General features: G+C 63.9%; 85 protein-coding genes, 3 tRNA genes and 3 pseudogenes (2 of these 91 running past the window's edge). 38 read left to right on the forward strand and 53 right to left on the reverse strand.

All coding sequences use genetic code 11. The features are described from left to right. The 4 genes from ilvD to ACVWZ4_RS29560 form a co-directional block, all read left to right on the forward strand. Positions 1-21, forward strand: partial view of a dihydroxy-acid dehydratase gene (gene ilvD, locus ACVWZ4_RS29545; RefSeq protein ID WP_456703592.1) — the end only. Its footprint begins 1,830 nt before the window's first position; only the last 21 of its 1,851 coding nucleotides appear in the window; its start codon lies off the left edge, out of view; it ends in the stop codon at positions 19-21. Between the two features lie 240 nt (positions 22-261). Further along, on the forward strand, positions 262-588 hold the full coding sequence (locus ACVWZ4_RS29550; RefSeq protein WP_456703591.1) for a hypothetical protein: 327 nt from the start codon (positions 262-264) through the stop codon (positions 586-588). A 1,605-nt stretch (positions 589-2,193) separates the two neighbouring features. After that, entirely contained in the window at positions 2,194-2,394 is a 201-nt protein-coding gene (locus ACVWZ4_RS29555) for a ribbon-helix-helix domain-containing protein (RefSeq protein ID WP_456741710.1), read from the forward strand. A gap of 37 nt (positions 2,395-2,431) precedes the next feature. Continuing rightward, complete coding sequence (locus ACVWZ4_RS29560) at positions 2,432-3,196, forward strand: phosphatase PAP2 family protein (RefSeq protein WP_456741711.1); 765 nt, start codon at positions 2,432-2,434, stop codon at positions 3,194-3,196. 1,195 nt (positions 3,197-4,391) lie between these two features. On the opposite strand, the gene ACVWZ4_RS29565 is transcribed toward ACVWZ4_RS29560, so the two are convergent. Beyond that, on the reverse strand, positions 4,392-4,595 hold the full coding sequence (locus ACVWZ4_RS29565; protein WP_456703588.1) for a hypothetical protein: 204 nt from the start codon (positions 4,593-4,595) through the stop codon (positions 4,392-4,394). Positions 4,596-5,404: 809 nt separating this feature from the next. Then, positions 5,405-5,626: a hypothetical protein gene (locus ACVWZ4_RS29570; RefSeq protein ID WP_456741712.1), complete on the reverse strand. Its 222-nt coding sequence runs from the start codon at positions 5,624-5,626 to the stop codon at positions 5,405-5,407. A 247-nt stretch (positions 5,627-5,873) separates the two neighbouring features. Between ACVWZ4_RS29570 and ACVWZ4_RS29575 the strand changes: the two genes are divergently transcribed. Then, positions 5,874-5,963: transfer RNA gene (locus tag ACVWZ4_RS29575), tRNA-Ser, on the forward strand. 159 nt (positions 5,964-6,122) lie between these two features. Continuing rightward, a complete protein-coding gene (locus ACVWZ4_RS29580; RefSeq protein ID WP_456735145.1) occupies positions 6,123-6,527 on the forward strand; it encodes a phage integrase central domain-containing protein in 405 nt (134 codons plus the stop codon). A gap of 1,045 nt (positions 6,528-7,572) precedes the next feature. Here ACVWZ4_RS29580 and ACVWZ4_RS29585 read toward each other — a convergent pair. Further along, entirely contained in the window at positions 7,573-8,871 is a 1,299-nt protein-coding gene (locus ACVWZ4_RS29585) for an MFS transporter (RefSeq protein WP_456735144.1), read from the reverse strand. A gap of 136 nt (positions 8,872-9,007) precedes the next feature. Here ACVWZ4_RS29585 and ACVWZ4_RS29590 point away from each other — a divergent pair, with 136 nt between their 5' ends. Then, a complete protein-coding gene (locus tag ACVWZ4_RS29590; RefSeq protein ID WP_456735143.1) occupies positions 9,008-10,000 on the forward strand; it encodes a LysR family transcriptional regulator in 993 nt (330 codons plus the stop codon). Here the strand turns inward: ACVWZ4_RS29590 and ACVWZ4_RS29595 are convergent. From ACVWZ4_RS29595 to ACVWZ4_RS29610, 4 genes are read right to left on the reverse strand one after another with little or no spacing between them, the layout of a single operon-like run. Beyond that, positions 9,954-11,006 carry an amidohydrolase family protein gene (locus ACVWZ4_RS29595; RefSeq protein ID WP_456735142.1) on the reverse strand — a complete coding sequence of 351 codons (1,053 nt, stop codon included), beginning with the start codon at positions 11,004-11,006 and terminating at the stop codon, positions 9,954-9,956. The genes ACVWZ4_RS29590 and ACVWZ4_RS29595 overlap by 47 nt on opposite strands. Next, positions 11,003-11,836: a citryl-CoA lyase gene (locus ACVWZ4_RS29600; RefSeq protein WP_456735141.1), complete on the reverse strand. Its 834-nt coding sequence runs from the start codon at positions 11,834-11,836 to the stop codon at positions 11,003-11,005. Before ACVWZ4_RS29600 ends, ACVWZ4_RS29595 begins: the two co-directional genes overlap by 4 nt. Positions 11,837-11,851: 15 nt before the next feature. After that, positions 11,852-13,129, reverse strand: coding sequence for a CaiB/BaiF CoA transferase family protein (locus tag ACVWZ4_RS29605; protein ID WP_456735140.1), 1,278 nt, complete (start codon positions 13,127-13,129; stop codon positions 11,852-11,854). A gap of 26 nt (positions 13,130-13,155) precedes the next feature. Beyond that, positions 13,156-14,556 (reverse strand): SLC13 family permease, encoded by a 1,401-nt coding sequence (locus ACVWZ4_RS29610; protein WP_456741713.1) that lies wholly within the window; start codon positions 14,554-14,556, stop codon positions 13,156-13,158. 1,027 nt (positions 14,557-15,583) lie between these two features. Between ACVWZ4_RS29610 and ACVWZ4_RS29615 the strand changes: the two genes are divergently transcribed. The 4 genes from ACVWZ4_RS29615 (at position 15,584) to ACVWZ4_RS29630 (ending at position 34,765) form a co-directional block, all read left to right on the forward strand. Next, positions 15,584-30,895: a VCBS domain-containing protein gene (locus tag ACVWZ4_RS29615; RefSeq protein WP_456790416.1), complete on the forward strand. Its 15,312-nt coding sequence runs from the start codon at positions 15,584-15,586 to the stop codon at positions 30,893-30,895. Positions 30,896-30,941: 46 nt separating this feature from the next. Beyond that, a complete protein-coding gene (locus ACVWZ4_RS29620) occupies positions 30,942-32,654 on the forward strand; it encodes a type I secretion system permease/ATPase (RefSeq protein WP_456741715.1) in 1,713 nt (570 codons plus the stop codon). Positions 32,655-32,664: 10 nt separating this feature from the next. Next, positions 32,665-34,035 (forward strand): HlyD family type I secretion periplasmic adaptor subunit, encoded by a 1,371-nt coding sequence (locus ACVWZ4_RS29625; protein WP_456741716.1) that lies wholly within the window; start codon positions 32,665-32,667, stop codon positions 34,033-34,035. Between the two features lie 517 nt (positions 34,036-34,552). Further along, the gene (locus ACVWZ4_RS29630; RefSeq protein WP_456703581.1) at positions 34,553-34,765 is read left to right on the forward strand and encodes a hypothetical protein; all 213 of its coding nucleotides are present in this window, start codon (positions 34,553-34,555) and stop codon (positions 34,763-34,765) included. A 499-nt stretch (positions 34,766-35,264) separates the two neighbouring features. On the opposite strand, the pseudogene ACVWZ4_RS29635 reads toward ACVWZ4_RS29630, so the two are convergent. The 5 genes and pseudogenes from ACVWZ4_RS29635 to ACVWZ4_RS29655 form a co-directional block, all read right to left on the reverse strand. Continuing rightward, positions 35,265-35,568: pseudogene (locus ACVWZ4_RS29635) on the reverse strand (IS5/IS1182 family transposase); the annotation flags it as partial. 122 nt (positions 35,569-35,690) lie between these two features. Continuing rightward, on the reverse strand, positions 35,691-36,062 hold the full coding sequence (locus ACVWZ4_RS29640; protein ID WP_456703580.1) for a DUF3024 domain-containing protein: 372 nt from the start codon (positions 36,060-36,062) through the stop codon (positions 35,691-35,693). Between the two features lie 11 nt (positions 36,063-36,073). Beyond that, positions 36,074-37,651, reverse strand: a complete 1,578-nt coding sequence (gene tnpC, locus ACVWZ4_RS29645; RefSeq protein ID WP_456735135.1) for an IS66 family transposase — start codon at positions 37,649-37,651, stop codon at positions 36,074-36,076. A 73-nt stretch (positions 37,652-37,724) separates the two neighbouring features. Beyond that, positions 37,725-38,084, reverse strand: a complete 360-nt coding sequence (gene tnpB / locus ACVWZ4_RS29650) for an IS66 family insertion sequence element accessory protein TnpB (protein ID WP_456735134.1) — start codon at positions 38,082-38,084, stop codon at positions 37,725-37,727. After that, entirely contained in the window at positions 38,068-38,331 is a 264-nt protein-coding gene (locus ACVWZ4_RS29655) for a hypothetical protein (RefSeq protein ID WP_456735133.1), read from the reverse strand. The genes tnpB and ACVWZ4_RS29655 overlap by 17 nt, the downstream gene beginning before the upstream one ends. A gap of 305 nt (positions 38,332-38,636) precedes the next feature. Here ACVWZ4_RS29655 and ACVWZ4_RS29660 point away from each other — a divergent pair, with 305 nt between their 5' ends. Then, positions 38,637-39,152, forward strand: a complete 516-nt coding sequence (locus ACVWZ4_RS29660; RefSeq protein ID WP_456790417.1) for a GNAT family N-acetyltransferase — start codon at positions 38,637-38,639, stop codon at positions 39,150-39,152. 603 nt (positions 39,153-39,755) lie between these two features. On the opposite strand, the gene ACVWZ4_RS29665 is transcribed toward ACVWZ4_RS29660, so the two are convergent. Next, a complete protein-coding gene (locus ACVWZ4_RS29665) occupies positions 39,756-40,178 on the reverse strand; it encodes a hypothetical protein (RefSeq protein ID WP_456735132.1) in 423 nt (140 codons plus the stop codon). A 295-nt stretch (positions 40,179-40,473) separates the two neighbouring features. On the opposite strand from ACVWZ4_RS29665, the gene ACVWZ4_RS29670 reads away from it, so the two are divergent. Beyond that, positions 40,474-41,217 (forward strand): DUF7168 domain-containing protein, encoded by a 744-nt coding sequence (locus ACVWZ4_RS29670; protein WP_456735131.1) that lies wholly within the window; start codon positions 40,474-40,476, stop codon positions 41,215-41,217. 196 nt (positions 41,218-41,413) lie between these two features. Here ACVWZ4_RS29670 and ACVWZ4_RS29675 read toward each other — a convergent pair whose 3' ends face one another. Beyond that, the gene (locus ACVWZ4_RS29675) at positions 41,414-42,031 is read right to left on the reverse strand and encodes a PilZ domain-containing protein (RefSeq protein ID WP_456735130.1); all 618 of its coding nucleotides are present in this window, start codon (positions 42,029-42,031) and stop codon (positions 41,414-41,416) included. Positions 42,032-42,559: 528 nt separating this feature from the next. Here ACVWZ4_RS29675 and ACVWZ4_RS29680 point away from each other — a divergent pair. Continuing rightward, positions 42,560-42,751 (forward strand): hypothetical protein, encoded by a 192-nt coding sequence (locus ACVWZ4_RS29680; protein WP_456703574.1) that lies wholly within the window; start codon positions 42,560-42,562, stop codon positions 42,749-42,751. A gap of 89 nt (positions 42,752-42,840) precedes the next feature. On the opposite strand, the gene ACVWZ4_RS29685 is transcribed toward ACVWZ4_RS29680, so the two are convergent. Further along, a complete protein-coding gene (locus ACVWZ4_RS29685) occupies positions 42,841-43,407 on the reverse strand; it encodes a TIGR00645 family protein (RefSeq protein ID WP_456735129.1) in 567 nt (188 codons plus the stop codon). Between the two features lie 164 nt (positions 43,408-43,571). Between ACVWZ4_RS29685 and ACVWZ4_RS29690 the strand changes: the two genes are divergently transcribed. Both ACVWZ4_RS29690 and ACVWZ4_RS29695 read left to right on the forward strand, forming a co-directional pair. Beyond that, the gene (locus ACVWZ4_RS29690; RefSeq protein ID WP_456703572.1) at positions 43,572-43,850 is read left to right on the forward strand and encodes a hypothetical protein; all 279 of its coding nucleotides are present in this window, start codon (positions 43,572-43,574) and stop codon (positions 43,848-43,850) included. 952 nt (positions 43,851-44,802) lie between these two features. Next, on the forward strand, positions 44,803-45,729 hold the full coding sequence (locus ACVWZ4_RS29695; protein WP_456735128.1) for a septal ring lytic transglycosylase RlpA family protein: 927 nt from the start codon (positions 44,803-44,805) through the stop codon (positions 45,727-45,729). A gap of 85 nt (positions 45,730-45,814) precedes the next feature. On the opposite strand, the pseudogene ACVWZ4_RS29700 reads toward ACVWZ4_RS29695, so the two are convergent. Continuing rightward, positions 45,815-46,759 (reverse strand): annotated as a pseudogene (locus ACVWZ4_RS29700) (alpha/beta fold hydrolase); the annotation flags it as partial. A gap of 152 nt (positions 46,760-46,911) precedes the next feature. On the opposite strand from ACVWZ4_RS29700, the gene ACVWZ4_RS29705 reads away from it, so the two are divergent. The 6 genes from ACVWZ4_RS29705 (at position 46,912) to ACVWZ4_RS29730 (ending at position 53,602) form a co-directional block, all read left to right on the forward strand. After that, positions 46,912-48,174: a D-alanyl-D-alanine carboxypeptidase family protein gene (locus ACVWZ4_RS29705; RefSeq protein WP_456741718.1), complete on the forward strand. Its 1,263-nt coding sequence runs from the start codon at positions 46,912-46,914 to the stop codon at positions 48,172-48,174. A gap of 2 nt (positions 48,175-48,176) precedes the next feature. Further along, positions 48,177-48,863 (forward strand): dTMP kinase, encoded by a 687-nt coding sequence (gene tmk / locus ACVWZ4_RS29710; protein ID WP_456735125.1) that lies wholly within the window; start codon positions 48,177-48,179, stop codon positions 48,861-48,863. Then, on the forward strand, positions 48,860-49,906 hold the full coding sequence (locus ACVWZ4_RS29715) for a DNA polymerase III subunit delta' (protein ID WP_456741719.1): 1,047 nt from the start codon (positions 48,860-48,862) through the stop codon (positions 49,904-49,906). Before tmk ends, ACVWZ4_RS29715 begins: the two co-directional genes overlap by 4 nt. A gap of 100 nt (positions 49,907-50,006) precedes the next feature. Further along, the gene (metG, locus tag ACVWZ4_RS29720) at positions 50,007-52,001 is read left to right on the forward strand and encodes a methionine--tRNA ligase (protein WP_456741720.1); all 1,995 of its coding nucleotides are present in this window, start codon (positions 50,007-50,009) and stop codon (positions 51,999-52,001) included. Between the two features lie 13 nt (positions 52,002-52,014). Then, positions 52,015-52,791, forward strand: coding sequence for a TatD family hydrolase (locus ACVWZ4_RS29725; RefSeq protein WP_456741721.1), 777 nt, complete (start codon positions 52,015-52,017; stop codon positions 52,789-52,791). Between the two features lie 13 nt (positions 52,792-52,804). Beyond that, positions 52,805-53,602 (forward strand): MBL fold metallo-hydrolase, encoded by a 798-nt coding sequence (locus tag ACVWZ4_RS29730; protein WP_456703564.1) that lies wholly within the window; start codon positions 52,805-52,807, stop codon positions 53,600-53,602. 13 nt (positions 53,603-53,615) lie between these two features. Here the strand turns inward: ACVWZ4_RS29730 and ACVWZ4_RS29735 are convergent, their stop codons facing one another. Genes ACVWZ4_RS29735 through ACVWZ4_RS29745 form a run of 3 tightly spaced genes read right to left on the reverse strand, consistent with a single transcriptional unit; the run spans position 53,616 to position 58,215 of the window. Then, a complete protein-coding gene (locus ACVWZ4_RS29735) occupies positions 53,616-55,265 on the reverse strand; it encodes an acyl-CoA synthetase (RefSeq protein ID WP_456703563.1) in 1,650 nt (549 codons plus the stop codon). A gap of 25 nt (positions 55,266-55,290) precedes the next feature. Then, a complete protein-coding gene (locus ACVWZ4_RS29740; protein WP_456703562.1) occupies positions 55,291-57,180 on the reverse strand; it encodes a TRAP transporter large permease in 1,890 nt (629 codons plus the stop codon). A gap of 15 nt (positions 57,181-57,195) precedes the next feature. Beyond that, on the reverse strand, positions 57,196-58,215 hold the full coding sequence (locus tag ACVWZ4_RS29745) for a TRAP transporter substrate-binding protein (RefSeq protein WP_456703561.1): 1,020 nt from the start codon (positions 58,213-58,215) through the stop codon (positions 57,196-57,198). Positions 58,216-58,492: 277 nt separating this feature from the next. Here ACVWZ4_RS29745 and ACVWZ4_RS29750 point away from each other — a divergent pair, with 277 nt between their 5' ends. After that, positions 58,493-59,776 (forward strand): ISNCY family transposase, encoded by a 1,284-nt coding sequence (locus tag ACVWZ4_RS29750; protein WP_456703560.1) that lies wholly within the window; start codon positions 58,493-58,495, stop codon positions 59,774-59,776. A gap of 314 nt (positions 59,777-60,090) precedes the next feature. After that, a complete protein-coding gene (locus ACVWZ4_RS29755; protein ID WP_456790418.1) occupies positions 60,091-61,374 on the forward strand; it encodes an ISNCY family transposase in 1,284 nt (427 codons plus the stop codon). 514 nt (positions 61,375-61,888) lie between these two features. Here the strand turns inward: ACVWZ4_RS29755 and ACVWZ4_RS29760 are convergent. The 3 genes from ACVWZ4_RS29760 to ACVWZ4_RS29770 all read right to left on the reverse strand — a co-directional run bounded on the left by ACVWZ4_RS29760 (position 61,889) and on the right by ACVWZ4_RS29770 (position 64,777). Beyond that, complete coding sequence (locus tag ACVWZ4_RS29760; protein ID WP_456735119.1) at positions 61,889-62,554, reverse strand: methionine ABC transporter permease; 666 nt, start codon at positions 62,552-62,554, stop codon at positions 61,889-61,891. Then, on the reverse strand, positions 62,544-63,665 hold the full coding sequence (locus tag ACVWZ4_RS29765; protein ID WP_456741722.1) for a methionine ABC transporter ATP-binding protein: 1,122 nt from the start codon (positions 63,663-63,665) through the stop codon (positions 62,544-62,546). Before ACVWZ4_RS29765 ends, ACVWZ4_RS29760 begins: the two co-directional genes overlap by 11 nt. A gap of 305 nt (positions 63,666-63,970) precedes the next feature. Then, entirely contained in the window at positions 63,971-64,777 is an 807-nt protein-coding gene (locus ACVWZ4_RS29770; RefSeq protein ID WP_456735118.1) for an enoyl-CoA hydratase/isomerase family protein, read from the reverse strand. A 123-nt stretch (positions 64,778-64,900) separates the two neighbouring features. On the opposite strand from ACVWZ4_RS29770, the gene nthA reads away from it, so the two are divergent. The 3 genes from nthA to ACVWZ4_RS29785 are packed head-to-tail and all read left to right on the forward strand — an operon-like array spanning position 64,901 to position 66,566. Further along, positions 64,901-65,533 (forward strand): nitrile hydratase subunit alpha, encoded by a 633-nt coding sequence (gene nthA / locus ACVWZ4_RS29775; RefSeq protein ID WP_456705282.1) that lies wholly within the window; start codon positions 64,901-64,903, stop codon positions 65,531-65,533. After that, positions 65,530-66,189, forward strand: coding sequence for a nitrile hydratase subunit beta (nthB, locus tag ACVWZ4_RS29780; protein ID WP_456763646.1), 660 nt, complete (start codon positions 65,530-65,532; stop codon positions 66,187-66,189). Before nthA ends, nthB begins: the two co-directional genes overlap by 4 nt. After that, entirely contained in the window at positions 66,186-66,566 is a 381-nt protein-coding gene (locus ACVWZ4_RS29785; protein WP_456741724.1) for a nitrile hydratase accessory protein, read from the forward strand. The genes nthB and ACVWZ4_RS29785 overlap by 4 nt, the downstream gene beginning before the upstream one ends. Before the next feature lie 263 nt (positions 66,567-66,829). On the opposite strand, the gene queC is transcribed toward ACVWZ4_RS29785, so the two are convergent. Then, on the reverse strand, positions 66,830-67,543 hold the full coding sequence (queC, locus tag ACVWZ4_RS29790; RefSeq protein ID WP_456741725.1) for a 7-cyano-7-deazaguanine synthase QueC: 714 nt from the start codon (positions 67,541-67,543) through the stop codon (positions 66,830-66,832). A 126-nt stretch (positions 67,544-67,669) separates the two neighbouring features. On the opposite strand from queC, the gene mazG reads away from it, so the two are divergent. Next, positions 67,670-68,524: a nucleoside triphosphate pyrophosphohydrolase gene (mazG, locus tag ACVWZ4_RS29795; protein ID WP_456703553.1), complete on the forward strand. Its 855-nt coding sequence runs from the start codon at positions 67,670-67,672 to the stop codon at positions 68,522-68,524. Between the two features lie 55 nt (positions 68,525-68,579). Here the strand turns inward: mazG and hflX are convergent, their stop codons facing one another. The 4 genes and pseudogenes from hflX to ACVWZ4_RS29815 form a co-directional block, all read right to left on the reverse strand. Beyond that, entirely contained in the window at positions 68,580-69,962 is a 1,383-nt protein-coding gene (gene hflX, locus ACVWZ4_RS29800) for a GTPase HflX (RefSeq protein WP_456703552.1), read from the reverse strand. Positions 69,963-69,973: 11 nt separating this feature from the next. Then, on the reverse strand, positions 69,974-70,222 hold the full coding sequence (gene hfq, locus ACVWZ4_RS29805; protein WP_007591126.1) for an RNA chaperone Hfq: 249 nt from the start codon (positions 70,220-70,222) through the stop codon (positions 69,974-69,976). 246 nt (positions 70,223-70,468) lie between these two features. After that, complete coding sequence (gene ntrX, locus ACVWZ4_RS29810) at positions 70,469-71,839, reverse strand: nitrogen assimilation response regulator NtrX (RefSeq protein WP_456703551.1); 1,371 nt, start codon at positions 71,837-71,839, stop codon at positions 70,469-70,471. 17 nt (positions 71,840-71,856) lie between these two features. Then, positions 71,857-74,272, reverse strand: a pseudogene (locus ACVWZ4_RS29815) (ATP-binding protein). A 181-nt stretch (positions 74,273-74,453) separates the two neighbouring features. On the opposite strand from ACVWZ4_RS29815, the gene ACVWZ4_RS29820 reads away from it, so the two are divergent. After that, positions 74,454-74,600 carry a hypothetical protein gene (locus ACVWZ4_RS29820; protein ID WP_456703549.1) on the forward strand — a complete coding sequence of 49 codons (147 nt, stop codon included), beginning with the start codon at positions 74,454-74,456 and terminating at the stop codon, positions 74,598-74,600. A 170-nt stretch (positions 74,601-74,770) separates the two neighbouring features. Here ACVWZ4_RS29820 and ntrC read toward each other — a convergent pair whose 3' ends face one another. The 3 genes from ntrC to dusB are packed head-to-tail and all read right to left on the reverse strand — an operon-like array spanning position 74,771 to position 78,390. After that, positions 74,771-76,213, reverse strand: coding sequence for a nitrogen regulation protein NR(I) (gene ntrC / locus ACVWZ4_RS29825; RefSeq protein WP_456735112.1), 1,443 nt, complete (start codon positions 76,211-76,213; stop codon positions 74,771-74,773). Between the two features lie 9 nt (positions 76,214-76,222). Beyond that, positions 76,223-77,392: a two-component system sensor histidine kinase NtrB gene (locus ACVWZ4_RS29830; RefSeq protein WP_456703547.1), complete on the reverse strand. Its 1,170-nt coding sequence runs from the start codon at positions 77,390-77,392 to the stop codon at positions 76,223-76,225. Continuing rightward, positions 77,389-78,390 (reverse strand): tRNA dihydrouridine synthase DusB, encoded by a 1,002-nt coding sequence (dusB, locus tag ACVWZ4_RS29835; protein WP_456703546.1) that lies wholly within the window; start codon positions 78,388-78,390, stop codon positions 77,389-77,391. The genes ACVWZ4_RS29830 and dusB overlap by 4 nt, the downstream gene beginning before the upstream one ends. Before the next feature lie 261 nt (positions 78,391-78,651). On the opposite strand from dusB, the gene ACVWZ4_RS29840 reads away from it, so the two are divergent. Further along, entirely contained in the window at positions 78,652-79,833 is a 1,182-nt protein-coding gene (locus tag ACVWZ4_RS29840) for a bifunctional 2-C-methyl-D-erythritol 4-phosphate cytidylyltransferase/2-C-methyl-D-erythritol 2,4-cyclodiphosphate synthase (RefSeq protein WP_456741727.1), read from the forward strand. 4 nt (positions 79,834-79,837) lie between these two features. Then, positions 79,838-80,449 (forward strand): CinA family protein, encoded by a 612-nt coding sequence (locus tag ACVWZ4_RS29845; protein ID WP_456735109.1) that lies wholly within the window; start codon positions 79,838-79,840, stop codon positions 80,447-80,449. 56 nt (positions 80,450-80,505) lie between these two features. On the opposite strand, the gene ACVWZ4_RS29850 is transcribed toward ACVWZ4_RS29845, so the two are convergent. Together ACVWZ4_RS29850 and lipA are read right to left on the reverse strand one after the other, a co-directional pair. Then, positions 80,506-80,976, reverse strand: a complete 471-nt coding sequence (locus ACVWZ4_RS29850) for a type II toxin-antitoxin system RatA family toxin (protein WP_456741728.1) — start codon at positions 80,974-80,976, stop codon at positions 80,506-80,508. A gap of 6 nt (positions 80,977-80,982) precedes the next feature. Beyond that, positions 80,983-81,939 (reverse strand): lipoyl synthase, encoded by a 957-nt coding sequence (lipA, locus tag ACVWZ4_RS29855; RefSeq protein ID WP_456741729.1) that lies wholly within the window; start codon positions 81,937-81,939, stop codon positions 80,983-80,985. Between the two features lie 130 nt (positions 81,940-82,069). Here lipA and ACVWZ4_RS29860 point away from each other — a divergent pair, with 130 nt between their 5' ends. Beyond that, entirely contained in the window at positions 82,070-82,672 is a 603-nt protein-coding gene (locus tag ACVWZ4_RS29860; RefSeq protein ID WP_456741730.1) for a DNA-3-methyladenine glycosylase, read from the forward strand. 2 nt (positions 82,673-82,674) lie between these two features. Here the strand turns inward: ACVWZ4_RS29860 and ACVWZ4_RS29865 are convergent, their stop codons facing one another. The 6 genes from ACVWZ4_RS29865 to ACVWZ4_RS29890 all read right to left on the reverse strand — a co-directional run bounded on the left by ACVWZ4_RS29865 (position 82,675) and on the right by ACVWZ4_RS29890 (position 89,633). Further along, positions 82,675-85,551, reverse strand: coding sequence for a valine--tRNA ligase (locus ACVWZ4_RS29865; protein WP_456735105.1), 2,877 nt, complete (start codon positions 85,549-85,551; stop codon positions 82,675-82,677). Between the two features lie 129 nt (positions 85,552-85,680). Beyond that, entirely contained in the window at positions 85,681-86,457 is a 777-nt protein-coding gene (locus ACVWZ4_RS29870) for a PopZ family protein (RefSeq protein ID WP_456741731.1), read from the reverse strand. 302 nt (positions 86,458-86,759) lie between these two features. Then, positions 86,760-88,166: a TolC family outer membrane protein gene (locus ACVWZ4_RS29875; protein ID WP_456705281.1), complete on the reverse strand. Its 1,407-nt coding sequence runs from the start codon at positions 88,164-88,166 to the stop codon at positions 86,760-86,762. A gap of 205 nt (positions 88,167-88,371) precedes the next feature. Further along, positions 88,372-89,034 carry a protein-L-isoaspartate O-methyltransferase family protein gene (locus tag ACVWZ4_RS29880; RefSeq protein WP_456703539.1) on the reverse strand — a complete coding sequence of 221 codons (663 nt, stop codon included), beginning with the start codon at positions 89,032-89,034 and terminating at the stop codon, positions 88,372-88,374. Between the two features lie 136 nt (positions 89,035-89,170). Next, entirely contained in the window at positions 89,171-89,350 is a 180-nt protein-coding gene (locus tag ACVWZ4_RS29885) for a hypothetical protein (RefSeq protein WP_456741732.1), read from the reverse strand. Positions 89,351-89,558: 208 nt separating this feature from the next. Beyond that, positions 89,559-89,633, reverse strand: a tRNA-Asn gene (locus tag ACVWZ4_RS29890). 268 nt (positions 89,634-89,901) lie between these two features. Between ACVWZ4_RS29890 and ACVWZ4_RS29895 the strand changes: the two genes are divergently transcribed. Continuing rightward, a complete protein-coding gene (locus ACVWZ4_RS29895; RefSeq protein ID WP_456741733.1) occupies positions 89,902-91,149 on the forward strand; it encodes a transporter substrate-binding domain-containing protein in 1,248 nt (415 codons plus the stop codon). A 242-nt stretch (positions 91,150-91,391) separates the two neighbouring features. Here ACVWZ4_RS29895 and ACVWZ4_RS29900 read toward each other — a convergent pair whose 3' ends face one another. Continuing rightward, positions 91,392-91,655 (reverse strand): hypothetical protein, encoded by a 264-nt coding sequence (locus ACVWZ4_RS29900; protein WP_456703536.1) that lies wholly within the window; start codon positions 91,653-91,655, stop codon positions 91,392-91,394. A gap of 275 nt (positions 91,656-91,930) precedes the next feature. Here ACVWZ4_RS29900 and ACVWZ4_RS29905 point away from each other — a divergent pair, with 275 nt between their 5' ends. Together ACVWZ4_RS29905 and ACVWZ4_RS29910 are read left to right on the forward strand one after the other, a co-directional pair. Then, a complete protein-coding gene (locus ACVWZ4_RS29905; protein ID WP_456735088.1) occupies positions 91,931-92,137 on the forward strand; it encodes a hypothetical protein in 207 nt (68 codons plus the stop codon). Positions 92,138-92,211: 74 nt separating this feature from the next. Beyond that, positions 92,212-92,285: transfer RNA gene (locus ACVWZ4_RS29910), tRNA-Cys, on the forward strand. A 348-nt stretch (positions 92,286-92,633) separates the two neighbouring features. Here the strand turns inward: ACVWZ4_RS29910 and ACVWZ4_RS29915 are convergent. The 5 genes from ACVWZ4_RS29915 to ACVWZ4_RS29935 are packed head-to-tail and all read right to left on the reverse strand — an operon-like array spanning position 92,634 to position 102,631. Next, a complete protein-coding gene (locus tag ACVWZ4_RS29915; RefSeq protein ID WP_456703534.1) occupies positions 92,634-93,371 on the reverse strand; it encodes a tRNA-uridine aminocarboxypropyltransferase in 738 nt (245 codons plus the stop codon). Positions 93,372-93,412: 41 nt separating this feature from the next. Next, positions 93,413-96,517, reverse strand: coding sequence for an efflux RND transporter permease subunit (locus ACVWZ4_RS29920; RefSeq protein ID WP_456741734.1), 3,105 nt, complete (start codon positions 96,515-96,517; stop codon positions 93,413-93,415). Then, positions 96,517-99,666: an efflux RND transporter permease subunit gene (locus tag ACVWZ4_RS29925; protein WP_456741735.1), complete on the reverse strand. Its 3,150-nt coding sequence runs from the start codon at positions 99,664-99,666 to the stop codon at positions 96,517-96,519. Before ACVWZ4_RS29925 ends, ACVWZ4_RS29920 begins: the two co-directional genes overlap by 1 nt. A 36-nt stretch (positions 99,667-99,702) precedes the next feature. Further along, a complete protein-coding gene (locus ACVWZ4_RS29930; protein WP_456741736.1) occupies positions 99,703-101,166 on the reverse strand; it encodes an efflux RND transporter periplasmic adaptor subunit in 1,464 nt (487 codons plus the stop codon). Then, positions 101,156-102,631, reverse strand: coding sequence for an efflux transporter outer membrane subunit (locus tag ACVWZ4_RS29935; RefSeq protein WP_456703530.1), 1,476 nt, complete (start codon positions 102,629-102,631; stop codon positions 101,156-101,158). The genes ACVWZ4_RS29930 and ACVWZ4_RS29935 overlap by 11 nt, the downstream gene beginning before the upstream one ends. A 494-nt stretch (positions 102,632-103,125) precedes the next feature. Here ACVWZ4_RS29935 and ACVWZ4_RS29940 point away from each other — a divergent pair, with 494 nt between their 5' ends. Continuing rightward, positions 103,126-104,160: a cysteine synthase A gene (locus tag ACVWZ4_RS29940; protein ID WP_456703529.1), complete on the forward strand. Its 1,035-nt coding sequence runs from the start codon at positions 103,126-103,128 to the stop codon at positions 104,158-104,160. 199 nt (positions 104,161-104,359) lie between these two features. On the opposite strand, the gene ACVWZ4_RS29945 is transcribed toward ACVWZ4_RS29940, so the two are convergent. Genes ACVWZ4_RS29945 through ACVWZ4_RS29960 form a run of 4 tightly spaced genes read right to left on the reverse strand, consistent with a single transcriptional unit; the run spans position 104,360 to position 108,878 of the window. Further along, positions 104,360-105,100 (reverse strand): amino acid ABC transporter ATP-binding protein, encoded by a 741-nt coding sequence (locus tag ACVWZ4_RS29945; protein ID WP_092232907.1) that lies wholly within the window; start codon positions 105,098-105,100, stop codon positions 104,360-104,362. Positions 105,101-105,111: 11 nt separating this feature from the next. Beyond that, positions 105,112-106,632 carry an amino acid ABC transporter permease gene (locus ACVWZ4_RS29950; RefSeq protein ID WP_456741737.1) on the reverse strand — a complete coding sequence of 507 codons (1,521 nt, stop codon included), beginning with the start codon at positions 106,630-106,632 and terminating at the stop codon, positions 105,112-105,114. Further along, positions 106,629-107,834, reverse strand: a complete 1,206-nt coding sequence (locus tag ACVWZ4_RS29955; protein ID WP_456703527.1) for an amino acid ABC transporter permease — start codon at positions 107,832-107,834, stop codon at positions 106,629-106,631. The genes ACVWZ4_RS29950 and ACVWZ4_RS29955 overlap by 4 nt, the downstream gene beginning before the upstream one ends. A 27-nt stretch (positions 107,835-107,861) precedes the next feature. After that, positions 107,862-108,878, reverse strand: coding sequence for an amino acid ABC transporter substrate-binding protein (locus ACVWZ4_RS29960; protein ID WP_456703526.1), 1,017 nt, complete (start codon positions 108,876-108,878; stop codon positions 107,862-107,864). Positions 108,879-109,273: 395 nt separating this feature from the next. Between ACVWZ4_RS29960 and metC the strand changes: the two genes are divergently transcribed. Beyond that, positions 109,274-110,458 carry a cystathionine beta-lyase gene (gene metC / locus ACVWZ4_RS29965; RefSeq protein WP_456703525.1) on the forward strand — a complete coding sequence of 395 codons (1,185 nt, stop codon included), beginning with the start codon at positions 109,274-109,276 and terminating at the stop codon, positions 110,456-110,458. Positions 110,459-110,622: 164 nt separating this feature from the next. Beyond that, positions 110,623-112,308, forward strand: a complete 1,686-nt coding sequence (locus ACVWZ4_RS29970; protein WP_456735080.1) for a Na/Pi cotransporter family protein — start codon at positions 110,623-110,625, stop codon at positions 112,306-112,308. On the opposite strand, the gene ACVWZ4_RS29975 is transcribed toward ACVWZ4_RS29970, so the two are convergent. The 5 genes from ACVWZ4_RS29975 to ACVWZ4_RS29995 all read right to left on the reverse strand — a co-directional run. Continuing rightward, positions 112,282-112,719: a DUF3592 domain-containing protein gene (locus ACVWZ4_RS29975; RefSeq protein WP_456741738.1), complete on the reverse strand. Its 438-nt coding sequence runs from the start codon at positions 112,717-112,719 to the stop codon at positions 112,282-112,284. The genes ACVWZ4_RS29970 and ACVWZ4_RS29975 overlap by 27 nt on opposite strands. Before the next feature lie 31 nt (positions 112,720-112,750). Then, on the reverse strand, positions 112,751-113,089 hold the full coding sequence (locus ACVWZ4_RS29980; protein ID WP_456703522.1) for a lipid-A-disaccharide synthase N-terminal domain-containing protein: 339 nt from the start codon (positions 113,087-113,089) through the stop codon (positions 112,751-112,753). Further along, on the reverse strand, positions 113,086-113,820 hold the full coding sequence (locus ACVWZ4_RS29985) for a glycosyltransferase family 2 protein (protein ID WP_456741739.1): 735 nt from the start codon (positions 113,818-113,820) through the stop codon (positions 113,086-113,088). Before ACVWZ4_RS29985 ends, ACVWZ4_RS29980 begins: the two co-directional genes overlap by 4 nt. Positions 113,821-113,886: 66 nt before the next feature. Beyond that, positions 113,887-114,732: a phosphatase PAP2 family protein gene (locus ACVWZ4_RS29990; protein WP_456735078.1), complete on the reverse strand. Its 846-nt coding sequence runs from the start codon at positions 114,730-114,732 to the stop codon at positions 113,887-113,889. Position 114,733: 1 nt separating this feature from the next. Beyond that, positions 114,734-115,343 carry the end of an ArnT family glycosyltransferase gene (locus ACVWZ4_RS29995; RefSeq protein WP_456703519.1) on the reverse strand. The gene runs 1,133 nt beyond the window's last position, so only the last 610 of its 1,743 coding nucleotides appear in the window; its start codon lies beyond the right edge, outside the window; the stop codon is at positions 114,734-114,736.

Below are 115,343 nucleotides of genomic sequence, written 5' to 3' on the forward strand. Positions count from 1 at the left end.
GTGAAGCGTCGCAGCAAGTAGACCCGAGGCGCGCGCGATCGCGAGTTTCGCGGTCACGCGGGGTCGCATGGTCAACGAGTCCTGAACGGCCGGCGCAAGCCGGCCGTTCGCATTAAGGATGCCCCGACGAACTTCGGCAGATCCGGATTTTGCGGCGTATACTGCGGCGACCTTCGCAAATCCATTTCGGGCAATTGGGGCACCACCATAATGTCTCGTACTCTTGCTGTCGTTTTCTCTGCCGCCGTCGCCGCGATTGCGATGACGAGCGCTGCCTCCGCCGGCTGCTACAATTGCTACGCACCGCCGCCGCCGTGCCAGACCTGCTATCAGCAGCAATACGTCGCTCCGCAATACCGCACCGTCGACGAGACCGTGATGGTGTCGCCAGGTGCGACGGTCGCGCACCGCACGCCGGCGCAGTACCGCACCGTGATGGTTCCGCAGACCGTGATGGTGGCGCCCCCTGGTGTCCAGTACGAGCACATCCCCCCGCAATACGCCACGCGCCAGCGCACCGAGATGGTCTCGCCGGGTTATTCCTATTACGCACCGGTGCAGCCTGCTTGCGGCCATTGCGGCTACTGAGCCAACGCAACAGATCGCAACAAACAGACTTCATGCGGTGTCCCTCGGGGCGCCGCGTTTTCTTTTGCGGAGAAGCCAAACGAGGCCCGGAAATGGAGGCGAATCCAACCGGGCCTCGCCACCAGCGACACCCTGGGCGGTGTCGCCGATATCAGGCATGGCTGACGGGGCAGCTGCGATGACTGGCCCCAAGTGCCGTTTGAAACTAGAGCACCAGCCTGACGCTTGCCTGACAGGGTGAGGTGAGGGCGGAGCCCGATACGGACATCCATAACGTCGCGTTGCCTTGCATCACCGACGCCTCGTCTGCGAGGCTGCGACAGTTGAGCCGCCGAGTTCGGCCCGACGTCGAGCCGGGGGGACGCACGGCTTGCAATCATCGCCTACCAGAATGACAGGCAGGACGGCCCCGGCCACGGTGGGGGGCTTTGAGGTAGAGGCCGGGGCCGCTGGAGGTGCTTGGCTAGCTTGCACCAAGCAGGGACCAGCCTAGACGCAGATCGAAGGCCGGCTCCGTTCGCTTTCGCACAGTTCCCTTGCCTAATTTTCCCAAGTTGGATTCACATACATTGATGCAATCTGAAAATGCGCGCCGTCTACTCGCCAGACCGTCAGGGAAGTGGGTCAAGGGGTTATGGTGAGTGAAAATGCACTGCCAGCGCGCAGATTTCTCATTCGGATGGGAGGTCTCGGTTGGATGGTCTACGATCGAGAGCGCAAGGGACCGGCGCTGATCGGAACGGACATAGCAGCCAACTTGACGAAGGAACAAGCCGAACGAGCCTACGAAATCCTCATTGGCTCAGCACACAACTCTCAACGCTAGACCGCCAAGCCGCAGTCGGATGCTGTGAGTTGGGTGCACTGTCACCGTAAGCCCCGGATCCGAGCACTCTCGTCATGCATATGCGGCGCAATCAACTTTCAAGGAGGCCAGGGAAGATCGTGAACCACAAGCGCCTGACGGCATCGTCCCATCCGTCGATATGGTACGGACCCCATCGGCTGTCGTAACAATAATCTGCGGGGTCAGGCGCCTCATTCGATCTTCCCCTCGGGGAAGATGGAATCCAAAGAAGTTCAACCGAAGCGGCCCCGCGTGATCGAGCTCGGGAACCGGTCTTAACCCATGTTAATAACAGGGAATGGCTCGTCGAAACGGAAGCTCTCTTGGAGCGTGCCGCGGCGGCCATCGCCGAGGCTAGGCGGCCTGGCCGGATTCAATTTGGCTCCGCGAGCCGACCTGGCGGTGCGACGTTTCGCGCCATGGTTGATATTTGTGTTGCGGGAATTTTCGGCAATTGGCTAGATTGACGTTTCAATTCTGGACGTGTCGCCTCGGGCTTGGAGCTAGCGTTGAAGCGGGAATTGAAGGAATTCCGCAGGCTCGAAAGGGCATGCAGAGAACATGCGGTCATCGCTTCCCTCGATCTCGAGCGAGAGGCTCTTCTCAGCGTGGCAGAGTATTATCGGAAAGCCATCGAGGCCCTGCACCGCCGAGCCAGAACTGACGCCTGTTCGGAGGGGCCGCCAGCGTGAACCGGCGGGCCGCTTTTCGACTGCTCGCCGAAATAGATTCCCGCATGTCGAGCGCGAGGAATAGGCATGAGATCGCCCATCGTGAAACGATCGATCGTCGTCGGCGGCCATAAGTCCGGTGTCAGCCCGGAAGAGGCGTTCTGGACGGGCATGAAGGAGATTCCCAGCCAGCGCAACATGACACTATCGGATCTGGTTAGTGACATTGACCGCAACCGCCAGCAGGGCAACCTGTCGTTCGCGATCCGGCTGTTCGTGCTCGACTAGTTCAAGAGCCACGCCTAATCCGCGCGGGGCGCCCTGGGTGCTTTCTTCGATTGATCTAGATCATTTGGTCGACGCGGAGGCAAGGCAACCTGTGACAGATTTTCTAGTCGGACTCGACGTCTCGATCTTCCGAGCCTTGAACGATTTCTGCGGCTGGAGTCCGGCACTGGACCGGATCGTCGTTAACAGTATTGACATACTCAAGGGTGCGCTCTTCATGGGCATCGTGGGCCTGTTGTGGTACTGGCCTGACAAGGAAATGCCGCGGCGGCGCGAAACGGTTCTGACCATGTTGCTGGTGGTCGCCGCATCGCTGATCATCAATCGCGCGCTATCCACGCTGGTGCCCTTTCGCGAGCGCCCGATGTACAGCATCGGGGCCAACCCGCCGAGCATGGCATCGCCCTGGCACCCAGACCTCGAAAATTGGAGCAGCTTCCCGAGTGACTACGCAACCTATCTCTTTGCCATCGCCGCCAGCTTCTGGCTGATTTCGCGATGGTGGGGCCTGTTCTTCGGACTATTCGCCACGTTCGTTGCGGTGGCGCGGGTCTACCTCGGCATCCACTATCCGAGCGACGTGCTTGTCGGCGCCTTGATCGGCATCGCAAGCAGCATCGTTATCAACCGCGAACCGGTCAGGAGACGGTTCGCAGCGCCCATCCTTGCATTGGAGCCGCGCTATACGCCTTATTTTTATGGGCTGTTCTTTATCGGGCTGGCCGAAATTTCGGGCGCCTTCCAGATCACCAGACGTTTCGGAATGGCCATTCTTCATCTGTTCATCGGCTTCAACCGATAATTCCCTCAAATCCTCTCGCACGCCACGTAGTCGGTTCCGGTGGTGCTCGCGCTCGATGCGATCGGCGCCGCGCTTCCACGGCTGCATGTCACGCCCTTTGCTCGAGGACCGCACCGAACATGACGGCCGCCTGCTCAAGATCACGCTGGGCGAGCTCCGGTCAACAGGTGTGCGCGATCCCCTCGTGTTCTGCCAGGACTATCGCTGCAGCCACAACTCAAGCTTACGGCTGACTACGTCGACCGATGGCCGGATGAGATCAGGATACGAGCCCCGGTTTGTCTGCACAGCCTGCGGCATGCGCGGTCCAACATTGTCGCCAGCAGCGACGGCACCGAGCAAGCCATTCAAGCGAGGCGGCCTCAGTTCACCTTGCGCCGGTACGTTCTACCGAAATGATCTAAGCGAGCCCACATTTGATATACCGCCGCCGCTCGTGCCCAGCTACTGTCTCTGAACAAGAGGCGAGTATGGACAGACCAAAACACGCGGTGGAGCACTTGGAGGCTCCGGAGTGCCCAAACTGCCAAATTGCCATGAGGTGGTTTCGCTCGCAGTTGGTGCAAGACAGCCGAGTGTCGATGATCGCGCACCTTTTCATCTGCCCGAACTGCAAGCGCGCGCGCCGGATTGATGCCAAATCCACACCAGTTCGCGTCCCACCCGACAAACGGGCGGCTCCTCGCTTTGGCTTCGTAAGCGGAGGAAGACGCTAGCTGTTGCATGGCAGGGCCGTCCTTCACCGGAATGCGAGCCTGACAGGCGGCGCTTTACTCCTCAGTCTCGGGGTGGAGTTCGGCCTTCTTTGCCAGCAGCTCAGCAATCAGCTCGGCTATACCGTCCAGAGTCGTCTTGTCGGTAACGCGGGACAGCATCGCTTGGTAGTGTGCGATCTTGCTGTCTAGCTCGGTACACTTGTTACACATGGCCGCCCCGCTGCGCGTATCTGCAGCCCTTCAACCAACATTTGTAGTGTGCGTTCCAAGGCCAATTCTCGGTCGCGGAACGCCGGTGAGCTTGCCAAGTTTCCCCGATAGCCCAGGATCAAGAACCTGGGCAAGAAGGTGACCTTGCCCCAGCTCACTTTTCCTTTGGTGAAGCTGGGGCTTTTTTCTCCGAGCTGAAGCGGCATTGGTCTGTCCGCTTGGGTCTGCCCGCTTGAGCGCATCCTGCCGCATGCTGCGGGGGTTTTCGACTAGCGCGGCTGGAGCTGCTCTAGGCCATCCTCGATCACGCGGAGATCTTCGAGGATCGAATCTCGAGACTGATCCGTGTTGATGCTGGAGGTTGAGTGAAGCGCGTCGAGCAACTGGCGCCGAAGCTCTCGCATGTCTTCCAGGGCTTGCCGGTTCTTCAAACGCACATAGGCAGAAACAATCGATTCGATACTTGCTGGCAATGGGGTAGCTCCTAATGCAAACCTCTAAAATAGGTTGCATAGTAGCACGCGCGTTGAGAAATTGCCTATTTTTCCCGATTCATCACGACCACGTGTACGAAGTCATTCGGTGTGCCCGTGAAGCACGACGGAAACGGATCCGGCCTAACGTTGCGCACCTGAATTGAAGAGGGGAATTCCAAATGATTGTTTTCAAAGTGATTGCTGTCGCGCTCATCGCCGGCGTCGTGTTTTCGGCGTATTCCGCAGACCTGGGCGCCGACGTTGTTTTAGCGATTGTGTCCTGCCTTGCATGATAAGTAGCCCGCCGGCGCGAACCGGCGGGCGCTGCTCCAGTTTCACTTTTTCAGGCAAAGACCAATTGTCGGCGAAGTGCTGCACTTTCCGCCATCCGCGCTGCCGCCACTGGGGCAGAAGACCGACACAAGCGTTTCGCTGCCGTCGCAATTGACCGCGCCGTCGGCCTGCACCGCTCGGATATTGACCGGCGCGGCATCGCCCTTGTCTCCCTTGTCACCTTTCGGTCCCTGCGGTCCTTGGGGTCCTTGCGCTCCTGCTGGCCCCTGGGGTCCTGGCACACCTTGAATCCCTTGGGCACCTTGCGGGCCGGCCGGCCCCTGAGGTCCTGGATCACCCTTTGGCCCGGGCTCTCTCCCACATGCTGCAAGTACAAGCGCGGCAGCCAATGCGGCCGCCGTAATCAATTTCTGCATCGCAATCCTCCCAGTGATCGAGAGCATTAAACTGGTCGCCCGAGAGGGCCGCAAGAGAGAAGCCCGCCGACTTGGATACCGGCGGGCCCTTGGCCGTTATCGCTTCAGCCGTAGCCGGTGCGTCATGAAGCCGGTGCCGGTCACGCTTCCAGTGGGTTCGGCGGCTTCATGTGCGATCCACCCGTATGCGCCTGATCTCCGCGTCACGATCGCCTGCTGCCCGATCGTGAACTGGGCATGCTTCGCCACAATGGTCGCGGTGCTTGGTAGTGCGGCCTGCCGCCCGCGGCGCTCGTCGACCATCTTCTTGAGATCCACGGGACAGCCAGTGAGCATCCAGTCGAAGCTGATGCGGTGACGCTGGCAAGTAGCCGCTCAGCGCCTCCGATGCTGTCCGGCCCCCTTCGGGGGCGCGTCTAAACCCCACTCGCTCGCAAGCCACAGCAGGTGCCTGTTGATGTTGCGCGGCTGCTGCGGCACCTCCAGAATGGCCCAGGCCAGTTTGGGTCCAAGTTCGCCTTGCGTTCGATGCCGCCTTTAGCTAAGTGCCTGATCTTCCCGCGCTGGAAGGGTGGCCGAGTGGTTTAAGGCACCGGTCTTGAAAACCGGCGTGCCCGCAAGGGTACCGTGGGTTCGAATCCCACCCCTTCCGCCAGAATATTGTTCTCCACTGTTCGCAGTCGTTCGAACTCCACAGCAAAATCAGTGACTTGGGCCGAAAGACTGTACTTCGCAGTTCCCCGGTGTTCTCCCTGATCGGGCCGCTGACCGTAGCTTTAGAGCGTGGGTTCGGAGGACGTTTTGCCGGAGAACAATGGCTGGAAGGCTGAAACCGTTTGACGTAGAGCGCCAAAACAAGCCCGGCAAATACGCCGACGGCGAAGGTCTCTACATCGTCCAAGAACGACGAAACGCACGCGAAGAGGCGAAAGCGGTCGAGACCGAGGCGGTGTTGTCGACGTTCGAGGAATGCGCGGAAGCATACATCGGGGCCAACTGGTCGAGCTGGAGCGAGAAGCATCGCGATCAGTGGCCATCTTCCCTCAAGCGTTACGCCTATCCCATCATCGGCAAGCTGACGATCCCTCACAAGAGCGAGACGACTGCGGCCTATCAACGTGGCCAGAAACTCGAGAACCGACGAGCACTGATGAAAGATTGGGCCGCATTGCCGACTGGCACCAAGGGAATCTCATTGGGCGATCGGAGGGTAGGATAGGGGCCTTCGAGCTGAGCCAAGGCAAGCGTAAGGACTACAAGGTGCCTCCGTGGCCACGGTCCTGAACCGACGCAAATCTGTCACCGCGCGGAGCGTTGAAATTCGCCGTCCGCTCGATGTCGGTTGGGGGCCATGACCTGACGTCAGGCCAACCTCAGGTTTTTCTCCATAGGTTTGTCAAGACCGCTCGTCCAAGGTCTGTCACTGCCATTCCGAATTGCTGGTTCCAACTTGTGTGATACAACCAAGAGCTGTCGGAAGAGAATTTCCGTCATTTTCTGGAGGTAACTATGCGATCGTCGTTTGGCTTCGCCGTGCCGTCCATCGTCTTTACTTTGTCAACTGTTATGCTGTGCAGTTCGTCAGGCACCGCATCGTCGCAACCCACCCCAAACTCCTCGCTTCCCCCCGTCTCGGTCGAAGCGCCGAAGGCGAGAACAACCGTCGTGCCGACGCAGAGGCCAACCACCGTGACCTCGCACCACCGCCAACGTGCGCCGGGCTCGTCAACGGCTCAAGGTGAAGGGTCGGTATTCGGGCCGAATACAGTCTTGGGCAAGATTGCCAAGCTGGAGAGATCGGCCAGCAGCTGTAACGGTGGCTGCGAAGTTAGTTACCGGGTTGGCAACGCTCCCTGGGTGGGATGTAGTCAGAGTGGCGAACGCGATATCGGCCCGTTCTCGACAACGTGCCGGGACACGCTGAACTACAACACTTATGCGCACTGTATCGAAACCAAGACTTTGCTCGGCGCGACCGGCAAGGAGTCCCGGTGGCTTTGCAGCAGCCTGCAAGCTGGGGGCAAGTTGCCGGGGGAAAAGCAAGTCGCCGAAAGTCGCCGGTAGACCACGCCCACTCACCGCATAAGACGGCATGGCTCGATGACATCGAGCCATGCCAACGCCTGCTTCGGGTCACAAGCGAAGAACTTAGGTTGAGCAAATCTGGTCCGCTCTGCCGCGATGAGCGGGACCTCTGTCAGACGCGCCGCAACTTCGCAGGTGGGCTAGAAGCAGGCTCCGTGCGGGGTGGTCCATCTTCTCCTTCACTTGTTCTGCACCACCACCTTGAAAGCAAACGCGATACCGGTAGCGGCGATCAAGATCATAGCCATTCCGATCATGCCGGCATCGAACGAACCGGTCGCGTCCTTTAGGAAGCCGACCATGTACGGGCCGACGAAGCCACCGAACGCGCCGACCGAGTTGATGAATGCGATCCCGCCGGCGGCTGCGGCGCCCGTCAAGAAGCCCTGCGGGATGGTGTAGAAGACCGTCCGCGCGGAAATCGTGCCAATCAGTGCCAAGGTCAGGCAGGCAAGCGCCGGAATGAGCGATGTGAAGACAACCGACAGCGCGAGCCCCAACGCGCCGAGGATCAGGGCCGCGATCAGATTATAGATCTTTTGGCCGCTGCGATCGACAAGGCGCGCCCAGAACAGCATGCCAATAGTGGCGAACAGATAGGGCACCGCGCTCAGCCAGCCGACTTCCATGTTCGTAAGGCCATGGTTCTTCAGGATCAGCGGCAGCCAGATCCCGACGCCGTAGGAGCCGATGGTGAAGGCGAAGGTGATCGCGGTCAGCATCAGCACGCGCGTGTCCTTCATCGCCGCCCACAGGTCCTTTTTGGGCTTGTCGTGCTTGTCATTGGCGAGTTCGTTGAGCAGCGCCTGACGCTCTTCTGTGGTCAGCCACTTGGCCTGATCTGGCGTGTCGGCCAGCAGGAAAAGGCAGAGGACGCCGAGCACGCAGGCGGGTAGGCCCTCAATCAGGAACATCCATTGCCAACCAGCAAGGCCCCACAGTCCGTCCATGCCGAGGAGCGCCGCCGAAATCGGGCTGCCGAGCAGCGAGGACAGCGGCGTCGACGCCATGAACAGGGCGAGCACGCTGGTGCGGTACTTTGCCGGAAACCAGATCGAGATGTACCAGATCACGCCAGGGAAGAAGCCGGCTTCGAACACGCCGAGCAGGAAGCGGATCAGATAGAAGCTGGAAGGGCCGACGGCGAAGGCGGTCGCGGCTGCCGCTAGTCCCCAGGTGATCATGATGCGCGCGAGCCAGCGGCGGGCGCCGAAGCGGTACATCATCATGTTGCTTGGAACTTCGAGCAGGCAATAGCTGAGGAACAGAATGCCGGCGCCCCAGCCGAATTGCGTGGAGCTGAGGCCGATGGCCTTGTTCATCTGCAGCGCAGCAAAGCCGACGCTGGTGCGGTCAAGATAGTTGAAGAGGTAGGCGAGACCGAGCAGCGGCACCAGGCGCCAGGTATTCTTGGAAACGGCGGTGGCCAACAGCCCCGAACCAGCGCCGCCAACTGCATTGGCCGTGACATCGGTCATCTCGTCCTCCCGGTCATGGGCTGTGTCTAGAGCCTCGATTTCCGAGGCGAGCCAGCCGTGTTAGGCTCAAGATGCCAGACGGTGTCGACAACGGTCCAATTGCTAATTTTCAAGGACCTATAACCGGGAGGAAGTAATGGACCTGCGCGACCTCGCGTATTTCGAGGTGATCGCCGATCTGGGCCACATGGGCCGGGCCGCGGATAAGCTGGGCCGCACCCAGCCCGCACTCACAAAATGCATCCAGCGGCTCGAGGAGACAGTCGGCGCCGACCTGTTTGAGCGGACGGGGCGCGGCATCACGCTGACGCGGGTGGGCGAGGTCCTGCTCACCCGTGCCCGTCGCATGCGCGAGGCGATGGAGGAGTCGTTGCGAGAAGTGACGGATTTCGCCGCCGGGGCCGCTGGGCACGTCGCTATCGGCTGCGGCGCGACCATGGGCGAATACCTGCTGCCGCAGATCTGCCGGGCAATCATCGGCGACGCGCCGGGGCTGACGATCGAAATCCAGATCGGAATGAGCGGCGTACTGCGGACGGCGCTGCGCGAGCGGGTGCTCGATCTTGCTATCGGACCGGTGCTTGCCTCCGACGAGCAGGAATTCCGGCACGAAGCCTTCGGCATCGATGAAGTCGTCGTCGTGGCAGCAAAAAATCATCCACTGTGCGGGAAGCCGCTCACGATCAACGATCTTGCCAGCTCGAAATGGGTGCTGCCGGCGCGCAGCGTCGCGATGCGCCAATGGATCGACCATGTATTCGAGGCCCACGGGCTGCCGCTGCCGTCGGTCCAGATTGAAACCAACTCGATCACGACATTACCGAAACTGATCGCCGACACAGCGCTGTTAAGCTTCACCTCGACCCGAAACCTGCATCCGCTGCGGCTCGGCAGCCAGCTCGCCCGGCTGATGATCGACACTACCACGATGCGACGGCCGCTCGGCTTCGTCATCCGACGCGACGGCTATCTCTCGCCGGCGGCGCAGCGCGTCGTCGCACTGCTCAAGGCGAAGGGCCGCGACTTCCTCGATCAGGTCACGCTGCCGGGCATGACCGAAGCCCAGACGCCTGGGGTCATCGTCAGCCCCGCGGAGCGAGCCCATAAACGCGTGCGGCAGTCGCACTGAACAGGCTGGTTAGCTCGCTGTCGCCAGCCTGTCGGGTCAGGCGCTTGAATGCGTTCCAGACAGTTCCGTAAGAATAGGATCCCTTGTCGACCGGAAAATTGCTCTCGAACATGCATCGCTGCGTCCCGAATGCCTCGATGCAGGTTTCGACGTAGGGCCGCCACGTTTCGGCGAGGACTTCCGAACTCGGCGGCGCGTCTTGAGCTTCGAAACCAAAGCCATTGATGCGCATGCCGAGGCCGCCGAGCTTGACGCAAATGTTTTGGCAGGTGGCCAGTTCGCGGATCGAGCGCGACCAGCCGGCGAAGATTTCGTCGCGGCGATCCTGGTAGGCGCCGATCCCGACGATGCCGCCGAGATGATCGAGCACGATCGTGGTTTGCGGAAACGCCCGGGCGAGTGCGGTCAATTCAGGAATTTGCGGATGAAATAGCCAGGCATCGAAGACAAGGCCGAGCGGCGCGAGGCGCGCAAACCCCTTGCGGAATGTTTCATCGCTGAGCAGGGCGGGCGGTCCGGCACTGAGCGGATTCATCAGGCTTCGGTCAGCATCCCAAACAGTGATATGCCGGATGCCGCGGAAACGATTGGGCGCAGCGGCAAGATGTGCCTCCAGGACCGGTGCGACAGCGTCACCAAGCCGCAGATCAGCATGACCGATGATGCCGGCACAGAGACCCCGCGGGCCGTAGTTGCCGCTCGCGCTCATCGCCCCAACGCCGTTGATGAACTCGGTCTCGCCGATCACCCGCATTTCGGCCGGACCGTCGCTGCGGTACATCGCCTGGCACTGCATGAAGACGCTGGCCGTTATGTTGTGTCCGCTGGCGGCAATGTCTGCGTTGTATTCGTCGAACAGGTACTTCCAGTTCGGCCGGTCCCAGAGATGATGATGGGCGTCGATGATCGGAAGCTCGGGCTCCAGCGCTGCCTCGACGCCGCGCGCGAGCCAGTCAGGCCGCACCGCCAGATAGTTGCTGGTCCCTGACGGTGACGGCTGGATCATTTCGCGAAATCCCGCGGCGCCGGTCCGGTGTAGCGGTAGGGGATGTCGGGAGGCATCGGGCCCTTGATGCGGCCGCCCTGCTGCGACTGTTCCCAGGCATGGGCGAGGATTCCGACCGAGCGGGAGAGAATGAAGAGGCCGCGCCCGAGCGCCGGCGAGAAGCCTAGTTCGGAGTAGATGACGGCGGTGGCGCCATCGATGTTCATCGGAATCTTGCGGCCCTTGCGCCGCTGCATCAGGTCCTCGACGCCGCGGCCGATGTCGGCGAAGCGGCCGGATACGATCTTGATCTTGCGTGCGCCGTCGACCAGTTCGAGCAACCGCGGCGACCGCGGATCGACGGGATGAAAGCGATGACCGAAGCCGGGCACGATCTTGCCGCTCGTCGCGATGAAGGCATCGAGCGCCTGCTCAACGGCGGCGTCAAGCGTTGCGCCCGCATCCTGACGGGTCGCGATGTCGGCGTAAAGCTCCATACACTGCTCGCCGGCGCCGCCGTGGACGTCGTCGAGCACGTTGATGGCAGAGGCCATCGCGCCGTTGAGCGGCAGGCCGCAGGTCACGGCCATGCGTCCGATCGCAATCGATGGGGCTTGCGGGCCGTGATCGACAGCGGAGACCAGCGCGGCCTCCAGCAGCGCCCCCTGTTCGGCGGATGGCAGATCGCCCTTCAGCATCAGCCAGATCATTTGCGGAAACGACACCCGGCCGATCAGTTGTTCGATCGGAAAACCGCGAAAGCGGATCACGCCCGGTTTCATGTCGATGATGTCGGTCGACCACCATTGGGTAGCCTTTTGCAGCATATCGGCGGCAGTTTGATCAGTCACGGTTGCTCTCCTCTCTCAGGTGCTCGATGTTTCGGCGCGCGCCTTCAGGTCGGGCATCCTGGCGGTATCCTTAACCGTCGGCCGGTTGTCGAAGGCGATGACGCCGCGCCGGCCGAAAGTTTCGATCTCGGCGTCCTTGAAGCCGATCTGCCGGAGCCATTTCATGGTGTCCTGGCCGAGACTCGGTGGCGGCGACGGTTCGGGATAATCGCTCTCAAGGAGGAAACCGGGACGCGTCACCCGCATGGTCTGACCGCCCGTTACGTTTGCCTTCAGGCTCTCGACGAACTTGCGGCTGGTGACCTGTTGCTCTCTCAGCACCTCGGGCACACTCAGCACGCAACCGGCCGGAACGCCCTTGGCGTTGAAAAGCGCCTCCCATTCGACGGCGGGTTTGGCGGCGAGGGCGACTTCCAGTTCCTGCTTCAGCGCCGCACGATGATCCTTGCGCGATTGACGCTCGCGAAACCGCGGATCGGATTTCATTTCAGGCTTGCCGATGATGTCGCACAGTGCCTCGTATTGCTTCTGCTCATTGGCTGCGATGTTCAGGGGGCCGGAACCGGTCGCGAACGTGCCTGACGGCGCCGCGGTGAAATTCTCGTTGCCGATCGGACGGGGATCGACATTGGCATTGAGGTGGTTCGAGACCACCCAGCCCATGGCGGCGAGCGTCGCTTCGAGCAGCGAGACATCGATGCGCCGGCCGCGTCCGGTCTGCCGCTGTTCGACCAGCGCTGCTGCAATGGCAAAGGATGCGGTGAGGCCCGCAATCGTATCGGCGATCGGAAATCCCGTGCGTAACGGCGCGGTCTCGGAATCGCCAGTGACACTCATCACGCCGGACAATCCCTGCACGATCTGATCGTAAGCGGGGCGGCCCGCCCATGGACCGTCCTGTCCAAACCCCGAGATCGCGCAATACACGATCCGCGGATTGCGCTTCGCGAGCACGTCGTAGCCGAGCCCGAGCCGCTCCATTACCTTGGGACGGAAATTCTCCAGCACGACGTCGGCCTTTTCGACCAAGCGGAGAAATATCTCCTTGCCGTCATCGGCCTTGAAATCAATCGCGACCGATTGCTTGTCGGCATTTACGGCGACGAACGACAGGCCCATCAGGTTCTTCGCCATCGCGGGATCAGCGCCGAGCCGGCGCGCCAGGTCGCCCCCCTTGGGATTTTCGACCTTGATCACTTCGGCGCCGAGACGCGCGAGGTGATAGCCGCAGAACGGGCCGGCGAGGACATTAGACAGGTCGAGGACGAGAATGCCGGCGAGTGGCAGTGCCATGGTGTTCCTCCGGGGGATGCTTGATGTCAAACGAGGCCTAGCCAGTGCCACCAGGTGGCGGCGCACAGGGCGTAAATCAGACAGGCGACAAGGCAAGCGATGATGCCGACTTTGGGAAAATCACCAACGCGCAGCCGCCCGGTTCCGTAGACGAGGATGCTCGGCAGCGTGTTGTAGAACATTAGTAGCGGATAGCCGCCGATGATCATGCCGGCTGGCAGCGCCAGCGCGACCGGATTGACCCCGGCGGTGCCGGCCATTGCCAGAATGATCGGCAACAAGCTCGTCGCCATGGCCGTGGTGCCGACGAAGATCACGTGCATGAACTGCACGATCAGCATCACCACCACGATCACGACCAGCGCCGACGCGCCGGCGAGACCGAGAGCATGGAAGATGGAATTGGCGAGCCAGTTGGCGGCGCCGGTCTTCAGGAGGATGTCGCCGAGCGAAACCCCGCCGCCCGCAATCAAGAGTACTTGCCAAGAGACGCCCTTGTTGGCGTCGCTCCAGTCCATCACGCCGAAACCCGGCAGAAATAGCAGGCAGGCGCCCATCAGGCAGACCACCGTGGTGTCGAGCCCAGTCAGGCCCTGTGTCGCCCACAGACACGTCACCAGCACGAACACGATCAGCGCGCGCCATTCGGCGGATGACATAGGGCCCATCGAGCCGAGGTTTTGTGAAATCCGCCCCTCGACTTGTTCATGGCCGGAAGCGAATTCAGGCGGAAACACCCGCTGAATCAGCCACCAGGTGAAGAAGGTCATCACAAGCGCCGGCGGAAAACCATAGAGCAGCCATTCGGCATAGGTGATGGTGTGTCCGCTGGCTTTGGCGATGAATTCAACTGTCACGGGATTGGGCACCGTCGCCGTCAGGACCCCGGCGCCGATGGTGGCGTTGGTCATTGTCAGCGTCAGCAGCAGGTTGATCGCGAACGGTGAACGTGCGGCGATACCGAAGATGGTCAAGATACTGAGGCATTCCGGCAGCAGGATCGCAGTGCGTGCGGTCGAGGACGGAACCAGAAAGGCGAGCACAACGTTGATCAGCGTGATGCCCAGCGTGATTCTTGACGGCGCGCTACCGAACTTTGCCAGAATGATGTAGGTGATGCGCTCCGCAAGCCGGGTCTTCACCATCGCGGTCGCGAGGATGAAGGCACCGATGATCAGATAGACAGGCGAGGCGGAAAAGCCGTCGAGGGCGGTGCGGAGATTGGCGGTGCCAGACAGCACCGCGAGGGGGATCACCAGCAGGCTCGCAATCGCGAGCGGTATCGCTTCGGTCAGGTACAGCAAGAAGATGCCGCCGAACAGCGCCAGCGCCTTGTGGCCTTGCAACGATAGTTCGGTGGGTGTCGGCGCAAACCAGATCGCGGCTGCGACCATGATGGCGAGGGGAACGCCAATGGCCTTCAGCATGGCCTCCAGGGAGCCGGACGCGTACGCGCTGCTCTCCACTTGGGCGTGAGATGACACGTGTTTCCTCCCATAGGACGCATGCGGCGATGGTCGATGCCATCAGGTTTTGCAGCCGTGCTTCACGATGGGATAGCTCGCGCACTGAACCAGCGTCCAATCGCAAGTTTTCAGGAAATCATAACTGGCAGGAATGTCGCCAAGGCTGGCGTCCCGTTACGGTGCGAGGAGGTCGCAAAGGGTCAATCGCGACGGTTTGGCTCGACGGCGTGGTCTACCCCTGACAGCCGACATCTCTTCCGCCGTGTGGCAGGGATGGATCGGTCATAAGGAGGCGAAAGCGGCCAAGCCCGGCGATCTCCGCTACCGTGAATCGCTCGGACGACCTCGCAGCGCGCATTTCGAGACCAAGATCGTAGATTACGGCCGTAGCTATTGCGGCGTGCGCCGAAAAACACGAAGCATTCAAGGCAATGCGGAGGAGGGAGTATCCTCTCGCATACGCCGGGTCCCTCCAGGATCCGCTCAAGCACCCGTGTACAGAGAAATCAACTCGTTTTCGTTGGCCCGTGCGAGTCCGGTTATCCGGAATGGGTAGCCCGGGGTTGTGCTGGATGGAGTGATTTCCGCGGCGTATTCCAACCGTGTTTCGGCACATTGGGGGTGCCCTGCCCTTAGCAGAGTTGGGGGAGTGTGCAGTGAATCGCATTAGTCGTACCGGGATGGCCGGACCACCGGTCAACCCATTCGAATTTCAAGCGTGCCTCCCGCAAATTTCGAACTGGCCCTGGTCGCGCGACATTTCTCTGGGCTCCCCATCAATCCTGAAAATTTGTCCGCCCGCTCAGATCGATTGCCCGTTCGCGCCTGCACGCGGAGTTGGTGAGGACATCGCGATCGCAGAGCACGATCCGTTCGCGCAGGTGCGGTCAGCTCCGACTGCCATGCCACCAAGACAATCAAGCTTTTTGTCGAGGGTATGAGCGCGCCGGGGGCATTCCAGGCATTCGTTTCAGTGGAGAGTTCGTCGATGACGCCTACCAGCAAGCGCGAGATCGCCTTCATCGACCCCGGTGTCGAGGACCTAGAGACGTTGCTTCACGGCATCCGGTCAGACGTTGAACCGATCTTGCTCTCCAGCGATGAACCGGCTTCCCGCCAGATGGCGCGAGCGATCCGAGGCAGCAGAGGACTGGAAGCGATCCACATTATCGCTCACGGACGACCGGGTGAGCTGGCTTTCTCGGCGGGATTGCTTTCGCTTGATACGATTGACCGGGAAGCCGGTGAGCTGGTTCTTCTCGGCGACGCTATCGGACAGCGCGGAGAACTCCGCTTGTGGAGCTGTGCGGTGGCGCGAAGCGAGCAGGGCGCAGCGTTCGTCCGCGCGCTCGCGAACGTAACCGGAGCCAAGGTAGCGGCATCCGAGCGGCGCGTCGGCGCCGCCGCGCGTGGTGGACGTTGGGAACTCGCCTCGATCGCAACTATGGCGCCGTGTCAGCCGCCGATCACGACCAAGGGGCAGCGGGCATATGCGGGCGTGCTGGACACCAGCAACACCACAATTTCTGGAAACAACAGCACCAACGCACTGACCGTCACTGGAAGCAATGACAAGATCAGCGATGGCAACGGAACGAATACCGTCACCGTAACGGGCAACAGCAACACCGTCTCTGACGGTAACGGAACCAACGCCATCACTGTGACCGGGAACAATGATTCGGTTAGCGACGGCAACGGCACCAATACGATAACGGTTACAGGCAACAACAATGTCATAAGCGATGGCAATGGCTCCAACACGATCATCGCCAGCGGCAACAACGCGACCATCAGCGATGGCAATGGGGGCAACCTGATCTACGCGGCCGGGACCAGCGGCACGAACAGCATCAGCGATGGCAACGGGACCAATGTCATCGTTGCTGGAAGCGGGACAGATACGATCGTTAGCGGTAACGGCGCCAACATCATTTATGCCGGCGCGGGAAACGACACGATCAATGTCGGGAATGGCACCGATGTCATCATTGCGGGCTCCGGCAGTGATGTCATCAGTGCGGGCAACGGCAGCGATCTCGCGATCTATGCCCTTTCCGACCACTACAAGGTGGTCAACTTAGGCGGCTCATCGCAGTTGCAGTCGCTGGCGGGCGACGTGGACAAGTATAATGGTGGGGGCGGCACTGATACGATTCGTATCGTCGTTACTGCGGATGAATACGCGCTGATCAAATCGCAACTGACACAGTATGCGAACTGGCTGGCCGCGAACCAATGCAGTAGCGCGAGCTATTCCTTCAATTTCGCCGCGGGAACCTCCGGCACCGGTGCCTCGACCAGCGGGGGCGGCCTCGTCCTCAATGGTTGGGAGGCGCTCCAGGTTCAAATCGTCAATCCCGGTACGATTGGTCTGGCTGTTGGCGCGACTTCGAGCAGCGGCTCGCTCAATAGCCTCAATCTCTTCACCAACACGCTCGGCACCAGCTCGACCAGCTTCACCGACACATTCAAAATCGTGGGCGTTGCTGCCGGCAACGGTGCTCCGACCGCGACCTCGTTGGATCCGTCGCTCAACGTGGCGCAGTATCTCCAAGGGACAGCGAGCCTGCCGACCTCCTACACGGTGGCAGGGACAGATGGAAAACTCACGGTCTACGCCGACGGAACCTATAGCTATACGGTGACGTCTTTCACGACAGCCACTGACGTGTTTACGCTTTCAACCCTCGATCAGAATGGATTTGTCACTTCGACCACCCTGACATTTGGGATGCCGAACCACGGGCCCACGATCGTGGCCGGATCGACCACGGCGACCGGTGCCTTCTCCGAGCTGAGTGGGCAGACCGGCTCGACCACGGCGGACAGTGCGTCGGGCTCGATCGCGTTTGCCGATGTCGATCTGTCGGATACGCACACGGTGACCCAGGGCACACCGAGCTTCGCCTGGTCGGGCGGCAGCCTGACCGCAGGCCAGATCAGCGCGCTGACCGCGGCCAGCACGCTGACGCTGACCAAGACCGACAGCACCGGCTCCGGCTCGGGCAGCGTGGCCTGGGGCTACAGCGCCCAGGACAAGAGCTTCGACTTCCTGGCCGCCGGCCAGACCCTGACGGTGACCTATGCCGTCAGCATCAATGACGGTCACGGTGGGACCACCAGCCAGAACGTGATGGTGACCATCGCCGGGACCAACGACACTCCGGTGATCACCAGCGGCGCACAGACGGGCGCGATCACGGAGGTGGCGGGCCAGACCGGCGCGACGAGCCCCGACAGCGCGACGGGCACGGTGACGTTCAGCGACGCGGATCTGTCGGACACGCACAGTGTGACCATCACGGGTGTGACGTCGAGCGGGGTGACCAGCGGGCTTGCCGACAACGCCACGCTTCTGAGTTGGCTGACGTTGGGAACGCTCACCGACTCGACCAACGGTGTGACCGGCTCGGATGGCTGGAGCTTCGCGGCGCAGGACAAGAGCTTCGACTATCTGGCGGCCGGTCAGACGGTCACGCTGACCTACACGGTGCAGGTGGCCGATACCCATGGCGGCACCACCAGCCAGAACGTGGTGGTGACCATCACCGGCACCAACGACGCGCCGAGCATTGTGGCCGGCTCCACCACGGCGACCGGTGCCTTCTCCGAGCTGAGTGGGCAGACCGGCTCGACCACGGCGGACAGTGCGTCGGGCTCGATCGCGTTTGCCGACGTCGATCTGTCGGATACGCACACGGTCAGCCAGGGGACGCCCAGCTTCGCCTGGTCGGGCGGCAGCCTGACCGCGGGCCAGATCAGCGCGCTGACCGCGGCCAGTACGCTGACGCTGACCAAGACCGACAGCATCGGCTCCGGCTCGGGCAGCGTGGCCTGGGGCTACAGCGCCCAGGACAAGAGCTTCGACTTCCTGGCGGCCGGCCAGACCCTGACGGTGACCTATGCCGTCAGCATCAATGACGGTCACGGCGGCACCACCAGCCAGAACGTGGTGGTGACCATCGCCGGGACCAACGACACTCCGGTGATCACCTCGAGCGCGCAGGGCGCGGCGCTGAGCGAGCTGACGGGGCAGACCGGCTCGACGAGCCCCGACAGCGCGACGGGCACGGTGACGTTCAGCGACGCGGATCTGTCGGACACGCACAGCGTGACCATCACGGGTGTGACGTCGAGCGGGGTGACCAGCGGGCTTGCCGACAACGCCACGCTTCTGAGTTGGCTGACGTTGGGAACGCTCACCGACTCGACCAACGGTGTGACCGGCTCGGATGGCTGGAGCTTCGCGGCGCAGGACAAGAGCTTCGACTATCTGGCCCAGGGCGAGAGCGTGACGCTGACCTACACGGTGCAGGTGGCGGACACCCATGGCGGGACCACCAGCCAGAACGTGGTGATCACCATCACCGGGACCAACGATCAGCCGGTGATCACCAGCGGCGCACAGACGGGCGCGATCACGGAGGTGGCGGGCCAGACCGGCGCGACGAGCCCCGACAGCGCGACGGGCACGGTGACGTTCAGCGACGCGGATCTGTCGGACACGCACAGCGTGACCATCACGGGTGTGACGTCGAGCGGGGTGACCAGCGGGCTTGCCGACAACGCCACGCTTCTGAGTTGGCTGACGTTGGGAACGCTCACCGACTCGACCAACGGTGTGACCGGCTCGGATGGCTGGAGCTTCGCGGCGCAGGACAAGAGCTTCGACTATCTCGCCCAGGGCGAGAGCGTGACGCTGACCTACACGGTGCAGGTGGCGGACACCCACGGCGGGACCACCAGCCAGAACGTGGTGATCACCATCACCGGGACCAACGACGCGCCGAGCATTGTGGCCGGCTCCACCACGGCGACCGGTGCCTTCTCCGAGCTGAGTGGGCAGACCGGCTCGACGAGCCCCGACAGCGCGACGGGCACGGTGACGTTCAGCGACGCGGATCTGTCCGACACGCATAGCGTGACCATCACGGGTGTGACGTCGAGCGGGGTGACCAGCGGGCTTGCCGACAACGCCACGCTTCTGAGTTGGCTGACGTTGGGAACGCTCACCGACTCGACCAACGGGGTGACCGGCTCGGATGGCTGGAGCTTTGCGGCGCAGGACAAGAGCTTCGACTATCTGGCCCAGGGCGAGAGCGTGACGCTGACCTACACGGTGCAGGTGGCGGACACCCACGGCGGGACCACCAGCCAGAACGTCGTGGTGACCATCACCGGGACCAACGACGCGCCGAGCATTGTGGCCGGCTCGACCACGGCGACCGGTGCCTTCTCCGAGCTGAGTGGGCAGACCGGCTCGACGAGCCCCGACAGCGCGACGGGCACGGTGACGTTCAGCGACGCGGATCGGTCGGACACGCACAGCGTGACCATCACGGGTGTGACGTCGAGCGGGGTGACCAGCGGGCTTGCCGACAACGCCACCGTGAAAAGCTGGCTGTCGCTCGGCGCACTGAGCGACGCCACGGGCGGTGTGACCGGCTCGGATGGCTGGAGCTTTGCGGCGCAGGACAAGAGCTTCGACTATCTGGCCCAGGGCGAGAGCGTGACGCTGACCTACACGGTTGAGGTGGCGGACACCCATGGCGGCACCACCAGCCAGAACGTCGTGGTGACCATCACAGGGACCAACGACGCGCCGAGCATTGTGGCCGGCTCCACCACGGCGACCGGTGCCTTCTCCGAGCTGAGTGGGCAGACCGGCTCGACGAGCCCCGACAGCGCGACAGGCACGGTGACGTTCAGCGACGCGGATCTCAGCGATACCCACACCGCGACGGTGACCGGGGTGAGCACCTCCGGCACGACCTCCGGCCTGCCGACGAACGCCACGCTTCTGAGTTGGCTGACGTTGGGAACGCTCACCGACTCGACCAACGGCGTGACCGGCTCGGATGGCTGGAGCTTTGCGGCGCAGGACAAGAGCTTCGACTATCTGGCCCAGGGCGAGAGCGTGACGCTGACCTACACGGTTGAGGTGGCGGACACCCATGGCGGGACCACGTCGCAGAACGTGGTGATCACCATCACCGGGACCAACGATCAGCCGGTGATCACCTCGAGCGCGCAGGGCGCGGCGCTGAGCGAGCTGACGGGCCAGACCGGCTCGACCACCAACGATACCGCGAGCGGCGCGGTGGCCTTCACCGATGCCGATCTCAGCGATACCCACACCGCGACGGTGACCGGGGTGAGCACCTCCGGCACGACCTCCGGCCTGCCGACGAACGCCACGCTTCTGAGTTGGCTGTCGCTCGGCGCACTGAGCGACGCCACGGGCGGGGTGACCGGCTCGGATGGCTGGAGCTTTGCGGCGCAGGACAAGAGCTTCGACTATCTGGCCCAGGGCGAGAGCGTGACGCTGACCTACACGGTTGAGGTGGCGGACACCCATGGCGGGACCACGTCGCAGAACGTGGTGATCACCATCACCGGGACCAATGATCAGCCGGTGATCACCTCGAGCGCGCAGGGCGCGGCGCTGAGCGAGCTGACGGGGCAGACCGGCTCGACCACCAACGATACCGCGAGCGGCGCGGTGACGTTCAGCGACGCGGATCTGTCGGACACGCACAGCGTGACCATCACGGGTGTGACGTCGAGCGGGGTGACCAGCGGGCTTGCCGACAACGCCACCGTGAAAAGCTGGCTGTCGCTCGGCGCACTGAGCGACGCCACGGGCGGTGTGACCGGCTCGGATGGCTGGAGCTTTGCGGCGCAGGACAAGAGCTTCGACTATCTGGCCCAGGGCGAGAGCGTGACGCTAACCTACACGGTTGAGGTGGCGGACACCCACGGCGGGACCACCAGCCAGAACGTGGTGATCACCATCACCGGCACCAACGACACTCCGGTGATCACCAGCGGCGCACAGACGGGCGCGATCACGGAGTTGGCGGGCCAGACCGGCTCGACCACCAACGATACCGCGAGCGGCGCGGTGACCTTCACCGATGCCGATCTCAGCGATACCCACACCGCGACGGTAACCGGGGTGAGCACCTCCGGCACGACCTCCGGCCTGCCGACGAACGCCACGCTTCTGAGTTGGCTGTCGCTCGGCGCACTGAGCGACGCCACGGGCGGGGTGACCGGCTCGGATGGCTGGAGCTTCGCGGCCCAGGACAAGAGCTTCGACTATCTCGCCCAGGGCGAGAGCGTGACGCTGACCTACACGGTTGAGGTGGCGGACACCCATGGCGGGACCACCAGCCAGAACGTGGTGATCACCATCACCGGGACCAACGATCAGCCGGTGATCACCAGCGGCGCACAGACGGGCGCGATCACGGAGGTGGCGGGCCAGACCGGCTCGACCACCAACGATACCGCGAGCGGCGCGGTGACCTTCACCGATGCCGATCTCAGCGATACCCACACCGCGACGGTAACCGGGGTGAGCACCTCCGGCACGACCTCCGGCCTGCCGACGAACGCCACGCTTCTGAGTTGGCTGACGGTGGGAACGCTCACCGACTCGACCAACGGCGTGACCGGCTCGGATGGCTGGAGCTTTGCGGCGCAGGACAAGAGCTTCGACTATCTGGCCCAGGGCGAGAGCGTGACGCTGACCTACACGGTTGAGGTGGCGGACACCCATGGCGGCACCACGTCGCAGAACGTGGTGGTGACCATCACCGGGACCAACGATCAGCCGGTGATCACCTCGAGCGCGCAGGGCGCGGCGCTGAGCGAGCTGACGGGGCAGACCGGCTCGACGAGCCCCGACAGCGCGACGGGCACGGTGACGTTCAGCGACGCGGATCTATCCGACACGCACAGCGTGACCATCACGGGTGTGACGTCGAGCGGGGTGACCAGCGGGCTTGCCGACAACGCCACCGTGAAAAGCTGGCTGAGCCTGGGCGCGCTGAGCGACGCCACGGGCGGGGTGACCGGCTCGGATGGCTGGAGCTTTGCGGCGCAGGACAAGAGCTTCGACTATCTGGCCCAGGGCGAGAGCGTGACGCTGACCTACACGGTTGAGGTGGCGGACACCCATGGCGGCACCACCAGCCAGAACGTCGTGGTGACCATCACAGGGACCAACGACGCGCCGAGCATTGTGGCCGGCTCCACCACGGCGACCGGTGCCTTCTCCGAGCTGAGTGGGCAGACCGGCTCGACGAGCCCCGACAGCGCGACAGGCACGGTGACGTTCAGCGACGCGGATCTCAGCGATACCCACACCGCGACGGTGACCGGGGTGAGCACCTCCGGCACGACCTCCGGCCTGCCGACGAACGCCACGCTTCTGAGTTGGCTGACGTTGGGAACGCTCACCGACTCGACCAACGGCGTGACCGGCTCGGATGGCTGGAGCTTTGCGGCGCAGGACAAGAGCTTCGACTATCTGGCCCAGGGCGAGAGCGTGACGCTGACCTACACGGTTGAGGTGGCGGACACCCATGGCGGGACCACGTCGCAGAACGTGGTGATCACCATCACCGGGACCAACGATCAGCCGGTGATCACCTCGAGCGCGCAGGGCGCGGCGCTGAGCGAGCTGACGGGCCAGACCGGCTCGACCACCAACGATACCGCGAGCGGCGCGGTGGCCTTCACCGATGCCGATCTCAGCGATACCCACACCGCGACGGTGACCGGGGTGAGCACCTCCGGCACGACCTCCGGCCTGCCGACGAACGCCACGCTTCTGAGTTGGCTGTCGCTCGGCGCACTGAGCGACGCCACGGGCGGGGTGACCGGCTCGGATGGCTGGAGCTTTGCGGCGCAGGACAAGAGCTTCGACTATCTGGCCCAGGGCGAGAGCGTGACGCTGACCTACACGGTTGAGGTGGCGGACACCCATGGCGGGACCACGTCGCAGAACGTGGTGATCACCATCACCGGGACCAATGATCAGCCGGTGATCACCTCGAGCGCGCAGGGCGCGGCGCTGAGCGAGCTGACGGGGCAGACCGGCTCGACCACCAACGATACCGCGAGCGGCGCGGTGACGTTCAGCGACGCGGATCTGTCGGACACGCACAGCGTGACCATCACGGGTGTGACGTCGAGCGGGGTGACCAGCGGGCTTGCCGACAACGCCACCGTGAAAAGCTGGCTGTCGCTGGGCGCGCTGAGCGACGCCACGGGCGGGGTGACCGGCTCGGATGGCTGGAGCTTTGCGGCGCAGGACAAGAGCTTCGACTATCTCGCCCAGGGCGAGAGCGTGACGCTGACCTACACGGTGCAGGTGGCCGACACCCACGGCGGGACCACGTCGCAGAACGTGGTGATCACCATCACCGGGACCAACGACACTCCGGTGATCACCTCGAGCGCGCAGGGCGCGGCGCTGAGCGAGCTGACGGGCCAGACCGGCTCGACCACCAACGATACCGCGAGCGGCGCGGTGACGTTCAGCGACGCGGATCTGTCGGACACGCACAGCGTGACCATCACGGGTGTGACGTCGAGCGGGGTGACCAGCGGGCTTGCCGACAACGCCACGCTTCTGAGTTGGCTGACGTTGGGAACGCTCACCGACTCGACCAACGGTGTGACCGGCTCGGATGGCTGGAGCTTCGCGGCGCAGGACAAGAGCTTCGACTATCTCGCCCAGGGCGAGAGCGTGACGCTGACCTACACGGTGCAGGTGGCGGACACCCACGGCGGGACCACCAGCCAGAACGTCGTGGTGACCATCACCGGGACCAACGACGCGCCGAGCATTGTGGCCGGCTCGACCACGGCGACCGGTGCCTTCTCCGAGCTGAGTGGGCAGACCGGCTCGACGAGCCCCGACAGCGCGACGGGCACGGTGACGTTCAGCGACGCGGATCTGTCGGACACGCACAGCGTGACCATCACGGGTGTGACGTCGAGCGGGGTGACCAGCGGGCTTGCCGACAACGCCACCGTGAAAAGCTGGCTGTCGCTGGGCGCGCTGAGCGACGCCACGGGCGGTGTGACCGGCTCGGATGGCTGGAGCTTTGCGGCGCAGGACAAGAGCTTCGACTATCTCGCCCAGGGCGAGAGCGTGACGCTAACCTACACGGTTGAGGTGGCGGACACCCACGGCGGGACCACCAGCCAGAACGTGGTGATCACCATCACCGGGACCAACGATCAGCCGGTGATCACCTCGAGCGCGCAGGGCGCCTCGCTGAGCGAGCTGACGGGCCAGACCGGCTCGACCACCAACGATACCGCGAGCGGCGCGGTGACCTTCACCGATGCCGATCTCAGCGATACCCACACCGCGACGGTAACCGGGGTGAGCACTTCCGGCACGACCTCCGGCCTGCCGACGAACGCCACGCTTCTGAGTTGGCTGACGTTGGGAACGCTCACCGACTCGACCAACGGCGTGACCGGCTCGGATGGCTGGAGCTTCGCGGCGCAGGACAAGAGCTTCGACTATCTGGCGGCCGGTCAGACGGTCACGTTGACCTACACGGTGCAGGTGGCCGATACCCACGGCGCCACCACCAGCCAGAACGTGGTGGTGACCATCACCGGGACCAATGACGCGCCGAGCATTGTGGCCGGCTCCACCACGGCGACCGGTGCCTTCTCCGAGCTGAGTGGGCAGACCGGCTCGACCACGGCGGACAGTGCGTCGGGCTCGATCGCGTTTGCCGACGTCGATCTGTCGGATACGCACACGGTCAGCCAGGGGACGCCCAGCTTCGCCTGGTCGGGCGGCAGCCTGACCGCGGGCCAGATCAGCGCGCTGACCGCGGCCAGTACGCTGACGCTGACCAAGACCGACAGCATCGGCTCCGGCTCGGGCAGCGTGGCCTGGGGCTACAGCGCCCAGGACAAGAGCTTCGACTTCCTGGCCGCCGGCCAGACCCTGACAGCGACCTATGCCGTCAGCATCAATGACGGTCACGGCGGCACCACCAGCCAGAACGTGGTGATCACCATCACCGGGACCAACGACACTCCGGTGATCACCTCGAGCGCGCAGGGCGCGGCGCTGAGCGAACTGACGGGGCAGACCGGCTCGACGAGCCCCGACAGCGCGACGGGCGCGGTGACGTTCAGCGACGCGGATCTGTCGGACACGCACAGCGTGACCATCACGGGTGTGACGTCGAGCGGGGTGACCAGCGGGCTTGCCGACAACGCCACCGTGAAAAGCTGGCTGTCGCTGGGCGCGCTGAGCGACGCCACGGGCGGGGTGACCGGCTCGGATGGCTGGAGCTTTGCGGCGCAGGACAAGAGCTTCGACTATCTCGCCCAGGGCGAGAGCGTGACGCTAACCTACACGGTTGAGGTGGCGGACACCCACGGCGGGACCACCAGCCAGAACGTGGTGATCACCATCACCGGGACCAACGATCAGCCGGTGATCACCTCGAGCGCGCAGGGCGCCTCGCTGAGCGAGCTGACGGGCCAGACCGGCTCGACCACCAACGATACCGCGAGCGGCGCGGTGACCTTCACCGATGCCGATCTCAGCGATACCCACACCGCGACGGTAACCGGGGTGAGCACTTCCGGCACGACCTCCGGCCTGCCGACGAACGCCACGCTTCTGAGTTGGCTGTCGCTCGGCGCACTGAGCGACGCCACGGGCGGTGTGACCGGCTCGGATGGCTGGAGCTTTGCGGCGCAGGACAAGAGCTTCGACTATCTCGCCCAGGGCGAGAGCGTGACGCTAACCTACACGGTTGAGGTGGCGGACACCCACGGCGGCACCACCAGCCAGAACGTGGTGATCACCATCACCGGGACCAACGATCAGCCGGTGATCACCAGCGGCGCACAGACGGGCGCGATCACGGAGGTGGCGGGCCAGACCAGCTCGACCACCAACGATACCGCGAGCGGCGCGGTGACGTTCAGCGACGCGGATCTGTCGGACACGCACAGCGTGACCATCACGGGTGTGACGTCGAGCGGGGTGACCAGCGGGCTTGCCGACAACGCCACCGTGAAAAGCTGGCTGTCGCTCGGCGCGCTGAGCGACGCCACGGGCGGGGTGACCGGCTCGGATGGCTGGAGCTTCGCGGCGCAGGACAAGAGCTTCGACTATCTCGCCCAGGGCGAGAGCGTGACGCTGACCTACACGGTGCAGGTGGCGGACACCCATGGCGGCACCACCAGCCAGAACGTCATGGTGACCATCACCGGGACCAACGATCAGCCGGTGATCACCTCGAGCGCGCAGGGCGCCTCGCTGAGCGAGCTGACGGGCCAGACCGGCTCGACGAGCCCCGACAGCGCGACGGGCACGGTGACGTTCACCGATGCGGATCTGTCCGACACGCACAGCGTGACCATCACGGGTGTGACGTCGAGCGGGGTGACCAGCGGGCTTGCCGACAACGCCACCGTGAAAAGCTGGCTGTCGCTGGGCGCGCTGAGCGACGCCACGGGCGGTGTGACCGGCTCGGATGGCTGGAGCTTTGCGGCGCAGGACAAGAGCTTCGACTATCTCGCCCAGGGCGAGAGCGTGACGCTAACCTACACGGTTGAGGTGGCCGATACCCATGGCGGCACCACCAGCCAGAACGTGGTGGTGACCATCACCGGCACCAACGACGCGCCGAGCATTGTGGCCGGCTCCACCACGGCGACCGGTGCCTTCTCCGAGCTGAGTGGGCAGACCGGCTCGACCACGGCGGACAGTGCGTCGGGCTCGATCGCGTTTGCCGATGTCGATCTGTCGGATAGCCACACGGTCAGCCAGGGCACGCCCAGCTTCGCCTGGTCGGGCGGCAGCCTGACCGCAGGCCAGATCAGCGCGCTGACCGCGGCCAGTACGCTGACGCTGACCAAGACCGACAGCACCGGCTCCGGCTCGGGCAGCGTGGCCTGGGGCTACAGCGCCCAGGACAAGAGCTTCGACTTCCTGGCCGCCGGCCAGACCCTGACAGCGACCTATGCCGTCAGCATCAATGACGGTCACGGCGGCACCACCAGCCAGAACGTGGTGGTGACCATCGCCGGGACCAACGACACTCCGGTGATCACCAGCGGCGCACAGACGGGCGCGATCACGGAGGTGGCGGGCCAGACCGGCTCGACCACCAACGATACCGCGAGCGGCGCGGTGACCTTCACCGATGCCGATCTCAGCGATACCCACGCCGCGACGGTGACCGGGGTGAGCACCTCCGGCACGACCTCCGGCCTGCCGACGAACGCCACGCTTCTGAGTTGGCTGACGTTGGGAACGCTCACCGACTCGACCAACGGTGTGACCGGCTCGGATGGCTGGAGCTTCGCGGCGCAGGACAAGAGCTTCGACTATCTGGCGGCCGGTCAGACGGTCACGCTGACCTACACGGTTGAGGTGGCGGACACCCATGGCGGGACCACGTCGCAGAACGTGGTGATCACCATCACCGGGACCAACGATCAGCCGGTGATCACCTCGAGCGCGCAGGGCGCCTCGCTGAGCGAGCTGGCGGGCCAGGCCGGCTCGACCACCAACGATACCGCGAGCGGCGCGGTGACCTTCACCGATGCCGATCTCAGCGATACCCACACCGCGACGGTGACCGGGGTGAGCACCTCCGGCACGACCTCCGGCCTGCCGACGAACGCCACGCTTCTGAGTTGGCTGACGTTGGGAACGCTCACCGACTCGACCAACGGTGTGACCGGCTCGGATGGCTGGAGCTTCGCGGCGCAGGACAAGAGCTTCGACTATCTGGCGGCCGGTCAGACGGTCACGTTGACCTACACGGTGCAGGTGGCCGATACCCACGGCGCCACCACCAGCCAGAACGTGGTGGTGACCATCACCGGGACCAATGACGCGCCGAGCATTGTGGCCGGCTCCACCACGGCGACCGGTGCCTTCTCCGAGCTGAGTGGGCAGACCGGCTCGACCACGGCGGACAGTGCGTCGGGCTCGATCGCGTTTGCCGATGTCGATCTGTCGGATAGCCACACGGTCAGCCAGGGCACGCCCAGCTTTGCCTGGTCGGGCGGCAGCCTGACCGCAGGCCAGATCAGCGCGCTGACCGCGGCCAGCACGCTGACGCTGACCCAGACCGACAGCACCGGCTCCGGCTCGGGCAGCGTGGCCTGGGGCTACAGCGCCCAGGACAAGAGCTTCGACTTCCTGGCGGCCGGCCAGACCCTGACAGCGACCTATGCCGTCAGCATCAATGACGGTCACGGCGGCACCACGTCGCAGAACGTGGTGGTGACCATCACCGGGACCAACGACACTCCGGTGATCACCAGCGGCGCACAGACCGGCGCGATCACGGAGGTGGCGGGCCAGACCGGCTCGACCACCAACGATACCGCGAGCGGCGCGGTGACCTTCACCGATGCCGATCTCAGCGATACCCACACCGCGACGGTGACCGGGGTGACCACCTCCGGCACGACCTCCGGCCTGCCGACGAACGCCACGCTTCTGAGTTGGCTGTCGCTCGGCGCGCTGAGCGACGCCACGGGCGGTGTGACCGGCTCGGATAACTGGAGCTTCGCGGCCCAGGACAAGAGCTTCGACTATCTGGCGGCCGGTCAGACGGTCACGCTGACCTACACGGTGCAGGTGGCCGATACCCACGGCGGCACCACCAGCCAGAACGTGGTGGTGACCATCACCGGGACAGATGATGCTCCAGTGAACACGGTCCCAAGCAATCAGTCAATGAACAAGAACGGTAGCTTGGTATTCAGTTCGTCAAACCACAACCAAATCAGCATTTCCGACGTAGATAACGCCAGTCATACTGTAACCCTGAGCGGGACCTTTTCAGGAGGATCGTTCACGATCACTCTTGGAAGTACAACAGGACTAAGCTCCGTAACAGGCAATGGTACGTCAGCGGTTACATTGAGTGGTACCGATACGGCTATTAACAACGCGCTATCGGGCATGCACTGGGACCCACAGAACGGAAAAGCCGGCTCTGGTGGTCTGACAATTCAGACTTCAGATGGAAGCCTTTCAGCTACAAGTACCATCGGAATCACCGTTCAGCCAGCAGGTGTTTCGGGCAGTCCCATCGATCTCGGTCTGGAGAACGTTGGCTCACAGCAGCCTGTGACGCTCGAGCTCCATGGCGTTCCGATCGGCTGGGCATTGAGCGGAGGAATTGAAGATAGCCAAGGCAATTGGAGTATTCTAACGACCGATCCGGGCAGCGTCACAACCCTTACGCCGACAACCTTCGTCGGAGCACAACTACTCTCAATAGTCCAAAGCTGGACGGATCCGAATGGAAATACTTTCGACATTCATCTGTTAGACAATGTTGAAGCTTACGCGCCCGGCACTCCTATCTTCGCCTGGTCTGGCAACGACACCTTAACTGGCTCGAGCGGCCACGATACGTTCGTCTTCTCCCAGCCGATTGGCAACGATGTCGTGCACAGCTTCGACGTATCGTCGGATGTGATCGACCTGATCAGCTACGGTTGGCAGAGCTTTGCCGACGTTCAGGCTCACACCGCGGACGACGCCAACGGCAATGCCCTGATCACGCTTGCCGATGGCCAGACGATCACGCTCGATGGCGTGCATGCGGCGGACCTGACCGCGGCGAATTTCGAGTTCGACGTGACGCCGACGGTCGAGAATCCAGGCGCAATGACCATCGGCGATGGCGCGATGCTGCCGTTGTCTGGCATCATCCACAACACCGGGACGATCGAGCTTCACGCCTCCGGTGACGACACGCTGCTGCAGCTGATCCAGACCGGGATCACGCTCGACGGCGGCGGCCAGGTGGTCCTGTCCGACGATGACCACAACGTCATTGCCGGCACGGCTCCCAACGTCACGCTCGACAACGTCGACAACGTGATCTCGGGCGCGGGCCAGATCGGGCAGGGCAGCCTGATGCTGAGCAACCAGGGCACCATCGACGCCACCGGGACCCATGCCCTGGTGATCGATACCGGTGCCAACGTGATCGCCAACGCCGGTACGCTGGAGGCGGCCGGTTCGGGTGGGCTCGTCCTAGAGAGCGCGGTCGCCAACAACGGTCAGATCTGGGCCAATGGCGGCAACGTCACAGCCGAGGGCGAGGTGACCGGCAACGGCAACGCCTTGATCAGCGGGGCCGGTACTATCGAGTTCGGGGCAGGTTCTACGGCAGGCGTCGCCTTCGACACGACTGCTGCCGGACACCTGATCCTGGACGACGCCTTCCACTTCTCCGGCACGGTGAGCGGTCTCACCGGTAACGACGACATCGATATCAGGGGCATCGGCTTCGGCGCCGGCACGACGGTGAGCTTCATTGAAAATCAAGCCGGGACCGGTGGCACTTTGACCGTTTCGGACGGCGCACACGCAGCGAACATCGTCCTGCTTGGGCAATATGACCCGACTGGCTTTACCGAGAAGGCCGACACAACGAACGGAACGCTGATCAGCTATGACCCGCACCACATCGTTTGAGGGTCGTGACTTGTGAATTTCCTTTTGCACAATTGAGGTCACTGGCTTGAGTAGCGTAGACAAAAGAACAGACGGGTTTAGGCAATTCTTTCGGAGCTCCCGAGGGTATTTCGTCACTGCGGCCATCTTTAGCCTTGCGATCAACCTGCTCTATCTGGCCGGGCCACTCTATATGTTGCAGGTCTATGACCGCGTCATATCGAGCGCCAGCGAGATCACCCTGTTGATGCTCACGATCGCGCTGTTGCTGGCATTTGTCGCGCTCGCTGGCCTCGACGCAGTGCGCGCCCGCGTATTGACGCGCACCAGCATCCGCCTCGATCGCGACATCGCCCCGCGAGTCATGACCGCCATCATTGATCGTTCGGCCAGGCTCGGTGGTGCGCGCAGTCAGTTGCTCCGCGATTTCGACAGCTTCCGGCAGTTCATCACCGGCGCCGGAGTTCATGCCATCTTCGATTTGCCATGGTCGCCGATCTATATCGCGGTGATTTTTTGTCTGCATCCGTTCCTCGGCGCGTTTGCGCTGGCGTGCGCGATCGTTCTGGTCACGATGGCTTTTCTCAATGAATGGATCGTCAAGCCGCCGCTCGCGGAAGCCAACGACGCAGCCAGCCGCAATTACAGTTTCACCGAGATGAGCTTGCGCAACACCGAGGTGGTGCGCGCGATGGGGATGACCGCTGGTCTGTTGAGGCGCTGGAGCCGGGACCGCGATCGCATGCTTGAGCGCCAGGTTGCCGCAAGCGACCGCGCGGCTGCGATGCAGAGCCTGATCCGTCTCCTGCGGCTTGCGATGCAATCCCTGATCCTCGGTCTTGGCGCCTATCTCGTCATCGAACGGCTGACGACCGCCGGAGCGATGTTTGCCGCCAGCATTCTGCTTGGCCGCGCGTTGCAACCGATCGAGCAGATCGTTGGATCATGGCGCAGCTTGGTTGCCGCCCGCGGCGCATTCCGGCGCGTGCGCGAGGTGCTGTCGGGAAATTCGCCGCACGAACGTGGATTGATGTTGCCGCGACCCGAAGGTCGCTTGTCGGTCGAAGCGCTCTCCTCTGTTCCGCCCGGCGCTATCAAGCCCGTTCTGCGTGGCGTCACGTTCCGGATCGAGCCGGGGGAGGTGCTGGGCATCATCGGCCCCTCCGGGGCCGGCAAATCCACCCTCGCGCGTCATATCGTGGGCGTGCAAGTACCATCGGCTGGTGCTGTTCGTCTTGACGGCTCCGACGTTTCGACCTGGATCGAATCCTCGCTCGGCCAGCATCTCGGTTACCTGCCGCAGGACATCGAGCTGTTCGCCGATACCGTCGCGGCCAATATCTGCCGCTTCAACCCCGACGAGGACCAGGAGATCATCAAGGCGGCGCGCATGGCCGGGGTGCACGAGATGATCGTACGGCTCCCCCGGGGTTATGACACGGAAGTCGGAGAAGGCGGTGCGGTCCTGTCTGGCGGCTATCGCCAGCGCATCGGTCTTGCCCGCGCCGTCTATGGCAATCCCAGCCTGGTAGTGCTGGATGAGCCGAGCTCAAATCTTGATGCGGAGGGCGATGCCGCGCTGGCCGACTGCATCATGGAGCTGAAGAAGCGCGGAACGACGGTAATCATCATTTCTCATAGGCCTGTGACCATCAGCGTAGTCGACAAAATACTGGTGCTGCGCGAAGGCGTGGCCGAAATGTTTGGACCGCGGAGCGAAATCCTGCCTCGACTGACGCGGCCGGTACCGGTCCATGCCGTCCAGGGAGCGGCAAGCTAGGACATTTGAGATGGCAATATTGGATGTTGCAACTCGAACCAGGCGTCCAGGTGCGGTCCCGAACCGGGCCCGCGACAACGCGAGCGCCGGCGAACTGAACGATTCAATCGGTCGTGTAGCGTTCGCGGGATGGCTGATTATTGCTTTGTTTTTCGGCGGCATTGGTACGTGGGCGCTGACCGCACCGCTCGACGGCGCCGTGGTCGCCAACGCCGTCGTCAAGGTCGACGGCAACCGCAAGAGCGTCCAGCACCTCGACGGCGGCATCATCAAGGAACTGCACGTCAAGGAGGGCGAGCGTGTGCTCGCAGGTGATCTCTTGATCGTGCTCGACGAGACGCAGGCGCGGGCCGAGTATGATGTGCTGACCCAGCAATATGCCGTGCTTCGCGCAACCGAGGTGCGGCTATTGACCGAGCTCGGTCACGGATCCCAGCTCGTCATGCCGAACGATCTCAAGGCACGGTCCGACGATCCGTACCTGAAGAGCGTCTGGAATGGCCAGGTCAGCCAGTTCGAAAGCCGCCGCGCGGCGCTTGAAGGCCAGCGCAGCGTGATCCGGGAAAAGATCAATCAGCTCGGTTCGCAAATTATTGGCTCGAAGGCACAAGTCAAATCATTTACGGATCAGATCAACTCGGTCCGCAGTGAGGCCAAGGACATTGCGCCACTCGTCGAGCGCGGCCTGATCGCGCGACCGCGAATTCTGCAACTCGAGCGCACGGCCTACGGTCTGGAGGGCCAGATCGCTGATACTGACGCCAATATCGCCAAGGCTCGCCAGGCGATTTCCGAGCAGGAGCAACAGACCGCCCAGCTCGACAACGATCGCATGACTGAAGTTACCAAGGATTTGCGTGATACCCAGGCCAGACTGCTGGAGGTGATCCCGAAGGCGTTGAGCGCCAAGGCCGTGTTGGGCCGCATGGAGATCCGGGCGCCCTATACCGGACGGGTCGTGGGACTGAACGTGTTCTCGGTGGGCGGCGTGATCCAGCGCGGCGACAAGATTCTGGACATCGTGCCCGACGAGGACTCACTCACCATCGAGGCCCAGGTCGCGGTGGACGACATCAGCGACGTGCATCCGCGCACGCGCGCCGAGGTCCATCTCACGGCCTACAAGCAGCGTATCGTGCCGATCATTCATGGCGACGTCATTCAGGTCTCGGCGGATCGTTTGACTGATCCCAAGACCAACAGCCCCTACTACACGGCCTTTGTCCGCATCGATCAGGACGAGCTGGCGGCCATGCCCAATATCCGGCTCTATCCCGGCATGCCCGCAACGGTCATGATTCCGACCGCGCAACGCACCGCATTTGAATACCTCGTCGGCCCGCTGGTGATGTCATTCAACCAGTCGTTCCGGCAGAGATGAGAGGCTGCCGGAGCAGAATTCATGGCCTCCATTTCGTCCACTGCCAGGACCCCGACCTGGCACTGCACTGGATGTAAGTCCCGGAAGAGATCGAGGGCAGGGAGGTTCGAGCGCGGCAGGCGATGGCTGAGAACTACGGTCGCAACAATACGACACATCCCGTAGCTAGGACCGTAGATGAGTTTGCAGCGCAGGCGGAAAAGGTGAGCGATTCCGGCAGATTTGACAGGACGCTCCTTCCGCCAGAAAAACAGAAAAATCAGGTGGTTAGCTGGAATATGAGGATCCAGCGCACAAACGAACGTACAGCGGTTTGAGGCAGCCTGTGGTCGGTCTCTGGATCGTCGGTGGCCTGTCGCTTCTGCTCGTGCTCGCTTTCGTCGGCTTGGTCGCGCCGGCCGCCGAGGTCGATAGTTTCGGTGACTCCGGCACTATCGATTAGCGGTGGCTCGGCAGCGTTCCGAGCCGCTAGGAATCGTCAATTTGACTCTCGGCTGCGCCGGGTTTCGATGCCGGTATGACTGTCCGCCTGATCAAGCACGAAACGGTGCCCGGTACTGGAAGCTTCGAGGTGCGCTTCGCTGATGGGCGCCGGAGCATGTACCTCTACTTTGACGACCTGCCGTCGCGACGGCTGCGTCCAGGGCAGGTGCCTCGCGAGGAAGCATTTGATCGGGCGAGGATGTTCGCCCGGATCATGCGTGGGATCATCGAAGGCTGGGCGAATTAGCTTGGTGCGTGGTTGGAGCCTACCGAGCACCCGTAATTTCCCGGGGCAGGCCCTTCTGCGTGAACTGGCGGCCTGTCATAAATCTATGGCATGACCATTGCATATTCGAAAGGGACTGGGATTTCAGTGCCCAGTCTTGAAAACCAGGACGCTGCCGGGGGGACAGGGATTTCGAGCCCGGCAGCGCCCCTGCTTTCAACGATGCTCCTCCGGCATCAAGACGCTGTAGAGATTCGCGAGCCAGAGGCTGCCCTTGATCGCCCAGCAGGCGAGCGTGACGCGCGCCTCGCAGGACCAAGAGCCGGACGGGGCGCATCCTAGACGCTTCTTCATCAGTCGAGGCGCGCGTTGATCTCCAGCACGACCTGATGCATTGCGTCGATGCAGGTATCCGCGTCCCGTCCGGCCGACATGCGGCTCCCGCTGCAAGCTCTCGCGGAAGAGAGAGCAGCGCTACGCGGTAAACTAGAAATCCTGCAGTCCCAAATCGGCGTGGTGTCTAGGGCGTGGACTCATAAGTGCGCGCGCCACAGCCTGATGGACGCGAGTTGAAACGAAGGCGAGGTAGTTGGCGGCAAGCTTATCGTAACGCGTCGCCACCTGACGACACTGCTTGATCCTGTGTTTCGGCGGGATGTTGGCCCACGCTCTCTGATCCAGTCCGCATCATAGCGACGGCCGGCAAGCAGCATTGCCCGAGACTTGAGACGGGACAGCAGCTTTCCGGCAAGTCGAACGTCGTGGGCCTCACCGGGGCTCAGCGCCAGCCGTACCGGCAGACCAATGCCATCGACCACCGCATGATTTTGCGCCCTGTTCGGGAGTTTGAATCACATGGGTTTGGTCAAACGCAACGCGTCCGCCCGGATGAATCGGCTCCGTCCGGCGAGGACCCCGGGCAGCTGAGCTTGCGGAGTTCCGGTGTTTAAGGTGGATGGAGCAATCCGTCAGATCTTAGGGTGTCAATCGCTTCGTCGAGGGTGAGGCCGCGATGCCGGCAGAACCACTCTCCAGTGTGCCGGTGCCACTGGATATCGAAGCGGTTGCGGCTGATCCAGTCGAGGCGAGCGAAGGGGGCGTCAAACTCTTCGCCGAGACTCTCGGGGAAGCCGGAGCGGTAGCGTTGAACGAAGCGATATTTGGTGCCGTGCCACTTTCCCAGGATATCGATGGGGTAGTTGAACTGCGTCGGTCGGATAGTGGGCAGGAAGCGGGGCTTCAGAAAGTCGTCGATCAGCTGCTGGCAGGCGGCCGTCACCGCCGATTTATCTGCCGCGGACAGACCGCTTGCTCTCATGTGTCCTCGGCTCACGCTGCTTCGATATGGCTCGGCATTGGCTTTCGCCAATTCCACGGCAGAAGCTCATCCAGCCTCTGGATAGCATGATCATTGATGCGCGCGAGCACGTCGGCGAGCCAAGCCTGTGGATCGATGTCGTTGAGTTTGCAGGTAGCAACAAGGGTGTAGATGGCCGCCGCTCGCCGGCCGCCCTCATCGGAGCCGGCGAAGGTCCAATTTTTTCGTCCCACGGCGACCGCCCGTAGCTCACGCTCGGCAGCATTGTTCGACATGCAAAGCCGTCCGTCATCAAGGAAGCGGGTAAATGCATCCCAGCGGCTGAGGCAGTAATTGATCGCCTTGGTCGTGTCGTTGTTCCTGGAGAGCTTGGCGCGCTGCTCGCGCAACCACGCCTCCAGCTCGACGATCAGAGGGCGGCTACGCTCCTGGCGCACACGCAAACGTTCCTGCGCAGCAAGACCGTTGATCTCGCGCTCGATAGCGAACAGGACATCGGTGCGCTTGACCGCCTCCGCCGCGATCGGCGCCTTGGTGAGCCGCGCGAGGTCAAAGAACTTGCGCCTGCCGTGCGCCCAGCACGCGGCCTCGATGATCGGGCCGCCCTTGCGATTGGTCTCGTAGAGCCTGCCAAAGCCGGCGTAGGCGTCGGCCTGCATCAGTCCGGCATAACCCGCCAGATGTTGCTCCGGATGCGCACCGCCACGATCGGGCGAGTAGAAGAACACGGCCGCCGGTGGATCTGGGCCGGCAAACGGACGGTCGCCGCGAACGTAGGTCCATAGCCGGCCGGTCCGGGTCTTGCCCTTGGCAAGGACCGGCACCGTGGTGTCATCCGCGTGGATGCGCTCGGCTGCGAAGACATGGCTCCGGATCGCATCGACCAGAGGCATCAGGGTTGCCGCGGAGGCACCTACCCAGTCCGCGAGCGTCGATAAGTCAAGGTCGATGCCTTCACGCTTGTAGACGTCGCTCTGACGATGAAGCGGTAGGTGCAGGCCGTACTTGGCGAACAGGACATGGGCCAGCAGCTTTGGCCCTGCACGCCCGCGCGCAATCGGATGCGAAGGAGCCGGCGGCTGGGTGATCGCTTCGCAGGCCCGGCAGACGAGCTTCTCGCGCACGTGCTGGATCACCTTCCACTGTCGCGGAACGAGCTCCAGCGTCTCGGTCACGTCCTCGCCAATCTTGCGCAATCGGCTGTCGCCGCAGCATGGGCAGGTGGTCGGCACGGGATAGACAATGCGCTCCCGCGGCAAATGCTCCGGCAGCGGCCGGCGGGCTGGCTTGCGGCGCTCGAACGATGGCACCGCAATCTTCTCGGCTGCCATCTGCGCCGCGGTCTCAGCTTGAGCCGCGTTCTCCTCCAGGTCGGCGAGTTGTAGCTCGAGCTGGTCCAGCAATGCGCCTCGCTCGGAGGACTGTCCGAACTGCTCGTGCCGCAGCTTCTTGATCGTGAGCTTGAGCTTCTCGATCAGCAATGTTCCCGCCTGGGCTTCGGCTTGCGCGGCCAACCGGGCCGCTCGCTCGGCGCGCAGCATCGCCTGCAGCGTGGTCACATCGTCGGGAAGAGAATCATCGGCACTCATCGACGACCAGAGAATCACAAGACGCGATCTCTGTCCGAACCGCTGATCCTGTCACCGATTCAAATCCCAGCGATCAACCAGCCGCCTGTGGTCGCCAGGTCTGTTGCGGCATCCGCCAGTCGATGCCCTCCAGCAGGTAGCCAAGCTGGGCTGGGGTGATTGTCACCACGCCATCAGCCGACGACGGCCACAGGAAGCGGCCGCGCTCCAGCCGCTTGGCGTAGAGCGACATGCCCAGTCCATCGTGCCAAAGGATCTTGATTAGCTTGCCGCTCCTGCCACGGAACACATAGAGGTCGCCGCCGTGCGGGTCTCGCTTGAAGGCTTCCTGCACCAGCAAGCCCAGCGGGTTCATGCCGCGGCGCATATCGGTGTGGCCGGTCGCAATCCACACCCGCACGCTCGACGCTTCGGGATCACCGCGGCCGTCCATCTGCCAGTGCCGCCACGGCGGCCTTCAGCGTCGCCGCGTCGACCGCGCCCGTGATCCGCATCCGAGCCCCGGCCGCAAACTCGATCTCGATCGACCCGCCGCTGCTGGCCGGCGCGACTGGACAGGGCGTCGGTCCTGCTTCCGCGACCACCATCGCAGGTACGAAGCCAGGTGGATCGGCGGCATCCTTCGGCTCAGGCCGAAACGAGCGTCGCCATCGCAGCAGCAATGAGCGCGAAACCGCCATACCGCCGCGCTGTTGCCGCGACCTGACGCGGCGACTGTAAGCTCTCAAGGACGATCTTGAGCTTCTCATCCTCGGACCAGCGCCGTCGCCGGCCCGTGTCCACCACCTCAAGCCGTTCGACTTGGGCACTGCGCCTATCACCGTCCATAAGGACAGTACTCAACAACACGCCTCATTCGGCAAGGCGGCCTTCACCGGACGGATACGATGAATCCAGCCACCTGCCACTTGCCAATGGTCGAGCGCCTGCAATATTTTCAATTTCCGATTTAGTGGAGCACCGCTGTTCGTTCGCAGAGGCACCAATGGCAGTCACCGTTCGTCCAATGACTTTGCAGGAAACCACACTGATCATTGAGTACTTCCACGCAGCAACGCCAGAGCACTTGGAAATGCTCGGGGTCGATCCGACGCGACTGCCGCCCGCGTCACAATGGAAACGACTCTATGAGCAGATGTTCGACCATCCTGTCGAGCAGAGAGGCAGCGTCTTGGTAAGTTGGCTTAGCGATGACACGTTTTTTGGGTTCTCGACTGCTGACAAGATCCGCGTTGGCCAGCAAGCAAATATGCACCTTCACATCACGGATCCCTCACTGCGCAATCAGGAGATCGGCGTAGATTGTGTCAGGCAGACCGTCGAACTCTATTTTCAGAGTCTAAAGCTGAAGCAGCTCTTCTGTGAGCCCAATGCCTTCAATGTGGCACCGAACCGCGCTCTACAAAAGGCAGGGTTCAAGTACGTTAAGACGCACATGACCGTTCCAGGTCCTCTTAATTTTCATCAAGCAGTGAATCGCTGGATGATAGATAGAGGCTGAGGCGTCTCGGACCGCTGTCGACGAGTCTATGAGTACGCGCCCTGGATTTCTAGCGGTCCAAACCACCAACGCTCCAGCCCCGCAAAACAAAAGCGATGCGCAGGTCAAGGCTGATGGCGGGCAAACCTCTTTGCTTAGCTGAGATCGCTCGAGGTCGCACTGAAGCCGTGGCGTTCGCCCATGAATGCGGCGCCGTGACATTGCCGATCACGCTGGCCGCCGTTGCTGCCGGATGCCCCTGCGCCAGCTCGAACGGGCCGGGATTGCCCCTTGGCGAATGACGTGCTGCGGGCGAGGGAATGGTTTGGTTCGAGCGACTGACAGGGTCGGATCAGCAAAGGGCCACAGTGTGATCCGCCGCGAAATATCTTTGATTGCCCCGGCCAAACCGCGTCGATGCCGAGCGGCTCAGTATCAGCAACAAACCGAGCAACAAGGCCGGTCTCAGGAGCATCGGCACTTTCGCGAGAGCGACTACGCCGACACGCGCATCGGGATCAGGATGTAGCTCGTGGCGACTGCAGAAGGCTTGGAAGAGGCGCGCGGATTTACGCAATTCGCGCGCCTTTGGGACCGTTCACGACGACTGAGGTCAGAAGCAGTTCACAGCGGCCTCCAGCGACGCGGATGGTGGTGGTAGTAATCGTAGTCGCGGTCGCAGTCATCGTAGCCATAGTAGCCGGGTCCGCCGAGGACGATGGTTACACCACTCCGATGGCCGCCGCCGTGGTAGCCGCCGAACTCATAGGCGGATGCGGAGGTTGGGGCCAGAGCAGCGGCACCCAAGGAAACTGCGGCAACTGCAATAACCGAAAATTTGCGCAACATGGATTGATTCCTCTCTGTCAGGTTTGGTGGAAGCCCTTGCTTCAACATGGCTCCTGGGGCAAGCGGAGCGATGAATTGATATCGCGCCAGAGCCAGTAAACTCTGTGAGACGCGCCACACATTGCTTTGCGAAAGCGAGTTGTTCCCTGTCGGATCGGCGAAACAGGTCGGCGAGATGAACAGATCGCGGACGATCAAGATTACCGAGCGAAGTTTCGTTCAAACAGAAATTGGAGCGTGACGTGGAGGCTTTTTTTGACGCGCTGGGGTGACAAGGTCCCCGGCTTCAATCGAAAGGCTCTTCGCGATGTTGGCGATGAGGTGACCGTTGCAAACACCTTAGCAATTGTCGCCAAAACGGAGAAAGTGCGAGTAAGATCATTCCGCCAGTCGAAAACGGAAAGTCGAACCCATGTGTCCGGTACGTTCTGTCACCTATCTTTCGGGTCGCTCAACGAGCCCGGCCCGGATCCGCCGGTCGAGCAGGTGATCGGTGGATCAGGCGTTTAATCCGGCCGGGCTCGACAAGCTGAAGCTCCGCATTCAGGCGTTGCGCGCCAAGACGATCGCCAATGGCTGCACCGAGGACGAGGCGCTGTCTGCCGCCGCCAAGGTCGCCGAACTATTGGATCGCCACGATTTGTCGCTTTCTGACGTCGAGCTGCGCGCCTCGTCGTGCGAGCGGCGGGTCTTTGAGACCCATCGCAAGAAGCGAATTCCTCTGGACGACTGTATCGGCGCGATCGCCCATTTCTGCGATTGTCGGGTCTGGCGCGAGAAGAACGCGGCCCGCGAGAGCAGCTACGTGTTCTTTGGCCTCGGCGCGGATGTCGAGGTCGCCCATTACCTGGCCGAATTGATTGACGGCGCCGTGCGCGCCGAACTTGGCCGCTTCAAGACCTCGATCGAGTACAGCAGGTTCCGGCACCAGCAGCGGCATCTGGCCAATGCCTCCTTCACGCTCGGGATGGTGGTGTCCATCGCCGACAGGCTGCTGGCGATCAAGGCAAGCCGCGATCAGGTCAACGAAGGCACCGGCCGCGAGCTGGTGGTTCTCAAGACCTCGGTGGTCGATGCGGAATTCGACAAGCTCGGCCTCAAGCTCCGGACCCAGCGGAGCTCTGGCCGGATGGTCTCGACGACGGCCTATGACGCCGGAGGCGCCGCCGGCACGGCGCTGCCGATCAACCCAGGCGTTGGCAAGTCGCAGTCACGGAACAGTCGAAAACAGATTTAAACGCGTCAGCATTCGTCCAGCCGGCTCGAACCTCAAGCCGATGCAATCGGGGACATCCAAATCTTTGTTGCGCAATCAGGACACGCAGCATCGCATAACCGCACCTCACCGGAGGGAGTGCGGCCCTGCGCCCGACGGATACGATGATTCCGCAATCTACTGTGGAAAAACCCGCAAGCCGAAAGAACCCGGGTCTTCAACTCACCAGCGTTTCGCCCCGTCGCGCTCTCTTCGAGGCGCGGCCCCGGTTGATGAATTGGACGCCGACGAACTCACCATTGACCCAGGCGAGTTCGCAGTGTCGGTAAGCCAGACCCATCGGTGACAACACAAGAAAAAATTCCTTCTGGCCGATATCCGTCACCGCACCGTCGATCACCAGCTTTGCGCCCGTTTCAGAGACGTCGTGGATCTTGCAGCCGCGCTGCCAGGTACCGTCGATCGCCATCAAGCGCGCTTCGATCGGTCGTTCGAACGCGACGCGCTTGTCCTTTGGTTGTTCTCCCTCACTCATCGACCGTCCCACCTTGGCCACCGAGCAGGCCGTTCTGACTAGAGAAGAATCCTTGATCTTCGGTGAATGGCGTGGAGCGAATACGCCTGCTGTGTTCCCTTCCGGTAAGCAAGGGGTCGGCAGTGTTTCATCGCCGAGCGAAGTCGGAATCGCGTTGTTTGAGTCCGTCGAGCCGCAACCGCGGGTGGGGCGCCTTGAATAGCTCCAACTGCAGCGTTCTTTTGTCCCGGATCGGCTTAGCCAGGGCTTTTTAAAAACGACGAAGGCCGCAGCGAACTCACCCGCTGCGGCCCGCGCCACTTGCAAATCGACCGGGTGAAAGAAGCTAGTGAAGTATGGAGCCAGCCCCGGTTTGCCGAATCTTCCCGGTGATCCCGGTTCCCGCCACAACAAATGTGAATCGAGGTGTCTTAGTTCTGAGATTCTGAATTGCCGAATGGTCCCGGGCATCTCCGGGGCCGGTCCGATGTGGCCAATTCAGTGCATCGTCACGACTGGAGTACGAGGTAGGCATCGGTCGCAACGTCCAGGCTCGCCGGTCCCCGGGCGGCGGCGCGTTCGCTAAGGCGATGATGATTGATTTCGGAATTATCGTATTGTGCGCCTGTTTTGCCCGACGGGTCAAGAGGCCTTTGCGGGACAAGCCGGTTCGTCCTCGATCCGACGTGGCCTACTGTGCATGGGGTTGTTTTCGCTATGTGGCGCGTGGCGGTCTGCGATGGCACCGGCCGAGCGCCCAAGAGCCTGAGTGGTCAGGGATTTGTGTTGACCGGTCCCCCATGCGGACCACCGGGCGGAACCTTTTCCTCACCGCCGCGTTACCTCGGCATGACTGAAGACCTTTCCTTCCGACGTAAACCCCTGACCCCCGAACAGCGCCAGGCGCGCGATGCGGCGCGCCGCCTCGAGGCCGAAAAGGCCATGCGCGACCATGAGGAAGCGCAGAAGGCGTTTTACGCCAATCGCGAACGGCTCAAGGCCGAGCGGCTGGCCCGTGAGGCGGCCGCAGGCAAAGACTGACTTCTCAATGCGTGCCGCTTCAGTGCCGGCCGGTGGACGCCCGCGCGTCAGCCCCCTTGCGCGTAACGAGGGGAAAGGCGAGCGGTTGATCACTCTGTCTGCTTGCGTGCCGTCATGTCGCTGAACCTGTCGACAAAGGCTATTCCGATCGCCGAGACGATAAAGGTGAGGTGGATCAGCACCTGCCACATCACGCCGCTCTCGGTGAAGCTGGCGCGGCTCGAGCCGAGATTGCCGGCCTCGATGAAGGTGCGCAGCAGCGCGATCGAGGAGATGCCGATGATGGCCATCGCAAGCTTGATCTTGAGCACGCTGGCGTTGACGTGGCCGAGCCATTCCGGCTCGTCGGGGTGGCCCTGGAGATCGAGCCGGGACACGAAGGTCTCGTAGCCGCCGACGATCACCATCACCAGGAGATTTGAGATCATCACCACATCGATCAGCGCCAGCACGCTCATCATGATCTCCTGCTCGGTCAGATCGAGCACATGCGAGGAGAGGTGCCAGAGCTCCTTCAGGAACAGCGCGATGTAGACGCATTGCGCCACGATCAGCCCGAGATAGAGCGGCAATTGCAGCCAGCGCGAACCGAAGATGATCATCGGTAACAGCCCGAGCCGCGGGCGGCGTCCGGTGGGTTCAAGCTCTGCCGACATTCACATTGCATCCGCGCGTTGAGATCGTCTCGTCATCATGTACCCCGCCAAGCTGGCCGGTGGAAGACACGCCGCCCGGTTCATCGGGTGTGGATCGCGCCGTCTCATGCTAACGTGCATGACGGCCGCCTCCGGGGGTGGCGGGGATCGGGAGGCCGATAGTTATGCGCAGTGGCTTTGGCCGATGGCTCGGGCACATCGTACTTGCAAGTGCGGTGGGCGGCGCCACTGCGGTATTGGCGACCCCGCTGACGCCCTTCCGCAATGAGGCGCAAGCGCAGCGCCATTGCCCAGGCGACAAGGTGGTGTGGCTGGATTTCAGGAAGAGCGTCTATTACCGCAAAGGGCAGAAGCTCTACGGCCAGGGATTTGATGGCAGCTTCGTCTGCCTGTCCGAAGCGCGTGACAGCCTGTACCGGAGCTCGCCGTTGGGCTTGCGCTGAGCCCCCGTGGTCAAGCGCCGCTATTTCTGGTTCGGCAGCGTCACGGGGACGTGGGCGGAGCTGCTGATCACCCGGGGGCTTCCGTCGGGGTAGGTCCGGCTGCTTCGGATCAGCGACTCCAGGACCAGTAGAAATTTTTCGGCGAGCATGTGCGTCACCTGCGTTGGCGTGGCCTCTTGAAATTAGGTCGAGGCGCCGAACGCGGAAATTCAATCAACTCAACGGGAGCGGGGTGATTCGGCGTGCTGCGCCGCAGACGCGCGGCGCTCTGAAAATTCGAAACGGGTGGCGTGAGATCAGCCGAAGGCCAGGGCGACGAGGCTCGAGCAGAGCAGCACGAGGCCGCCTGCGGTCAGTGCCAGAAAGCCATCGGATACGAAGTCATGTTTGCGCATGGGACACCTGCTGCTCTTGCCTTCGATGCTCGATCGGATTGATTAAAATTGTCCGAACGTACCGCCTTGAAGAGGTGATGCAATGTCAACCGCGCGAGCGCCGTCAGGCCCTCGTGCGGTAGCCTTCAAACGCATGGGCCAGGAAGATTCCCGCGCTTACCAGACCCATCAGTGCCGAAACCGTCTCGATCATCGTTAAATTCCAATCCCGCCCCTGCACGCGAGAAAACGCGCGCGGCCTTGCACAGTCAAAAGAATTCCCGTGAAGCCGACGATATCGGGGGTGGAGTGAGGTTTTGGCGCAACAGCTTGTGCGGGACTGGCACATCAGAGGCGGCTGAGAGGCCATTGCGCCCCATTTATCAACGAGAATGCCGAACGTCCTGTTTACCATGCCGACGCGAACGTTGTGGGCTCCCCATTTCCGCCGTGTTCGGGTTGCGTTATCGTTACCGTCTCCGAGACGGTGGTGGGCCGCCTCGGGCTTGAGGACCGGAAGGCGATTCCCGTGTGCAAGCGGGTTGGGGCCGTCTCCGGGGAAATGGTATTTGGGGCGAATGGGGATCCGACGATCAGATTCGGTGGTGCGGGCTGCGCGGTGCGTTGCGGTGGTGGCCGGTTGCCTTGCGCTTGCCAATTGCGCCTCGTCCAACAAGTTCGCCAGCCGGGTGGATCCCAAATACGGCGTGTCGTCGAGCCCACGGGTCGTTGGCTTCGGCGAACCCGTCCCCAAGGGCGGCGGCACCTATCGCGTCGGAAAGCCTTATGTCGTTGCAGGCCGGACCTACGTACCGGAGGAGGACGTCAATTATCGCGCCGAGGGCACGGCCTCCTGGTATGGCGACGACTTCCATGGTCGCCTGACCGCCAACGGCGAAGTGTTCGACATGAGCTCGCTGACCGCGGCGCATCCCACCCTGCCGATGCCGTCCTATGCGCGGGTGACCAATCTCTCCAATGGCAAGTCGCTGATCGTCCGCGTCAACGACCGCGGGCCCTATCACGGCAACCGCCTCATCGACGTCTCGAACAAAGCCGCCGAACTGCTTGAATTCAAAGGCAATGGTGTTGCCAGGGTCCGCGTCGAATATGTCGGCCGGGCGCCGTTGGAAGGCTCCGACGACCGCCAGCTGATGGCGACCTTGCGCACCGGCGTTCCGGCGCCGTCACCCTCGATGGTCCGGGTCGCTTCGGCCAGGCCGTTCGTGCCGGAGGTGTCATCAAGCCGCAGCGCCTTCAGGGGCGAAGTCCCGATGCCGGAAGGGCGGCCCTACAGCCTGGGCAACACGTCGGCCGACCTCGCCTCGATCGACGCGACGTCCGAGATGTCGGCCTCGAGCCGCAGCCGGGGCCGGGTGCTCCAGAACGCCCGGCAAGTGTCTTATGACGAGAGCGGCCGCTACGCCGGAGATAGCGGTCCGGCGACCTCCGATGACGGCGCAGCCGAGGCACGCAGCATTCTGACCGGCCGCGGCCTGTACTAGGCAAGCCGCGACAGCTTTGCCGAGGCCGGGTCTGTGGGCGCCGCCCACACCGCAATGAGGAAGGATCTCGTCTAGCTAGCTGATGCGCTTCGCGCAAGAACCGCAAAAGCGCGGCATTGACCTCGTCGGGCCGTTCCTGCTGCACCCAATGACCAGCGCCGTCGATGATCAGCTTTCTCGTGAGATTGGGCAGCACGCGCTCCAGATCGTTGACCCGCTTGGCGCCGATCAGGCCGGTGATGACGGCGTCCTGCGCGCCGGCGATGAACAGGGAGGGCTGGTGGATTTGCGCGTCCTGCCAGGGCGCGGTCAGCTCCCAATTGCGGTCGATGTTGCGATACCAATTCAGCCCGCCACGAAACCCGGAAGAGCGGAAGCTCTCGGTGAAATGAGCAAGATCGGCCTCGCTCAGCCACGACGGCAGCGGCTCGTCGGCTGCTGCATGGCCGAGAAAGCCCTTGCCCTCCTGGACGAACATCGCGGCGTTCGGATCGGCAAGTCCGCGGCCGCCGAGCACAATACGCATGGTGCGGGCGACGTCACGCTCGAACTCGGCCTCGGCGACACCCGGCGTCTGGAAATACTGCCAGTAGAAATTCGTTATGCCGCCCTGGCGCAGCAGCTCGAGCGGCTTACCGCGTCCGCGGAACGGCGGGGGCACGCTCAGCCCTGCGACGGCCGTGAATATATCCGGGCGGAACAGTGCCGCGTGCCAGGCGACCGGCGCGCCCCAGTCATGGCCGACGACGACGGCTTTGGTCTCGCCGAGCGCCCGGACCAGGCCGACGACGTCGCCGACCAGATCGAAGATCGAATAGGCTGCCACCTCGGGCGGCGCCGCGCTCTGGCCGTAGCCCCGCATGTCGGGGGCCACGACATGAAACCCGGCCGCTGCTAAGGCAGGCATCTGGTGTCGCCACGAGTAGGACAGTTCCGGCCAGCCATGGCACAGCACCACCAGTGGTCCCTGACCGGCCTCGCGGACGAAGAGGTCGATCCCGTTGGCCTTGATCCCTCGGGTCATGGGCATCGCTTTTCCGCCTTGTTTCAGGGGTTTGGTTGAAAAACATCAGGTGCCACGATAGGGGCGCAATGAGAATCGTGCAATCTCGGGGGCAGCAACGACCCTCGTGTTGTTCGCACCTGTTCCATTTGTTAGAACGGCGCTCTCAGGGCTTCGCCATGGCATTTCATCTCATCTCGCTTCGTCATACCGGCTTCACAGCCGGAGCCCTGGCGCGCGGGCTGGTTGCGGCGGCGCTTGCGGTGAGCCTCGGCTGGGGCGGGGTGCTCTATGCCGCGAACCAGAGCGTGCAGGGCGCCAGGAAGACCGAGGATACCGGCTTCGACGGCGATGCCCCCACCGCGATCCTGATCGAGGCTTCGAGCGGCAGCGTGCTGTTCGAGAAGAACGCCGACGAGCTGCGCGCACCCTCCAGCATGATGAAGCTGGTGACCGCCGAGGTCGTGTTCAACGCGATCAAGAAGGGCGACGTCAAGCTGACCGACGAATACCGGATCAGCGAGAATGCCTGGCGCAAGGGCGGCGCCCCTTCCGGCACCTCGACCATGTTCGCTGCCATCAACAGCAAGGTCTCGGTCGATGACCTCCTGCACGGTGCCATCATCCAGAGCGGCAACGACGCCTGCATCGCGCTCGCAGAAGGCATTGCCGGCAGCGAGAAGATTTTTGCCGCCGATTTCATGACCAAGCGCGCCCGGGAGCTCGGCATGACCAAATCGACCTTTGCCAATTCCAACGGCTTGCCCGACCCCGGCAACAAGATGACGGTGCGTGAGCTCGGCATGCTTGCCCGGCACATCATCCTGGACTTTCCCGAATTCTATAAACTGTTCGGCGAAAAGGAGTTCACCTGGAACAAGATCCGCCAGCCCAACCGCAATCCGCTGCTCAATTCGATGGAAGGAGCAGACGGGCTAAAGACCGGCTACACCAAGGAGGGCGGCTACGGCATGGTCGGCTCGGCCGTGCAGAACGGCACCCGATTGATCGTCGTCGTCAACGGCCTGGAAGATTCCGAAGACCGCGCCACCGAAGCCAAGAAGATGCTGGAATGGGGCTTTCGCAATTTCGAGACCCGCACGCTGATCGCAGCTGACCAGCCCCTCGGTTACGCCAAGGTCTTTGGCGGCGACAGCCGCTCGGTGAAGCTGATTGCGAAAGAGCCGGTGAAGGTGATGGTGCACAAAAGCGGCGGCGACAAGCTGATCGCGCGCGTTGTCTATAACGGCCCGGTGCGCGCGCCGGTCCAGGCGGGCCAGCAGGTCGGCGTGGCCAAGGTCTGGCGCAGCGGCAATATCGCCGTCGAGACGCCGGTCTACGCGGCCGAGGCTGTTGGCACCGGCTCGACCATGCGGCGCGCGATCGATGGCGCCAGCGAGCTCGTCATCGGCATGTTCCGCGCAGGCGCCGAGAAGCTCTGATCATGAGTGAAAGCGCGGTAACATGGCCGTCCGGACGCGGGCGCTTCGTCACCTTTGAAGGCGGCGAGGGGACGGGCAAGTCGACCCAGATCAAGAAACTCGCCGATCGTCTCAAGGCGGCAAGGATGCGCATCCTCGTCACGCGCGAGCCGGGCGGCTCGCCGGGCGCAGAGATCATGCGGCATCTGGTGCTGTCGGGCATGGGCAAGCTGCTCGGGCCCGAAGCGGAGACGCTGCTGTTTGCGGCCGCGCGCGACGACCATGTCCGCACCGTGATCCAGCCTGCGCTCAACCGGGGCATCTGGGTCCTGTGCGACCGCTTCGCCGACTCGACCCGGGCCTATCAGGGCAGCCTCGGCAGCGTGCCCACCGCGCTGATCAATGCGATGCAGCGCGTCACGATCGGTGATCTCAAGCCTGATCTCACCATCATCCTCGATTTGCCTGTTGAAATCGGCCTGGCACGCGCGGCGGCGCGGCGGGGCAGTGGCACGCCTGACAGATTTGAGGGCGAGCAGCTCGCCTTCCATCAGGGTCTGCGCGAGGCCTATCGCAAGATTGCGGCGGATGATCCTTCGCGCTGCGTTCTGATCGACGCCAATTCCGACCCGGACACGGTCGCCGGGCGGGTGTGGACTGCGCTGCGCGACCGCCTCCTGGCGACCTCAGCATCGGTGGTCTCGGCATGAGCCGGCGTCACGTCGAGCGCGAGAGCGCGATTCCACATCCGCGCGAGACCAGTTTGCTGTTTGGCCACCGCGAGGCCGAGACCGCGCTGCTGACGGCTTATCGCAGCGGGCGCATTCCGCACGCCTGGCTGATTGGCGGACCGCAAGGAATCGGCAAGGCGACGCTGGCCTACCGGATGGCGCGGTTCGTGCTCGCCCACGGAGAGCCGCAGGCTCCCGCCGTGCAGGGCGCCGAAGACCTCGCGATCGATCCTGACGATACCGTGGCGCGGCAGGTTGCAGCGAGCTCGCATGGCGGGTTGCTGACGTTGGAGCGTAGCGCGAATGACCGCGGCGTGATGCGTACCGTCATCACCGTCGACGAGACGCGCGAGACCATTTCGTTCTTCGGCTCGACGGCGGCGGCTGAAGGCTGGCGCGTCTGCATCGTCGACACCGTCGACGAGCTCAATCCCAATGCGGCGAACGCGTTGCTGAAGATCCTGGAGGAGCCGCCGCAGCAATCGCTGTTCCTCCTGGTGAGCCACGCACCGGCACGTGTGCTCGCCACGATCCAGTCGCGCTGTCGCAAGCTGCGCCTGCGTTCGCTCACAATCGACGAGGTGATCGGAGCGGCGGCTGCGGCCGGCGACCTTGCGCCGACGGATCAGGCGCTACGCGAGGCCGCAGAGGCCTCCGAAGGCAGCGTCGCGCGCGCGCTGACGCTGCTCGGCGGCGACGCGCTCAAGCTCCAGCAGCGCACGGCGGCGCTGCTGGCGCGCCTGCCGCAGCTCGATCCGCGGGAGCTGCATACGCTTGGCGATTCGCTTCCCACCAACGACCGGGTCGCGCTTGCGGCGTTCATCGATGGCATCGATCGCTGGATCGCGGAAAGCCTGCATGCGAACGAAGCCAATGCCAACCAGAACCTGCCGCGCCTTGCGCGGCTAGCCCAGGTATGGGAAAAGATCGTCCGCGCCGCGCGCGACACTGAAACCTACAATCTGGAGCGAAAGCCCTTGGTTTTTTCGGTGTTCGGCTGGCTGGCGGACGCAACGCGCTAGAGCATGATCCGGAAAAGTGCGGAGCGGTTTTCCGAAAAGATCATGCGCAAACAACGCAATTTCGTTTCCAAATTTCGAGAATCCGGTAGAGGAATTCGTCGTGGCAGCACGAGCTAAGAAAACGGCCAAGGCCAAGGGTAGCAAGAAGGCTGCGAACAACGCCGCGAAAAAGTCGACAAAGGCACTCGGCCGCAAGGCTGCCAAGAAGGTCAAGAAGACCAAACGGGCCTCTGCCAAGAAAGGCGTGAAGAAGACCGCCGCGAAGGGTGCAAAGAAGGCGGGCAAGAAAGCCGCGAAGAAGCAGGCCGTCGCCAAGAAGGCCGCCACGACGAAGGTCGCAAAAAAGTCCGCCAAAGCTCCATCGAACAAGGCAGCCAAGAGGGCGAAGGTGACCGCATCTGCCGTAACCGCCGCGCCAGCTGCTGTTGCCAAGACGTCGAAGGCCGTGCCCCCCGTGGTCTCCAAGCCCGAGGTATCGAAGCCCAAAGTCTCGAATACCAAGGCAGCAAAACCCAAAGCGCCGCCTGCGCCGAAGGCCGTTGCCGCCCCCGCGCGCGACAACGTCTTCTACATCTCCACCGCGATCGCCTATCCCAATGGTGTCCCGCATATCGGCCACGCCTATGAGGCAATCTCCGCCGACGTGCTGGCGCGCTTTGCGCGGCTCGACGGCAAGGACGTGTTCTTCCTGACCGGCACCGACGAGCACGGTCTGAAGATGGTCCAGACCGCGCAGAACGAGGGCCTGACTCCCTCCGCGCTGGCGTCCCGTAACGCCGGACGCTTCAAGGAGATGGACGAGCGGCTCAACGTGTCGTTCGACCGCTTCATCCGCACCACCGAGGAGCAACACCATCGCTCCAGCCAGGAGATCTGGCGTCGTATGGAAGCGAACGGCGACATCTACGCCGACACCTATTCCGGCTGGTACTCGGTGCGCGACGAGGCCTACTACGCCGAGGAAGAGACGCGCCTGAACGAGGACGGCGTACGGCTCGGGCCGCAGGGCACGCCGGTCGAATGGGTCGAGGAGAAGAGTTATTTCTTCCGCCTCTCGGCCTACCAGGACAAGCTGCTGAAGCTCTATGCGGATCAGCCCGATTTCATCGGGCCGGACTCCCGCAAGAACGAGGTGATGAGCTTCGTCAAGAGCGGCCTGCGCGATCTCTCGATCTCGCGCACGACGTTCGACTGGGGCGTCAAAGTGCCCGGCGACGAAGAACACGTGATGTATGTGTGGGTCGACGCGCTCACCAACTACATCACCGGCGTCGGCTTCCCCGACGAGACTGACAAGAACTGGCGCTACTGGCCGGCGGATGTGCACATCATCGGCAAGGACATCATCCGCTTCCACGCGGTGTACTGGCCGGCCTTCCTGCTATCGGCCGGGCTCCCGCTGCCGAAGCGCGTCTATGCCCATGGCTTCCTGTTCAACAGGGGCGAGAAGATGTCGAAATCGGTCGGCAACGTCGTCGATCCCTTCAATCTCGCCGACCAGTATGGCGTCGATCAGATGCGCTATTTCTTCCTGCGCGAGGTGCCGTTCGGCCAGGACGGCAACTACAACCATGAAGCCATCGTGGCGCGCATCAACGCCGATCTCGCCAACGATCTCGGCAACCTCGCTCAGCGCTCGCTGTCGATGATTGCAAAGCAGCTCGGTGGCGTGCTGCCCGAGCCCGGCGCGTTCAGCGACAACGACAAAGCGATTTTGGCGATGGCCGACGGAATGGTCGGAGCGTCGCGCGAGGCGATGGCCACGCAGCAGATCCATCAATGGCTCAACGCCGTATGGGCCGTTGTTGCGGAAGCCAACCGCTATTTCGCGGGCGAGGCGCCGTGGGCGCTCGCCAAGACCGATCCTGTCAGGCAGAAGACGGTGCTCTACGTCACCGCCGAAGTCGTCCGGCAGATCGCGATTCTGGCTCAGCCGGCAATGCCGACTGCTTCCAGCCTCCTGCTCGACAGCCTCGCCATCCCCGAAGGAGAGCGCAACTTCGCGATGCTCGGCGGTGACAAGCGGATCGCGCCCGGCTCGATGCTGCCGGCGCCGACGCCGGCGTTCCCGCGCTACATCGAGCCCGCGGCCTGAGGCGGACATAACGATGCTGGTCGACAGTCACTGTCATCTGGATTTTCCGGACTTTGCGGAAGACCTCGACGGGATCGTATCGCGCGCCCGCACGGCCGGGATCGGCCGCATGGTCACGATCTCGACGCGGGTGCGAAAGCTCGATCAGCTTCTCGCCATCTCCGGGCGTTATGACGACGTCTATTGCTCGGTCGGGACCCATCCGCACAACGCGGATGAGGAAGACGGCATTTCGGCGGACGAGCTGATCGCCCTGACGCAGCATCCCAAGGTCGTCGCGCTCGGCGAGGCCGGGCTCGACTATTTCTACGACGACGGCTCGCCGGAAGCGCAGGCGAGGGGCTTTCGTGCTCATATTGCCGCCGCGCGCGCCACGGGCCTGCCGCTGGTGATCCACACCCGCGAAGCGGATGAGGACTGCGCCCGCATCCTCGAAGAGGAGGCGGCCAAGGGATCGTTTCGCGCCGTGCTGCATTGTTACACGGGCGGGCGCGAGCTGGCGCTGAAGGCGGTATCGCTCGGGCTCTACATCGGCTTCACGGGCATCCTGACCTTCAAGAAGTCGGACACCTTGCGTGCGCTCGCGGCTGAGCTGCCGCCCGAGCGTATTCTGGTTGAAACCGACTCGCCCTATCTTGCGCCGGGCAAGTTCCGTGGCAAGCGCAACGAGCCGGCCTATGTGGTCGAGGTCGCCAAGGTGCTGGCCGAGACGCGCGGCGTGTCGTTTGACGAGATCTCACGCCAGACCAGCGAAAACTTCTTCCGCCTGTTCTCCAAGGTGAAAGCTTGAGATTGGGAGCCGCATGACACTGACGCTGACGATCCTGGGCTGCGGCTCCTCCGCCGGCGTGCCGCGCCCGGCGCTCGGCTGGGGCGCCTGCGATCCCAGCAATCCCAAGAACCGCCGCCGCCGCTGCTCGCTGCTGGTCGAGAAAACGTCAAGCCACGGCACCACGCGCATTGTGATCGATACCTCGCCGGATCTGCGCGAGCAACTCATCGATACCAATGTCGACCACATCGACGCGGTGTTCCTGACCCATGAGCATGCGGACCAGACCCATGGCATGGACGATCTGCGCTCCGTCGTTCTCCACATGCGCAAGCGCATTCCGACCTATTTCAATCAGTCGACTGCGAAGGACATCATGGCGCGGTTCTCCTACTGCTTCATCTCGCCGGAGGGCAGCGACTATCCGCCGATCCTGACGCGGCATTCGATCGAGGCCGGCGGGAGCCAAATCGTTATCGGCAAGGGCGGGGACGTGACCATGACCGCCTTCCTGGTCCAGCACGGCCAGATCCCCGCGCTCGGCTATCGCATTGGCAACGCCGCCTACACGCCCGACCTCAACGACATCCCGCGCGAGAGCTGGGGTGCCCTGGAAAACCTCGATCTCTGGATCGTAGACGGCCTGCGCTACACCCAGCATGTCAGCCATTTCAGCATCAACGACGCGCTGTCCTGGATCGAACGCTTCAAGCCGAAGCGCGCCGTCATCACCAACATGACGGCCGACGTCGATTACGAGGTGATCCGGCAGACGCTGCCCGCGGGCGTGGTGCCGGCTTACGACGGGATGCGGCTGGAGACGCACTAGGTGCGCGTTCAACTCAGGCAGTAATCGCCTTGGTCGAACCGACCTCATTGCGCAGCAGGAATTTCTGGATCTTTCCCGTCGACGTCTTCGGAATCGGTCCGAACACGACGGCCTTCGGCGTCTTGAAGCCGCTCATCTGCGTGCGGCAGAACGCGATGATGTCGGCCTCGGTCGCGCTGGCGCCGTCCTTGAGCTCGACGAAAGCACAGGGCACTTCGCCCCATTTCGGATCGGGCTTGGCGACGACGGCCGCGAACAGCACGGCCGGGTGCTTGTAGAGAATGTCCTCGACCTCGACGGAGGAAATGTTCTCGCCGCCGGAGATGATGATGTCCTTGGAGCGATCCTTGATCGTGACGTAGCCGTGCTCGTCAAGCACGCCAAGGTCGCCGGTGTGAAACCAGCCGCCCTCGAACGCTTCCTTCGTGGCCTTCTCGTTCTTCAGATACCCCTTCATCACGATGTTGCCGCGGAACATCACCTCGCCGATGGTTTCGCCGTCGCGCGGCACCTCGTGCATGGTTTGCGGATTGATGACGGTGACAGCTTCCTCGAGCGGGTAGGGCACGCCCTGCCGCCGCTTCATGCGCGCGCGCTCCGCGGCGGGGAGATCGTCCCAGCCGGGCTGCTCGGCACAGACGGAAGCGGGGCCGTAGACCTCGGTGAGGCCATACACATGCGTGAGCTTGATGCCGATGCTCTCCGCCCCTTCGAGCACGGCGACCGGCGGTGCGGCGCCGGCGATCAGCCCGACGACGCGGGGTGCAGCGTCGCCGTTCGGCGCATCGGGCGCATTGATCAGCGTGTTGTAGACGATCGGCGCGCCACACATGTGGGTGACGCCGTGCTGCCTGATCAGCTCGAAGATTTTGGTCGGCTCGATCTTGCGCAGGCAGACATTGATGCCGGCGGCGGCCGCAAGGGTCCAGGGAAAGCACCAGCCATTGCAATGGAACATCGGCAACGTCCAGAGATAGACCGGATGCTGACCGAGATTGCCGGCGAGGATGTTGCTGACGGCGTTGAGGTAGGCGCCGCGATGATGGGTGACGACGCCCTTGGGATTGCCTGTTGTGCCTGAAGTGTAGCTCAGTGCGATCGCATCCCATTCGTCTTGCGGCGGGATCGCCGTGAAGTTCGGATCGCCTTGCGCGACGGCGGCTTCGTATTCGATCTCGCCGATGCGCTTGCCGCCCGTGAAGGCGGCATCGTCGACGTCGATCACGAAAGGCTTCGGGCCGCTCATTTGCGCGAGCGCATCGGTGATCACGCGCGAGAATTCGGGGTCGACCAGAATGATTTTCGCGCCGCCATGATCGAGCTGAAATGCGATCGAGGGCGCATCGAGGCGGATGTTGAGCGCGTTGAGCACGGCGCCCGTCATCGGAACGGCAAAGTGCGCCTCGTTCATCGCTGGGATGTTGGGCAGCATCACAGCAACAGTATCGCCGACGCCGACGCCTTTGCCGGCGAGCCAGGAGGCAAAGCGCTTGCAGCGCTCATGCGTCTGGGCCCAGGTGAAGCTGCGCGCCTCATAGACCGTGCTGATGTGATCGGGATAGACGGCAGCGCTGCGTGCGAGGAAGCTGAGCGGCGACAGCGGCACGTAATTGGCGGGGGTTTTGTCGAGGCCGATATTGTACTGGTTGTGCCGGTCGCTCATCGACCCCTCCTTCACGTCGCGCGGGTTACAGGAATCCGATCGATATCCAGGGGAAGACCGCGACGACGATCAATCCCAGCATCAGCGCCAGCAGATAACCCCAGATCGGCCTGATGCCCTCGGCTGGATCGACCCTTCCGATGGCGCAGGCGGCATAATAGCCGACTCCGAATGGCGGGGCGAATAGGCCGATACCCATCGCCAGAATGATGATCATGGCGTAGTGCACCTCGTGCACGCCGACGAGGCGCGCGATCGGAAACAGCAGCGGCCCGAACAGCACGATCGCGGGGATGCCTTCCAGCACGCTGCCGAGCACCGTGAAAGCCAGGATGGACACGGCGATGAAGGTCGCGGCTCCGCCCGGCAATCCGGTCATGGCGGATGCCAGCGAGCGCGAGAAGCCCGACTGCGTCAGGCCCCAGGCCATGCCGGTGGCCGTGCCGATGATCAGCAGGATCGCACCCGACAGCGCTGCGGTCTCGACCAGCATTGGAAACAGCCGCCGCCAGTTGAAGCGGCGGTAGACGAGAAGACCGACCAGCGCACCATAGACGATGCCGATCGTCGAGACTTCGGTAGCGGTCGCGATGCCCTCGACCACGGCGTAGCGGATCACGAACGGCAGCGCGAGCGCGGGCAGGGCGATGACGAAGGTCTTGCCGATTTCGGCCGCGGTCGCGCGGCGGACATGGCTCATGTCCTCGCCACGATAGCGCCACCACACCAGCGTGCAGAGGGTGATCGCGAGCACGACGCCGGGCAGGAGTCCGCCAGTGAAAAGCGCCGCGATCGAGACGCCGGTGACCGATCCGATCGTGATCAGCACGAGGCTCGGCGGAATGGTCTCGGTCTGGGCACCGGTGGCCGCAAGCAGCGCGACGAGATCTCCGGGCCGGGCGCCGCGCTGCTTCATCTCGGGGAACAACACGGGCGCGACCGCGGCCATGTCGGCGGCCTTGGCGCCTGATATGCCGGAGACCAGATACATCGCGCCGACCAGCACGTAATGCAGGCCGCCACGGACATGGCCAAGCAGGCTCGCCAGGAACGACACCATGGCCCGCGCCATGCCGGTCATCTCGATCAGCAATCCCAGGAACACGAATAGCGGCACCGAGAGCAGGATGAGATGGCTCATGCCCTCGTCCATCCGCCCGACCAGCACCACGACCGGCGTGCGGGTGGTCAGCGCCAGATAGCCGAAGATTGCGAGGCCAAAGCCGAATGCAATGGGAACGCCGGCAAAGACGCAGAAGCCGGCGACGCCGACGAAGAAGATGACGAGGTTGAGATTGCCAAGCGGCCGCAACGAGGGCTCTGCCAGCCAGAACAGGCCGATCACGACGGCAACGGACAGCATGGCGGCCGCGACCATCCGGTAGTCCGCCGCGCGCAGCAGCCGCAGCAGGGCGAACACCGCCATCAGGCAGATGCCGGCCGGCAGCGCGGCGGCGCGCCAGATGTTCGAGATCTGAAGTGCCGGCGTGGTGATGTAGCTTTCCTCGTACGCATAGTCCCAGGACGGCCACACGATCAGCGCGAGGAACGCCAGCGCCGCGCAGATCGCGAACAGATCGAGATAGGCGCGCACCGCCGGGCCTGCGCTTCCGACGAGCGCGGTCATGCGCATGTGCTCTGAACGGCGGAACGCCACCGCTGCGCCCAGCATGGCCAGCCACAGGAACAGGATCGAGGCGAGCTCGTCCGACCAGATCAGCGGCCGGTGCAAGCCGTAGCGCGCGACGACGCCCGCAAACAGGATCCCGATTTCGGCGACCACCAGGATCGCCGCCGGGATTTCAACGGCAAAGCCGAGGACGCGCTCGAGCGACGCAAGCAGCGAAGGTCGGCGAGGGGACTCAACAGTCGCCTCGCCCGCCACTCCGTTCGCCTCGACTTCGATATGAGCCATGACGGCCCCAATGCGTTACGACAGCTTGCCGACGGCCTTTTCCAGCAGGTCCCAGGCCTGCTCGCCGTATTTGCCCTTCCACTCCGCATAGAAGCCTGCAGCCCGCAGCTTGTCGCGGAACGGCGCGATGCTGGGCTGGTTGAACGCCAGGCCCTTGGTTGCGAGCTCCTGCTGGAGACCGGCGTTCAGCTTGGCGGTATCCTCGCGCTCTTTGACCGCGGCGGCATTGATGTTCCTGGCGACGATCGCGCGCACGTCCTCCGGCAGCTTTTCCCAGGCGCGGCGATTGGCCAGGAACCAGAAGCCGTCCCACATGTGGTTGGTCAGCGAGCAGAACTTCTGCACCTCGTAGAGCTTCGCGGTCGAGATGATGGCCAGCGGGTTTTCCTGCCCCTCGACGATCTTGGTCTGGAGCGCGGAATACACTTCGGCGAAATTGATCGAGGCGGGCGCGGCCTCGAACGCCTTGAACATCGAGGTCCACAGCGGCGACACCGGCACGCGGATCTTGAAGCCCTTGAAATCGTCCGGACCGGTGATCGGCTTGGTCGACGACGTGGTTTGCCGGAATCCGTTGTCCCAGATCCTGTCCATCACCTCGAGGCCGGCCTTCTTGATCTCGCCACGGACATGGGCGCCGAGATCGCCGTCCATGGCCTTCCAGACGGTGTCGTAGTCCGGAAACGCGAAGCCGATGCCGTTGATGGAGGCCGCCGGCACCAGGGTCGACAGGATCAGGCCCGACAGCGTAAAGAACTCGACGCCGCCGGAGCGGATCTGGCTCAGCATGTCGGTGTCGGACCCAAGCTGGTTGTTCGGGAAGATCTGGAGGTCGAACTTGCCGTTGGTCTCGCTCTTGATGGCCGCGGCCATCTCCTTGGCGCGCACGTTGAGCGGATGGCTGTCCGGCAGGTTGTTGGCGTATTTGTACGAGAACTCGGCAGCCTGGGCACGGGCCACATGGGGCGCGCTGAAGCCACCAAAGACGGCGGTCGCGGCGGAGGCCTTGAGAAGCGTGCGGCGGGAGAAACTCATGGGTCTGCTTCCTCGAAAATTTGTTCTTGTTGTGAGATGCAAACCTATACGGACCGACGGCTCGAAGGTCATCTGCGATCTCGCGGAGCTCGCTTATTGCAGCCGGACAAGGTCGCGGCAATATCGGCTTTCGGAGGCCTCGATAATATATTCCATAATATACCTTATGCGAATTATGGATGTAAGCGCAATATAGAGATGACACCCCTCCGCAAAGTTGAGATGGCACTCCGCGGTTGGAATGCAGTTGCGGGGGACGGCAATCGTGGTGGTGTCTATGAGCGACAAGGAGTTTTCGCGGCTCAATATTTTGATGGAGGTACAAGCCGGGCGATTGCGGGTGTCAGAAGCCGCCACGGTGCTTCAGTTGCAACGGCGACAGGTGTTCCGGCTGCTCCGTTCGCTCCGCGAGCATGGAGCGGCAAGCTTGGCCTCCAAGCGTCGTGGCAAGCCCAGCAACAACCGGATGCCGGCGCAGGTGCGCGAGCTGACGATGTCGCTGGTGAAGGCGCGTTATGCGGATTTCGGCCCGACGCTGGCGGCAGAGAAGCTCAAAGAGAACCACGCCTGCCTGGTGTCGCGGGAGACGCTGCGCAAGTGGATGTTGGCGGACGGGCTATGGATTGATCGGAAGCGCCGCCTGCCCTCGGTGCATCAGCCGCGCAACCGGCGTGAACGGACTGGTGAGCTGATCCAGATCGACGGTTCGAAGCATTACTGGTTCGAAGGACGTGGCCCGGAGTGCTCGCTGCTGGCCTATATCGACGATGCGACCAGCCAGATTCTGCATGCGGCGTTCGTACCTTCGGAATCGACGCTGGATTATCTGCGCGAGACCAGGGTCTATGTGGAGCGTTATGGCCGCCCGGTTGCGTTTTACTCGGACAAGCACTCGATCTTCCGGGTCAACCATCGCGAGGCGGCCGGTGGCAACGGGATGACGCAATTCGGCCGCGCTCTGAGCGAACTCAACATCGATATCATCTGTGCCAACTCCCCTCAGGCCAAAGGTCGGGTGGAGCGCTCATTCGGAACGCTGCAGGATCGTCTGGTGAAGGAGATGCGGCTTGCCGGGATCTCGACGATCGCGGCCGGCAACGCGTTCCTGCCGGCGTTTATGGCGAGCTACAATGCTCGCTTTGGCAAGACTGCGAAGTCGGACCAGGATGCCCATCGCCCCGGTGAGGACCTGGCGCCGCTGAGCGACGTCTTTGCCTGGAAGGAAGAGCGCACGCTGACGAACAATCTGACGATTCAGTACGACAAGATCCTGTTCATGCTCGAGAACAACGAGGTCACGCGGCGGCTTGCCCGCCAGCGCGTCACGATCATCGACTATCCGGATGGCCATCTGGCGATCCGGCACAACGGGCGGGATTTGCCCTACCGAACGTTCGACAAGCTGCAGAAGGTCAATCAGGCGGCGATCGTCGAGAACAAGCGGCTGGGCGAGGTCTTGGCCTACATTGCCGAGCAGCAGAAGCAGCTGGACATGTCGCGCTCAGCCAAGGCGCCACGCCGTCGAGGCCAGGCCGAGCGGCACATGTTCAAGCCAACCTGACCTTCCAGGGCGTACCATCCGGTCGCGCGGCCGCTGCGCAACCCCGGCCAGCTCCGCGTCCGCGCGCCCTCCTCACCGATTTCCTGGTGACATTTCTAACGAGCGCAGGCGCGTCTTCAGGCCAAAAATAACGTCCATGCGCCCCGGTTGCTGTCAGTTCGGGTGACATTTCTACTTTGCACGCCGGGTGTCATTTCTGCCTTGCCCCGACAATGGATGTAAGCGCAATATAGAGATGACACCCCTCCGCAAAGTTGAGATGGCACTCCGCGGTTGGAATGCAGTTGCGGGGGACGGCAATCGTGGTGGTGTCTATGAGCGACAAGGAGTTTTCGCGGCTCAATATTTTGATGGAGGTACAAGCCGGGCGATTGCGGGTGTCAGAAGCCGCCACGGTGCTTCAGTTGCAACGGCGACAGGTGTTCCGGCTGCTCCGTTCGCTCCGCGAGCATGGAGCGGCAAGCTTGGCCTCCAAGCGTCGTGGCAAGCCCAGCAACAACCGGATGCCGGCGCAGGTGCGCGAGCTGACGATGTCGCTGGTGAAGGCGCGTTATGCGGATTTCGGTCCGACATTGGCCGTGGAGAAGCTGCGGGAGGTCCATGACTGCCGGGTGTCGCGCGAGACGCTGCGTCAGTGGATGATCGAAGAAGGCCTGTGGATTGATCGCAAGCGCCGCCTGCCCTCCGTACATCAGCCACGACATCGGCGCGAGCGGATTGGCGAACTGATTCAGATTGATGGCTCGCGACATTACTGGTTTGAGAACCGTGGCCCGGAATGTTCGCTGATTGCCTACATTGATGATGCGACCAGTCGGATCATGCACGCTGCGTTCGTGCCGTCGGAATCAACGCTGGACTATCTGCGCGAGACCCGGACGTATGTGGAGCGCCATGGCCGTCCGATCTCCTTTTATTCGGACAAGCATGCCATCTTCCGCGTTAACAACCGCGAGGCCGAAGGTGGTGACGGCATGACGCAATTCGGCCGCGCGCTGCACGAGCTCAACATCGACATCATCTGCGCTAACAGCCCCCAGGCCAAGGGCCGCGTTGAGCGATCGTTTGGGACGCTGCAAGACCGACTGGTCAAAGAACTGCGCTTGGCGGGAATCGCGACGATTGAGCTCGGTAACGAGTTTCTGCCGGGGTTTCTGGCGAGCTACAATGCCCGCTTCGGCAAGGTTGCGAAGTCGGACCAGGATGCGCATCGCCCAGCCGCCGATCTGACGCCGCTGAGCGACGTGTTTGCCTGGAAGGAGGAACGCACGGTAACCGGCAATTTGACAGTGCAGTACGACAAGATCCTATTCATGCTGGAAGAGAACGAGATCACACGGCCGCTCGCCCGTCAGCGCGTTACCATTGTCGATTACCCGGACGGCCGGCTGGCGATCCGGCATCGGGGGCGCGACCTGCCGTACCGCACGTTCGACAAGTTGCGGAAGGTCGATCAGGCGGCAATCGTTGAGAACAAGCGGCTGGGTGAAGTGCTGGCGTATATCGCCGAACAGCAGCAACTGCGCGATGAGGGTCGCAGTCAGAAAGCGCCCCGGCGCCGTGGCCAGGCTGCTCGGCACATGTTCAAGGCAACATAGTCCCTGCCCCAACCCGCAAATGCCACCGTGCTCGGAGCCGTCAATGACGGCCCTTTGGGCCGCCGCCTCCGGCGGTCTTCGATCATTGACCGCTCCTGCGCGCGGCGGCGCGCTGGGAGGCGTCGGGACGAGGGGCGTCCCGACCAATCGACCGCCTCCGGCGGATCGAACAAAGGGCTGCTGAGGCCCCTCGTCGCTGTTCAAGCCTGCCCCATACCCCTCGCTTGAGCGGCGGCGGTGTCATTTCTACTTTGCGGCATGGGTGCCATTTCCACCTTGCCCCAACAATGGATGTGTCCATGTGGATTTTGAAGCAACCAGATCCGTGGCTCCAAATACCCCGCTCCGCGGGTCTCGTTGGCGCTCGCGTCAACGCATGTCGGTGATGTGGCGACGGCCGGTTCTGGATCGGCCATTCGGTAGAAGCGGTCCGACCGGAGAACGCCGCATCCGGTCTCCTTCCGGGCTCCCTCAGGAGACGCTGCGGCGCGGCCGGCCGGCGGCGTGAGGTGGATCAGCGGTGACGCAGCCGCCGGTTGACCCGGCGCGCCAGATAATCGCCGGCACTCTGCACGAGTTGCACCAGTGCGATCAGCACGACGACCACCGCCAGCATCATCTCAGGCATGAAGCGCTGATAGCCGTAACGGATGCCGAGATCGCCTAAGCCCCCGCCTCCAACGGCGCCGACCATGGCGGAATAGCCGAGCAGGCTGACGACCGCGAGCGTCAGCGCCAGCAGCAGGCCGGGCAGCGCCTCGGGGATCAGCACCTTGAACACGATCTGGACCGGCGAGGCCCCAAACGAGGATGCGGTCTCGATCAGGCCGCCGTCGACCTCGCGGATCGCACCTTCGACGAGACGCGCGATGAAAGGTGCGGAGGCGATGGTCAATGGCACGATGGCGGCCGTCGACCCGATCGACGTGCCGGCGACCATTCGGGTGAACGGAATGATGGCGACGACCAGGATGATGAAGGGCGTCGAACGCGTCGCATTGACGACGATGCCCAGCACGCGATTGACGGTGGGCGCCGCGAACAGCTCGCCCTTCCGGCTGGTGGCGAGGAACACGCCGAGCGGCAGGCCGAACGCGGTGCCGATCAGCGCCGCGATGCCGACCATGTACAGGCTTTCGAAGGTGGCCTGGATGATCAGTTTGATGAGTTCAGGCGACATAGCCGAGACGCTCCGCCGAGATCTGAAATTGTGAGAGCCATGCCAGCGTGCGCGCCGCGGCGCCCTCGCCGCCGGGAATGCCGAGCACCAGCGAGCCGACATGCTGGCCGCCGATCTCGTCGATGCGGGCCGACAGCAGCGAGACGTCGAGGCCGAGCTCGCGGGCAAGCCGCGCGATCAGCGTGGCGCCGGCCCCTGCTCCGCGCACCTGGACGCGGATCACGGCGTGGCCGCCGGGCTCCTGCACGATGCGACCGGCCAGCGAGACCGGAAGGCTGTCGCCTGTGACCTCGGCCAGGAAAGTCTGCGTGATCGGATGCTTGGGATGGGTGAAGATGTCGGCGACGTGGCCGCGCTCGACGACGTGACCGGCATCGAGCACGACGACTTCCTTGGCGAGCTGACGCACCACGGACATTTCGTGGGTGATCAGCACGATGGTCACGCCGAGCTCGCGGTTGATATTCGCAAGCAGGTCAAGGATCGCACGCGTGGTCTGCGGATCGAGCGCGGAGGTCGCCTCGTCCGAGAGCAGCACATCCGGCCGCGTCGCCAGCGCGCGGGCGATGCCGACACGCTGCTTCTGGCCGCCGGAGAGTTCTGACGGGTACCGATCGTGCTTGTCGGCGATGCCGACCAGCGCAAGCAGCTCGCTCACGCGGGCGCGGATGTCGGCCTTGGACCAGCCGGCGATCTCCAGCGGCAGCGCGATGTTATCGGCGGCAGTGCGCGACGACAGCAGGTTGAAATGCTGGAAGATCATCCCGATCGAGCGCTGCGCCAGCCGCAAGTCGCGCCCCGTGAGCGCCGAGATGTCTCTGGCGTCGACGACGACGCGGCCGGCGGTCGGCTTCTCAAGCCCGTTGATGAGGCGGACCAGGCTCGACTTGCCGGCGCCGGAGCGGCCGATCACGCCGGTGATGGAGCCTCGCGCGATGGCGAAATCGATGCCTCGCAGCGCAACGACACCGGGCTTGCCGCGATAAGCCGGATAGGTTTTCGAGATGTTCTCGAAACGGACCATGGCATCCGGCTTGGCCGCGGCGTCCAGGATTTCGATCGGGTCTCCGACCACCAGCGATGGCTGCGCATTCATGGAAGCGGCTTTCATGCACGATGTTTAGCTCGCCCGCCCGACAGGCGCACGAGGTCAAGGTCGTTCCAAACGGCAGAAGGTGGAACAATGGCAGGCGCCGGCGACGCTGCGCTGCAACATATCGCCTTTTCCGGCCGTCTGCGCAATTTCAGATATTTGCGAGGCGTTGGGCTAAGTTTTCCCAATCCGCCTCACGGGAAGAAAATTCCTTTGCCACGGGGCAGTCTCCGGGCTGGTTGACCCGTTGACCGAGCCGTTGCCGCGCGCCGGCGATTCAATAGCCGCGCCTCTCATGCTCAAGGCGGTAAGGAATCCGTTGGCTACCTTCCTCTGAACTTAGCCTTGCGCCGAGTCAGGAACGCTTCGACACCCTCCCTGTGGTCTTCGCTGAGGCTCGCCAGCGCGAACTGATCGACGTCCATGTGACTGGCGAGATCGTCCAGCGCATGCGCGAGCCGGTTGACCGTCAGCTTGGTCATGGCAACCGCGAGCGGCGGCTGGGCGGCGACCTTGCGGGCCAGTTCCATGGCGGCATCGAAGGCATGGCCGGGATCGACCACCTGCTCGACCAGGCCCCATTGATAGGCGTCGTCCGCCGAGATGCGCTCATCGGCCAGGACCACGGCCTGCTTGGTGCGGGCCGGCCCGATCAGATGCAGCATGCGCGGGATGCTCTGCCAACTCATGTTCATGCCGAGCCCGATCTCGGGCACGCGCAGATGCGCATCGCGGCCCATGACGCGGAAGTCGAGCGCGACCGCCAACGCCACGCCGCCGCCGATGCAAAAGCCTTCGATCGCGGCGATGGTGATCTGCTCCATCTCGTGCCAGGCGTGTGTCAGGCGCGGGCCCAGCCTGAGATGCCGCCTCAGCGTGCCAATATCCATCTCCTTGCGCGAGCGCCCTTCGGGGTCCTTCAAATCGAAGCCGGCGCTGAACGCGCCCGAATTCCCGGTCAGCACAACGACCGACGTCGCCGCATCATCCTCGAAGCTACGTGCCGCCGCGGTGAGCTGGCGCAGCGCCTCCGGCGACAATGCGTTGATGCCGTCGTGACGATCGAACCGCACTACGGCAATCCGCCCCTCGGGACCGAGGCCTTTCTCGATCTTGACGAACTCTTTCACGGGCGCCTCCGAAGCCGATTTTTGCTCCATCGTAGCGCACATCAGGCGTCAGGAACATGGGACCAGCCGCGCCGCAACGAATGCTCGACAGGACAGGATCGTTGCGCTTAATCTTTCGCCGCCATGAGCCAAGATCACGACCACCATCACCACGACCATGATCATTCGGAACTGTCGGAAACCGAGTTGCGCGTGCGCGCGCTCGAAACGATCTTGACCGAAAAAGGCTACGTCGAGCCAGCCGCGCTCGACGCCATCATCCAGGCCTATGAAACCAAGATCGGCCCGCATAACGGCGCCCGCGTCGTCGCAAAAGCCTGGATTGATGCCGATTTCAAGAAGGCGCTGCTGGAGGACGGCAGCAAGGCGATCGGCACGCTCGGCCATGTCAGCCGCGTCGGCGATCATCTCGTCGTGGTCGAGAACACACCGCAGCGTCACAACATGGTCGTGTGCACGCTGTGCTCCTGTTACCCCTGGGAAATGCTGGGCCTGCCGCCGGTCTGGTACAAGGCGTCGCCCTATCGTTCGCGCGCGGTGAAGGATCCACGCGGCGTGCTCGCCGAATTCGACGTCACACTGCCGAAGGACACGGAAATCCGGGTATGGGATTCCACCGCCGAGACGCGCTTCCTGGTGCTGCCGATGCGGCCCGCGGGCACCGAAGGCTGGAGCGAGGAGCAGCTTGCCGAACTCGTCACCCGCGATTCGATGATCGGAACCGGCTTTCCCAGGACGCCCGGAGCGCCGTCTTGAACGGCGTGCACGACATGGGCGGCATGGACGGGTTCGGCAAGGTCGAGCCCGAGCCGAACGAGCCGATGTTTCATGAGGCGTGGGAGGCCCGCGTGCTGGCGATGGTGCGCGCGATGGGCGCAGCCGGCGCGTTCAACATCGACACCTCGCGTTTCTATCGCGAGACGCTGCCGCCGCATGTCTATCTCTCGAGCTCCTACTACAAGAAGTGGTTCCTCGGCCTCGAGGAGCTGCTGATCGAGAAGGGCTACCTCACCCGCGAGGAAGTCGCCGCGGGCCGCGCGATGCAGCCCGGCAAAGCGCTCAAGCACGGCAAGTTCGATCTCGCCAATGTCGAGCGCGTCATGGTGCGCGGCAAATTCGCCCGCCCTGCGACTGCCCCTGCCAAGTTCAACATCGGCGACCGTGTCCGCGCGAAAAACATTCATCCGACCACGCATACGCGGCTGCCGCGCTATGTGCGCGGGCATGTCGGCGTGGTCGAGCTGAACCATGGCTGCCATGTATTTCCCGATACGGCCGCGATGGAGCGCGGCGAGGATCCGCAATGGCTCTACACGGTCGTATTCGAGGGCCGCGATCTCTGGGGTGCCGGCGCTGATCCGACCCTGAAGGTCTCGATCGACGCGTTCGAGCCCTATCTGGACCCGGCATGACGAGCAGCATTGCTGTGGCTGCCGCAACGGCGGCCATCCCGAGCATTCCGCGCGACGACGACGGCCCGGTGTTCCGCGCCCCCTGGGAAGCGCAGGCCTTTGCAATGGCCTTGAGCCTGCACGACCGCGGCGTCTTCACCTGGCCGGAATGGGCCGCGGCGCTGGCCGACGAGATCAAGCGCGCGAAAGCCGCCGGCGATCCTGACACGGGCGAAACCTATTATCTGCACTGGCTTGCCACGCTGGAGGGCCTCGTCGCTCGCAAGGGCGTCGCGTCGATGGACACGCTGCATCGCTATCGCGATGCCTGGGATCATGCCGCCGATCGCACCCCGCATGGCAAGCCGATTGAGCTTCGGCCGGAGGATTTTGGGTAGCGCGTGCTGCTTCCTCCGTCATATCGAGGAGCCTGCGACAAAGCAATTTTGCGCTGGTGCGACGAAGCAATCCAGACTGCCCCTGCGGAAGGACTCTGGATTGCTTCGCTTCGCTCGCAACGACGGCGGAGAGAGGCCGGATTTTTTCCTCTGTCGTCGCCCGGCTTGACCGGGCGACCCAGTACGCCGCGGCCTTTCGGCTCAAGGACGGGCTCTGGAATACTGGATCACCCGCTTGCGCGGGTGACGACACCGAGTTTGCCTCACCGCACCCCGACAAACTCCCGCCAGCCCTTCGCCCGCAGGCTGCACGCCGGGCACTCGCCGCACCCATAGCCCCAGTCATGCTGCGCGCCGCGTTCGCCGAGATAGCAGGTGTGCGACTGCTCGCGGATCAAATCGACCAGCGCATCGCCGCCGAGGTCATGCGCCAGCTTCCAGGTCGCGGCCTTGTCGATCCACATCAGCGGCGTATGCAGCTCGAACTTGCGAGCCATGCCGAGTGATAGCGCTGATTGCATCGCGCGGATGGTGTCGTCGCGGCAATCGGGATAGCCGGAATAGTCGGTTTCGCACATGCCGCCGACGATGTGGGTGATGCCGCGCCGATACGCCAGCGCCGCAGCGAAGGTCAGGAACACCAAGTTGCGGCCGGGCACAAAAGTGTTCGGCAGACCGTCAGCACCCATCGCGATCGCGACATCGCGCGTCAGCGCCGTCTCGGACACGGCCGAGAGCGTCGGGATCGACAGCGTATGGCTCTCGCCGAGCTTTGCGGCCCAATCGGCGCGCAAGCCCTTGATGCCCTCGAACAGCCGGTCGCGGCAGTCGAGCTCGACGGCATGGCGCTGGCCATACTCGAACCCCAGCGTCTCCACCCGGGCGAAGCGGCTCAGCGCCCAGGCAAGGCAGGTGGTGGAATCCTGGCCGCCGGAGAACAGCACCAGCGCGGTTTGTGAAGCAAATGCGTCGCTCATGGCCCGCGCTTTAACACTGCTGAACGTATCAGCCAATCGGTGGAAATCGGCCCGTTCCCGAGGGTCCCGCTGGGAACGGAGGCCCGCTTTTGGCATAAGGTTTTGGATCCAGGAGACTGCCCCGCAATGACCCCTTCCCGCGATATTTCCCGCCTGATCGAGATCATGGCGGCGCTGCGCACGCCGGTGACCGGCTGCCCCTGGGACCTCGAGCAGGATTTTTCGACGATCGCGCCCTACACGATCGAGGAAGCCTATGAGGTGGTCGACGCCATCGACCGCGGCGATCTCGACGATCTCCGCGAGGAGCTCGGCGACCTCCTGCTGCAGGTGGTGTTCCACGCCCAGATGGCCGAGGAGCAGAACGCATTTTCCTTCGGCGATGTCGTCGAAGCGATCACGCGAAAGATGATCCGGCGCCATCCCCATGTCTTCGCCGACAAGGACGGCAATCTCGCGTCCTCTCACGTCAAAGAGGTCTGGGACAGGATCAAGGCCGAAGAGAAAGCCGAGCGCGCCGCGCGCCGGCCGCCCGAGGCAGCGCCACCCCGCAAGTCGCTGCTCGCGGGCGTCAAGGCCGGCCAGCCCGCGCTAACGCGGGCCATGGAGCTGCAGCGCAAGGCCTCCACCGTCGGCTTCGACTGGAACGATCCGCGCGCGGTGCTGCAGAAAATTCGCGAGGAAGCCGACGAGATCGAGGCCGCACTCGATCGCAACGACAAGGAGGAGATCGCGGAAGAGACCGGCGACCTGATGTTCGCGCTCGTCAACCTCGCCCGTCATGTCGATGCCGATCCGGAGGCCGCGTTGCGGGCGACGAATGCGAAATTCGAACGGCGCTTTGCCTATATCGAGCGCGCGCTGGAAGCGCAGGGGCGCACGTTGGAACAGGCGACGCTGGCGGAGATGGACACGCTGTGGAATGCGGCGAAGGGGAAGGACAAGCTTTTACAAGAGGAAGGCAATCAAGGCCGTCCCTAACTCCGCTGTCCGTTGAGCAAGAAGTTGCGCAACTCACGCGGCAGGACCGCGCCGTCTAGGTCGCAAGATGCGGCACCGCGTCGAACCTGTTCACCACGATATCCCGCTTGGTCTCGTCCACCCGCACGGTCATATCAAAACGGCCGTCGTGCAGCTCCTTCACCAGTACCTCGGAATTGCGGTGCAGCCAGGAGATGCCGGCGCCGTCGGCGGCGTCGATCGAGAGATCGAGCGTGGTGCGTTTGGCGGCGAGGCGTTCCTCGATCGCGGCGAGCAGCGCATCGATCCCCTCGCCTGACACGGCGGAGACCAGCATCGCCGGATGATCCTCGGGCCGGCGCGCGGCGATATTCAGAAGCTCTTCGCGCTTGTCAGGCTCGTAGCGGTCGATCTTGTTCCAGACCTCGATGATGCGACCGCTGTCATCTGGATTGATACCGAGCTGGCGCAGCACCGCGTCCACGTCGCTCTGCTGGGCCTCGGCGTCTTCATGCGAGATGTCGCGGACGTGCAGGATGACGTCGGCCTCAAGCACTTCCTCCAGCGTGGCGCGGAAGGCGGCGACGAGCTGGGTCGGCAAATTGGAGATGAAGCCGACGGTGTCAGACAGCATCGCCTTGCCGCCATGCGGCAGGGTCAGCGCGCGCAGCGTCGGATCGAGCGTGGCGAACAGCATATCGGCGGCCTGCACGTCGGCGCGGGTCAGGCGGTTGAACAGCGTCGACTTGCCGGCATTGGTGTAGCCGACCAGCGCGACGACGCGATACGGCACGCGCTGGCGGCCGGCGCGGTGCAGCCGGCGCGTCGCCTGCACCTTCTTCAGCTCGCCCTCCAGCTTGGTGATGCGCTCCTGGATCAGGCGGCGGTCGGCTTCGATCTGCGTCTCGCCGGGACCGCCCATGAAACCGAAACCGCCGCGCTGGCGCTCGAGATGGGTCCACGACCGCACCAGGCGCGAGCGCTGGTAATTCAGATGCGCGAGCTCGACCTGGAGCGAGCCTTCCTTCGTCTTGGCGCGGCGGCCGAAGATTTCCAGGATCAAGCCGGTGCGGTCGAGCACCTTGGCATGCAATTCCTTCTCGAGATTGCGTTGCTGGATCGGCGCAAGCGCGCAATCCATCACGACGAGCTCGACGTCGAGGCTCTTGGCGAGCGCGGCGATCTCCTCGACCTTGCCCTTTCCGATATAGGTCGCCGGCCGGATCTGGCTGATCGGTGCGATGATGGCATCGGCGATGACCAGGTCGATCGCGCGCGCGAGACCCGCGGCTTCATCGAGCCTGGCCTCGGCGTCGCGCTGAACATGACTCTCCGATTGCGCGTCGGCACTTCCCGCGCGCGCGCGCAAATAGGGGCCGATGACAAGCACCCGCCCCGTCTGCTTAGCCCCTGCCGGCCGCGAACGGTCGGCATCCCCGTCGAAACTCCGGGGGTCCAATCAGATCACTCTCAAGCCGGCTGATCCTCGCCGCCTTCGAACAGCTGGATCGGAGCGCCCGGCATGATGGTCGAGATCGCGTGCTTGTAGACGAGTTGCGAATGACCGTCGCGCCGAAGCAGCAAACAGAAATTGTCGAACCAGGTCACGATGCCCTGGAGCTTCACTCCGTTGACCAGAAAGATCGTCAGTGGCGTCTTGGTTTTGCGAACGTGATTAAGGAAGGTGTCCTGAAGGTTTTGTGCGCGGTCTGCCGCCATTGTTTTTTTCTCGCTTTGAGTTTCTTTTTATTGCGCCGGTTGCGGCCCCGTTTTCAAAATCGGGCCTTCGTCCGGTTGCCGTTCCTCATGAGATCCCCCTCGGAGGAACCGCCAATCGATTAGAGGACAGGACGGCTTATTAGGCAAGCCGCTTCACGCGGCAGGCGACGTCCGTCTTCTCCGAAAAACTACGGAAATAGTTGTTTTTCCTCTGGTATCCCCAAGGTCTGGGCGCGACGTCGGGCATTAGCCGACGCCGAGCGCCTTCAATTTTCGGTGCAGCGCCGAACGTTCCATGCCAACAAACTCGGCCGTACGAGAAATATTTCCTGAGAAACGGCTGATCTGTGCAATCAAATAGTCGCGCTCGAAAACTTCGCGCGCCTCGCGCAGCGGCAGTCCCATGATGTGCTCGCCATTGTTGCTGGTCGGCATCGCCGGGACCATCGAGCCGACATCCTGGGGCAGCATATCGGCGGTGATGATCACCTCCGGACCGCCGGCGGCTAGAATCATGACTCTCTCAACATTGTTGCGGAGCTGACGCACATTGCCGGGCCAGACGTGCGATTGCAGCACCGCCATCGCGTCCTGCCCGATCTGCCGCCTGGGCAAACCGCTGCCGGCCGAGATCTGCTCCATGAAGTAGTCGATCAGTTCGGGGATATCCTCGCGCCGCTCCGAGAGTGCAGGCACGCGAATCGGCACCACCGAGAGCCGGTGATAGAGGTCCTCGCGGAAACGACCGGCCGCGATCTCCTCTTCGAGATTGCGCGCGGTGGACGAGATGATGCGCACGTCGACCTGCACCTTGGCGGTGCCGCCGACGCGCTGGAACGACTGCTCGACCAGCACGCGCAGAATCTTGTTCTGGGTTTCGCGCGGCATGTCCGCGATCTCGTCGATGAACAGCGTGCCGCCATGGGCCTCTTCGAGCGCGCCGGGCTTGCGCGGATGTTCGCCGTTGGACTGCTCGATGCCGAACAGTTCATGCTCCATCCGCTCCGGCGTGATCGCTGCTGCGTTGATGACGACGAAGGGACCGTCGGCGCGGCCCGAAGCCATATGCAGCGTGCGTGCGGTCAATTCCTTGCCGGCGCCGGCGGGGCCGACGATCAGGATGCGGCTGTTGGCCTTCGCCGCGCGCTCGATGGTCTGGCGCAGCTGGTTCATGCTGGGCGAGCGGCCGACGAGCGAGCTGGCGCTCGGCGCGAGCTGCTTCAGCTCCTTGACCTCGCGCTTGAGCCGCGAGTTCTCCAGCGCGCGGTTGGCGACCAGGATCAGGCGATCGGCCTTGAACGGCTTCTCGATGAAATCATAGGCCCCGCGCTTGATCGCGGCGACCGCGGTTTCGATGTTGCCGTGCCCGGAGATCATGACGACCGGAAGGTCGGCGTTGTCCTTCTTGACCTGCTCCAGCAGCTGCAAGCCGTCGAGCTTGGAGCCCTGCAGCCAGATGTCGAGGAACACGAGATGCGGCCGGCGGTTGGCGATCTCGGCGAGTGCCGAGTCGCTGTCGCGCGCGGTCCTTGTGACGAAACCCTCGTCTTCGAGAATACCCGCGACGAGATCCCGAATATCGGCCTCATCATCGACAATCAGAATTTCACTTGCCATGGGTCGCGCCTGCCTTTTCAGCTGCCTGTCGAGGCTTCGATTTTCGTTGAATCATCATTGGTCTTTTCAGCCGGCTCTCTGGTTTCAGGCGCCGGCACTTTTGTTTCCTGCGTCGGGGCGGAATCCGCAGCGGTTTGCCGGGGATCCGCCGCGGCCGCGTCCTTGGCTGCTGGCGCCTGCTCGGCGGCTCCCTGGGCCTTTCTTGGCCTCGCCGGAGATCGCAAACCGCATCCGCATCCACGCGCCACGCTGGCCCTGGCGGAAGTCGGAGGCATCCTTCAGCTCGATCCGGCCGCCATGGTCTTCCAGCACGCGACCGACGATCGCAAGGCCAAGGCCGGTGCCCTTGGCGCGTGTCGTCACATAGGGCTCCAGCAGCCGCGAGCGCGCGACCTTGGGCAGGCCGATGCCGTTGTCGACGACGTCGATCAGCACGTCCTCGCCTTCCCGCGACACCACGACGTCGATGCGGCCCTTTCCGCCGTCCTTGCCGAGCTCCTCCGGCGGGACCTGCTCGATCGCCTCGGTGGCGTTCTTGACGATGTTGGTCACCGCCTGCGAGATCAGCCGGCGGTCGAACTGGGCGCGCAGCGGATCATCCTTGAACTCGGCGTCGATATCGAGCTCGGGATGGGCGACCTTCATCAGGAACACCGCCTGCCGCACGGTGTCGGCGACGTCCTCGCCTTCCATCACGGGTTTCGGCATCCGCGCGAAGCGCGAGAATTCGTCGACCATCCGCCTGATATCGTCGACCTGGCGCACGATGGTGTCGGTGCATTGCTCGAAAATCTGCTTGTCCTTGGTCTCGGTGATGTCCTTGCCGAACTTGCGGCGAATGCGTTCGGCCGAGAGCTGGATCGGCGTCAGCGGGTTCTTGATCTCGTGGGCGATGCGCCGCGCGACGTCGCCCCAGGCCGAGGTACGCTGCGCCGAGACGAGTTCGGTGATGTCGTCGAGCGTGATGATGTAGCTGTCGTGCGGCTGGTTCTTCTCGGCGCTGACACGGACCGACAGATTGCGTTCCTGTCCGTCGCGCGTGATCGTGATCTGGCCCTGGACCAGGCGCTGGGTCCCTTCCCGCGCCGTCTGCATCATCTCCTCGAGTTCGGGCAACACGTCGGAGAGCGGATGGCCGAGTGTCTCCGCCTCGGAGTGCCCGATCAGCTTCTCGGCGGAGCGGTTGAGGATGCCGACGCTGCCCGAGGTGTCGACGCCGATGATGCCGGCGCTTGCTGAGGACAGCACGGCCTCGATGAAGCGGCGGCGGCTGTCGATGAGATCGCTGGCGTTGACGAGCTCGTCGCGCTGGCTGCGCAACTCCTGCGTCATCTTGTTGAAAGTCTCGCCGAGCTGGGCGAGATCGCCTTCCGACTGATGCACAGGCACCTTCACGTGGAGATCGCCGGTCGAGACGGTGTGGGCCGCGTTCATCAGCCGCCGGATCGGCGAGACCAGCGAGTTGGCGAAGTTCAGACCGATCAACACGGAGGCCATCAGGATGGTCAGCGCGATCACCGCGAACATCAGCGCGAACGCGACCTGGATCCCGAGCCGGCGCGATTCGATCTGGGCATATTCGGCGACGCTGAGCTCGGTCTGCTTCAGCTGGGCGACGACGTTCGGATCGAGCGGACGCGCGACATAGAGGAAGGTGTCGCTGAAAGCGCGCAGGCGGATCACCGCAGCGACGTAACTCGCATCCGGGAGGACCGCGATCTCCGGCTCATTCTCGTTGACGTTACTGAGGAAATCAGGCGCCGGAGGCGAATAGGCCAGCCGCATGCCGGTGTCGGCGGATTCGAGGATGTTGGTGTCCTTGTCGATGATCATCGCGCCCGGCAAATTGCGCGAAGCGGCGCTCGACGTCAGCAATTCACGGAACGAGCGGCGATCCTGGTCGTAGAGCGGCCTGGCATGGGCGATATCGTTGGCCATGCCGATAATGTCGCCGCGGATCAACTGGGCGTGGTCCTGCATATAGGCCCGCGCGATCGTCAGCGAGTTCTGGATGACTTCCTTGGTGGGACCCGAGAACAGCCGGTCGAGGCCGCGCTCGATCGTGACGTTGGCCACGACGGCGACCAGCACCGCGGGCAGCACGGCGACGATCGAGAACAGGCTGACGATCTGGACATGGAGGCGTGCCGCCGCTCGTCCGCGCCGGCGGGCCAGGATCAGCTGCCAGAGCTCGCGGACGATGATCCCGACCAGCAGCAGGATCGTGCCCGCATTGATGAGATAGAATGAGCGAACCACTTCCGGCGTCGGCTCGATGCTCGTCAGGCCGGTCAGGACCATGAACGTCAGGAACGCCGACAACAGCGCCAGTGCGACCGCAAACGGCGCCAGCCAGCGCCGCACCGACCAGCGCCGGGGCTCTTCCGCTGGGGCCGAGTCAAAGGATGCGGCTGAGGTATCTGCGCTGGTCATTCCGGCAATGGGTGCTGAAAACGGGGTCCGCGTGGCGGATACTGATGTATTCCTACCACATTGTTGCCGAATTGCGACAAATCCGCGGCGTGTTTCCCGCAATGGACGGGCGCATCCACAGGGATGGGCTTCTTGCGAGTTTACCCCGGAACGGAATCAGCGTCCTCGGGCTTGACCCGGCATGGATCGCATTTTTTTGGGCATTATGGTATCGGCCGTGCTGCTGCTGATTGTTGCCTCTGACCTGTTGGTCAACGGCCCCAGCAGGCAGGAGCAGACGGCGGAATTCGCCAACATTCAGCCGGTCATGGCCCGCCTGATCAGATAGGTGCGGCGCCAGGCCCGGCGGTCCACGGCAAAATTGCGATATTCCCGCGGAACATTTCAGCCCTGTCAGGACTTCTGCTCACCGCGCCAGCCACAAGGGCCAGCGCGATCCGGACAGGCTCAGCTCCGCTCTGGTAGGGGGAGCTGAGCCATTCGTCCGTTCTGAGAGCCTTACCCCCCGCTCCTGTACACCTGGATATCGAGATCCCGGATCTTCTTCCGCAGCGTGTTGCGGTTGAGGCCGAGCAGATCGGCCGCGCGGATCTGGTTGCCGCGGGTGGCGGCCAGCGCGGCCGTCAGCAGCGGCACCTCGATCTCCTTGAGGATGCGGTGATAGAGGCCCGGCGGCGGCACGCCATTCGGGAATCCCTGGAAGTGCGACGAGAGATAGGCTTCCACCGCGCCGCCGAGATTGTCGACGCCCTGCTGGACCGCGGCCCCGGGGCTGACCGTGGGCGGCGCCAGCTCGCCGTCGATGACGGAGCCGGTGATCACGTCCTGCGGATAGAGGGCTGCGAGACGACGGGCGAGATTTTCCAGCTCGCGCACGTTGCCGGGCCAGCGGTGCTGCTTCATCCGCTCGAGCGCCAGCGCGTCGAGCTTCTTCGGCGGCAAGCCGTCCTTCTCCGCGAGCGCGAAGAAGTGCCGCACGAGATCCGGCAAATCCTCGATGCGCTCGCGCAAGGGAGGCAGTCGCAGCGGCACGACGTTGAGGCGGAAGAACAGGTCTTCCCGGAAAAGGCCCTGCTGGATCAGCACGCGCAGGTCCTTGTTGGAGGCCGCGACGATGCGCACGTCGGTCTTGATCGGGGTGCGGCCGCCGACCGTGGTGTATTCGCCCTGCTGCAGCACGCGCAGGAGACGGGTCTGCGCCTCCATCGGCATGTCGCCGATTTCGTCGAGGAAAAGCGTCCCGCCCTCGGCCTGCTCGAACCGGCCGGACGCGCGCGTGTTGGCGCCGGTGAAGGCGCCGCGCTCATGGCCGAACAATTCGGACTCGATCAGGTCGCGCGGGATCGCCGCCATGTTGACCGCGACGAACGGCCCGTTGCGGCGCTTGCCGTAATCATGCAGCGCGCGCGCCACCAGTTCCTTACCGGTGCCGGACTCGCCCGTGATCATCACGGTGAGGTCGGTCTGCATCAGGCGCGCGAGCACGCGGTAGATTTCCTGCATCGCGGGCGAGCGGCCGACCAGCGGGATCGCCTCCATCTCGCCGTCCTCGTCGGCCGTTGCGACCCGCTCCTTGGGCTCCGCCAGCGCGCGGCCGACGATCGCGATCAGCTCCTTCAGGTCGAAGGGCTTCGGCAGGTATTCATAGGCGCCGCGCTCGGAGGCGCGGATCGCCGTCATGAAGGTGTTTTGCGCACTCATGACGATGACGGGCAAGTTCGGCCGCATCTTCTTGATCCGCGGCAACAGGTCGAAGGCGTTTTCGTCCGGCATCACCACGTCGGTGATGACGAGATCGCCCTCCCCCTGGCTGACCCAGCGCCACAGCGTCGCGGCGTTGCCGGTCAGCCTGACCTCGTACCCGGCCCGGGAAAGTGCCTGGTTGAGAACCGTGCGGATGGCGGTGTCGTCATCAGCTACGAGAATGCTACCTGCGGGCATCGTTAATCCTCATCTTGCGCCCTGTGATGCAGACGACGACTTCCCGGCAGAGCCGTCGCGACTGCTGTGATCAGCGTGTTTGACCGATGTGGAATACATCGGCATCAGCACGCGAAAGGTGGTCTTGCGCGGCTGAGACTCGCATTCGATGATGCCCCCGTGATCGCCGACGATCTTGGCGACCAGCGCAAGACCAAGGCCTGAGCCGGTCTGCTTCGTGGTCACGAAGGGGTCGAACAGATTGGGCAGAAGATCGTCCGGCACGCCTGGTCCATTGTCCCTCACGCAGAATTCCAGCGGCAGGGATACCCGGGTTTTTTGACCGGGGACTGACAGGCGCACGCCGGGGCGGAACGCGGTGGTGAGCTGGATCTCGGCATCGGGCACGTCGATCAGCGCTTCGGCGGCATTCTTCACCAGATTGAGGAACACCTGGATCAGCTGGTCCTGGTTCGCCAGCACCGGGGGCAGCGACGGATCGTAATCCTCGACGAAGCGGATGTTGCGGGCAAAGCCCGACTGCGCCAGCCGCTTCACGTGATCGAGCACGGAATGGATGTTGACGGGGCCGCGCACCACGGGCCGCTCGTCGCCGAACACCTCCATGCGGTCGACCAGCGTCACGATGCGGTCGGCCTCGTCGCAGATCAGCCGTGTCAGCATGCGGTCCTCGGTCGAGGCCTGCTGCTCCAGCAGCTGCGCTGCGCCGCGGATGCCCGAAAGCGGGTTCTTGATCTCGTGCGCGAGCATCGCAGCGAGCGCGATCACCGAGCGCGCGGCGCTGCGATGGGTGAGCTGGCGGTCCATCTTGTCGGCGATGGAGCGCTCCTGCAGCATCACCACGATATGGCCGGGCCGCTCGGTGAGCGGAGCCACATGGAGATCAACCTGGCGGTCGCCGCCCATGCGCGGCGTGCCCAGATCGACCTTGTATTCGTTGACCGGCGCGTTCGACGAGCGCACCTGGTCGATCAGCGCCAGCAGCGGGCTGCCGAACGGCACCAGCTCTTTGAGTGACTGCCGCTTCAGGAACTGCGTCGAGATCTCGAAGAAGGCTTCGGTCGCGATATTGGCGCCAACGATCTTGCCGTCCGGCCCGATCATCAGAACGGGATTGGGCAAGGCATCGAGGATTGCGTCACTATCGGCTGGCTGGCGATGGTCGGCGGCTGAGGTCATGCAGCAGCGCTCCATGCGAAGTCATCGAACGCATCCTGCAGCGACCGGTGGATGAGGTCAGAATCCTCGGAGGTCAGGATCTTCTGACGCCAGCCTTTCAACGTCTCGATCGGCGCGCCGCTCGCTTGCGCCGCGACGTCGAGCGCCCAGCCGAGATGTTTTCGCGCATGCTTCAGGCCGACGCGCAGGCCGTAGAGTGCGCAGATGCCGTCGTAGAGCGTGCGGACGTAATGCAGCTGCGTCGCGAGCGACGGTGTGGCCTCGGCAGCCCCGCCGTTCAGGCGTCGGCCGATCTCGCCGGGCAGCCACGGTTGGCCCTGCGCGCCGCGGCCGATCATCACGGCGTCGGCGCCGGAGGCCTGGAGCGCCGCGCGCGCCTTCTCGTAAGTGGTGATGTCGCCGTTGACGACGAGCGGAATGGAGACGGCCTCGCGCACCGCGCGGATTGCCTCCCAATCGGCCTCGCCCTTGTAGAACTGGCAGCGGGTGCGGCCATGGACGGTCACGAGCTTGATGCCGGCGGCCTCGGCGCGGCGCGCAAGCTCTGGCGCGTTGCGGGTGCGGTCGTCCCAGCCGAGCCGCATCTTCAGCGTCACCGGCACCTTTACGGCTGATATGGTCGCCTCGATCAAGCTGAGGGCATGATCGAGATCGCGCATCAGGGCCGAGCCGGACTGACCGCCGGTGACGTGACGGGCGGGACAGCCCATGTTGATATCGATAATGTCGGCGCCCTCGGCCTCGGCGATCCGGGCCCCCTCCGCCATCCAACGCGCCTCGCAGCCAGCGAGCTGGACCACATGCGGCCCTACGCCGGTCGCTTCGCAGCGCAATCGCGACATGCGGTGGCCTTTGGCCAATTCATCGCTGGCAGTCATTTCCGATACGACGAGACCCGCTCCCAGCTCGGCGGCGAGCTTGCGAACGGGTGAATCGGTTACGCCCGACATTGGTGCCAGGAAAACCGAGGTTGCGACCTCGATGTCGCCTATTTTCAACGGCTTAGAGCCTGATCCTGCCGAGCCGGTCACAGTGGTCCCGTTGAGTAGGCAGGGCCTCATCGCGTCTGCCGTGGCCTATCTTGCGCACAATTCTTGTGCAGTCAAGCATCATGCCTACAGTTTAGACAGTTCTGCAGATCTTTCAAGTGCAGCGCAGCAAAATGCGCTGTCCCACATTCAGGGAAACCCCTTTTTTTGCGGGCCTACCGTGCTAGAGGCATGCGTCAATCACCCCAGGCAACAGAATATTCGAGTCCCATGGCGAAATCACAGCGCACTGCAGTCGTTCTTGTCGCGGCCGGACGTGGCCTGCGCGCAGGCGCCGGTGGCCCCAAGCAATATCGCGAAATCGGCGGCGTGCCCGTGATCTACCGCGCCATGGAAGCCTTCAGCACCCACCCTGACGTCTTCGCCGTGCAGCCGGTGGTGAACCCCGACGACGGCGCCATGTTCACGGCAGCGGTCGCAGGCCTCAAGCACGAGGCGCCGGCCGGCGGCGGCGCGACGCGCCAGGCCTCGGTGCTGTCAGGCCTCGAAGCTCTCGCAAAACACAAGCCCGACATCGTCCTGATCCACGACGCCGCGCGTCCCTTCGTCTCTTCTGGCGTGATCTCGCGCGCGATCGAGGCGGCAAGCCGCACCGGCGCTGCCATCCCCGTCGTCCCCGTCACCGATACCATCAAGGTCACGAGTGCGAACGGCGAAGTCGAGGACACGCCTGACAGGGCAAGCTTGCGGATCGCGCAGACGCCGCAATCCTTTCGTTTCGATGTCATCCTAGAAGCGCATCGTCGCGCGGCCAAGGACGGACGCTCAGATTTCACCGACGACGCCGCGATCGCCGAATGGGCGGGATTGACGGTTGCGACCTTTGAAGGCGATGTTGCCAACATGAAGCTCACCACTCCCGAAGATTTCGTGCGCGAGGAAGCGCGCCTGGCCAGCCTGCTCGGCGATATCAGGACCGGCACCGGCTATGACGTGCACGCCTTCGGCGAAGGCGACCACCTCATGCTCTGCGGCGTGCGCGTGCCGCATGCCAAGGGTTTTCTTGCCCATTCCGACGGCGATGTCGGCCTGCATGCGCTGGTCGATGCCATCCTGGGCGCGCTTGCCGACGGCGACATCGGCTCGCACTTCCCGCCGAGCGACGCCAAGTGGAAGGGCGCCTCCTCCGACCAGTTCCTGAAATATGCCATCGAGCGCGTGACCGCGCGCGGCGGCCGCATCGCCAATCTCGAAGTCACGATGATCTGCGAACGGCCGAAGATCGGCCCGCTGCGCGACGTCATGCGCGCGCGCATCGCCGAGATATCAGGCGTCGACATCTCCCGCGTGGCCGTGAAGGCGACGACCAGCGAGCGGCTCGGCTTCACCGGCCGCGAGGAAGGCATCGCGGCCACCGCGAGCGCCACTATCCGCCTCCCCTGGAGCGCGTAAGGTCATGGGCGGCAGCGACGCACGCGCCCTCTCCCGCTCGCTGCTCGATCTGTGCCGGATGCGCAAGCTGACGATCGCGACCGCCGAGTCCTGCACCGGCGGCCTCGTCGCCGGCGCGCTGACCGACATCCCCGGCTCGTCTGATGTGATCGATCGCGGCTTCGTCACTTACTCCAACGACGCCAAGCGCGCGATGCTCGGGGTCGAGGTCTCAACGCTCACCAATTTCGGCGCCGTCAGCAGGGAAACCGCAACCGCGATGGCAGTCGGCGCGCTCGAGCGGGCGGATGTCGATCTCGCGGTTGCCATCACCGGCATTGCGGGCCCCGGCGGTGCTACCCCCGGCAAGCCGGTCGGTCTCGTCCATTTCGCCGCCGCCGCGCGCGACGGCCGCATCATCCATCGTGAGCAGCGTTTTGGCGCGATCGGCCGCACGGCCGTGCGCCAGCGCTCGGTGGTCGAAGCGCTCCGCATGCTGATGGAGCTTGCCCGAGGCCCGCAAGCCGCGGCCAAGCCGCGCCGCGCCACTGCAGCGACGAGGCTGCGTCCTCGTGCGACGCGCTCACCGCGACGACATGCCGTGAAGCGCAGACCGCCGCGCTCCCCGCGGGGGTGAGCGCCCTCCAAGCTTCGCAGGCGGGTCGGTACTGCGCTTGCGCGCAACGCGGACGGCTAGGACGACGCCAGCTTCGGCCGGCCGTAGATCGCGTCGGCGCGCTTTTCGAATGCGGTGGAAAACCGCGCGAAGGCTGCGTCGAACATCGAGCCCATGAGCATCGCCAGCATCCGGCTCTTGAATTCGTAGGCAAGGAAGAAACCGACGTCGCAGACGTCGTCGCCCCTGGGCTCGAACGTCCAGCGGTTTTCGAGATTGCTGAACGGACCTTGGAGATATTCGACCAGGATTTTCAGATTCGCGCGGTCGAGCGTCACGCGGCTGGTGAACGATTCCTTGACCAGCTTGAACGACACCGTCATGTCGGCGACCAGCACCTCCGTACCATCAGGCTTGCCCATGCGCTGGCGGATCTTCAGCGCGCTGCACAGCGGTACGAATTCCGGGTAGCGCTCGACGTCGGCGACCAGATCGAACATCTTGGATGCGCTGTGAGTGACACGGCGCTTGCTCGAAAATCTTGGCATGGCAGTTCAGCGGGCGTTAGCTGCCCGCGCAGCCTTCAGTTTCGCAAAGTCCTCGCCGGCGTGGTGCGACGAACGGGTCAGCGGGCTCGCCGAGACCATCAGGAAGCCCTTGGTGTAGGCGACCTTTTCGTAAGAGCTGAACTCGTCCGGCGGCACGTAGCGCATCACGGCGTGGTGCTTGCGGGTCGGCTGGAGGTATTGCCCGATGGTCAGGAAATCGACGTCGGCCGAGCGCAGATCGTCCATCACCTGTTGCACCTCGTGGCGCTCCTCGCCGAGGCCGACCATGATGCCTGATTTGGTGAAGATGCCGGGATCGAGCTCCTTGACCCGCTGCAGCAGCCGGATCGAGTGGAAGTAGCGCGCGCCCGGCCGCACCGTCAGGTAATGCGAAGGCACCGTCTCGAGATTGTGGTTGAAGACGTCGGGCCGCGCCGCGACCACGACTTCGAGCGCGCCCTCCTTGCGCAAAAAGTCCGGCGTCAGGATCTCGATCGTGGTCGAGGGGCACGCGGCCCGAATCGCGCGGATGGTCCGGGCAAAATGCCCGGCGCCGCCATCGGCGAGGTCGTCACGGTCGACCGAGGTGATGACGACGTGCGCAAGGCCGAGCTTGGCCACGGCCTCGGCGACATTCTGCGGCTCGGCCGCATCCAGCGCGTTGGGCAGTCCGGTCTTGACGTTGCAGAACGCGCAGGCACGGGTGCAGGTGTCACCCATGATCATGAAGGTCGCGTGCTTCTTGTCCCAGCACTCGCCGATGTTCGGACAGCCCGCCTCCTCGCACACCGTGTGCAGGCCGTTGGCGCGCACGATGTTGCGGGTGTCGGCATAGCCGCGGGTGTTAGGCGCGCGCACGCGAATCCAGTCCGGCTTCGCCGGCGAAGCGGAATCAGGTCGGTTCACCTTTTCGGGGTGTCGTGGGCGCAGCGGGTTCGTGATGGTATCGACAATAACGACCATGATCTGTCCGGTCTGTTCAGGTCCTACCTAGTCGGTCTGGCTGCCTGCCGCAACCCGGCTCGCGCCGCTTCAGGGAACATGGCAGATATGGGCAATATCCTGCTCTGTTCTCAGGCGATTCTCACCCCGAATGGCTCCAGTTTCGAAGACTTCCACACCACGGCTGGGCAAGCTCCTGAAGCGGTCCTTTTTCGACCGCGATGTCCGCGAGGTCGCGTCCGATCTGATCGGCGCGACCATGCTGGTCGACGGTGTCGGCGGCATCATCGTCGAGGTCGAGGCCTATCATCATACCGAGCCGGCTGCGCACTCCTACAACGGCCCGACCCCGCGGAACCAGATCATGTTCGGTCCACCGGGCTTTGCCTATGTCTACCGTTCCTACGGCATCCACTGGTGCGTGAACTTCGTCTGCGAGCGGGCCGGGTCGGCCGCCGCCGTCTTGATCCGCGCGCTGGAGCCGACGCATGGGATCGCGGCGATGCGCCGCCGTCGCCATCTCCAGGACGTGCACGCACTGTGCTCGGGCCCGGGCAAGCTGACAGAGGCGCTCGGCATCACGATCGCGCACAACACCCTGCCCCTGGATCGCCCACCGATCGCACTGCATGCGCGAACGGCGGACGTCGAGGTCGCGACCGGCATCCGCATCGGCATCACCAAGGCAGTCGAGCTGCCCTGGCGCTATGGCGTCAGGGGCTCCAAATTCTTGAGCAAGCCGTTTCCGAAGTAGGCCTACGACGCCTGCTTGAGCCGCTCCAGCGCCTCGAGCAGCTTGGCCTTGCGGGCCAGCGCCGCCTCGCGCTTTTCGCGCTCCTCCTCGACGACCTCCTCGGCCGCGTTGGCGACGAACTTTTCATTGGCGAGCTTCGACTCGGCACGCTTGATGTCGGCCTCGGCCTTGCCGATTTCCTTGTCGAGCCGCGTACGCTCGGCGGCAACGTCGATGACGCCCTTGAGCGGCAGCGCGGCCACCTCGCCGCGGACCAGCAACTGAACGGCTCCGTCAGGCGCACGATCTGCGAAGGAGATATCCGACAGCCGCGCCATGCGCTTGATGACGTCGGTCCAGCGCGGCGCACGTTCCCTGGTCTCGGCCGAGGCGCCCGCGAGCACCAGTGCCGTCAGCGTCGCCGGTGCGATGTTCATCTCGGCGCGCACCGAGCGGATCTGCGTGACGAGGTCGATGACCCAGCCGATCTCGGCTTCCGCCTTGGGATCGGTGAAATCGGCATGATCGAAGATCGGCATCACGAACGCAGGCGTGATCAGCGGATCAGTCGGTCCGGCCGCAGCCGCGAGCATCGCGAGCTGCTCCGGCGTCGGCCCGGATGGCTTCAGCGGCCAGGGCGCCAGTGCGAGCAGGCCGTCGCGCTTGGCCGTGACCTCCCACAGCTCTTCCGTGATGAAGGGCATGAAGGGATGCAACAGCTTCAAAATCTCGTCGCGTGCCCAGGCGACCATGGCGCGGGTCTCATCCTTGGCAGGACTGTCGGGGCCGAGCAGCACGGGCTTGGCGAGCTCGACATACCAGTCGCAATAGACGTTCCAGACGAAGCGGTAGATGCTGCCTGCCGCATCGTTGAAGCGATAGGCCTCGATGGCCTCGGTCACCTCGCGCGTGGTGTGGGCGCTCTCATGCGCGATCCAGCGATTCAGCGTTTCCTTCGCCTTGGCCGGCTCGAACCCCTCGGGCACCGCGCAGTGGTTCATCTCCGCGAAGCGCGAGGCGTTCCACAGCTTGGTCGCGAAATTGCGGTAGCCCTCGACGCGGCTGGTGGCGAGCTTGATGTCGCGCCCCTGCGCCGCCATTGCAGCCAGCGTAAAGCGCAGCGCGTCCGCGCCATATTCGTCGATCAGGTGGAGCGGGTCGATGACGTTGCCCTTCGACTTCGACATCTTGGCGCCCTTCTCGTCGCGAACGAGGGCGTGGATGTAGATCGTCGAGAACGGCACCTCCTTCATGAAGTGCAGGCCCATCATCATCATCCGGGCGACCCAGAAGAAAATGATGTCGAATCCGGTCACCAGCGCGTTGGTCGGGTAGTAGCGCTGCACTTCGGGCGCGTCTTCGGGCCAGCCGAGGGTCGAGAACGGCCACAGCGCCGAGGAGAACCAGGTGTCGAGCACGTCCTCGTCGCGGGTGATAAAGCCCTCGCGCTTGTTGCGATCGAGCGCCATCTCGCGGCCCTGCTCGACCGTGATGACTTCCTGCTCGACGTAATAGCCCAGCGCGTGGCTGACGGCCTCTTCCTCGGTCTCCGCGACGAACACCTTGCCATCAGGACCGTACCAGGCCGGGATCTGGTGCCCCCACCACAGCTGGCGCGAGATGCACCAGGGCTGGATGTTCTCCATCCACTCGAAATAGGTCTTTTCCCAGTTCTTCGGGACGAACGACGTCTCGCCCGAACGCACAGCCGCGATCGCGGGTTTTGCCAGGGTCTTGGCGTCGACGTACCACTGGTCGGTCAGGTACGGCTCGATCACGCTGTTGGAACGGTCGCCATGCGGCACCATGTGGGTGTGCGGCTCGATTCGCTCGACGAAACCGAACGATTCCAGCCGCTCGACGATGCGCTTGCGCGCCGCGAAGCGGTCGACCTTGTTGAACTCCTCGGCGAACTGCAATGCGCCTTCCGGCAGGCCGCGCAGATAGTCCTCGTTGTCGAGGAGATCGAGGCGACCTTCCTTGTCCAGCACGCTGATGCGGCGCAGGCCGTGGCGATTGCCGACCTCGAAATCGTTGAAGTCGTGTGCCGGCGTCACCTTCACAGCGCCCGAGCCCTTCTCAGGATCGGAATATTCGTCCGCGACGATCTTGATCTTGCGGCCGACCAGCGGCAGCACAACGTTCTTGCCGATCAGCTTCTGATAGCGCTCGTCCTCGGGATGCACGGCCACGCCGGTATCCCCGAGCATGGTCTCAGGACGCGTCGTCGCAACCACGATAAAGGTCGCGGGATCCTCGGGGTTGAAGGTCTTGCCTTCGATCGGATAGCGCAGATACCAGAGGTGACCCTTGACCTCGGTCTGCTGCACTTCGAGATCGGAGATCGCGGTCAAGAGCTTGGTGTCCCAGTTCACCAGGCGCTTGTCCTTGTAGATCAAGCCATCGCGGTGCAACTCGACGAACACCTTGACCACGGCCTTCGACAGGCCCTCGTCCATGGTGAAGCGCTCGCGCGACCAGTCGCAGGAGGCGCCGAGGCGCTTGAGCTGGTTGATGATGGTATCGCCGCTCTCGGCCTTCCACTCCCAGACTCGCTCCAGAAACTTCTCGCGGCCCATCTCGCGGCGGCCAGGCTGCTGGCGCTCCATCAGCTGGCGCTCGACCACCATCTGGGTGGCGATGCCGGCATGGTCGGTACCGGGCTGCCACAACACGTCGCGGCCCCGCATCCGCTCGAAACGGCACAGGATGTCCTGGAGGGTGTTGTTGAGGGCGTGGCCCATATGCAGCGAGCCCGTCACGTTCGGCGGCGGGATCACGATGGTGAAGGGCACTGCGTCGCGGCGGTCGGGACGGCCGGCCTTGAAGGCAAGGCTGTCCTCCCACACCACGGACATGCGGGCTTCGATATCGGCGGGCTGGTAGTTTTTCTCGATCATGGGGCTGCTAGAAAGCCGCGCGCGGGGTTCAAGTCAACGGAAAGCTCAGCGGCAAAAGGGCTTTCCGGCCCGACCGGCAGGTCAAATATGACACAGGAGCAGGGCTTTATCGCGGCCGTGCGGCTTGCCTCAGCGGCCGCCGCGCGAGACCCGCTCGATTTCGGCCTTCACAATGCGTTCGACCAGGCCCGGCAGATTGTCGTCCAGCCAGGATTTCAGCATCGGACGCAGCATCTCCTTGACCAGATCCTCCAGCGTCCGCGCATTGCTGCTGAGCACCGTGTGGGCCAGCGAGTTGAAGGCGGATTCGACCGCCGACACGGTCGACTGAGCCAGAATCGGCTGCTGCGGCGGCAGCGGCGGCGCGTCGAAATCCACCGGTGCATAGGACGGCGCAGGTGTCGGACGGGGCGGCGGCGCCTCCGCGAATTCGAGATCATCGCGCGGCTCGACCTTGTGGAAGTTCGGCGGCGGCGGCGCTGGTGTCGGCTCCGGGTCCATCGCCATATCGTCAGTCAATTCGAGCACGTCGCCTTCAGCTTCGGGCTCGGGTTCCGGCGCGCGGATTTCGGGCGCCGCGGTGGCCGTATCGAGCCCCGCCAGCAGCGCGTCGATGTCGTCCTGGCTGTTGGGGCCGGCATCCGCTGCGGGAGGCGGTGATGGTGGCGGCGGCGCAGGTTTTGCGACCGGCGATGGCGCCGGCTTTTCAGCAGCAGGTTTTGCGGCTGCGATCTTGGATGGCGGAACGTCAGCCATCGCCTGCGGCTTGGGTGCGGGCGCAGCAGCCGGCGAAGGCTTTGCTGTCTCCGCTGGCGGCGGCTTGGCCTCGTCATCGGCAATGATGCGCCGGATCGAGGCCAGAATCTCCTCCATGGAGGGTTCTGTGACCTTTGCAGGCTGCGTCATCTCCGACTCCACATCATCAACGCCCTCGCATGCGTTGTTTTACACCAAGCACGACAGGATTGGCCTGTTCCGGACGTGTGCCACGACATTTTCGTCGCGACAGTCAGACTTGTCCCCAGATCACGGCTCAACGTGAGGCGGTGCGCCCCTGCCCCGCCACCCAAGCATCACGCACGCAACACCAAATGCAGGGCGAATCGACCCGCAGCTTCCAGGCAAGGCTATGTCAGGGATTTTGATGAATGCAAGCAAGGCGCCGGTCAGCCTCGTCTGTTTGCGAGGCCGACCGGAGAACCAGGCAATCAGCGTCCGTCAGGCGTGCGCACGCCAGCCCAGCTGTCGCGGACCTGCTGGTAATGCACGCTGGGATCGTAGACCGTTGTGTTGAGACCGAGCACCTGCGGTGCAAGCCGGCCGACCGCGCTCAGCACGGAGTACGACGCGACCACGCGGTCGTGTTGCGCAGTGACGAGTGCGACGCGCGCGTTGACCAGCGCCTGCTGGGCGTTGAGCACGTCGAGCGTGGTGCGCTGGCCTGCCTTTGCTTCTTCGCGCACGCCGTTCAGCGCGATCTCGGACGCCGTGACCTGGGCCTGCGCCGACTGCACCTGCGCCTTGCCCGCCTGCAGCTGACCCCACGCCGTCACCACGTTGGCACGGGTCTGGTCGCGGGTGGTTTCGAGGTTGAGGCGCTGCTGCGCCAGGTTTTCCTTGGACTGGCGGATCAACGAATATTCGGCACCGCCCTGATAGATCGGCGCATTGATCGAGGCGACCGCCGAGGCGCCGAACGAGCGGAAAATCGACATGGTCTGCTCGTAGGACTGCGTCGCCGCGACCTGGAAGTTGATCGTCGGCAGCAGCGCACCCTCGTTGATCTTCACCTGAAGGTAGTTGACGTCGATGCCGTACATTCCGGCGGTGACGTTCGGGTTCTCGATCAGGCTCAGGCTGACCGCGGCCGCGAGCGAGCCCGGCAGATAACGATCGACAGGCGAGCCCGGCGCGAGATTGCTCGGCTCGTTGCCGATGATGCGCCGGAAGTTGGAGCGGGTCGTGGTCAGGTTCGATTCGGCCGTCAACGCCTGGGTATTGCCGGCCGCCAGCTGCGCCTCGGATTGCGCGACGTCGGTGCGGGTCACCTCACCCACGTTGAAGCGGTCGCGCGTCTGCTTCAGTGTCTGCTCCAGCACGCGCACGTTGCTGCGCTGGACTTCCAGGGTCGCGGCATCGCGCAGATAATCCATGTAGACGGTGGCCGCCTGCAGCAGAACGGTCTGCTCCAGCACGCGCAACGCTTCACGCGCACCGGAGACCTGGCTCTCGGCGGCACGGGTCCGGTTGGCAGTCTGGTTGCCGTTGTACAGGTTCTGCGTCGCCGTCACACCGACGCTGCGCGGCGCGTTGGTGCCGTGGGTTTCGGTCCGCACGATCGCAGTCGGCGATCCGCCGGCCGTGGTGTTCGTATCGGTGTATTGAACGCCAGCGCTCGCCGTGACAGCGACCTTGGGGCGATAGCCCGAAAGCGCCTGCGGCACGTTCTCGTCGGTCGATCGCACCTGCGCGCGCTGCGCGTTGAGCTGCGGATTGTTCTGATAGGCGCGCACCAGCGCTGCCTCGATCGTATCCGCCAACGCAGGCGCCGGTCCGGCTAACGCCGTCAGGAGGACCGAAACCGCTGCTCCGGTGAAAAGCTTCACCCCATGCATCCCTGAAATTCCGTTCATTCTCACGCCAGGCCCGTGCCCGCAAACCTGGTTACCGTATCCGAGTGGACTCGTGGCCCCGTCGCAACATAGGACGGGGTCAAGCGCGACGGAACTACCTCAGGGTGGTTCTCAGCGGAAACTCTTCACGTGCAGCATCCCGGCCACACTTCTGATTCGGAACGGGATTTTAACGGGGTTTCGGCCGTCAGAAGACGAACGCGGCAGCCCGTTCCAGCCCGGGAAGCACCGGGGCTGCGGCGTCGAACAGGGGCCGGTAGCCGAATTCGCCGTGGGAGCGCGTCACAATCATGGCCCGCGACGGCCGGGATTCGGCCGAGACACCCACCAGGCGCCCCCCCTCCTTGAGCTGGCCGAACAGACCATGCGGCGTCACCTGGGTGGCGCCATTGAGGACGATCACGTCATAGGGCGCGGCAGATGGGTCGCCCTCGGCGCAGGGCGCGGCCTTGCAGGTGACGTTGGTGAGCCCGCTGGCGGCAAGGGCATCCCTGGCCTTTGCCACCAGCGCCGAATCGCATTCCGTTGCAGTGACCTGGCGCGCAAGCTTCGCGGTCAGCGCGGCGAGGTAGCCGGTGGCGCAGCCGACGACCAACACGTTGTCGCCTTCGCCGATCTCGGCGGCCTGGAGCAATTTGCCGATCAGCTGCGGCTTGAGCAGATAGCGCTTGGAAGCACCCTCGCCGACGTCGAGATCGAGGTCGAGATAGGCCAGGGCCTGGCGGCTCGCCGGCACAAACGCCTCGCGGGGAACCGTGAGCATGGCATCGAGAATGCGGCGATCGGTGACATCATTGGTGCGCACCTGGCCATCGACCATTTTTTGGCGCGCGGTCGAAAAACCGGACATTTGCGGAACCCTGCATGGCGGACGATGCCGCGGGAATGAATTGGCGGCATCTTTGGAACAGGCACCGCGAAAACGCAACACGTCCGTTGGCCTGCCAGCCAACGGCCAGGCAACGCACTCATCGGAGATGATTGGGCTATTCGATCGCGACGGCAAGGCGCCCGATCAGCGCCGCCACTTCGCCCAGCCGTGCCGAATCAGGCGTCTCGACCGCCCGGGCGAGACAGGCCAGGCATTCGTCGTCGCTCAACTCGGGGATAGCGGCCGGCGGAGTCGAGGGGGACTGATGGGCGCGGTCGATCTCGATGTCGGGCATGGGAATCAGCTCCATAAGAGTCCGGCCATGCCAAGCTCGATTTGAATTAAGTCGATTTGGTGCTGCCCGCGCGGCGATCGTGCCGCCGCCGCACACATCCGCGCGACGATCCTGCGCTGGCTTGCCCGCGAGAACGCCGAGAGAACGATCGAACAATATCGCGCGCGCATCAGCGGCGATCGCAACTTCTTGAAGATAAAGCGGAATTTGGCTCCCCGGGCTGGATTCGAACCAGCGACCATCCGATTAACAGTCGGATGCTCTACCGCTGAGCTACCGAGGAAAAGGCGAACCGTTCGTTCGCGCGCGGCTGCGTATAACAAAGCCGGTTGCGCTTGCAAAGGACGAATTCGTGATCACTCGCAAAGCATCGAGAAAGGGCCTACCGGGGCCCTCCTCCGGTAAGTCAGGGCGGGCCAAGACTTCATTCGAAATCCCCGATCGAAATCGGCCCCCGGCTCCTGACGTCGGCGCAGGCTCTGACCCGGGAATCCAAAATTCGGTAAATCGGGATATTTCGCGCGACGACTGATCCGCGGATCGGGTGTTTCGTGGGTCGGGCAACGCAATGGATGGTGTTTTATATTGGACTGGGCCATCAATCCCAACGGGACTGTCCCCGACGGGGCGGTTCGAGCACCGGGAAACAGCCATCGATGACTCGTCCGCAACCGGCGACCAGCTCTCGCGCTCGAGCCGCTCGACTGCGTTGGGCACTTGCGGCCGAGGCCGCCCGAGGGCTGGCGTTGGCACTGCTCTTCTGCCTGACCTGGTCCGCGGCTCAAGCCGAGACTGCCAAGCTCCGGGTGGCAACCCGCATAGTGCCGCCCATGGTCCTCGAGAAGAACGGCACGCTGAGCGGCTTCAGTATCGAGCTCTGGAACAGCATCGGCAAACGGCTGAACCGCGAGACCGAATACCTCGTGTTGCCCGATGTGAGCGAATTGCTTGACGCCGTGGGAAATGGACGGGCCGATCTCGCCATCGCAGCCATCTCGATCACGTCGGAGCGGGAGGACAAATTCGACTTCTCTCTGCCGATCATGAACTCGGGTTTGCAAATTATGGTGCGTGGCACGGCCGTCAATGTCCAAGCCAATCCGTTGCGCGAGTTGATGCAACTGTTCTTCTCACGGACCCTGCTGGTCTGGCTCGGCATTGCGCTTCTGCTCATCCTCGTGCCGGCTCATCTGATGTTCCTGGTCGAGCGAACGCATCACAGCGGAATCATTCCGACCCGGAAATATTTCCCGGGAATCTTCCATGCGATGTTTTGGGCTGCGGGCACGTTGGCCACTCAGGCCGACCAGATGCCCCGGCACTGGATGGCCCGGATCGTCGCTGTGCTGTGGATGTTCACCGGCGTGGTGTTCGTCGCCTTCTATACGGCGCAGCTGACCGCTTCACTGACGGTCCAGCAGATCAGGGGCCCGATCAACGGTCCGCAGGATCTCGTCGGCAAGACCGTCGGCACGACCCGAGGAAGCACCGCGACGGCCTATCTGAACGAGGTCAGTGCTCACATGGTCGAGTTCGAGAAAGTCGACGACCTCTACGATGCACTGTTGAAGCAACAGATCGACGCGGTCGTGTTCGATGCACCCGCCCTGCTCTACTACACGACCCACGACGGCCAGAGTTCGGCACGGATCGTAGGCGAGGTGTTTCACCGGGAAGATTACGGCATCGTCTTTCCGACCGGCAGTCCGTTGCGCAAGCAGGTCAACGAAGCGCTTCTGGGGCTGCGCGAGCGTGACACCTACCAGCGGATCTACGAGGAGTGGTTCGGCAAGCGCTAAAGTAGACGGTCGGCCGAAACCAGGACGCCGCGGTTCTGCCGAACAAGCGGTTGGTTTCGCCGCAAGACGATCCACGGCGCGCGCGCCGTCGTGAATTCGTCTGATGTGATCAGATGGTTCGTCCGATCTGCGCCTGGTACCCGCCGCTCAACAGCTTGTCCGCAGCATATCCACAGCGGCTTCCGGATGAATTTGTGCCGATCGAGCAAAGCACTTGCTGCGCACAAATCCACAGGGGCTGCTCAACCGCCGGCCTGGTCGAACACGGTGCGGCAAGCTTCGCTTAAGCTCGAGCGGTTACGCCGCAGACAGGCCGTGATGGCACGCACGTTCGGGATTTCGCCGGCGCAGAGCCGGTAGACGTCGGGGGTGCAAGCCCGCCGCTGCTCCGGCGTGCCCTGCTGTGCCTGGGCGGTGCTGGCGAACAGTGTCAGGAACAGCCCAACGGTCGAGGCACGACGCGCCCGGCTTCTCACACCTGCAGACCGCAAGAATCTCGCCTTCATGACCACTCTCCCGTGTGTCCTGACCGCCGGGCCCGCGTTGGCCGGTACGGCAGAGGTAGTAGGAACGAATTGCGGGCGATGTGATCTCCTTCACACTGGCCGTCACCTGGAGGCCTCCTGGAGTTCCCGTGGGACTCCCGCGTTTCCCTGGGATCTTTCAGAAATCGCTAACCAAAACGGGCGTGATGGTCCGATCGTTAAAAAGCGAACGATCGGCTCAATCGGGACACAAGCCGGCTTTGCGACCGTGCGCCATCCGCGTTCCGGAGGGTGCGATGAGCGAAGCCGAATTCAACCTGATGCTGGATGCAGTGCGCAACGCCATGATTCATGAAGATTTTGCGCCCGCGCCGGAGGAGGACTTGGTGCACCGTTGGTGGAGCTTCGATGCGATGCTCAAGAAAACTCTCAAAGCCGCGAACGACAATGAGGGCGCCTGGCCTTTGCTGCCCTTTCCGGAAGGCTGGCACGCCGCCGGCTGAGGCCTCGGCGTCAAGCGCGAGGCCTGCGGGGTTGCCTAAACTGTTGATCCCCTATATTGCTCCGCCCTCGTTGAGGCCACGTGGCGGAGTGGTTACGCAACGGTCTGCAAAACCGTGTACACCAGTTCAATTCTGGTCGTGGCCTCCATCACAACTCCCTGATATGCCAGCATAAAATCAACCGTTGCACCGGCCTCGCCGTGCCGCCGGAACTCTGCCGCGCGGGTGGTGTCACCGTGTTTACCTCTGGGCCCGCGGAAACTCCTGATTCAGGTCGTCTGGCATAATCGTCGCTTCAGCCGAGGATGCAGTCCCGACAAACGAGCGCCGGAGAGAGCACGTGGGCGAGATCGTCCGATTTACCCCGAAATCCGAGCTGGAACGGGCTCGCCTCATTCGCGAGGCGCGCGCGATCTATGACAGCGTCTTCCCGCCCTCCGCCGCCGATGCGGTGCCGCAGGAGGACGAGGAGAGCGTCGAGAACCAGCCGCGCCGCTCAACCCTTCTTGCCACGGCGGAAATCGCGCCGGCGGCCTTTCGGTGCCGGCTTCGGCGCGAGTTCGGGCATCTCGGCCTGAACCTCGCGGTAGCGTGTCAACAGCCGCTCAAAGCTGGCGTTCAGCGTCTCGGCGATATCGGGGCGCCGCTCGAGCCCGGCCAGCAATGTCGCCGCCGCCTCGATGGTCGATAACCCGTCCTTGCGTGGCTCGCGACGCAGGCGACCGTAGCGCGATGGGTGCGCCGGATTGAGGATCACGCGCTGGCATTTCAGCATCCAGGGATTGCGCCACCACAGCGCCTTGGCCTGGCTCCAGGTGCCGTCGAGCAGCACCACCCCTTCGAGCTTTCCCAGAATGGCCCGCTGGTTGTCCGCGACCTCGCCCTTGCGGTTGAGTGCGACGATCTCGCCGTCGACATCGAGGTCGGCCGCGCGGGCCGAGCCGAGATACAGCACGGCCCAGTGCGAGGCGTTCTCGATCGGATGCCCGAGCGCCTTGGACAGGCTCGGCCAGGACAGGCCGACCCGCACGGTGGCATCCTCAAAATGCTTCGCCAGCAGCCGCGCCGTGCCGAGCGCCCTGTCCTGCTCCTGCGGATGCTGCAGGATCAGGAGCGAGAGCTTGTTTTCGATGGGCGTGACACTGTCGCAGATGCAGAGCGGCATCGGCTTCCGGCAGTGCGGGCATTCGGGAATCGGCTCGGCCACGGCGGCCGTGGTTTCAGGGTTCGACATGATCGCCGCTATACGCTTCGTATGGTGGTTCAACAACCCGCCTATTCCGCCGGTGCTGCCAGCGCGCGTGGCTCGGATCTCCGGCGCAGGCGATCGATCAGGAGGTAGATCACGGGCGTGGTGTAGAGCGTCAGGACCTGCGACACGAACAGACCGCCGATGATGGTGATGCCGAGCGGGCGCCGCAGCTCGGTGCCCGGTCCGGTCGCGATGACCAGCGGAATGCCGGCGAACAGCGCCGCCATGGTCGTCATCAGGATCGGGCGGAAGCGCGCCTGGCAGGCCTCGAAGATGGCTTCTGCAGAGGACAGGCCGCGCTGGCGCTCGGCATCGAGCGCGAAGTCGACCATCATGATGCCGTTCTTCTTGACGATTCCGATCAAGAGGATGATGCCGACGAAGGCGATCACCGTCAGCGGCGTATTGGTGATCTGCAGCGCGAGCAGCGCGCCCAAACCGGCCGAGGGCAGCGTCGAGATGATCGTGAGCGGATGAGCGAGACTCTCATAGAGCACCCCTAGCACGATATACATCGCCACCAGCGCGCCAAGGATGAGCAGCGGCTGTCGACCGCTGGTCTTGGCGAAATCACCGGCGTTGCCGTCGAAGCTGCCGCGGATGCCCTCGGGCATGTGCAATTCGTCGACCGCGCGCTGGATGTTCTGCGTGGCAGCCTGGAGCTCCACGTCAGGCAAGGTGTTGAACGACACCGTGGTCGAGGGCACCGACTGCGAATGGTAAACTGCGAGCGCAGCGAGCCCGCGGCTCGCATGCACCACGGCGGACAGTGGCACCTGCACGTCACCCGCGCCGGCGACGTAAATGCGCTCGAGGTTGGAGGGATCGACCTGGAATTTCGGATCGATCTCCAGCACGGTCATGTACTGGTTGCGCTGGGTGTAGATGATCGAGATCTGCCGCTGCGAGAAGGCGTTGTTCAAGGCATTGTCGATGTCCTGGACCTTGACGCCGAGTGCTGCGGCCTTGCGGCGATCGATGTTCAATGTCAGCTGAAGTCCACCGGGATCGCGGTCGCTGGAAATATCGGTGATGCCCTCGACCGTCTCCATGCGCTTGGCCACGATCGGCGCCCATTTCTGCAGCAGGTCGAGGTCGGTGCTCGACAGTGTGTATTGATAGTTCGAATCGCTCTGCCGGCCGCCGGCGCGGACGTCCTGGGCGGCGAACATGAAGAGACGGATGCCGGGCACGGGAAACAGTGCCTTCCGCAGCCGGTCGATCACGACCTGCGTCGAGACGTGGTCGCGCTCCTCGGGCGGCTTCAGGCTAATGTACATGACGCCGCGGTTCGAGGTCGCGCCGCCCGGGCCACCGCCACTGCCGACCGTCGAGCCGATGCCGGCCACGGCCGGATCCTGCATCACGATGTCGGCGAGGCGCTGCTGCAGCGTCAGCATCGACTGGAACGAGATGTCGGCCGAGGCCCGCGTCGCGCCGATCACGAAGCCGGAGTCATCCGTCGGGAAATAGCCCTTCGGCACCTTGATGTAGAGCACCACCGTCAGGGCGATGGTGGCGAAGAACACCAGCAGCGTCAGCAGCGGAAACTCGAGCACGGCGCGCAAGGTCCGGGTGTAGAACGCGACGACACGCGACAGCGAGCCTTCGATCAGGCGGTCGAACAGCGTGGCGGACCCCGACGTGGTCTGCCTGACATAATGGGCGCAGATCATCGGCGTGACCGTCAGCGACACCAGGGTCGAGACCAGAATCGCGAAGGTCAGCGTCAGCGAGAATTCGCGCAACAGGCGGCCGACGATGCCGTCCATGAAGATCAGTGGGGTGAACGCCGCGATCAGCGACAGGCTGATCGAGACCACCGTGAAGCCGATCTGCCTGGCGCCCTCCAGCGCCGCCTGCATCGGCCGCATGCCGTGCTCGAGATTGCGGAACATGTTCTCGATCATGACGATGGCATCGTCGACCACGAATCCGACCGAGATCGCCAGCGCCATCAGCGACAGATTGTCGATCGAAAAGCCGGCGACCCACATGCCGGCGCAAGTGCCGGCCAACGCCAGCGGCACCGAGATGCCGGCGGCGATGGTCGGCGTCACCCGGCGCAGGAACACGAACACCACGACCATCACGAGAACTGCGGTCGCCAGCAGCGTCCATTGCATGTCCATGACGCTGGCGCGGATCGTCGAGGTGCGGTCGACCAGCGTGGAAACGTCGACACCGGCCGGAATCCACTGCTTCAGCTCGGGGATCAGCGCCTTCACCCGGTCGACGGTGTCGATGACGTTGGCGTCGCCCTGCTTGGTGATCTGGATCAGCACCGCCGGCTGCTTGTTGAACCAGGCGATCGAGCGCGCATTGCGGACGCCGTCCTCGATCTCGGCAACGTCGGAGAGCTTGACGAAGTTGCCGCCCGAGCTCTTGATGACGATGTCGCGGAATTCCTGCGCGGTGCGCATCTGCTTGTTCAGCGACAGCGTCTCGCTCTGGCGTTCGCCGTTGAAGATTCCGACCGGACCTAGCGGGTTTGCGTTGATGATCGCGGTCCGTACGTCGTCGGTCGCGATTCCCGCATTCGACAGCGCCACCGGATTGAGCTGGATCCGCACCGCCGGCTGGTCCGCGCCGGATACCGTCACGTCGCCGACACCGGGTACCTGCGAGATGCGCTGCGCCAGCACGGTGTCGGCGACGTCGTAGATCGCGCTGGCGGACAGTGTCTTGGATGTCAGCGCCAGCACGAAGACAGGCGCGCCGGCCGTGTTCGCTTTCCGAAAGCGCGGCAGCGCCGGCAGATCGCTGGGCAAATCCACCAGCGCGGCGTTGATGGCGGCCTGCACGTCACGCGCCGCCTTGTCGATGTTGCGCCCGATGTCGAACTGGAGCTGGATGTTCGCCGTGCCGAGCGAGCTCGTCGACGTGATCTGGTTGATCCCCGCGATTTCGCCGAGCCGCCGTTCCAGCGGCGCGGCGACGGTTGCCGCCATTACCGAAGGATCGGCGCCGGGGCGGCTCGCCGAGACGAAGATGGCGGGGAAATCGACGTTCGGGACCGAGGCCACGGGGAGGAACTCGTAGGCGACGGCCCCCAGCAGGAACAGACCGATCGACAGCAGCGTGGTCGCGACCGGGCGGCGGATGAAGGGCTCCGAGATCGACGCCATCACTGCATCCCCTCGGTCGCGCCGGCCGTCGGCGCCTCGGGCTCGGGCGGCGGCAGCGCCTGCTCGAGGCGGCGGTTGATGCGGTCGAGCGCGAGATAGATCACGGGCGTGGTGTAGAGCGTCAGCAACTGGCTCAGCAGCAGGCCGCCGATGATGGAGATGCCGAGCGGGAAGCGCAGCTCGGCGCCCGTGCCGCTCTCGATCGCGAGCGGCAGCGCGCCGAACAGCGCGGCCAGCGTCGTCATCATGATCGGACGGAAGCGCAACAGGCAGGCCTGCACGATGGCTTCGTGGGCCGGCATGCCCTGACCGCGCTCGGCTTCGAGTGCGAAGTCGATCATCATGATCGCGTTCTTCTTGACGATGCCCATCAAGAGAATGATGCCGATCAGGCCGATCACCGAGAGATCCTGCCCGCACAGGATCAGCGCCAGGATGGCGCCGACGCCCGCCGACGGCAGCGTCGAGAGGATCGTGATCGGGTGGATGTAACTCTCATAGAGCACGCCCAGCACAATGTAGATCGTGATCACGGCGGCGAGCAGCAGCCAGGGCTGGCCGGCCAGCGCCTTGGCGAACTCGGCGGCATCGCCGGCATAGACGCCGACGATGCTGTTGGGCATGCCGATGCGAGTCTCGATCGACTTCACCTCATCGACGGCATCGCCGAGCGCCGCGCCCGGCGCGAGATTGAAGCTGAGCGAGATCGCCGGGAATTGGGCCTGGTGCGAGATCGCCAGCGGCGCCGTGGTGCGCTTCAACGTCGCCACCGCGTCGAGCGGCACCTGGGCATTGGGCGCACCGACCGCGGAGGAGCTGGCGCCGCCCGGCAAGTACAGTTTCGACAGGATCGAGGGATCGCGCTGGTACATCGGCAACGCCTCCAGCACCACGCGGTACTGGTTGGCCTGGCCATAGATAGTCGAGATCTGGCGCTGCGCGAAGGCGTCGTTGAGCGTGTCGGTGATGGCTTGCAGGCTGACGCCGAGCTGGCCGGCGCGGGTGCGGTCGACCTCCAGCTGCGCGCGCAGGCCGCCTTCCTGGGCTTCCGAGGAGACGTCGCGGAACAAGGGATCGCGCCGCATCTCGTCGACGAGCTTGCGGGCCCATTCCGACACCAGCGTCGCGTCGGTACCTGTCAGCGTATACTGGTACTGCGAGCGGCTCGACTGGGTCGAAATCTGCACGTCCTGCACCGGCTGGAAATAGACGGTCATGCCGGGAATGCCGGAGACCTTGTCCTTCAACCTCGCAATGACCACGCCGACATCGTCGACGCGCTCGCCGCGCGGTTTCAGCGTCATGACGAGGCGCCCGACATTGGTGGTCGGATTGACCGAGCCGGCGCCAATCACCGAGACCACACCTGTGACGTCAGGATCAGCCTTGATCGCGTCGGCAGCCTCGGCCTGCCGCTTCTGCATCTCCGCAAAGGAGACGTCGGGCCCGGCTTCGGTCACCGCCGTGATCGACGCCGTATCCTGCAGCGGCAGAAACCCCTTTGGCGCGACGACGTAGAGAACGAGGGTTGCCGCCAGCGTCGCAAAAGTGACGACCAGCGTGGTGCGCTGGTGGCGCAGCACCACGAGCAGCGTGCGGCGATAGAATTCGACGGTGCGGTCGATGAAGCGGCTGATGGCGGCAAGCCCCGGCACCGCCAGTTCCTCGTGGGCGTGCTTGAGCAGCCGCGAGCACATCATCGGGGTCAGCGTCAGCGACACCACCGCCGAGGTCACGACCGCGATGGTCAAGGTCAACGCGAATTCGCGGAACATGCGTCCCACGAGGCCCGACATGAACAATAGCGGGATGAACACCGCGATCAGCGACACCGTCAGCGAGATCACGGTGAAGCCGATTTCGCTGGCGCCCTTCAGCGACGCCTGCATCGCATTGTCGCCGTTCTCCATATGGCGGACGATATTCTCGATCATCACGATGGCGTCGTCGACCACGAATCCGGTGCCGATCGTCAGCGCCATCAGCGAGAGATTGTCGAGGCTGAACCCGGCAAAATACATGATGCCGAAGCTCGTGATCAGCGACAGCGGCAGCGCCACGCCGGCAATGATAGTTGCGCGCAGCGAGCGCAGGAACAGCAGCACGACCAGCGTCACCAGCACGACGGCAAGGACCAGCGTGAACTGGACGTCATGGACGGAAGCGCGAATGGTGACGGTGCGGTCGGAGACGATGGTCAGTTTGACGCCGGCCGGAATCGCTCGCTGCACCTTCGGGATCTCGGCGCGGATCTGGCTGACGACATCGATGACGTTGGCGCCGGGCTGGCGCTGGATGTCGATGATGACGGCCGGCGTGCCCTGGTACCAGCCGCCGGTGCGGTCGTTCTCGAGCCCGTCGACGATCTGCGCGACGTCGCCGATCGTCACGGGCGAGCCGTTGCGGTAGGCGACGATAACAGGCCTGTAGGCGTCGGCGGCGGCGATCTGGTCGTTGGCCGCGATGATGTAGGATTGCTGCGCCCCGTCGAGCGAGCCCTTCGGACCGGAGACGTTGGCGTTGGCGATCGCGGCCCGTAAGTCCTCCATCGCGATGCCGTAGGCGGCAAGCCGCGCCAGATCGGCCTGGATGCGCACGGCCGGCTTCAGCCCGCCAAGCACCGAGACGCGCCCCACCCCGGAGATCTGGCTGAGCCGTTGTGCCAGCAGCGTGTCGGCGATGTCGCTCATCGCGCGCAGGGAGATCGTGTCCGAGCGCAGCGCCAGTGTCATCACTGGCGCGTCGGCCGGATTCACCTTGGCGTAAGTCGGCGGATAAGGCAGCGTCTTGGGCAAGACGCCGGCAGCGGCGTTGATCGCGGCCTGCACGTCCTGGGTGGCGCCGTCAATGTCGCGGTTGAGATCAAACTGGAGCGAGATTTGGCTGACGCCGAACGAACTCGTCGAGTTCATCGCCGTCAGCGACGGGATCTGGCCGAGCTGCCGCTCCAGCGGCGCCGTGATCAGCGAGGCGATCACGTCGGGGCTCGCGCCTGGCAGCTGCGTCGATACCTGCACGGTGGGAAAGTCGACCTGCGGCAGCGCCGAGACCGGCAGCGCGAAATAACCCAGCAGCCCGCCAATCAGCAGCGCTATGCCAAGAAGGGAGGTCGCGATCGGACGGCGGATGAAGGGTTCGGAGACACCCATGTGATGCGCCTGCCGCTCAGGCGGCTGTTGCCGGGATCATGGCTGCTTGGCTCCAGATCCGGATGGTTGAGCCCCCGATGGTTGAGCCCCCGGCCCCGGCGCAGGCCCAGTCTGGCCCTTCTGATCGCCCTCGCTGCTCTTCCGCTTGGCGCGGAATTCACCGTCCCTGCCCTGTCCGTCCTTCTGGCCATCCTTCTGGCCATCCTTCTGGCCATCCTTCTGGCCATCCTTGGCCTGACCGCCCTTCCCGTCAGCCTGCGGAGCGCGCGTGCGCTTGCGCGGGGCGAGGTCGGCCGACGGCGTCTGCTCGTCGCGGCCGATGACGACCTTGGAGCCATCGGACAGATTGGCAAAGCCCGTGGTAACGACCTTGTCGTTCGCCGTCAGGCCGCTCGCAATGACTGCATCATGCTCGTTCTGCTGCGTCACCGTCACGGGCTTGGCCGTAACCACGTTGTCCTCGCCTATGACATAGCTGAACGTGCCGATCGGTCCGCGCTGCACCGCAGAAGTCGGCACCACCAGCGCCTGGTTCAGCGTTTCGACTTTGAGGCGGACATTGACGAACTGGCCCGGCCAGAGCTGGTAGTTGGCGTTGGGGAATTCCGCCTTGAGCTTGAGCGTGCCCGTGGTCTGGTCGACCTGGTTGTCGATGCCGGTGAGCTTGCCGGTGTCGATCACGGTCACGCCGTCATTGCCGAACACGTCGACCGACAGCGCGCCCTTCGCCGCGGCGGCATTGACCCGCATGATCTGCTGCTGCGGCAGGCTGAACCACACCGCGATCGGCTGCAATTGGGTGATGACGACCAGGCCGGTGGTGTCGGAGGCGTGGATGATGTTGCCCTGGTCGACCTGACGGAGGCCGACGCGGCCCGACAGCGGCGCCACGATCTTGGTATAGCTCAGCGTCGCGGCCGCATTGTCGATCGCGGCCTGATCGGCCTTGACCAGCGCCTCGGTCTGCGCGACCGCCGCGCGCTGGGTGTCGGCCTGCTGCTTGGAGCCGGCATTGGAGGCAGCCAGCTGCTCGTAGCGCGTCAGGTCGATGCGCTGGTTGGCGAGCTGGGCCTGGTCCTGCGCCTTCTTGGCGACCGCCTGGTCGTAGGTCGCCTGGTAGAGCGCGGGGTCGATCTCACCCAGCACGTCGCCCTTCTTGACGTCCTGGCCTTCGGTGAAATTCACCGCGATCAGCTTGCCGTCGACCTGCGAGCGGACAGTGACGGTGTTGAGCGCGCGGATCGCGCCGACGCCGTCGAGATAGACGGGCACGTCCTGAACCTTGGGCGTCGCCGCCAGCACCGGCACCGGCAGATCGGGGCGCTGCTGGCCGCGTCCGTTCGCCTGCTGCTGCGGCTGCTGATGCATCACGGACCAGCCGAGATAACCGAGGCCGCCGAGGATCGCGAGCGTGATCAGCGTCATGACGAAGCCGCGGCCGCGCGACTTCTTCGCCGTCCCGTCTTTCGCGTTGTCCTTCATATCCGGCTTAAAGAGCATTGACCGGTTTCTCCATTCGCGGCTCCCAGCCGCCGCCGAGTGCCTGATACAGGCTGACGATGGCGAGAAGGCGTGCGAGCTGCGCTTGCGACAGTGTGTCTTCGGCCTGGAACAGCGTCAGCTGGGTGTTGAGCACGGTCACGATATCGGCCGTGCCGGCGCGCAGCTGTTGCTCGGCAAGATCGAAGGCGCGCCGCGAGGCGTTGACGACATCGCGCTGCAATTGCAGCTTGATCGTTGTCTGCTTGATTGAAAATAGTGCGTTGTCGACGTCGGTGAAGGCCTGGACGATGGTCTTGCGGTAGGTTTGCAGCAATTCCTCCTGCCGCGCCTTGGCATATTCGAAATTGCCGAGGATCTTGCCCCCGTCGAAGATCGGTTGCGTCGCGCTGCCGACAAGCTGGAAGAACGCTGCGTGCGGCTGGAACAGTGAGACCAGTGCCGAGCTCTGGTAGCCGCCATTGCCGGTGAGTTGGATGGTCGGGAAGAATTGCGCGCGGGCGTTGCCGATATTGGCGGTGGCGGAGGCCAGCTGCGCCTCCTGCCGGCGGATGTCCGGCCGCTGCGTCAGCAGCTCCGACGGCAGCCCGGGCGTCACGCGCGGGATGGCGATCCTGTCCAGCGAGCCACCCGCAAGGCGGACGCTCTCGGGCGGACGCGACACCAGCACCGCGAGCGCGTTGCTGTTCTGGTCGAGCGTCTGGCGCAGCGGCGGCACCAGCGCCTTCTGATTGGCCAGCACGCTCTCCTGCTGGGCGACGTCGAGATCGGTACCCGTGCCGGCCTTGCGGCGCTCGCGGATGGCATCGAGGATGCGCTGGGCGCTGGCGATGTTGCGCTGGGCGGTGCGCAGCCGGTCCTGCGACGACAGCACCTGGAAATAGGCATTGGCGACCGCTGCGAGCGTCGTCAGCGCGACGGTGTCGCGGTCGAAGCGGTTGGCCTTGGCGGTCTCCTCCGCCGTTTGGAGGGCGTCGCGGTTCTGGCCCCAGAAATCGAGCTGGTAGCTGGCGCTGAGCGACGCGGAGTAGTTGACGACCTCGCGGCCGCCGTTGGTCAGGCCCGACGAACTCGAGCCCGAGGTGCGCGAATAGGTTTCCTGCCCGCTGCCCGACAAACTCGGCAGCAGCGCCGCGCCGGCCTGCCGCGCCTGGGCGTCGGCCTCGACGATGCGCGAGACCGCGGCTGCGATATCGAGGTTGACGGTCTGCGCCTCCTCCATCAGCTGTGTCAGCTCCGCCGAGCGGAAGCCGCGCCACCAATCCAGAGTCGGCGGCGCATCCGTCTTGCCGGCATATTTGTATTGCGCGGGGACATCGAGCGCGGGATCGGGAAGGTCCTGGGTCAGCACGCAGGCGCCCGAGCTCGACGCCAGGCACACGACTGCGACCGCTCGCAGCGTGCGGAACGCGCGACCAAGGAATTGCCTGACGGCAACGGCCGGAACCCGCTGTGTCACATCCACCCCCCGCCGGGCAGAACATGCCGCCGCCGCGCGGCCGGATTAGCCGATTCGCGGGCAGACGGCGGGAGGCGTTGATCCAACTCGTTCACAGCGTGATGCTTTCTGCAAAACCTGGAAGCAATACTAGCCGGGCGCGGAACCGCGGGACAGTCCCGCACCTGCGAAACGCACAGCCGAACGCGCCGGCGCAGGGGCTCTCGAAATGTAAGAAGTGCCTGTCTTGCAGACTTTTTTCAGCTTCCAACAGGCTCAGAAACACAACCAAGCTTACGAAGATTTCATGTGGTATTGCAGCCACATCGTTCTCGCCCGCTTCGCTATCCTGCGATTGTGAGCCTTTCGATCGTCGCCTTCGATCCGGTGGGACGAAGCCGATCCGTTGGGGCAAGCCACCTTCGCAATTCAGCAATATGAGTGTGCGCCCTCGCCTTGTGTGTCCTGCGACCCTACTTTAGGGTCGCGTCCAATCGCGAAACCAGCCGGTATTGCCTGACATGACCATCAAAAACGACGTTGTCCAAGCCATCGGCAACACCCCGCTCATCAAGCTCAAGCGCGCGTCCGAACTGACCGGCTGCACGATCCTCGGCAAGGCCGAGTTCATGAATCCTGGCCAATCGGTCAAGGATCGCGCCGGCAAATGGATGATTCAGGAAGCCGAGAAGCGCGGCGAGCTGAAGCCGGGCGGCCTCGTGGTGGAAGCGACCGCCGGCAACACCGGCATCGGCCTCGCGGTGGTGGCGAGCGCGCGCGGCTATCGCACGCTGATCGTGATCCCGGAGACGCAGAGCCAGGAGAAGAAGGATTTTCTGAAGCTGTGCGGCGCCCAGCTGCTGGAATCGCCCGCGCTGCCCTACTCCAACCCGAACAATTACCAGCATGTCGGCCGCCGCCTTGCCGATGAGCTGCGCAAGACCGAGCCGAACGGCGTCCTGTTCGCCGACCAGTGGAACAACCTCGACAACGCCAAGGCACATTATGAATCGACCGGCCCCGAGATCTGGGCGCAGACCGGCGGCAAGGTCGACGGCTTCGTCTGCTCAGTCGGCAGCGGTGGCACGCTCGCCGGCACCAGCCGCTATCTGAAAGAGAAGAACAAGGACGTCCGGATTGCCTGCGCCGATCCGCACGGCGCCGCCATGTTCGAATATTTCAAGACCGGCACCGCCAAGGCGAGCCCCGGCGACTCCATCACGGAAGGCATTGGCCTCGGTCGCGCGACCGCAATCGTCGAGAGTGCGAAGGTCGATGATGCCTTCCTCATTCCCGATGCCGAAGCTGTTACGGTGATCTACGAGCTGCTCCAGCACGAAGGCCTGTGCCTCGGCGGCTCGACTGGCATCAACATTGTGGGCGCGATGCGCCTCGCCAAGCAGCTCGGGCCGGGCAAGACCATCGTCACCATTCTCTGCGATTCCGGCAGCCGCTATCAGTCAAAATTGTTCAACGCCGACTTCATGCGCGCCAAGAACCTTCCTGTGCCGGAATGGCTGGAGAAGCGCAGCAACATCAAATTGCCGTTCGTCTAGGTCCGGACAGTCAGGCGCCGGCTCCAGGTCGGACGCGCCCTGCCTTGCGAGACGCGTGCAAGGCGGTGGTCCGACGTGGACTTCTTGTTGGCTGCGCGCACGGGCGGCTCGAAGGGGTTGGTGTAAGGCGCTCGCTCTGCGCCATTGCGATCGCAAGGCAGATCGCGGTCGTCACGACCGCCTGCGGAAATCTGCGAGATCAGCGCAGGATCTGGCTCAAGAACAGCTTCGTGCGGGCGTGCTGCGGGGTGGCGAAGAATTCGTTCGGCGTGTTGGCCTCGATGATCTGGCCGGCGTCCATGAACACGACGCGGTTGGCGACTTCCTTGGCAAAGCCCATCTCGTGGGTGACGACCAGCATGGTCATGCCCTCCCCGGCAAGATCGACCATGGTATCGAGGACCTCCTTGACCATTTCAGGATCGAGCGCCGAGGTCGGCTCGTCGAACAGCATCACCTTCGGATTCATGGTGAGGGCGCGCGCGATGGCGACGCGCTGCTGTTGGCCGCCCGACATCTGGCCGGGAAACTTGTTGGCCTGGTGCGGGATCTTCACCCGCTCCAGGAATTTCATCGCGGTTTCTTCGGCGTCCTTCTTGGGGATGTTGCGCACCCAGATCGGCGCCAGCGTGCAATTGTCCAGCACGGTCAGGTGCGGGAACAGATTGAAGCTCTGGAACACCATGCCGACCTCGCGCCGCACGGCATCGACATGCTTCAAGTTCGGGCCGAGCTCGATGCCGTCAACGACGATCTGGCCCTCCTGAAATTCCTCCAGCGCGTTGATGCAGCGGATCAGAGTCGACTTGCCCGAGCCTGACGGGCCGCAGATCACGATGCGCTCGCCCTTGACGACCTCGAGGTCGATGTCACGCAGCACGTGAAATTCGCCGTACCATTTGTTGAGGCCGGAAATGTTGACGATGGGGTCAGCAGGCATGACGGCCTCGATCAGTTGCGGCGGTGGGCGTTGAGACGGCGCTCGACGAAAAGTGAGTAGCGCGACATTCCGAAGCAGAACAGGAAATAAATGATGCCGGCGAAGGCAAAGCCGGTGAACGCCGTCGACGGCGTCGCCCATTTCGGGTCCGAGAACGAGGCCCGGAGCGAGCCCAACAGGTCAAACAGCGCCACGATCGAGACCAGCGAGGTGTCCTTGAACAGCGAGATGAAGCTGTTGACGAGGTTCGGAATGACGTGACGCAGGGCCTGCGGCAGCACGATCAGCGAGGTCGTCTTCCACCACGACAGCCCGAGCGCCGCCGCCGCCTCGCTCTGCCCGCGCGGGATCGCAGCGAGCCCGCCGCGAACGTTCTCGGCCTGGTAGGCGCCGGTGAACAATGCGATGCCGATCAGCGCGCGCACCAGACCATCGACGGAGAAATTGCCCGGCAGGAACAGCGGCAGCATGTAGGTGGCGAAGAACAGCACGGTGATCAGCGGCACGCCGCGCCAGAACTCGATGAAGGCAATCGAGAAGATTCGGATCAGGGGGATGGAAGCGCGCCGGCCGAGCGCCAGCGCGATGCCGATCGGCAGCGAGGTGACGATGCCGGTGACCGAGACCACCAGTGTCACCAGCAGGCCGCCCCAGAGATTTGTGGCGACGATCGGCAGCCCGCCGCGGTCGAGGCCCATCAGCTTGATGATGATCGCGACGGCGACAAAGGTGGCGATGCAGGACCCGAGCGCGCGCCAGCCGCCGCGCATGCCGCCACCGAGGACAAAGCCGGTCAGCGAGACGAATGCGGCCGTGAGGACGAGGTCGACCCAGACCGGCTGGCCTGTCTGCTGGATCTGGTCGCGCAGCCAGCTCAGCGGGAAGATCAGCCAGTGAAACGCGATTCCGAGCAGCGTGATGAGATGACCAACGAGCCACAGGAGCGGCGCGATGGCCGACGTCCCACTCAGGCCGAGCACGACCTGCCCGGCGCTGACGATGCTGTCATCGAACAATTCAAGCAGGCCGGCCGTCCAGCTCAGGCCGAATCCGGTGATGCCGCCGCCATGGAGCAGGAAGAACGCCACGGCAGGAAAGGCCAGGAAGAACAGGCCGGCGTTGAGGCCTTTGGCCGGCAGCCGCGGAATCAGCAGCGGCAGCAGCAGGGCTGCAGCCAAGATCAGTGCAAGATTGACCCGCCAGCGCTCGGCCTCGGGATAGAAGCCGTAGATCAGCTGCGGCAGCTTGGCCTGGATGTAGGGCCAGCAGGCGCCGACCGCGGAACCGGCGTTCTCGGTCAGGCAGGCGCCGCGGTCGCTGCCGGTCCAGACCGCATCGACGACAAGGAATCTGACGGACGGAATGATCGTGAACCAGAGCAGCAGGAGCCCGACGATGGTGAGCAGAATATTGGTCGGCGAGTTCAACAGGCGGGTGCGCAGCAGGCCGACAAGCCCTGATGTCTTGATCGGCGCGGGGCGCTCGGTGACCAGGTCCTGGCGGACGAAGGCCGAGGCGGTGATGTCGCTCATGCGCCGAGACTCCGGCTAAGTCGCCAGCCATAGATACTCATCAGGGCGCTGGTGAGGAGCGAGATCAGGAGATAGACGCCCATTGTCATGGCGATGATCTCGATCGCCTGCCCGGTCTGGCTCAGCGACGTGCCCGCCCATACCGATACCAGGTCGGGATAGCCGATCGCGACCGCGAGCGAGGAATTCTTGGTGAGATTGAGGTACTGATTGGTGAGCGGCGGCACGATCACGCGCATGGCCTGCGGCACCACGATCAGCCGCAGCGTGTTGCCACGGGAAAGGCCGAGCGAGGCTCCCGCCTCCATCTGCCCTGTGTGGACGGACAGGATACCGGCGCGCACGATCTCCGCGATGAAGGCAGCCGTATAGGTCGACAGCGCCAGCGTCAGCGCGACGAATTCCGGAATGATGCGCGCGCCGCCGGCGAAATTAAAACCCTTGAGCTGCGGCAGCTCGACCGTGAAGGGCAGACCGAACACCGCCATCGTGACGAGCGGCAACCCGATCAACAGGCCCAGCACGTAAGGCCAGATGCGGATCAACTGCCCGCGCAGGAACAGCGCCCGGCGCGCATAGATGCGCAAGCCCAGCGCCGCGACGATGCCGAACACCAGGGCCGCCACGAACGGCTCCAGCCCGGGCTGGCCAATCGGCTGAGGAATGACGAGGCCACGATTGCTGATGAAGGCGATGCCCAGCAACGAAATGCTCTGCCTGGGATTGGGCAGCGCCGCGAGCACGGCCAGGTACCAGAACAGGATCTGGAACAGCAGCGGCAAATTGCGGATGATCTCGACATAGATCTCGCCGACGCGCGACACCAGCCAGTTCGGCGACAGCCGGCACAGCGCGACGACGAAGCCGATCAAGGTGGCGAACACGATGCCCACCACCGAGACCACGACCGTATTCAGAAGCCCGACCACGAACACGCGCAGGAACGTGTCGGAGCCGGTGTAGGAAATCAGGGTCTGGTTGACGTCGAAGCCGGCGTTGTTGGCAAGGAAGCCGAAGCCGGCTGCAATGTGCTGTTTTTCAAGGTTGGCTCGCGCATTCGAGATGATCTCGTAGGCGACCCAGCCCAACACCGCCGCAAAAGCAAACTGGACGGCAACGCCGTTCCAGCCTGCCTTGCCACCCAGAAGGCGCCTGATCTTCAGGGCGATCTGGAGCGGCGGTTTACGAGCCTCGGTGCTCATTGCCGTGTGCCGGCTGATCGAGCGGGATCAGCGGATCGGCGGCGCGTACTGAAGACCACCCTTGTTCCAGAGATTGTTCAGACCACGGTTGATGGCGAGCGGGGAGCCGGAGCCGACATTGCGATCGAACATCTCGCCGTAATTGCCGACGGCCTTCACGATACGGATCACCCAATCATTGGTCACGCCGAGCTGCTCGCCGAAATTGCCGTCGGTGCCGAGGACGCGTTTCAGCTCCGGATTCTCCATCTTGGCTTTCTCGTCGACATTCTTCGAGGTGATGCCGAGTTCCTCGGCGGTCACCATGGCGAATAGCGTCCATTTCACGAGGTCGAACCACTGGTCGTCGCCGTGGCGTACCATCGGTCCGAGCGGCTCCTTCGAGATGATTTCCGGGAGAACCATATGGTCGTTGGGGTTGGCGAGCTTCAGACGGTTGGCGTAGAGGCCGGACTGGTCGGTGGTGAAGACGTCGCAGCGCCCGGCTTCGTAGGCCTTGACGGTTTCGTCGTTGGTGCCGAACGCGATCACCTCGTACTTCATGTTGTTGGCCTTGAAGTAGTCGGCCAGATTCTGCTCGGTGGTGGTGCCGGTTTGCACGCAAACAGATGCGCTGTTGAGCTCCAGCGCGGAATTCACCTTGAGCGACTTCTTCACCATGAAGCCCTGCCCGTCATAATAGGTCACGCCGGTGAAATTGGCGCCGAGCGAGGTGTCGCGCGAGAGGGTCCAGGTGGTGTTGCGCGAGAGCACGTCGATCTCGCCAGATTGCAGTGCGGTGAAGCGGTCCTTGGCCGAGGTCGGCACGAACTTCACTTTCGTCGGGTCGTTGAAGATCGCGGCGGCAACGGCGCGGCAGACGTCGACGTCCAGCCCGGTCCAGTTGCCCTTGTCATCAGGCGACGAGAAGCCCGGCAGGCCCTGGCTGACGCCGCAGGACAGCATGCCCCGATCCTTGACGGTCTTGAGCGTTTGCGCGTTGGCGGCCTGGGCAGAGAGGCCGGCGGCGAGAGCAAGAGAGAGAGCCAGGGTTACGCGTTTCATGGTTTCAGGCCTTTCAAAGTCGTCTCAAGGTCAGGAACGTTGTCTCAGGATCGTCTCCGCCAGGGCAATCCTACTTGGGATCCGCCTTGCAAGAGTCATGCTGGAAAACCTTGCCGAACACTCGCCGATCCTGGGAGGCCATACCTTAATCCCCGCCGAAGGCGCCCGCCGTTGTGGCTGTGACGCAAGGTTCGGTCAAACGATGGATCGAAGGTCGCGGCAGGCCCCTCAACATGCGGCGACTGAATAGCACCTGCGCATCACAGAACGACTGGCGAGCCGGGTCAAGGGGTTGACGGGACTCTTCTGTGTTCTGTTATTAACGTCCGCGGCCTCCAGGCCGCCCCGGCCGTGCGATCCGCGCCCGGCGGAAACGCTGTTTTGAAAGCAGACGCATGGATTCCTCGCACCCCGCACAGCAGCATGCCGATACCCGGCTGGTCACCTCCGGCCGCGACACCAAGGCGCAGAAGGGGTTCGTCAATCCGCCGGTGTTCCACGGCTCCACCGTGCTCTATCCGACCGCCGAGGACCTGCACGCCCATCGGGGCGAGTTCACCTATGGCCGCCACGGCACCCCGACCACGCGTGCGTTCCAGGACACGCTGATGGCACTGGAAGGACCGCAATGCGCGGGTGTCGGCATCGTACCGTCGGGCCTGTCGGCGATCTCCACCACTCTGCTCTCGGTGCTGAAGACCGGCGACCATCTACTGGTCGTCGACAACATCTATCGCCCCTCGCGCAATTTCTGCAACGGCATGCTCGCCCGCTACGGGGTCGAGACCACTTACTTTGATCCGCTGATCGGCGCCGGCATCGAAAAATTGCTCAAGCCCAACACCCGTGCCGTGCTGGTCGAGGCGCCGGGCTCGCAATCGTTCGAGATGCCTGATATCCGCGCCATTGCCGAAGTGGCGCATGCGCGTGGCGCGCTCGTCATCGACGACAACACCTGGGCGACGCCGCTGTATCACCGCTCGCTCGAGCAGGGTGTGGACATCAGCATGCAGGCCGCCACAAAATATATCGGCGGCCATTCCGACATCATGTTCGGCACCATCTCGGCCAACGCCAAGGCCTGGCCGCAGATTGCCGAAGGCATCCGCCTGCTCGGCGTCTGCGCCGGCCCCGATGACGTCTTCCTGGCGCTCCGCGGCCTGCGCACGCTGTCGGTGCGGCTCGCGCAGCACCATCGCTCCGGCCTCGACATGGCGCACTGGCTTGCGGCGCGTCCCGAAGTCGCGCGCGTCCTGCATCCGGGGCTCGAGACCGATCCGGGCCACGCGATCTGGAAGCGCGATTTCACCGGCGCCTCCGGCCTGTTCAGCATCGTGCTGAAGCCGGCGCCGCAGAGCGCGGTCGACACAATGCTCAACACGCTCGAGCTGTTCGGCATGGGCTTCTCATGGGGCGGGTTCGAGAGCCTGGCGATTCCCTTCGATTGCGATACCTATCGCACCGCGACCAGGTGGGCGCCGGGCGGCCCGACGCTGCGACTTCACATCGGCCTCGAGAGCGTCGACGACCTCAAGGCCGATCTCGACCGCGGCTTTGCTGCCCTCAAAGCGGCAATGTGAGCCGCGCCGCGGCGGACGCGCAGCCGCGCCGCGGGGACGCGCAGCCGCGCCGCGGGGGGAACGAGCACTCCGCGGAGACGTTGACGCCGACGTGCCAACAAAGGGTTTGATCCCCGATCATTTGGCGCTAGCCTCACCAGTCGACTCTGATCCGGACACGGAGCATGGGAACGTTGGTTCTGCTCGATCTGATGGGCGGCGTAGCGCTGCTGCTGTGGGGCCTGCATATGGTCCAAAGCGGCATTCTGCGCGCCTTTGGTCCCGACTTGCGACGTGTGCTTGGCAAGGCACTCGGCAACCGCTTCAGCGCGTTTGCCGCGGGCCTCGGCCTCACCGCGCTGCTCCAGAGCAGCACGGCGACCGCGCTGCTCACCAGTTCCTTTGCCGCCGAGGGCCTGCTCAGCCTCGTCGCCGCGCTCGCCATCATGCTGGGCGCCAATGTCGGCACGACGCTGATCGTGCAGGCGCTGTCGTTCAACATCGCAGCCGTTGCTCCCGTGCTGTTCGTGCTCGGCCTCGTCGCCTTCCGCGCCGGTCCCCGCTCGCGGATCAAGGATATCGGCCGCGTCTGCATCGGTCTCGGCCTGATGCTGCTGTCGCTGCACATCCTGCTCGACACGCTGGCGCCGGCGGAGAACGCTCCCGGCGTACGCGTCGTGATGTCGGCCATTACCGGCGACCCCATTCTGTGCATCGTCGTCGCCGCACTCCTGACCTGGGCGGTGCATTCGAGCGTCGCCAGCGTGCTGCTGGTCATGTCGCTGGCCTATTCGCAGTTCATCACGCCCTCCGCGGCGCTCGCCCTGGTGCTCGGGGCCAATCTCGGCAGCGCCATCAACCCGGTATTCGAAGGCGCAAAGCGCGACGATCCCGCGAGCTACCGCCTGCCGATCGGCAATCTCATCAACCGCGTGGTCGGCATTGCGCTGGTCTTGCCGTTCCTGGCTACGATCACGCAGCTCATGCATGCCTGGCAGCCGGATCTCGCCCGGATGACGGCCGCCTTCCACACCGCCTTCAACGTCGGCACGGCCATCCTCTTCGTCGGCCTGCTCGACATCATGTCGCGCCTGCTGACCCGCCTGTTGCCTGATCGCGTGGAGGAAACCGACCCAGCCCGGCCGCGCTACCTCGACGAAAGCGCGCTGGAGACACCGTCGCTCGCGCTGGCCGATGCCGCGCGCGAAACGCTGCGCATGGGCGACCTCGTCGAAACCATGCTGCGCAAGGTGATGGCCGCGATGATGACCGGCGATCGCTCCCTGGTCGACCAGGTCTCGAAGACCGACAACATCGTCGACAGCCTCGACGAGGCCATCAGGCTCTATGTCACGAAGCTGACCCGCGGCAGCCTCGACGAGAGCGAGGGCCGGCGTGCGATGGAGATCATCTCCTTCGCGATTAATCTGGAGCATATCGGCGACATCATCGACAAGAATCTGAGCGAGCTCGCCACCAAGAAGATCAAGCGGCGCTTCCAGTTCTCGGCCGAGGGCGCCGAGGAGCTGGCCGCGTTCCACAAGCGCACGATGGATTCGCTGCGGATCGCCTTCGGCGTGTTCATGTCGGGCGATGCCAACGAGGCCCGCAAGCTGCTGGTGGAAAAGACCGCGCTGAAGAACACCGAGCTCGCTGCCGTCGAACGCCATCTCGACCGCCTGCGCGAGGGCCGCCCGGAGACGATCGAGACCACCTCGCTGCATCTGGACGTGCTGCGCGATCTGCGCCGCATCCATTCGCACATCTGCTCGGTCGCCTATCCCGTGCTGGATGCGGCCGGCGAGCCCTATCGCCGGACCGAGGCGGAAGCCGCCCTGCCCGCCTCAGGCGCGACGGCGCTGCCGCGTTAGGGCCGCGCGAACCAGAACCGCTCCTCCCGAAAGCAGGAGCCCCGCCGCGCAAAGCAGCGTCGGGGCGATCCACAGCGTCAGGAACGAGAGCAGGCGCACACCTTCGGGCTGCTGCGGATCGTAGGCGATCCTGACCTGCTCGCCATCGGCATAGGGCTGTGCCGTCGAGCCCGATGAGGACGTGATGGTTATCGCGCGTCCGTCACGCGTCACGAATTGAAACGTCGGATAGAGAAAGGTCCCGCCATGATTTCCCCCGCTTCGCGCGATGGCGCCGGCGAAGCGCGCCTCGGTCTGCTCCGCTCTCGCGAGGAACGCAACCGTGCTGCCGAGATCGAAAAGGCCGAGCCCGAGCAGGATCAGCCCGACCAGAAGGACCGATACGACCAGAATTACCGGTAGCTTGCGCATGCGGAGATTTGCATGTCCACGCGCCCCTTGATCAGCGCTCCAGCGTCTTCGACGTCCGGCCGCGGTTCTTGATGATCAGCATGATGTTGCGGACATAGATGATCGTCGCGAGCGCCTGTCCGAGGATGATGATGGGCTCGCGCTTCACGACGCCGTAAACCAGTGTCATCAGGCCGCCGCCCATCGAGCAGAACCAGAACGCCATCGGCACCACGCTGTTGCCGGCGCGCTCGCTCGCGATCCACTGCACGAGGAAACGCGCGGTGAAGAACAATTGCGCGACCAGGCCGAAGGCGAGCCAGAAATCGAACTTGGCGACGAAGACGTCGTAGAAATAGTTGTGCAACGCCTGACCGAATTGAATGATCATGCCTTTACCTCAGTCACGTCTGGAGTGGGCTTCTTGCGGCGGATCAACCACCACACGCCGGCGAGATCCATGATCCCGATCCACAGCCGGTCGAAGAAGCCGTAATTGGACACGCCGGAATGGCGTGGCCGGTCGATCACGTCGACATAGGCGATGTCAAAGCCTTCGCGGCGGACCAGCGCCGGCAGGAAACGATGCAGCCCGTCGAAATAGGGCATCGACAGGAAGACCTCGCGCCGGAACGCCTTCAGTCCGCAGCCGGTGTCGCGCGTGCCGTCCTGCAGGATCGCGTTGCGGACCTTGTTGGCCACCCGCGACTGGAGTTTCTTGAAGCCGGTGTCCTTGCGCCCGACGCGTTGTCCCGCGGCGAGGCCGATATTGGCCCCCTTCTCGACCGCCGCGATCAGGTCCGGCAGGAAGACGGGATTGTTCTGGCCGTCGCCATCGAGCGTCGCCACGATCGCGCCGCGCGCCGCCCGCACGCCGCTGCGCACCGCCGCCGACTGGCCACCGGATTTGGCGTGACGCAACTGCCGCAGATTGTCCCGCTGCGCCATGATGCCTACGAGCCGCTCGCCGGTCGCATCGGTCGAGCCGTCATTGACATAGATGATCTCATAGACCCAGCGGCCATCGAGCGCGGCCGCGATCTCCTCGATCAGGGGGGCAATGTTGTCGGCTTCGTTGCGCACGGGAACGACGATGGAAACCGAAGGCTGGGACGACGACAAATCGAAAGCTCGTGGTTGGATTTGGCCTTGCATCCTGGGAACCCGCTTCCCGGGAAGCAGCCGCTTTTATGGGGCGGATGCCCCGCGGGCAACCCTTTTGAGCCGACCGGGAAGCGCCCCCGGAAGCGGCACGATGGTGCCGTCGGCGCTGATGCCAAAGGCCAGCCGGCGCGCCGCAAACCAGTAACGGACCGCCATGGCGCCGACCATGCCGACCAGAGCACCGGCCGTGACGTCGCTCGGGTGGTGCGCCAGCAGCACCAGGCGGGTCAGCACGATCACGATCGCGTAAGTGAACATCACCACGCGCAGGCGCGGCCACAGCGCCGCGACGGCAAATGCCAGTGCAAACGCCGTCACCGCATGTCCCGACGGCAGGCTGGAATATGCCCCCGAGCCATCAAGGGGCATGAAGTTGAACGGATCGGCCTTGCCGCCGACGAAGGGACGTCCGCGGCCGATGAGATATTTCAGGATTTCGGCCACGAACACCGACAGGGCTACGGACAGAAACAGATACTGCAGCCTTGTGCCGAACCCGAGCAGGAGCGCGCGGCGCGTACCGTGCGTTCCGGCAGCCAGAAGCGCGACGATCACCAGTGCAACGCCCAGCGCCGTGAGCACATTCACATCCTTGCCGAAATCGGTGAGGATTCGGATCGGCCAGAGCGCCGGCGTGCCACGCGCCGGCATCAGCTGGATTTCGGTCCGGTCGAAAGCGAGCATCAGCACGATGACGAGCGTTGCACCCGCTGCGCCGAGCCACAGCGAATGCCGCGCCAGAGTTCGCGCAGCCGCAGCGCGGCGCGAATGCGAGGGTGAGCGCGCGAGCTGCGCCAGCGCGTGCCCCGCGACGGCAAGCAGCTGCGCGGGATAGCTCGCGCGCGGCGCGAGGGTGGTCGAGCCGGCCATCCTATTCGGTGCCTTCGGAGCGGAAAATCGAGATCGAGATCGCGCGTCCCTGCGAGAAATTGTAGCCTTCGATGCGCGCCCCGACCTTGTAACGCAGTCCGATCGCCTCGGCGCGCTGCACGAAGCTGCGCTCCGAGCGTTGTTCGATCAGCGCGAAGCGACAGCTTCCCTGCCTGAGGAAATCGGCAGCGCCCGACCCGTCCGTCAACAGCGTCTGGGTGCCGGTCAGGAACACGAGGCTCGGTTCGGCATAGCCGGCGGAGGCCGCCCTTGGCCCAACGCAAGTGACGTTGCGCAGCGCGCGTGCGATCTCGATGCTCGGAAACAGCGGCGTCAGCGATGGCAGCACGATGCCGTAGACCACGACGGCGAGCATCAGCGCCGCGACCAGCGCGTTGAGCAGCGAACGCTCGGCGCGGTTGGTGTCGAACAGCCACCAGGCGAACAGGCCGAAGATCAGCGAAGCCGCGATGAACGGCCAGGCGACGAACGCCGGCTGGCGTGTCAGCATCACCGCGCCGACCACCGCAATGATCGAGCCGCCTGCCGGGATCAGGAACCACCAGGCCGAGCCGCGCGCGAGCCACGAGCGCGACAGCACGTTCCGCTCC

Source organism: Bradyrhizobium sp. USDA 4472, assembly GCF_054058595.1.

What these genes read in the sequence shown, in the direction of transcription:
- ACVWZ4_RS29550 (WP_456703591.1), top strand. Translation starts at nt 262, where the DNA reads ATGACGAGCGCTGCCTCCGCCGGCTGCTACAATTGCTACGCACCGCCG.
- ACVWZ4_RS29555 (WP_456741710.1), top strand. Translation starts at nt 2,194, where the DNA reads ATGAGATCGCCCATCGTGAAACGATCGATCGTCGTCGGCGGCCATAAG.
- ACVWZ4_RS29580 (WP_456735145.1), top strand. Translation starts at nt 6,123, where the DNA reads ATGGCTGGAAGGCTGAAACCGTTTGACGTAGAGCGCCAAAACAAGCCC.
- ACVWZ4_RS29585 (WP_456735144.1), bottom strand. Translation starts at nt 8,871, where the DNA reads ATGACCGATGTCACGGCCAATGCAGTTGGCGGCGCTGGTTCGGGGCTG.
- ACVWZ4_RS29590 (WP_456735143.1), top strand. Translation starts at nt 9,008, where the DNA reads ATGGACCTGCGCGACCTCGCGTATTTCGAGGTGATCGCCGATCTGGGC.
- ACVWZ4_RS29595 (WP_456735142.1), bottom strand. Translation starts at nt 11,006, where the DNA reads ATGATCCAGCCGTCACCGTCAGGGACCAGCAACTATCTGGCGGTGCGG.
- ACVWZ4_RS29605 (WP_456735140.1), bottom strand. Translation starts at nt 13,129, where the DNA reads ATGGCACTGCCACTCGCCGGCATTCTCGTCCTCGACCTGTCTAATGTC.
- ACVWZ4_RS29610 (WP_456741713.1), bottom strand. Translation starts at nt 14,556, where the DNA reads ATGCTGAAGGCCATTGGCGTTCCCCTCGCCATCATGGTCGCAGCCGCG.
- ACVWZ4_RS29615 (WP_456790416.1), top strand. Translation starts at nt 15,584, where the DNA reads ATGACGCCTACCAGCAAGCGCGAGATCGCCTTCATCGACCCCGGTGTC.
- ACVWZ4_RS29625 (WP_456741716.1), top strand. Translation starts at nt 32,665, where the DNA reads ATGGCAATATTGGATGTTGCAACTCGAACCAGGCGTCCAGGTGCGGTC.
- ACVWZ4_RS29630 (WP_456703581.1), top strand. Translation starts at nt 34,553, where the DNA reads ATGACTGTCCGCCTGATCAAGCACGAAACGGTGCCCGGTACTGGAAGC.
- ACVWZ4_RS29640 (WP_456703580.1), bottom strand. Translation starts at nt 36,062, where the DNA reads ATGAGAGCAAGCGGTCTGTCCGCGGCAGATAAATCGGCGGTGACGGCC.
- tnpC (WP_456735135.1), bottom strand. Translation starts at nt 37,651, where the DNA reads ATGAGTGCCGATGATTCTCTTCCCGACGATGTGACCACGCTGCAGGCG.
- tnpB (WP_456735134.1), bottom strand. Translation starts at nt 38,084, where the DNA reads ATGGACGGCCGCGGTGATCCCGAAGCGTCGAGCGTGCGGGTGTGGATT.
- ACVWZ4_RS29655 (WP_456735133.1), bottom strand. Translation starts at nt 38,331, where the DNA reads ATGGCGGTTTCGCGCTCATTGCTGCTGCGATGGCGACGCTCGTTTCGG.
- ACVWZ4_RS29660 (WP_456790417.1), top strand. Translation starts at nt 38,637, where the DNA reads ATGGCAGTCACCGTTCGTCCAATGACTTTGCAGGAAACCACACTGATC.
- ACVWZ4_RS29680 (WP_456703574.1), top strand. Translation starts at nt 42,560, where the DNA reads ATGACTGAAGACCTTTCCTTCCGACGTAAACCCCTGACCCCCGAACAG.
- ACVWZ4_RS29685 (WP_456735129.1), bottom strand. Translation starts at nt 43,407, where the DNA reads ATGTCGGCAGAGCTTGAACCCACCGGACGCCGCCCGCGGCTCGGGCTG.
- ACVWZ4_RS29690 (WP_456703572.1), top strand. Translation starts at nt 43,572, where the DNA reads ATGCGCAGTGGCTTTGGCCGATGGCTCGGGCACATCGTACTTGCAAGT.
- ACVWZ4_RS29695 (WP_456735128.1), top strand. Translation starts at nt 44,803, where the DNA reads ATGGGGATCCGACGATCAGATTCGGTGGTGCGGGCTGCGCGGTGCGTT.
- ACVWZ4_RS29705 (WP_456741718.1), top strand. Translation starts at nt 46,912, where the DNA reads ATGGCATTTCATCTCATCTCGCTTCGTCATACCGGCTTCACAGCCGGA.
- tmk (WP_456735125.1), top strand. Translation starts at nt 48,177, where the DNA reads ATGAGTGAAAGCGCGGTAACATGGCCGTCCGGACGCGGGCGCTTCGTC.
- ACVWZ4_RS29715 (WP_456741719.1), top strand. Translation starts at nt 48,860, where the DNA reads ATGAGCCGGCGTCACGTCGAGCGCGAGAGCGCGATTCCACATCCGCGC.
- ACVWZ4_RS29725 (WP_456741721.1), top strand. Translation starts at nt 52,015, where the DNA reads ATGCTGGTCGACAGTCACTGTCATCTGGATTTTCCGGACTTTGCGGAA.
- ACVWZ4_RS29730 (WP_456703564.1), top strand. Translation starts at nt 52,805, where the DNA reads ATGACACTGACGCTGACGATCCTGGGCTGCGGCTCCTCCGCCGGCGTG.
- ACVWZ4_RS29735 (WP_456703563.1), bottom strand. Translation starts at nt 55,265, where the DNA reads ATGAGCGACCGGCACAACCAGTACAATATCGGCCTCGACAAAACCCCC.
- ACVWZ4_RS29740 (WP_456703562.1), bottom strand. Translation starts at nt 57,180, where the DNA reads ATGGCTCATATCGAAGTCGAGGCGAACGGAGTGGCGGGCGAGGCGACT.
- ACVWZ4_RS29745 (WP_456703561.1), bottom strand. Translation starts at nt 58,215, where the DNA reads ATGAGTTTCTCCCGCCGCACGCTTCTCAAGGCCTCCGCCGCGACCGCC.
- ACVWZ4_RS29750 (WP_456703560.1), top strand. Translation starts at nt 58,493, where the DNA reads ATGAGCGACAAGGAGTTTTCGCGGCTCAATATTTTGATGGAGGTACAA.
- ACVWZ4_RS29755 (WP_456790418.1), top strand. Translation starts at nt 60,091, where the DNA reads ATGAGCGACAAGGAGTTTTCGCGGCTCAATATTTTGATGGAGGTACAA.
- ACVWZ4_RS29760 (WP_456735119.1), bottom strand. Translation starts at nt 62,554, where the DNA reads ATGTCGCCTGAACTCATCAAACTGATCATCCAGGCCACCTTCGAAAGC.
- ACVWZ4_RS29765 (WP_456741722.1), bottom strand. Translation starts at nt 63,665, where the DNA reads ATGAAAGCCGCTTCCATGAATGCGCAGCCATCGCTGGTGGTCGGAGAC.
- nthA (WP_456705282.1), top strand. Translation starts at nt 64,901, where the DNA reads ATGAGCCAAGATCACGACCACCATCACCACGACCATGATCATTCGGAA.
- ACVWZ4_RS29785 (WP_456741724.1), top strand. Translation starts at nt 66,186, where the DNA reads ATGACGAGCAGCATTGCTGTGGCTGCCGCAACGGCGGCCATCCCGAGC.
- queC (WP_456741725.1), bottom strand. Translation starts at nt 67,543, where the DNA reads ATGAGCGACGCATTTGCTTCACAAACCGCGCTGGTGCTGTTCTCCGGC.
- mazG (WP_456703553.1), top strand. Translation starts at nt 67,670, where the DNA reads ATGACCCCTTCCCGCGATATTTCCCGCCTGATCGAGATCATGGCGGCG.
- hfq (WP_007591126.1), bottom strand. Translation starts at nt 70,222, where the DNA reads ATGGCGGCAGACCGCGCACAAAACCTTCAGGACACCTTCCTTAATCAC.
- ntrX (WP_456703551.1), bottom strand. Translation starts at nt 71,839, where the DNA reads ATGGCAAGTGAAATTCTGATTGTCGATGATGAGGCCGATATTCGGGAT.
- ACVWZ4_RS29820 (WP_456703549.1), top strand. Translation starts at nt 74,454, where the DNA reads ATGGATCGCATTTTTTTGGGCATTATGGTATCGGCCGTGCTGCTGCTG.
- ntrC (WP_456735112.1), bottom strand. Translation starts at nt 76,213, where the DNA reads ATGCCCGCAGGTAGCATTCTCGTAGCTGATGACGACACCGCCATCCGC.
- ACVWZ4_RS29830 (WP_456703547.1), bottom strand. Translation starts at nt 77,392, where the DNA reads ATGACCTCAGCCGCCGACCATCGCCAGCCAGCCGATAGTGACGCAATC.
- ACVWZ4_RS29840 (WP_456741727.1), top strand. Translation starts at nt 78,652, where the DNA reads ATGGCGAAATCACAGCGCACTGCAGTCGTTCTTGTCGCGGCCGGACGT.
- ACVWZ4_RS29845 (WP_456735109.1), top strand. Translation starts at nt 79,838, where the DNA reads ATGGGCGGCAGCGACGCACGCGCCCTCTCCCGCTCGCTGCTCGATCTG.
- ACVWZ4_RS29850 (WP_456741728.1), bottom strand. Translation starts at nt 80,976, where the DNA reads ATGCCAAGATTTTCGAGCAAGCGCCGTGTCACTCACAGCGCATCCAAG.
- lipA (WP_456741729.1), bottom strand. Translation starts at nt 81,939, where the DNA reads ATGGTCGTTATTGTCGATACCATCACGAACCCGCTGCGCCCACGACAC.
- ACVWZ4_RS29860 (WP_456741730.1), top strand. Translation starts at nt 82,070, where the DNA reads ATGGCTCCAGTTTCGAAGACTTCCACACCACGGCTGGGCAAGCTCCTG.
- ACVWZ4_RS29865 (WP_456735105.1), bottom strand. Translation starts at nt 85,551, where the DNA reads ATGATCGAGAAAAACTACCAGCCCGCCGATATCGAAGCCCGCATGTCC.
- ACVWZ4_RS29870 (WP_456741731.1), bottom strand. Translation starts at nt 86,457, where the DNA reads ATGACGCAGCCTGCAAAGGTCACAGAACCCTCCATGGAGGAGATTCTG.
- ACVWZ4_RS29875 (WP_456705281.1), bottom strand. Translation starts at nt 88,166, where the DNA reads ATGCATGGGGTGAAGCTTTTCACCGGAGCAGCGGTTTCGGTCCTCCTG.
- ACVWZ4_RS29880 (WP_456703539.1), bottom strand. Translation starts at nt 89,034, where the DNA reads ATGTCCGGTTTTTCGACCGCGCGCCAAAAAATGGTCGATGGCCAGGTG.
- ACVWZ4_RS29885 (WP_456741732.1), bottom strand. Translation starts at nt 89,350, where the DNA reads ATGCCCGACATCGAGATCGACCGCGCCCATCAGTCCCCCTCGACTCCG.
- ACVWZ4_RS29900 (WP_456703536.1), bottom strand. Translation starts at nt 91,655, where the DNA reads ATGAAGGCGAGATTCTTGCGGTCTGCAGGTGTGAGAAGCCGGGCGCGT.
- ACVWZ4_RS29905 (WP_456735088.1), top strand. Translation starts at nt 91,931, where the DNA reads ATGAGCGAAGCCGAATTCAACCTGATGCTGGATGCAGTGCGCAACGCC.
- ACVWZ4_RS29915 (WP_456703534.1), bottom strand. Translation starts at nt 93,371, where the DNA reads ATGTCGAACCCTGAAACCACGGCCGCCGTGGCCGAGCCGATTCCCGAA.
- ACVWZ4_RS29920 (WP_456741734.1), bottom strand. Translation starts at nt 96,517, where the DNA reads ATGGCGTCGATCTCGGAGCCCTTCATCCGCCGCCCGGTCGCGACCACG.
- ACVWZ4_RS29925 (WP_456741735.1), bottom strand. Translation starts at nt 99,666, where the DNA reads ATGGGTGTCTCCGAACCCTTCATCCGCCGTCCGATCGCGACCTCCCTT.
- ACVWZ4_RS29930 (WP_456741736.1), bottom strand. Translation starts at nt 101,166, where the DNA reads ATGCTCTTTAAGCCGGATATGAAGGACAACGCGAAAGACGGGACGGCG.
- ACVWZ4_RS29940 (WP_456703529.1), top strand. Translation starts at nt 103,126, where the DNA reads ATGACCATCAAAAACGACGTTGTCCAAGCCATCGGCAACACCCCGCTC.
- ACVWZ4_RS29945 (WP_092232907.1), bottom strand. Translation starts at nt 105,100, where the DNA reads ATGCCTGCTGACCCCATCGTCAACATTTCCGGCCTCAACAAATGGTAC.
- ACVWZ4_RS29950 (WP_456741737.1), bottom strand. Translation starts at nt 106,632, where the DNA reads ATGAGCGACATCACCGCCTCGGCCTTCGTCCGCCAGGACCTGGTCACC.
- ACVWZ4_RS29955 (WP_456703527.1), bottom strand. Translation starts at nt 107,834, where the DNA reads ATGAGCACCGAGGCTCGTAAACCGCCGCTCCAGATCGCCCTGAAGATC.
- ACVWZ4_RS29960 (WP_456703526.1), bottom strand. Translation starts at nt 108,878, where the DNA reads ATGAAACGCGTAACCCTGGCTCTCTCTCTTGCTCTCGCCGCCGGCCTC.
- metC (WP_456703525.1), top strand. Translation starts at nt 109,274, where the DNA reads ATGGATTCCTCGCACCCCGCACAGCAGCATGCCGATACCCGGCTGGTC.
- ACVWZ4_RS29970 (WP_456735080.1), top strand. Translation starts at nt 110,623, where the DNA reads ATGGGAACGTTGGTTCTGCTCGATCTGATGGGCGGCGTAGCGCTGCTG.
- ACVWZ4_RS29975 (WP_456741738.1), bottom strand. Translation starts at nt 112,719, where the DNA reads ATGCGCAAGCTACCGGTAATTCTGGTCGTATCGGTCCTTCTGGTCGGG.
- ACVWZ4_RS29980 (WP_456703522.1), bottom strand. Translation starts at nt 113,089, where the DNA reads ATGATCATTCAATTCGGTCAGGCGTTGCACAACTATTTCTACGACGTC.
- ACVWZ4_RS29990 (WP_456735078.1), bottom strand. Translation starts at nt 114,732, where the DNA reads ATGGCCGGCTCGACCACCCTCGCGCCGCGCGCGAGCTATCCCGCGCAG.